The 115,343-nt window shown below is 33.8% G+C and carries 84 protein-coding genes, 1 pseudogene and 1 riboswitch (2 of these 86 only partly in view); of the genes and pseudogenes, 66 read left to right on the top strand and 19 right to left on the bottom strand.

The features are described from left to right. The 9 genes and pseudogenes from fabD to BN4220_RS07720 all read left to right on the top strand — a co-directional run. On the top strand, positions 1-305 hold the end of the coding sequence (gene fabD / locus BN4220_RS07760; protein WP_066715462.1) for an ACP S-malonyltransferase. The gene continues 616 nt to the left of window position 1, outside the view; the window shows 305 of its 921 coding nt (coding positions 617-921); its start codon lies off the left edge, out of view; the stop codon is at positions 303-305. A gap of 71 nt (positions 306-376) precedes the next feature. Beyond that, a complete protein-coding gene (fabG, locus tag BN4220_RS07755) occupies positions 377-1,117 on the top strand; it encodes a 3-oxoacyl-[acyl-carrier-protein] reductase (RefSeq protein ID WP_066715461.1) in 741 nt (246 codons plus the stop codon). 44 nt (positions 1,118-1,161) lie between these two features. After that, entirely contained in the window at positions 1,162-2,394 is a 1,233-nt protein-coding gene (gene fabF / locus BN4220_RS07750; RefSeq protein WP_066715311.1) for a beta-ketoacyl-ACP synthase II, read from the top strand. Positions 2,395-2,428: 34 nt separating this feature from the next. Further along, the gene (locus BN4220_RS07745; RefSeq protein ID WP_148401707.1) at positions 2,429-2,863 is read left to right on the top strand and encodes an acetyl-CoA carboxylase biotin carboxyl carrier protein; all 435 of its coding nucleotides are present in this window, start codon (positions 2,429-2,431) and stop codon (positions 2,861-2,863) included. 19 nt (positions 2,864-2,882) lie between these two features. Then, positions 2,883-3,305, top strand: a complete 423-nt coding sequence (gene fabZ / locus BN4220_RS07740) for a 3-hydroxyacyl-ACP dehydratase FabZ (RefSeq protein WP_066715309.1) — start codon at positions 2,883-2,885, stop codon at positions 3,303-3,305. An 18-nt stretch (positions 3,306-3,323) separates the two neighbouring features. Further along, positions 3,324-4,667: an acetyl-CoA carboxylase biotin carboxylase subunit gene (locus BN4220_RS07735; protein ID WP_066715308.1), complete on the top strand. Its 1,344-nt coding sequence runs from the start codon at positions 3,324-3,326 to the stop codon at positions 4,665-4,667. A 39-nt stretch (positions 4,668-4,706) separates the two neighbouring features. Continuing rightward, a pseudogene (gene accD / locus BN4220_RS20690) lies at positions 4,707-5,558 on the top strand (acetyl-CoA carboxylase, carboxyltransferase subunit beta); the annotation flags it as partial. An 87-nt stretch (positions 5,559-5,645) separates the two neighbouring features. Further along, positions 5,646-6,548: an acetyl-CoA carboxylase carboxyltransferase subunit alpha gene (locus tag BN4220_RS20685; RefSeq protein ID WP_066715306.1), complete on the top strand. Its 903-nt coding sequence runs from the start codon at positions 5,646-5,648 to the stop codon at positions 6,546-6,548. Positions 6,549-6,849: 301 nt separating this feature from the next. Further along, positions 6,850-7,608: a MerR family transcriptional regulator gene (locus BN4220_RS07720; RefSeq protein ID WP_066715305.1), complete on the top strand. Its 759-nt coding sequence runs from the start codon at positions 6,850-6,852 to the stop codon at positions 7,606-7,608. Positions 7,609-8,489: 881 nt separating this feature from the next. Here the strand turns inward: BN4220_RS07720 and hydF are convergent. The 3 genes from hydF to hydE all read right to left on the bottom strand — a co-directional run bounded on the left by hydF (position 8,490) and on the right by hydE (position 12,445). After that, on the bottom strand, positions 8,490-9,695 hold the full coding sequence (gene hydF, locus BN4220_RS07710) for a [FeFe] hydrogenase H-cluster maturation GTPase HydF (RefSeq protein WP_066715303.1): 1,206 nt from the start codon (positions 9,693-9,695) through the stop codon (positions 8,490-8,492). Between the two features lie 150 nt (positions 9,696-9,845). Next, positions 9,846-11,264: a [FeFe] hydrogenase H-cluster radical SAM maturase HydG gene (gene hydG / locus BN4220_RS07705; protein ID WP_066715302.1), complete on the bottom strand. Its 1,419-nt coding sequence runs from the start codon at positions 11,262-11,264 to the stop codon at positions 9,846-9,848. 128 nt (positions 11,265-11,392) lie between these two features. Further along, the gene (gene hydE, locus BN4220_RS07700) at positions 11,393-12,445 is read right to left on the bottom strand and encodes a [FeFe] hydrogenase H-cluster radical SAM maturase HydE (RefSeq protein WP_066715460.1); all 1,053 of its coding nucleotides are present in this window, start codon (positions 12,443-12,445) and stop codon (positions 11,393-11,395) included. Positions 12,446-12,919: 474 nt separating this feature from the next. On the opposite strand from hydE, the gene BN4220_RS07695 reads away from it, so the two are divergent. The 5 genes from BN4220_RS07695 to BN4220_RS07675 all read left to right on the top strand — a co-directional run bounded on the left by BN4220_RS07695 (position 12,920) and on the right by BN4220_RS07675 (position 19,572). Beyond that, positions 12,920-14,245 (top strand): ABC transporter substrate-binding protein, encoded by a 1,326-nt coding sequence (locus BN4220_RS07695; protein WP_066715301.1) that lies wholly within the window; start codon positions 12,920-12,922, stop codon positions 14,243-14,245. Between the two features lie 174 nt (positions 14,246-14,419). Then, entirely contained in the window at positions 14,420-15,262 is an 843-nt protein-coding gene (locus BN4220_RS07690) for a carbohydrate ABC transporter permease (protein ID WP_066715300.1), read from the top strand. Further along, positions 15,262-16,095 carry a carbohydrate ABC transporter permease gene (locus BN4220_RS07685; protein WP_066715299.1) on the top strand — a complete coding sequence of 278 codons (834 nt, stop codon included), beginning with the start codon at positions 15,262-15,264 and terminating at the stop codon, positions 16,093-16,095. Before BN4220_RS07690 ends, BN4220_RS07685 begins: the two co-directional genes overlap by 1 nt. A gap of 113 nt (positions 16,096-16,208) precedes the next feature. After that, positions 16,209-17,246 carry a LacI family DNA-binding transcriptional regulator gene (locus BN4220_RS07680; RefSeq protein ID WP_066715298.1) on the top strand — a complete coding sequence of 346 codons (1,038 nt, stop codon included), beginning with the start codon at positions 16,209-16,211 and terminating at the stop codon, positions 17,244-17,246. Positions 17,247-17,355: 109 nt separating this feature from the next. Continuing rightward, positions 17,356-19,572 (top strand): YcdB/YcdC domain-containing protein, encoded by a 2,217-nt coding sequence (locus tag BN4220_RS07675; RefSeq protein WP_066715297.1) that lies wholly within the window; start codon positions 17,356-17,358, stop codon positions 19,570-19,572. A gap of 156 nt (positions 19,573-19,728) precedes the next feature. Here the strand turns inward: BN4220_RS07675 and BN4220_RS07670 are convergent, their stop codons facing one another. After that, entirely contained in the window at positions 19,729-20,493 is a 765-nt protein-coding gene (locus tag BN4220_RS07670; RefSeq protein ID WP_066715296.1) for a class I SAM-dependent methyltransferase, read from the bottom strand. A 145-nt stretch (positions 20,494-20,638) separates the two neighbouring features. Next, positions 20,639-21,916 carry a serine--tRNA ligase gene (serS, locus tag BN4220_RS07665; protein WP_066715295.1) on the bottom strand — a complete coding sequence of 426 codons (1,278 nt, stop codon included), beginning with the start codon at positions 21,914-21,916 and terminating at the stop codon, positions 20,639-20,641. A gap of 657 nt (positions 21,917-22,573) precedes the next feature. Between serS and BN4220_RS07660 the strand changes: the two genes are divergently transcribed. The 4 genes from BN4220_RS07660 to mgtA all read left to right on the top strand — a co-directional run bounded on the left by BN4220_RS07660 (position 22,574) and on the right by mgtA (position 29,411). Beyond that, positions 22,574-23,899, top strand: a complete 1,326-nt coding sequence (locus BN4220_RS07660) for a hemolysin family protein (RefSeq protein WP_066715294.1) — start codon at positions 22,574-22,576, stop codon at positions 23,897-23,899. 92 nt (positions 23,900-23,991) lie between these two features. Beyond that, entirely contained in the window at positions 23,992-25,743 is a 1,752-nt protein-coding gene (locus tag BN4220_RS07655; RefSeq protein ID WP_066715293.1) for a S8 family peptidase, read from the top strand. Between the two features lie 260 nt (positions 25,744-26,003). Continuing rightward, a riboswitch (M-box (ykoK) riboswitch) is annotated at positions 26,004-26,220 on the top strand. A 204-nt stretch (positions 26,221-26,424) separates the two neighbouring features. Continuing rightward, positions 26,425-26,589 carry a hypothetical protein gene (locus BN4220_RS20250; protein ID WP_197467905.1) on the top strand — a complete coding sequence of 55 codons (165 nt, stop codon included), beginning with the start codon at positions 26,425-26,427 and terminating at the stop codon, positions 26,587-26,589. An 89-nt stretch (positions 26,590-26,678) separates the two neighbouring features. Beyond that, the gene (gene mgtA / locus BN4220_RS07650) at positions 26,679-29,411 is read left to right on the top strand and encodes a magnesium-translocating P-type ATPase (RefSeq protein ID WP_066715292.1); all 2,733 of its coding nucleotides are present in this window, start codon (positions 26,679-26,681) and stop codon (positions 29,409-29,411) included. 142 nt (positions 29,412-29,553) lie between these two features. On the opposite strand, the gene BN4220_RS07645 is transcribed toward mgtA, so the two are convergent. After that, entirely contained in the window at positions 29,554-30,270 is a 717-nt protein-coding gene (locus BN4220_RS07645; protein WP_066715291.1) for an MgtC/SapB family protein, read from the bottom strand. Between the two features lie 85 nt (positions 30,271-30,355). Next, complete coding sequence (gene gpmA, locus BN4220_RS07640; RefSeq protein ID WP_066715290.1) at positions 30,356-31,102, bottom strand: 2,3-diphosphoglycerate-dependent phosphoglycerate mutase; 747 nt, start codon at positions 31,100-31,102, stop codon at positions 30,356-30,358. Positions 31,103-31,535: 433 nt separating this feature from the next. Here gpmA and BN4220_RS07635 point away from each other — a divergent pair, with 433 nt between their 5' ends. Further along, positions 31,536-32,789 carry a tetratricopeptide repeat protein gene (locus tag BN4220_RS07635; RefSeq protein ID WP_066715289.1) on the top strand — a complete coding sequence of 418 codons (1,254 nt, stop codon included), beginning with the start codon at positions 31,536-31,538 and terminating at the stop codon, positions 32,787-32,789. Positions 32,790-32,838: 49 nt separating this feature from the next. Then, positions 32,839-34,092, top strand: coding sequence for a GTPase HflX (gene hflX, locus BN4220_RS07630; RefSeq protein ID WP_066715288.1), 1,254 nt, complete (start codon positions 32,839-32,841; stop codon positions 34,090-34,092). Between the two features lie 226 nt (positions 34,093-34,318). Here the strand turns inward: hflX and BN4220_RS07625 are convergent, their stop codons facing one another. Beyond that, positions 34,319-35,443 carry an IS91 family transposase gene (locus BN4220_RS07625; protein ID WP_066713097.1) on the bottom strand — a complete coding sequence of 375 codons (1,125 nt, stop codon included), beginning with the start codon at positions 35,441-35,443 and terminating at the stop codon, positions 34,319-34,321. A gap of 636 nt (positions 35,444-36,079) precedes the next feature. Here BN4220_RS07625 and BN4220_RS07620 point away from each other — a divergent pair. The 6 genes from BN4220_RS07620 (at position 36,080) to BN4220_RS07595 (ending at position 54,099) form a co-directional block, all read left to right on the top strand. Then, the gene (locus BN4220_RS07620; protein WP_066715287.1) at positions 36,080-47,194 is read left to right on the top strand and encodes a rhamnogalacturonan lyase family protein; all 11,115 of its coding nucleotides are present in this window, start codon (positions 36,080-36,082) and stop codon (positions 47,192-47,194) included. Between the two features lie 533 nt (positions 47,195-47,727). Next, complete coding sequence (locus BN4220_RS07615; RefSeq protein ID WP_066715286.1) at positions 47,728-50,139, top strand: ribonucleoside triphosphate reductase; 2,412 nt, start codon at positions 47,728-47,730, stop codon at positions 50,137-50,139. Positions 50,140-50,318: 179 nt separating this feature from the next. After that, the gene (gene thyA / locus BN4220_RS07610) at positions 50,319-51,167 is read left to right on the top strand and encodes a thymidylate synthase (RefSeq protein ID WP_066715285.1); all 849 of its coding nucleotides are present in this window, start codon (positions 50,319-50,321) and stop codon (positions 51,165-51,167) included. A gap of 44 nt (positions 51,168-51,211) precedes the next feature. Next, positions 51,212-51,703 (top strand): dihydrofolate reductase, encoded by a 492-nt coding sequence (locus BN4220_RS07605; protein ID WP_066715284.1) that lies wholly within the window; start codon positions 51,212-51,214, stop codon positions 51,701-51,703. A gap of 262 nt (positions 51,704-51,965) precedes the next feature. Beyond that, positions 51,966-53,036, top strand: a complete 1,071-nt coding sequence (locus tag BN4220_RS07600; RefSeq protein ID WP_066715283.1) for a branched-chain amino acid aminotransferase — start codon at positions 51,966-51,968, stop codon at positions 53,034-53,036. A 100-nt stretch (positions 53,037-53,136) separates the two neighbouring features. Beyond that, positions 53,137-54,099 (top strand): polysaccharide deacetylase family protein, encoded by a 963-nt coding sequence (locus tag BN4220_RS07595; RefSeq protein ID WP_066715282.1) that lies wholly within the window; start codon positions 53,137-53,139, stop codon positions 54,097-54,099. Positions 54,100-54,262: 163 nt separating this feature from the next. Here the strand turns inward: BN4220_RS07595 and BN4220_RS07590 are convergent, their stop codons facing one another. Beyond that, complete coding sequence (locus tag BN4220_RS07590) at positions 54,263-55,618, bottom strand: peptidoglycan-binding protein (protein WP_082812206.1); 1,356 nt, start codon at positions 55,616-55,618, stop codon at positions 54,263-54,265. Positions 55,619-56,229: 611 nt separating this feature from the next. On the opposite strand from BN4220_RS07590, the gene BN4220_RS07585 reads away from it, so the two are divergent. From BN4220_RS07585 to BN4220_RS07520, 14 genes are all read left to right on the top strand, one after another. After that, a complete protein-coding gene (locus BN4220_RS07585) occupies positions 56,230-57,492 on the top strand; it encodes a carbamoyl phosphate synthase small subunit (protein WP_066715281.1) in 1,263 nt (420 codons plus the stop codon). Further along, positions 57,492-60,692, top strand: coding sequence for a carbamoyl-phosphate synthase large subunit (gene carB / locus BN4220_RS07580; RefSeq protein ID WP_066715280.1), 3,201 nt, complete (start codon positions 57,492-57,494; stop codon positions 60,690-60,692). The genes BN4220_RS07585 and carB overlap by 1 nt, the downstream gene beginning before the upstream one ends. Positions 60,693-61,176: 484 nt before the next feature. Next, the gene (locus BN4220_RS07575) at positions 61,177-63,222 is read left to right on the top strand and encodes a Coenzyme F420 hydrogenase/dehydrogenase, beta subunit C-terminal domain (RefSeq protein ID WP_066715279.1); all 2,046 of its coding nucleotides are present in this window, start codon (positions 61,177-61,179) and stop codon (positions 63,220-63,222) included. Between the two features lie 260 nt (positions 63,223-63,482). Further along, complete coding sequence (locus BN4220_RS07570) at positions 63,483-64,007, top strand: adenine phosphoribosyltransferase (protein WP_066715278.1); 525 nt, start codon at positions 63,483-63,485, stop codon at positions 64,005-64,007. A 258-nt stretch (positions 64,008-64,265) separates the two neighbouring features. Continuing rightward, a complete protein-coding gene (locus BN4220_RS07565; RefSeq protein ID WP_082812204.1) occupies positions 64,266-66,623 on the top strand; it encodes a RelA/SpoT family protein in 2,358 nt (785 codons plus the stop codon). A 26-nt stretch (positions 66,624-66,649) separates the two neighbouring features. Then, positions 66,650-67,282, top strand: a complete 633-nt coding sequence (locus tag BN4220_RS07560; RefSeq protein WP_197467904.1) for an MBL fold metallo-hydrolase — start codon at positions 66,650-66,652, stop codon at positions 67,280-67,282. 84 nt (positions 67,283-67,366) lie between these two features. Then, the gene (gene hemZ, locus BN4220_RS07555) at positions 67,367-68,890 is read left to right on the top strand and encodes a coproporphyrinogen dehydrogenase HemZ (protein WP_066715277.1); all 1,524 of its coding nucleotides are present in this window, start codon (positions 67,367-67,369) and stop codon (positions 68,888-68,890) included. A 29-nt stretch (positions 68,891-68,919) separates the two neighbouring features. Continuing rightward, a complete protein-coding gene (locus tag BN4220_RS07550) occupies positions 68,920-69,558 on the top strand; it encodes an HD-GYP domain-containing protein (protein ID WP_082812202.1) in 639 nt (212 codons plus the stop codon). 23 nt (positions 69,559-69,581) lie between these two features. Then, positions 69,582-70,841: a histidine--tRNA ligase gene (gene hisS / locus BN4220_RS07545; RefSeq protein ID WP_066715268.1), complete on the top strand. Its 1,260-nt coding sequence runs from the start codon at positions 69,582-69,584 to the stop codon at positions 70,839-70,841. Positions 70,842-71,086: 245 nt separating this feature from the next. Then, positions 71,087-72,880 (top strand): aspartate--tRNA ligase, encoded by a 1,794-nt coding sequence (gene aspS, locus BN4220_RS07540; protein WP_066715267.1) that lies wholly within the window; start codon positions 71,087-71,089, stop codon positions 72,878-72,880. Positions 72,881-73,205: 325 nt separating this feature from the next. Continuing rightward, positions 73,206-73,481 carry a DUF1294 domain-containing protein gene (locus BN4220_RS07535; protein ID WP_347477062.1) on the top strand — a complete coding sequence of 92 codons (276 nt, stop codon included), beginning with the start codon at positions 73,206-73,208 and terminating at the stop codon, positions 73,479-73,481. Between the two features lie 104 nt (positions 73,482-73,585). Further along, positions 73,586-73,786 (top strand): cold-shock protein, encoded by a 201-nt coding sequence (locus BN4220_RS07530; RefSeq protein WP_066715266.1) that lies wholly within the window; start codon positions 73,586-73,588, stop codon positions 73,784-73,786. A 291-nt stretch (positions 73,787-74,077) separates the two neighbouring features. Next, on the top strand, positions 74,078-74,404 hold the full coding sequence (locus tag BN4220_RS07525; RefSeq protein WP_066715265.1) for an L-rhamnose mutarotase: 327 nt from the start codon (positions 74,078-74,080) through the stop codon (positions 74,402-74,404). 125 nt (positions 74,405-74,529) lie between these two features. Then, the gene (locus tag BN4220_RS07520; protein WP_066715264.1) at positions 74,530-75,588 is read left to right on the top strand and encodes an aldose epimerase family protein; all 1,059 of its coding nucleotides are present in this window, start codon (positions 74,530-74,532) and stop codon (positions 75,586-75,588) included. 80 nt (positions 75,589-75,668) lie between these two features. Here the strand turns inward: BN4220_RS07520 and upp are convergent, their stop codons facing one another. Beyond that, complete coding sequence (upp, locus tag BN4220_RS07515; protein ID WP_066715263.1) at positions 75,669-76,298, bottom strand: uracil phosphoribosyltransferase; 630 nt, start codon at positions 76,296-76,298, stop codon at positions 75,669-75,671. 258 nt (positions 76,299-76,556) lie between these two features. Between upp and BN4220_RS07510 the strand changes: the two genes are divergently transcribed. The 13 genes from BN4220_RS07510 to BN4220_RS19765 all read left to right on the top strand — a co-directional run bounded on the left by BN4220_RS07510 (position 76,557) and on the right by BN4220_RS19765 (position 96,701). Next, positions 76,557-77,801: a response regulator gene (locus BN4220_RS07510; RefSeq protein WP_066715262.1), complete on the top strand. Its 1,245-nt coding sequence runs from the start codon at positions 76,557-76,559 to the stop codon at positions 77,799-77,801. 306 nt (positions 77,802-78,107) lie between these two features. Further along, positions 78,108-78,563: a hypothetical protein gene (locus BN4220_RS07505; protein ID WP_066715261.1), complete on the top strand. Its 456-nt coding sequence runs from the start codon at positions 78,108-78,110 to the stop codon at positions 78,561-78,563. A 280-nt stretch (positions 78,564-78,843) separates the two neighbouring features. Further along, positions 78,844-79,890, top strand: a complete 1,047-nt coding sequence (locus BN4220_RS07500) for a FecCD family ABC transporter permease (RefSeq protein WP_066715260.1) — start codon at positions 78,844-78,846, stop codon at positions 79,888-79,890. Positions 79,891-80,037: 147 nt separating this feature from the next. Next, positions 80,038-80,847, top strand: a complete 810-nt coding sequence (locus BN4220_RS07495) for an ABC transporter ATP-binding protein (RefSeq protein WP_242867756.1) — start codon at positions 80,038-80,040, stop codon at positions 80,845-80,847. A gap of 231 nt (positions 80,848-81,078) precedes the next feature. Then, on the top strand, positions 81,079-81,990 hold the full coding sequence (nadA, locus tag BN4220_RS07490; RefSeq protein ID WP_347477069.1) for a quinolinate synthase NadA: 912 nt from the start codon (positions 81,079-81,081) through the stop codon (positions 81,988-81,990). Between the two features lie 74 nt (positions 81,991-82,064). Beyond that, positions 82,065-83,480, top strand: a complete 1,416-nt coding sequence (locus tag BN4220_RS07485) for an L-aspartate oxidase (RefSeq protein WP_066715257.1) — start codon at positions 82,065-82,067, stop codon at positions 83,478-83,480. Positions 83,481-83,541: 61 nt separating this feature from the next. Continuing rightward, complete coding sequence (gene nadC / locus BN4220_RS07480; RefSeq protein ID WP_347477061.1) at positions 83,542-84,399, top strand: carboxylating nicotinate-nucleotide diphosphorylase; 858 nt, start codon at positions 83,542-83,544, stop codon at positions 84,397-84,399. 308 nt (positions 84,400-84,707) lie between these two features. Beyond that, positions 84,708-87,602: a glycosyl hydrolase family 18 protein gene (locus BN4220_RS07475; protein WP_066715255.1), complete on the top strand. Its 2,895-nt coding sequence runs from the start codon at positions 84,708-84,710 to the stop codon at positions 87,600-87,602. A gap of 257 nt (positions 87,603-87,859) precedes the next feature. Next, positions 87,860-88,984 carry an SEC-C metal-binding domain-containing protein gene (locus BN4220_RS07470; protein ID WP_066715253.1) on the top strand — a complete coding sequence of 375 codons (1,125 nt, stop codon included), beginning with the start codon at positions 87,860-87,862 and terminating at the stop codon, positions 88,982-88,984. A gap of 1,167 nt (positions 88,985-90,151) precedes the next feature. Beyond that, a complete protein-coding gene (locus BN4220_RS07465; RefSeq protein WP_066715252.1) occupies positions 90,152-92,374 on the top strand; it encodes a GGDEF domain-containing protein in 2,223 nt (740 codons plus the stop codon). A gap of 140 nt (positions 92,375-92,514) precedes the next feature. Next, positions 92,515-93,723 (top strand): sensor domain-containing diguanylate cyclase, encoded by a 1,209-nt coding sequence (locus tag BN4220_RS07460; protein ID WP_066715250.1) that lies wholly within the window; start codon positions 92,515-92,517, stop codon positions 93,721-93,723. 170 nt (positions 93,724-93,893) lie between these two features. Further along, entirely contained in the window at positions 93,894-94,673 is a 780-nt protein-coding gene (locus BN4220_RS07455) for a polysaccharide deacetylase family protein (protein WP_066715248.1), read from the top strand. A gap of 886 nt (positions 94,674-95,559) precedes the next feature. Next, positions 95,560-96,701 (top strand): IS3 family transposase gene (locus BN4220_RS19765; RefSeq protein WP_148401704.1). Its coding sequence is split into 2 segments (ribosomal slippage): positions 95,560-95,824 and positions 95,824-96,701, totalling 1,143 coding nucleotides; the frame shifts between segments, so codons are not numbered across the junction. A gap of 32 nt (positions 96,702-96,733) precedes the next feature. Here BN4220_RS19765 and BN4220_RS07435 read toward each other — a convergent pair. Continuing rightward, the gene (locus BN4220_RS07435; protein ID WP_066715242.1) at positions 96,734-97,078 is read right to left on the bottom strand and encodes a cyclic nucleotide-binding domain-containing protein; all 345 of its coding nucleotides are present in this window, start codon (positions 97,076-97,078) and stop codon (positions 96,734-96,736) included. A gap of 500 nt (positions 97,079-97,578) precedes the next feature. Here BN4220_RS07435 and BN4220_RS07430 point away from each other — a divergent pair, with 500 nt between their 5' ends. The 5 genes from BN4220_RS07430 (at position 97,579) to ltrA (ending at position 103,751) form a co-directional block, all read left to right on the top strand. Then, positions 97,579-97,761: a hypothetical protein gene (locus tag BN4220_RS07430; protein WP_066715241.1), complete on the top strand. Its 183-nt coding sequence runs from the start codon at positions 97,579-97,581 to the stop codon at positions 97,759-97,761. 139 nt (positions 97,762-97,900) lie between these two features. Beyond that, positions 97,901-99,091 carry an IS256 family transposase gene (locus BN4220_RS07425; RefSeq protein ID WP_066713149.1) on the top strand — a complete coding sequence of 397 codons (1,191 nt, stop codon included), beginning with the start codon at positions 97,901-97,903 and terminating at the stop codon, positions 99,089-99,091. Between the two features lie 33 nt (positions 99,092-99,124). Further along, on the top strand, positions 99,125-100,066 hold the full coding sequence (locus tag BN4220_RS07420) for an EAL domain-containing protein (protein ID WP_148401703.1): 942 nt from the start codon (positions 99,125-99,127) through the stop codon (positions 100,064-100,066). 476 nt (positions 100,067-100,542) lie between these two features. Then, positions 100,543-101,769, top strand: a complete 1,227-nt coding sequence (locus BN4220_RS07415; RefSeq protein ID WP_066715239.1) for a sensor domain-containing diguanylate cyclase — start codon at positions 100,543-100,545, stop codon at positions 101,767-101,769. Between the two features lie 569 nt (positions 101,770-102,338). Then, positions 102,339-103,751, top strand: a complete 1,413-nt coding sequence (gene ltrA / locus BN4220_RS07410) for a group II intron reverse transcriptase/maturase (RefSeq protein WP_066713335.1) — start codon at positions 102,339-102,341, stop codon at positions 103,749-103,751. A gap of 95 nt (positions 103,752-103,846) precedes the next feature. On the opposite strand, the gene BN4220_RS07405 is transcribed toward ltrA, so the two are convergent. The 3 genes from BN4220_RS07405 to BN4220_RS07395 all read right to left on the bottom strand — a co-directional run bounded on the left by BN4220_RS07405 (position 103,847) and on the right by BN4220_RS07395 (position 105,618). Then, on the bottom strand, positions 103,847-104,047 hold the full coding sequence (locus tag BN4220_RS07405) for a cold-shock protein (protein ID WP_066715237.1): 201 nt from the start codon (positions 104,045-104,047) through the stop codon (positions 103,847-103,849). 55 nt (positions 104,048-104,102) lie between these two features. Next, entirely contained in the window at positions 104,103-104,303 is a 201-nt protein-coding gene (locus BN4220_RS07400) for a cold-shock protein (protein WP_066715235.1), read from the bottom strand. Between the two features lie 364 nt (positions 104,304-104,667). Further along, complete coding sequence (locus tag BN4220_RS07395; protein ID WP_066715233.1) at positions 104,668-105,618, bottom strand: AraC family transcriptional regulator; 951 nt, start codon at positions 105,616-105,618, stop codon at positions 104,668-104,670. 159 nt (positions 105,619-105,777) lie between these two features. Here BN4220_RS07395 and BN4220_RS07390 point away from each other — a divergent pair, with 159 nt between their 5' ends. From BN4220_RS07390 to BN4220_RS07375, 4 genes are read left to right on the top strand one after another with little or no spacing between them, the layout of a single operon-like run. Further along, positions 105,778-106,776 (top strand): sugar ABC transporter substrate-binding protein, encoded by a 999-nt coding sequence (locus BN4220_RS07390; protein WP_066715228.1) that lies wholly within the window; start codon positions 105,778-105,780, stop codon positions 106,774-106,776. 29 nt (positions 106,777-106,805) lie between these two features. Then, positions 106,806-107,792, top strand: a complete 987-nt coding sequence (locus BN4220_RS07385; RefSeq protein WP_066715226.1) for an ABC transporter permease subunit — start codon at positions 106,806-106,808, stop codon at positions 107,790-107,792. Between the two features lie 34 nt (positions 107,793-107,826). After that, entirely contained in the window at positions 107,827-109,344 is a 1,518-nt protein-coding gene (locus BN4220_RS07380) for a sugar ABC transporter ATP-binding protein (RefSeq protein ID WP_066715224.1), read from the top strand. Between the two features lie 18 nt (positions 109,345-109,362). Then, positions 109,363-110,280: an amidohydrolase family protein gene (locus BN4220_RS07375; RefSeq protein ID WP_082812198.1), complete on the top strand. Its 918-nt coding sequence runs from the start codon at positions 109,363-109,365 to the stop codon at positions 110,278-110,280. Between the two features lie 162 nt (positions 110,281-110,442). On the opposite strand, the gene BN4220_RS07370 is transcribed toward BN4220_RS07375, so the two are convergent. The 5 genes from BN4220_RS07370 to BN4220_RS07350 all read right to left on the bottom strand — a co-directional run bounded on the left by BN4220_RS07370 (position 110,443) and on the right by BN4220_RS07350 (position 112,358). Then, complete coding sequence (locus tag BN4220_RS07370) at positions 110,443-110,643, bottom strand: cold-shock protein (protein ID WP_066715222.1); 201 nt, start codon at positions 110,641-110,643, stop codon at positions 110,443-110,445. Positions 110,644-110,697: 54 nt separating this feature from the next. After that, positions 110,698-110,898 (bottom strand): cold-shock protein, encoded by a 201-nt coding sequence (locus tag BN4220_RS07365; RefSeq protein ID WP_066715220.1) that lies wholly within the window; start codon positions 110,896-110,898, stop codon positions 110,698-110,700. A 54-nt stretch (positions 110,899-110,952) separates the two neighbouring features. Further along, positions 110,953-111,153, bottom strand: coding sequence for a cold-shock protein (locus BN4220_RS07360; RefSeq protein WP_066715218.1), 201 nt, complete (start codon positions 111,151-111,153; stop codon positions 110,953-110,955). Between the two features lie 55 nt (positions 111,154-111,208). Next, a complete protein-coding gene (locus BN4220_RS07355) occupies positions 111,209-111,409 on the bottom strand; it encodes a cold-shock protein (RefSeq protein ID WP_066715216.1) in 201 nt (66 codons plus the stop codon). A gap of 448 nt (positions 111,410-111,857) precedes the next feature. Further along, the gene (locus tag BN4220_RS07350; protein WP_066715214.1) at positions 111,858-112,358 is read right to left on the bottom strand and encodes a GNAT family N-acetyltransferase; all 501 of its coding nucleotides are present in this window, start codon (positions 112,356-112,358) and stop codon (positions 111,858-111,860) included. Positions 112,359-112,846: 488 nt separating this feature from the next. On the opposite strand from BN4220_RS07350, the gene BN4220_RS07345 reads away from it, so the two are divergent. The 4 genes from BN4220_RS07345 to BN4220_RS07330 form a co-directional block, all read left to right on the top strand. Next, the gene (locus BN4220_RS07345) at positions 112,847-113,380 is read left to right on the top strand and encodes a hypothetical protein (protein WP_066715213.1); all 534 of its coding nucleotides are present in this window, start codon (positions 112,847-112,849) and stop codon (positions 113,378-113,380) included. Positions 113,381-113,455: 75 nt separating this feature from the next. After that, a complete protein-coding gene (gene thpR, locus BN4220_RS07340; protein ID WP_066715211.1) occupies positions 113,456-113,983 on the top strand; it encodes an RNA 2',3'-cyclic phosphodiesterase in 528 nt (175 codons plus the stop codon). 532 nt (positions 113,984-114,515) lie between these two features. Then, a complete protein-coding gene (locus tag BN4220_RS07335) occupies positions 114,516-115,292 on the top strand; it encodes a flagellar motor protein (protein WP_066715209.1) in 777 nt (258 codons plus the stop codon). Beyond that, positions 115,255-115,343: the 5' portion of an OmpA family protein gene (locus BN4220_RS07330; protein ID WP_066715207.1), read on the top strand. It continues 682 nt past the right edge of the window; 89 of the gene's 771 nt are visible here — the first part of the coding sequence; the start codon lies at positions 115,255-115,257; the stop codon falls past the right edge of the window. The genes BN4220_RS07335 and BN4220_RS07330 overlap by 38 nt, the downstream gene beginning before the upstream one ends.

Here is a 115,343-nt window from a genome sequence, read left to right as displayed (position 1 = left end):
ATAAGTTATTTGAGGAATTAAAACAAGTAGAGGTTGCAAAACCAAAGATTCCTTATGTTGCTAATACAACAGCATCCATGATTACAAGTGAAGAAGGAATTAAAGAAATATTAGCAACCCAGGTATCTTCATCTGTACGCTGGCAGCAAAGTATTGAATTAATGATTTCAGAAGGCGTGGATACTTTTATTGAAATAGGACCAGGTAAGACATTATCCTCTTTTGTAAAGAAAATAGATAAGTCTAAAAATGTTATCAATATTGATACAGTGGCGGATTTAGAAAAGTTAAAAAGTCTTTGTTAAACAAGTTTCGTTGATGAAACATATATAAGGTTCATAGTAAGAAACCATTGGAAGGGGTAAGCGTGAAAGAAATGTTAAAAGATAAAGTTGCAATTGTAACTGGAGCAAGTAGAGGAATCGGAAGAGAAATTGCTATTACACTTGCAAAATATGGTGCAAAGGTAGTCGTAAATTACTGCGGATCCAAAGAAAAAGCAGAAGAAGTTGTAGAACTTATTAAAGCTGAAGGCGGAATAGCGTCTGTTTACCAAGGCGATGTAGCAGATTCTGAAGCAATGAAGCAGATGTTTGCAGATGTTTTAAAAGAATATGGTTCAATCGATATTTTAGTAAACAATGCAGGTATTACTAGAGATAATTTAATTCTTAAAATGTCAGATGAGGAATTCAATGATGTTATTGACACAAATTTAAAAGGTGTTTACTACTGCTTAAAACAAGTTAGTAAGATTATGTTAAAACAAAGAAGTGGCAGAATCATTAACATTTCCTCCATTGCTGGTGTAATTGGTAATGCAGGTCAAATCAACTATTCTGCATCAAAAGCAGGTGTAATTGGTATGACAAAAGCTCTTGCAAGAGAATTAGGATCTAGAGGGATTACGGTAAATGCAGTTGCTCCTGGTTTTATTAAAACAGATATGACAGATAAATTACCAGATGCACTTAAAGATACTTATGTAAATCAAATTCCATTAAAGAGATTTGGTGAAGTTTCTGATATTGCGGAAACAGTTGCTTTCTTAGCATCAGATAAAGCAGCATACATTACTGGTCAAACCATTAGTGTAGATGGCGGAATGCAAATGTAGCAAAGAAAATTATTGAGCTGATTAAAATCAGTACGGAGGTAAAAATGAAACGAGTTGTAGTAACTGGAATGGGCATTATTTCAGCACTTGGACATGATATAGATACTTTTTGGGATAACATTAAAAAAGGTACCGTTGCAATCGATGAGATTACACGTTTTGATACAACGGAGTATAAAGTTAAATTAGCAGCAGAGATTAAGGAGTTTGATCCTGCGCAATTTATGGATGCAAAAGCTGCGAAACGTATGGAATTATTTTGCCAATATGCGGTTGCAGCAGCCGGACAGGCAATTAAGAATGCCAATCTTGATCTTGAAACAGAAGATACAACAAGAATTGGTGTATCCATTGGTTCAGGCATTGGTAGTTTACAAGCGATTGAAAGAGAGCATGCGAAGTTACTAGAAAAAGGACCGAAAAGAATTAACCCATTATTAGTTCCATTAATGATTGCCAACATGGCAGCAGGTAATGTTTCTATTGCATATGGATTAAAAGGTAAGAGTACGAACATTGTAACTGCTTGTGCAACTGGAACTCATTCCATTGGTGATGCAATGCGCTATATTCAATGTAATGAAGCAGACGTTATGCTTGCTGGTGGTACAGAAGCTGCAATTACGCCACTTTCTATCGCTGGATTTAGTTCATTAACTGCTTTAACTCAGGCAACAGATAAGACTCGTGCTTCAATTCCATTTGACAAAGAAAGAAGTGGCTTTGTTATGGGTGAAGGTGCTGGTGTTGTAGTACTTGAATCCTATGAACATGCTGTTGCAAGAGGAGCTACAATTTTAGCTGAAATCGTTGGTTATGGTGCTACTAGTGATGCATATCATATTACTTCTCCTTGTGAGGATGGAGACGGAGCAGCAAGAGCAATGGAATTTGCAATGAATGAAGCTGGTATTCGCCCAGAAGAGGTTGATTATATCAACGCACATGGAACAAGTACTCATCATAATGATTTAGGAGAGACACTTGCAATTAAAAAAGCATTTGGTGATCATGCATATAATTTAAGTATTAACTCGACAAAATCAATGATTGGACATTTGCTTGGAGCTGCAGGTGCAGTAGAGTTTATTGTTAGTGTGAAGAGTGTAATGGAAAACTTTATCCATGCAACTGCTGGATATCAAGTACCGGATGAAGAGCTTGACTTAGATTATACTAAGGAGGCTAGAACAGATAAAGTTGTAAATTATGCGATTAGTAATTCGTTAGGATTTGGCGGACATAACGCAAGTCTTTTAATTAAAAAAGTACAGTAAGTATGCTGCAAAAGGCGGCGGAATGGAAGGAAATATGGAAATAAAAGATATTCTTACATTAATTGATGCTGTCTCAAAGTCAAGATTAAGCGCCTTTACTTATGAAGATGGGGAAACAAAATTAAGCTTTGAGGCAAAATGCGAAGGGGAAATTACAATGATTCCAAATCAAGAATTTCCACTTACAAGAATTCAAAATAATATAGTAGAAGAACCAAAAGAAGAGTGTTGTAATATAATAACTTCTCCAATGGTAGGTACTTTTTACGCATCTGGTGTAGAAGATGGAGAGCCATTTATTACAGTTGGTGAAACGATAAAGAAGGGGCAAGTAATTGGAATCGTTGAGGCAATGAAACTAATGAATGAAATTGAATCACCATTTGATGGTGTAGTGGAAGCTATATTAGTTGAAAACAAGGCAATGGTAGGCTTTGGAGATCAGCTAGTAAAAGTTCGCCCATTATAGAACAAAGGAGAAAAAAGATATGTTAACAATTGAAGAAATTATGAAAATTATTCCACATCGTAGCCCATTTTTACTTATAGATCGTATTGAAGAGTTAGTTCCTGGGGTGAGAGCAATTGGTAAAAAATGTGTTAGCTATAATGAACCATTTTTTGCAGGACATTTTCCACAAGAACCTGTTATGCCAGGTGTTTTAATTATTGAAGCTCTTGCCCAAGTAGGAGCGGTTATTTGTTTATCAGTAAAAGAAAACATTGGAAAAACAGCTTATTTTGGAGCAATAAACAAAGCAAGATTTCGTAATAAGGTAGTTCCAGGGGATGTTTTAACATTAGAAGTTGAATTGATTAAAAATAAAGGACCAGTAGGTGTAGCACATGCAAAAGCATATGAAGATGATAAAGTATATGCGGAAGCAGAAATCACATTTGTGATTGGTTAAAGAAGAGAGGTCATCCGTATGTTTAAAAAGTTATTGGTTGCTAATCGAGGTGAGATAGCAGTACGAATTATAAGGGCCTGTAAAGAACTTGGAATAAAAACAGTTGCAGTTTATTCGGAAGCAGATGCGAATGCACTTCATACACAATTAGCGGATGAGGCCGTTTGTATTGGTCCAGCATTAGCGAAAGATAGTTATTTAAAAATGGAACGGATTTTAAGTGCAACCCTTGCTTCTGGTGCGGATGCAATTCATCCAGGCTTTGGATTTCTATCTGAAAATAGTAAATTTGCAGATCTTTGTGCAAAGTGTAAGATTGCATTTATTGGACCATCCGGTAAAGTTATTGATTTAATGGGTAACAAGTCAGAAGCAAGAAATACAATGATTGCAGCTGGAGTTCCAGTAGTACCAGGAACAAAAGAACCAGTTTTTGATGGAAAGATTGGAAAAACAATAGCGGATGAAATTGGTTATCCAGTAATCATTAAAGCCTCTGCCGGTGGTGGTGGTAAAGGAATGCGAATCGTTAAAAATGCATCTGAATTTGAACATTTATTTGAGACAGCAAGGCAAGAAGCAAAAAATGCATTTGGCGACCCTACAATGTATATTGAAAAGTACATTGAGGGGGCTAGACATATTGAATTTCAAATTCTTGCGGATAAGTATGGTAATGTAGTCCATCTTGGTGAGCGTGATTGTAGTATACAAAGAAGACACCAAAAAATGATAGAAGAAGCACCTTCTAGTGCAATTGGTGAAACTTTACGTAGAGAAATGGGAGAAGCCGCAGTAAAGGCTGCAATAGCTTCTAACTATGAAAATGCTGGTACAATTGAATTTATTTTAGATAAGTATGGAAATTATTATTTTATCGAAATGAATACAAGAATTCAAGTGGAACATGGTGTAACAGAACTTGTTACTGGAATAGACTTGGTAAAAGAACAAATAAGAATAGCAGCTGGTGAAGCTTTATCATTCTCACAAGAAGAGATTAAGATAACAGGGCATGCAATTGAATGTAGAATTAATGCAGAATGTCCTGAACGTAATTTCTTACCTTCTCCAGGAACTGTGACGAATCTTCGTCTCCCAGGTGGAAATGGTGTTAGGGTGGATACAGCACTTTATTCTGGATACACGATACCAGCAATGTATGACTCATTAGTAGCAAAACTTATGGTTTATGATAAAACACGTGACGAAGCCATTCAAAAAATGAGTGGTGCACTGGAAGAGTTAATTATTGAAGGAATTGACACAAATACTGATTTCTTGTATGAGCTAATCCATAATTCTGAATTCAAAATGGGCAAGATTGATACAGGGTTTGTGGAGAGAGTGATTGCGAAGTAAGATAAAGGTACTTTAACGAGTGCTTAGATAGGAGCAAACATGGCAATATATAAAAAGACAGGAAGTGTATCAAGTGTGAAAGAAGCGAAGAGATATGAGAAAGTAAAAGTGATGATGAATGAACCACAAGTTCCAGATGGATTGTTTCAAAAATGTGATAAATGTGGAGAAATCATCTATACCGAAGATATCATAACAAACTATTATATTTGTCCAAATTGCAATAGCTATTTTCGTATCTTACCTAGGATTCGCCTTAGCATGGTGTTAGATAAGGGAAGCTTTAAGGAATGGGATACAGATTTAACAGTAAGCGACCCGCTTAATTTTCCTGGATATTTGAATAAATTAGAACAAATGAGAACTGCAACTGGTTTAGATGAGGCCGTTATTACAGGAGAAGGTAAAATTAATGGTGAACCTGTAGCGATTGGCGTTATGGCATCTACGTTTCTTATGGGAAGCATGGGTGAGGTTGTAGGCGAAAAGATAACTAGATTAATTGAAGGGGCAACTAAAAAAGGTCTTCCTCTTATTATATTTTGTTGTTCTGGCGGTGCTAGAATGCAAGAGGGAATTGTTTCGTTAATGCAAATGGCGAAAACAAGTGCAGCACTTAAAAAGCATGATGAAGCAGGTCTTTTATATATTTCAGTGTTGACTGATCCAACAACGGGTGGTGTTATGGCTAGTTTTGCTATGCTTGGAGATGTTATTTTAGCTGAACCAGGAGCACTTATTGGGTTTGCAGGACCAAGAGTAATTGAGCAAACAATTGGTCAAAAGTTACCAGAAGGATTCCAGCGAGCTGAATTTTTATTAGAACATGGTTTTGTTGACAAAATAGTAAAACGAAGTCGATTAAAACCTATATTGTCCTTTTTAATCAAAAGTAGTGGGGATAAGCCACAATTAAGAGAAGAAGCCGACGATGATAGTAGCCAAATATTTTATGATGAGAACTTGTAAGAGGTGCCTATGGAAGAAAAATTAACTGCATGGGAGCGTGTGAAAACTGCTCGTAGCAACGAAAGACCAACGTCCGTCGATTATATTGGTGGTATATTTGATCGCTTTCTTGAACTCCATGGTGATCGAATGTCAAGGGATGATGGTGCAATCGTTGGTGGTATTGCAACTATTGATGGAATCCCTGTAACTGTAATCGGACAACAAAAGGGAAGAAATATAAAGCAAAATATAAAACGTAACTTTGGTATGCCTTATCCAGAAGGATATCGAAAAGCATTACGATTAATGAAGCAAGCAGAAAAATTCCATCGACCTATTATATGTTTAGTGGATACACCAGGAGCATTTTGTGGAATTGAAGCTGAAGAACGTGGTCAAGGAGAAGCAATTGCTAGAAACCTATACGAAATGTCATCTTTAAAGACTCCGATTCTATCCATTGTTATTGGTGAAGGTGGTAGTGGCGGTGCACTTGCACTTGCTGTTGCAAATGAAGTATGGATGCTTGAGAATTCAACTTATTCAATTCTCTCACCAGAAGGTTTTGCCTCTATACTATGGAAAGATAGCAGACGTGCAGATGAAGCCGCTTCTATTATGAAAATTACTGCAGACGATTTGTTAGATTTAAACGTAATTAATAAGGTGATTTCTGAACAAGAAATCAAAGAATCTTCTATTAACAATGAAAATGAGCTAAGTGATGAGGAACTATCACTAGAACAAGGTGTAAATAAAGAAATATCTGCATCTGTAAATGATGAAGAAAGAAAAGTACTTACCGTTGATACAATGGATTGGCTTGTAAAAGAGCTAAAATCAGGGATACTTGATTTTATAAATCGCTTTGCTGATAAATCACCAGAGGATGTCGTAAATGAGCGATATGAACGTTTTCGAAAATTTTAATAACTACAGGATAGGGCTAGCCCAAAATAGAATTTTAGGTTTGTGATTCCTTATGTTTTCATGTGAAGATAAATTTATCCTTTGCTTACATACAAAGGATAAATTTGATCATAGCAGAAAAACTAAGGAATGCGTATCTAAAGCTTATCTATTTTGTGAGAGCCCTATTTTTTTGTAGATAAAAGTACATGATATCTATAAAATACAAGGTATATATAAAAAATACAAGATATATAAAAAAATAGTCTTGACATTTACGCAGCGTAAACCGTTATGATAAGATTCATGGAGGTGATTCACGATGGAGTATACGATTAAAAAGTTGGCAGAATTAGCTGGAGTAAGTACTAGAACATTACGATATTATGATGAGATTGGCTTGTTAAGGCCATGGCGTATTAATTCTTCGGGATATCGAATCTATGGAGAAAATGAGGTTGACTTGTTACAACAAATCTTATTTTATCGTACGATGGATATGAAGTTAGAGGACATTCAAAAAATTATGTTACAGGATGACTTTAATATCGAGGATGCATTGGAAAGTCATTATGCCCAGTTAGTAGATAAAAGAAAGCAGATTGACCAATTAATCACTACGATTGAAAAGACATTATTAAGTAGAAAAGGAGAGCGTATTATGTCAGACAAAGAAAAATTTGAAGGATTTAAAAAAGAAAAATTAGCTAAAAATGAAGAAAAATACGGAACTGAAATAAGAGAAAAATATGGGGAAGAGACTGTAAAAGCATCCAATGATAAGTTTATGAACATGAGTGAGGATGATTTTAAGAAAATGCAACAGGTGGAAGAAGAAATGTTTTTGGCACTAAAAGAGGTTATGAAGACAAAGGACTTATCCTCAAAGGAAGCAAAAACTGTATATGAAAAACATAAGGAGTGGTTAGGTTTTACTTGGAATTTCTATTCGAAAGAAGCACATGAAAATCTTGCATTAATGTATGTAGCTGATGAACGATTCACAAAGTATTACGATGATAAAGCTGGAGATGGTGCAGCCAAAACCTTATATGAGGTAATTAAAGAGTATACCAAATAAGAGATTTTAACCAGAAGGGCTTTAAAAATTTATTAGACATCATAGTAGTGTACTAGTGCTGTAGTTGTATTGATATAAGGGAACATTTAAAGTATTCGAATATATACCGCATTTTTACTATATGTATTTAAATTTATTTTTTACTAAATCCAAAAAGATTGAGTATAAAGCCTATAACGAAACAAACTAGACCAGCTAAATATAACAATAGATTAGTTTTAGTAAAAATGCCAATAAGTATAAAAAGAGCTCCTATAATAGTTAATTCGATACCTAAAAGCATTAATTGTGTTGAAGATTTTTCTATCTTTAAATTACTCAAAGTGCCTATAGTTATGCACGTAGTTAAGAATACGACAATAATACTCATCAATTAGTCCTTTCTTTTGTGTGAAATACAATTCTCATACTATAATGAAATAATATTATCACTTAGATTCATTATAAAGATGATTGTAATTTAATGGTTATCTATAATTGTACCACTATTTTATAAGTTTTTATATAATGATTTAATTTTAGTTATGAGAGTTAGGTAGACTATATTATATGTAAATAGGCAGCTATGGTAGAGAAATTTATTATATGAAACAATGTGAGGTAATATTTATAAAAGGTCCGTAAGAAATTTTAAAATTTCTTACGGACCTTTTATAAATTAATTTAATCTATTACGATATATGAAAAAGGGGGGGAATGATTGCTCTTGTTAGAACGTCCTTTTTCTTAGAAGAAAATCTAATGAAAATAATGTTAGACGTTCATACAAAAGCTTCAATCTTACACATCAATCATTGAATACATTGATTGTTTTGTGGATAATACATAGAAATTAGGCCATATAAGTGAATAAGATTACTTTTTAATCCTACTATCTGTGCTTAATTATCAAGCATTTCATAGATATATGGAAAAGGTTTTACACTTCTTTTTAGAATACCGTTTAAATATGCAATTAATATGCCATAGTTTGTGATAGGAATATTAGCATCCTTTGCACAGGCAAGGCGATATTTCATTTCACGTTCATTGAGCATACAGCCGCCGCAATGTACAATCATTTTGTAGTCGGATATGTTTTCAGGAAATTCTGTTCCACTGCTAAAATTAAATTGTATCTGCTTACCGGTATACTGAGTAATTAGGCGTGGAAGTTTTACCGTTCCAATGTCATCGCATTGTCTATGATGGGTGCAGCCTTCAGAAATAAGTATTTTGTCACCATCCACTAAAGAATCTACAACTTTTGCTCCTTTTACTACGGTTTCAAGGTCTCCTTTATATCTAGCAAATAATATCGAGAATGAGGTTAAAAGAATATCGTCTGGGGTATCAGCAGATACTTTTGCAAACACTTGACTATCGGTAATTACTAACTTAGGTTTCTTTCCTAAATTAGCAAGGGTATTTTTTAACTCGTATTCTTTTACGACAATAGCAGTTGCATCAGAATCCAGTATATCACGTATTGTTTGTTGTTGTGGTAAGATTAGTCGCCCTTTAGGGGCAGCTTTGTCAATGGGTACCACCAGTACAATAAAATCAGAGGGTGAAATTAAATCACCAACAATCCGTAGTTTTGATTCTTTTGCCTGATATTTTGAACAAATCATTTCTTTCAGTTCATTTATATTTGTCTGGTTTTTCGTACTTACGTAAATCTCATTTTCAGTAGCGGGGGGAGCATCTTCTAAAAGGTCTGCTTTATTAAAGACAAGAATATATGGTATCTTCTTTGCTTTTATTATTTCAATTAATTCCGTATCTTCCTTTGAAATACCTGAAAATGCATCAATTACAATAATAGCGATGTCAGTTTTATTTAAGATTTGATAACTTTTTTTAATTCTTGAGTTACCTAATTCACTATCATCATCAAGGCCTGGGGTATCAATCATTACGACAGGTCCTAATGGGAGTAATTCCATAGTTTTGTACACGGGATCGGTCGTAGTACCTTTGATGTCTGAAACTATGGCTATTTCTTGCCCAGTAATTCCATTCATTATGCTTGATTTACCTGCATTTCTTTTACCGAAAATGCCAATATGAACTCGTTCTGAGGTAGGGGTATCATTTAAACTCATAAAAACCTCCATTCATGTACGTTTATTGCATAGGGGAAGAAAGAATTTTAATTTATTTCTTCCAGAAATTTTATTTTCGATACAAATTCTCGATTAAAAATCTTTAGATTTAATCAATAGAATTAATTAAAGCATTAAATATCATTGGATTTAAAATCTAAAGTCTCTCTGACCTTGTTTGATTGCTTCTAAATTCTTAATGGCAATCCCTTTTACTTTGCTATTTGTAATCTTTTCGATTTCTCTTTGTATCAAAGCTTCTCCAATTTGTTTCGTTTCTTCATCGGAATAGTCCTCAATAAACTCTTGCAATGTCATTAACGCATTTGGATGACAGCAGTTTACGATTTGCCCACTTTTACATAGACTCATAAAACGATCTCCAGTTCTACCTTCACGGTAACAAGCTGTACAGAAGCTAGGAATATAGCCAAGTTCCATCAACCATTTTACAACTTCGGAAAGAGGTCTATTATCAATAACATCAAATTGCTCTGATTTCTCATCTTCAGGTTCAGGTTCAACGTATCCACCAACGCTTGTTCTTGAGCCACCACTAATCTGTGAAACGCCTAGATGCAAGACACGTTCTCTGCACTTTTTGCTTTCTCTTGTAGATACAATCATTCCTGTGTATGGTACAGAAATTCGAATACAGGCTACAATTTTAGCAAATACATCATCATCGATGCCATTGTCAAAGGCACTTGGATCAATGTCATCTGCATGTCGGATACGAGGAACACTAATGGTATGAGGGCCAACACCGTAAGTTGCTTCTAAATGTTCTGCATGCATTAAAAGTGCAGCAAATTCATAGCGATACATTTCAAGGCCAAATAACACACCTAAACCAACATCATCGATACCGCCTTGCATTGCACGATCCATTGCTTCTGTATGATATGCATAATCATGCTTTGGTCCAGTTGGATGAAGCTTCTCATAACTTTGTTTATGATAAGTTTCTTGAAATAGTATGTAAGTTCCGATACCTGCATCGTGTAGCTTTTTATAATTTTCAACAGTTGTTGCTGCGATATTAACGTTCACTCTACGAATTGCGCCATTTTTATGTTTAATGGAATAAATCGTATTGATACTTTCAAGGACATATTCAATTGGGTTCATTGTTGGATCTTCACCTGTTTCAATGGCTAAGCGTTTATGCCCCATGTCTTGAAGTGCAATTACTTCTCGTCTGATTTCTTCTTGGGTTAATTTCTTACGAGCAATGTGCTTGTTTTTTAAATGATATGGACAGTAAACACATCCATTTACACAATAATTGGATAAGTATAATGGTGCAAACATTACGATACGATTCCCATAGAAATCCTTCTTAATCTGTTCTGCTAATTGATAAATTTCCTGATTCTTTTCTTCAATGTCACAATCCAGTAAAACAGCAGCTTCTCGATGTGTTAATCCCTTACGTAATCTAGCTTTTGCAAGGATTTCGTCAATTAATTCCACATTATGCTTGTTTTCGTTTGCGTAACGAAGTGTTTCTTCAACCTCTTCATGACAGATGAATTCTTCAGCTTTTGATGATTTTACGTTGTACATAATAACTTCCTTTCTTATTGAGTTAGGAATTTTCCTTTCTCATCAGACTTAAATTTATAGATGTTAATATCAAAAAATATTTTAAACTTAATCATATATCTACTGTTTGCGAAAATATATATTTTTTATCAAAAGATTTCTTCTAGTTTTTTATAATCTCCTCGGTCCACCACAACCTCATAACCAATGGATTTCATACGTTTTTCCATGCAATAACGACATTCTGCAGCCTCATCACCAGTGCATATTTTATTATCATAAAGGAGGTATTTACTTCTTACTTCTTTTGGAGATAAGTTAGGCATAACAACATTTGCACCAGCTAAAATACCTTTTTCACGACCAAGTGGGTGAATGGTACCAAGTGCAGTTGTGGAAGGAAGCAGAGCAGTAGGGAACATTAATCGTAAAATACCAATCATAAATAATGTTTGTTCCAGCGTCCCTGATTTTTGGTCTTTAAATGGAGTATCCTTATGTGAAATAAAAGGACCAATACCTATCATATGTGGGTTTAATTCATGTAGAAAGAGTAAATCATCTGCAAGACAATCCGTTGTTTGAAATGGGGAACCTACCATAAAACCACTTCCAACTTGATATCCTATTTTTTTCAAGTCATGCAAACAACGTTTACGATTCGTAAGCGAAAGGGATTCTGGATGGAGTTTCTTATAATGCTCATCGTTTGCAGTTTCATGACGAAGAAGATATCTGTCAGCTCCCGCTTGATAATATGAAAGATAACTATCATAACTGCGCTCACCAATTGATAAAGTAATCGCACAGTCATTGTATGAGGACTTGATTCGTTCAATAAGCTGGCAGATGTCAGAATCACTGTAATGATAGTCTTCCCCACCTTGAAGAACAAAAGTTCTAAAACCTAGCTCATATCCACTTTCACAGGCACTTAAAATTTGATCAGAGTTTAAGCGATATCGTTCAGCGTTTAAGTTGCTTTTACGAATACCACAGTATAGGCAATCATTTTTACAATAGTTTGTAAATTCAATTAATCCACGAATATAAATTTTATTACCATAATGTAAATGCCTAATCTTACGTGCGTGGTCAAAGAGATATTCACTTAATTCTTCTGTTCTATTATCTAATAGAGTAATAAAGTTTTCTTTACTAAGGATACGATTTTGTTCTAATTCATCAATTAAATGTTTCATTTTCATTTCACTTCCTTTCAATAATTTTTTAGTTAAGGGTATGCAGCAAAAAATATAAAAAAAGCACCCTTATAAAAAAAGGCGCACAAATAAAAACAATATCAAAGATTTGTTTGCCTTTCCCCTCAGAACATCACAATATATGTGGATCTTCGGATGTTAGTAGTATATAAAAAATAGTGTTTCTTTGTCAGAACGTATCTTTACAAATGAACACTATTATTATATTCTTCATGAGAATTTTTTACAATAAGAACTTAAAAAAAGGTTAGTAGTCAGAGTTAATAATATACCATGGCACATTACAATTGGGTAACTTGACGAAAATAAATGGAAATACAATCAATAAATTTACAAATATTATAAAAAGTATTGTTAAAATTAGAAAAATATGGTATTATTATACCAGTTATCGGAAACGGTACCGATAACGTTACCATTAAAATAATTTCATTAAAAGGAGAGGTAGTTGCAATGAAAAGAAGAGTATGGAGTTTATTTCTATGTGTGGTAATGATTTTGGCTATGTTTACGGGGTGTAGCAAGAAGGAAAGCAAAGGTTCCGTTTATTTTCTGAATTTCAAACCAGAGGTTTCGGAAATTTGGGAGGAGCTTGCGAAAATTTACAAAGAAGAAACAGGGGTTGAAGTAAAAGTTAAGACGGCTGCAAGTGGTACTTACGAACAAACATTAAAATCTGAAATAGCAAAAACAGATGCACCGACATTATTTCAGATTAATGGACCAGTAGGATATCAAACTTGGAAAGATTATTGTTTAGATTTATCAAAAACAAACCTTTATAGTTGGTTATTGGATAAAAGTTTGGCTGTTTCCTCAGGAGAAGGCGTTTATGGTATCCCATATGTTGTTGAAGGCTATGGAATTATCTATAATGACGCCATTATGAAAAAGTATTTTGCTTTAAGTGATAAGGCAGTGTCCATTTCTTCTACTTCTGAGATTAAAGACTTTGCTACACTAAAGGCTGTAGTAGAAGATATGACAGCAAAGAAGGATGCTTTAGGAATTGAGGGCGTATTTGCATCTACCTCTCTTACTCCAGGGGAAGACTGGAGATGGCAGACTCATCTTGCAAATTTACCAGTGTATTATGAATATAAAGACAAAGGAATTAACGATACACAAAAACTTGACTTTACATATTCAGCAAACTATAAGAATATTTTTGATTTATATATTAATAATTCAGGTACCGTACCTACGATGTTAGGGGGAAAATCAGTTACAGATTCTATGGCAGAATTTGCCCTAGGAAAAGTTGCAATGGTTCAAAATGGTAACTGGGCATGGGGGCAGATTTCTGGTGTTGCTGGGAATGTTGTGTTAGAAAGTGATATTAAATTTATGCCAATCTATACAGGAGTAGCTGGAGAAGAATCACAGGGATTATGTACAGGTACAGAAAACTTTTTCTGTGTAAGTTCCAAAGCATCCAAAGCAGATCAAGAAGCTACGATTGCATTTGTGGAATGGCTATTTAATTCAGACATCGGTAAGGATTATGTAACAAATAAGTTTGGATTTATTGCTCCGTTTTCAACATTTAAAGAGGATGAAAAACCAACGGATCCATTAGCAAAAGAAGTAATTAGATATATGGAGGATACATCCTTAACAAGTGTTAGTTGGAATTTCACCTCCTTCCCAAGTCAAACATTTAAAGATAACTTTGGAGCAGCACTATTAGAGTATGTTCAAGGAAATATTAAATGGGAGGATGTTGTTAACATAGTAATAGACCAATGGTCAGCTGAAAAAGCGGCTTCGGCTCAGTAACAATAAGTTGAAAATGGTGAGTGGGGATTTGCCTGACTCACCATTTTTAAAATAAGTACTTGAGGCAAAATGTTTTGTATTTATATGAAACACTTTGATGCAAAATTATTTTGATGCGATACACTTTAATGAGAAATGTTTAACCCGATTGAAGAGAAAGGCAGATGATATTATATGGAAAAAATGTTAAAGAAGTATTTTCCTATTTTTGTACTACCAACATTGCTCGCGTTTACAATTGCGTTTATAATTCCATTTCTTATGGGAATATATTTATCTTTTTGTAGTTTTACAACCGTTATAGATGCAAAATTCGTTGGGCTAACAAATTATATCAAAGCATTTTCTAATAAAGATTTTTTTAATGCTTTGTTTTTTACAGCAAAATTTGCAATTGTATCGGTTCTTACTATTAATATATTTGCATTTTTACTTGCACTTTTATTGACTAGAAAGATAAAGGGAACAAATCTGTTTCGTACTGTTTTTTTTATGCCAAACTTAATCGGGGGTATTGTTTTAGGTTACATATGGCAGTTAATCATAAATGGAGTCTTAGCAAGGTATGAATTAACAATGTTTGCAGATCCTAAATATGGATTTTGGGGCTTAGTAATCCTTATGAACTGGCAAATGATTGGCTATATGATGATTATTTATATTGCAGGAATTCAGAATGTTCCATTAGAGTTAATGGATGCAGCGAAGGTAGATGGAGCAAATAAAAAACAAAGATTACGTCACGTAATTATCCCGTTAGTAATGCCTTCAATCACCATCTGTTTATTTTTAACAGTATCGAATTCCTTTAAATTATTTGACCAAAATCTTGCTTTAACCGGTGGAGCTCCCTCACGTAAAACAACGATGTTAGCTCTTGATATTTATCAATCATTTTATGGAAGAGCGGGATATGAAGGGGTTGGTCAGGCAAAAGCAGTGGTATTCTTTCTTCTTGTGGCAATCATTGCATTAACTCAACTCGTACTTACAAGACGTAAGGAGGTAGAAAGCTAATGAGCAGAAAGAAATTTATATCTATGATAGTTCTTATTGTATTGTCATTAATAACTGTCATATTCTTAGCACCGATTGGTATTGTATTGATAAATTCATTTAAAGGAACATTTTATATTAGTGATTCACCGTTTCGTTTTCCTACAATAGAGACTTTTGCAGGAATTACGAATTATATCAATGGAATAACAAAAACGGGTTTCCTAAGTGCGATTCGTTGGTCATTTATCATTACGATTTCTTCAGTCGTAGTAATTCTTATATTTACGTCAATGACGGCTTGGTATATAACAAGGGTTAAGACGAAGTTTACGAATTTTTTGTATTATGTATTTGTATTTTCAATGATTGTACCATTTCAAATGGTTATGTTTACAATGTCTAAGGTTGCAAATGTGTTATACCTTGATAATCCAGTGGGAATCGTACTAATTTATCTTGGATTTGGTTCAGGACTATCGGTATTTATGTTTAGTGGGTTTATTAAATCGGTGCCATTAGAGATGGAAGAAGCGGCGATGATCGATGGTTGTAGTCCTTTACAAATGTTCTTTCGTGTCGTGCTACCTGTTTTAAAACCTACAACAATTACGGTTGCAATTTTAAATACGATGTGGGTTTGGAATGATTATTTATTACCGTACTTAGTGATTGGAACAAATTATCGAACGATTCCAATTGCTGTTCAATATCTTATTGGAGGGTATGGATCTAAGGACATGGGAGCAATGATGGCCTTACTTATTCTTGCAATCTTACCGATTGTTATATTTTACTTGTTCTGTCAAAGATATATTATTGCTGGCGTTATTGCAGGAGCAGTGAAGGGATAAAGTTATATCTTACAAAATACAATTTAATTTGACAAAGTTCTAACAATATGGGTAAAATAGGGTAAAAATAATTAGTTTAAGCGTGTTGTTAAAGAGAGCAGGTTAAATAGGATATGGAAGAAATAACAATTAAAGATATTGCCAGAATGTGTGGAGTGGGAATAAGTACGGTTTCACGTGCAATCAATAATCACCCAGATATTAATAAAGAAACTAAGGAAATGATTATGGCTAAAATAAAAGAACATAATTATATTCCAAACAATAGTGCTAGAAATTTAAAACGTTCAGATTCAAAAGCAATTGCTGTTTTAGTTAAGGGAATATCAAACCCTTTTTTTAGTAGCATGATAAGAATTATGGAAGAGGAAATCCAGAAAAAGAAGTACTCACTTGTACTTTACCATGTTGAATCATATGAAGATGAAGTAGATGTAGCTTTTGAACTTGTAAAAGAAAAAAGATTACGGGGAATCGTATTTCTTGGAGGTTATTTTTCACATACAGAAGAAAAATTAAGTAATTTAAAAGTTCCGTTTATTCTAAGTACCATAGGTATTAATCCAGAAAATATAAGTAAAAAGACGTATTCGTCGGTTTCTGTGGATGACGTTTCAGAGAGCTATAAGATGGTTGATTATTTATGTAAACTTGGACATAAAAAGATTGCTACGATTACTGCATCGAATACGGATATGAGTATAGGAAAATTGAGATTAGAAGGCTATAAGCGTGCCTTAAAAGATAACAATATACCTTTGAATCAAGATTTGATACGAATTATGAAAGAGGATATAGAAGAATACTCTTTGAAAAATGGTTATGAAGTTACCAAAGAATTAATTCAGTCAGGAACTGATTTTACTGCGATTTACGCAATATCAGATAGTTTAGCAATAGGAGCTTGTAGGGCAATCTTTGATGCTGGTAAAAGAATCCCAGAGGATTATTCTGTAGTTGGATTTGATGGCATCGATATGACTTGGTATTATGCACCTACAATTACTACATTAGTTCAGCCCGTAGAGGCAATGGCACTTGAGACAATACATATTTTATTTGATGTGATAAAAGATAATACAAAACATCAACATAAGGTATTTTCTGGTGAATTAAGAATCGGTCAGTCTACGGCTGAGGCTAAAAGATAAATATTTTTATAAATAAAAATTAAGCCTTGAAAAAATGGAACCTTTTTACATTTCTATCGTCTAATACATATTCAGTAAGATACGTATTGTATGATGAATGGAGGTTCTTATGAAAAGAAAACGTTGTGTACCTGTCTTATTATTATCTAGTTTGCTTATTACATCTGTGCCGACAAGATCATTAGCCGCTGTTTCAACAACGGATAATGTAAAGACAGAGGTAGCTACCAAAGCAGTTAAGGAAGAAGCATCAGAGGTTTCAAATTCTGAAGGTCCAACAGAGAAAGCTTTAACCAATGTACTTACAGAAGTAAAAAAGAAAATTACAATTCCAAAAGCCTATGGGAATTTTAGTTATTACTACAGAGCAGCAAATAGCTATTATAACGAAGAATGGCATTTTGAATGGATGAGAGAAGATGGAGAAGGAAGTATTTATATTACAAGTGATTCTTCTGGAAATATAAAGTCTTACTACATTTACTATGATACAGATAAAAAAGTTCCTAGCTATTTGAAAGCTGAGTTGCAATCCAAAGCAGATTCATTTATTAAGCAGGTGGCATCGAATATTTCAAGTAAACTTAAATTTGTAAATTCTTATTATAGTAGAGGGCGTAATGGAGTTTATTACTATAACTATATCCGAGTAGAGCAAGGGATTCCAATGCCATCACAACAAGTGCAAGTTGGAATTGATATCTCAACAGGAGAGGTTATTAGTTATGATAATAGTAGTTGGAATTATACGGTTAGCATACCTAATAAAAATGTAAAATTATCAAAAGAAGAAGCAGTAAGTAAGCTATCGGGACAAATCTCTATGAACTTGGTATATCATAATCGATATACGACGGATTCCAATGATAATATGACAGTAAAAGCATATCTGGTATATGAACCATCCACATCTTATATCGCAGTTGATGCAAGTAGCGGAAAGATATATACAACATTAAATGAATGGAAAGATGAAGCGAAGGAAGCATCAAATGCAGCAACTGCCTATGATAAAGCTACTGGTTCGGCAGATGGAGGGTTAACTGAAGCTGAAATTAAAAAAATCGCTGAAATCAATGGATTGATTTCAAAAACAAAAGCAATCGAGACGATTACTAAAAATAAAAGTTTATATGTGGATTCTGCAAAAGTTGTTTCAACTGCAAGTTTGAGAGAAACTACAATTAATAATGGGAATAAGGAAGTAAAAAAATACGTTTGGAATATTCAATTATCAGAACCAAACACCGATGGTAATGAGAATGAGTATTATCGTACGTATACAAGTGCCACAGTGGATGCTAAAACAGGTGAAATTATATCCTTTTATGCAAATGTGAAAGAGTATTATGATTACGAGGGAAGCAATAAAGAAATTAAAAATGTGAAGTATTCAAAAGAGCAGAGTCAAGAGATTTTAGAGAACTTTATAAAGACTCAAAATAAAGATCGTTTTTTAAAATCAAAACTTTCATCTTCAAGCGATCAATATGTGATAAATGTTGTAGAGGGTAAAGAAGTATATGGTGGTTATTCATTTAATTATAATAGAGTGAATGAGGGAATTGTATATACAGAAAATCAGATCAATGGTTCTGTGGATGGAGTTACAGGTAAGGTGACTTCTTACGGATACTATTGGAATGATGCAATGGAATTTGAATCTCCAAAGGGTGTTATTACACCAAAGCAGGCGTATGAATATTATATGGATTTCGATGGTTTTGAATTGGTATATGAATTAAATACAATTTCAACACAAAAGTCCATGGCACAAGAAGCAAGACTTGTTTATCGTACTGAAATATCTCCAAATTATGTTTCTCCATTTACAGGTAAGCAAGTTCATTATGATGGTTCAGAATATGTAAAGAAAGATAGCAACAATAGTTATGAGGATATTAAGGACCACAAATATTATCGTAGTATTCAGTTATTTATTGATATGGGGGCGGTAATAGAGGGGAATAAATTTAACCCTGATCAGGCCATTACGAAAAATGAACTGCAACAAATGGTTGAGCCATTGACTTATGTTAGTAAGGAAAATAAACTTACAGGCACAAGTAATATCACAAGACAAGAAGCTGCCCTATATTCAATTAAATTGTTGGATTTGAACTCACTGGCTAATATTAATGGCATCTACAAAACTGGATTTGTAGATGAGGCTGAAATAGGTAGTTCTTATCTTGGAGCAGTTGCACTTGCAAAAGGACTTGGTATATTAAGTGCAGATGTTAGCAATCATTTTTATCCGACTGCTTATTTAACAAGAGCTGAGGCAGCAGATATGATTATAAAGATGTTAGCAGCAAATCGATGATATTAAGTTGATACAAATAAAGACGAAACATCAGACGCTAGGAAAGTGCGTGGTGTTTCGTCTTTTTTAAATGATATGAAATAAAAGCATAAATTCCATATCCTATCAATTATTTCTTCTTATTTTATCTCATAATTTATATATCCGATATTGTTTCTATATTCTGCCCATATAACTTATCGTAAGATTTGGCATCATAAGAACACCATCTTTACTATATTTATGAAATAATTCAGTTAGAGCATCTATAAAATTCGTATAGTTTTTATCATCTGGGTGAATTGAAAATGAAGAGGATAAGTTACGACCGATAAATCCATCTAATGTAAATGGAGTCGGATGTTCAAATTCTCTATATTCGAATTCATCGTTATAAAATTCCTGAAGAATTTTTTGAAAACTTTCCTTATCATTAAAAATTCCATTACTAAAACCTTGAAAGGTGGGGCAATACGTTTTGCATATCTTAGCATTTTCCATAACTAGAGGGTCAGATAAAATTCTATTATTAAAAACCAACGATACATTTGCATTACTTTTTAAGATTCGTTTTGCCTCGGATTTAAATAAAGTTTTATCAAACCAATGGAAAGCTTGAGCTACAGTAATTAAGTCGATGCTATTTTTTGGTAAGTCAGTATGTTCTGCACTTGCATTATGTGAGATAAAGTTAGGATAATTATTTAAATTATGTTCAGCTGTTATTCTCATATTATCATTTGGTTCCACTGCATGTACTTGGAATCCTTTATCCAGTAACTGCTGTGTTAAGATGCCTGTTCCAGAGCCGATATCAGCAATAATACTTTTTAAATTTAATGAATTGGATTGAATAAGATAATTAATATAGGCCTTTGGATAATTTGGTCGATACATAGAATAAGCAGCAGCTTTGCCAGTAAATTTCTCTGTGTTTTTCATTAATATAAAGATACCTTTCTGTAACAAAGATTAATTATTAGAGAACTGAAAACTCATAACTAAAATAAATAGTAATAAAAGAACTGATGCAAAATAACAATACTTATTCATTAAATAAGTTATTTTACATCAGCCCCAATTTTTATTATTTAATTACAGTTTTACCGCCCATATATGGTTGTAATGCTACTGGAATATTAACAGAACCATCTGCATTTAAGTTATTTTCTAAGAATGCAATTAACATTCTAGGAGGTGCAACTACTGTATTGTTTAATGTATGAGCAAAGTATTTACCATCTTCACCAACAACACGAATCTTTAAACGACGAGCCTGAGCATCGCCTAAGTTAGAGCAGCTACCAACTTCGAAATACTTTTGTTGTCTTGGAGACCAAGCTTCTACGTCGATGGATTTTACTTTTAAGTCTGCAAGATCACCAGAACAACACTCTAAAGTTCTTACTGGAATATCAAGAGAACGGAATAAATCTACAGTATTTTGCCATAACTTATCAAACCACATCATGCTATCTTTTGGATTACATACAACAATCATTTCTTGCTTTTCAAATTGGTGGATACGGTAAACACCACGTTCTTCAATTCCGTGTGCACCTTTTTCTTTTCTAAAGCAAGGAGAATAGCTAGTTAAAGTTTGAGGAAGAGATGTCTCTGGTAAAATGGTATCGATGAATTTACCAATCATAGAATGCTCACTTGTACCAATTAAGTATAAATCTTCACCCTCGATTTTGTACATCATTGCATCCATTTCTGCGAAACTCATAACGCCAGTAACAACGTCGCTACGAATCATAAATGGAGGAATACAATAAGTAAATCCACGATCAATCATGAAATCTCTTGCATAAGAAATTACAGCGGAGTGCAATCTTGCGATGTCTCCCATTAAATAATAAAATCCGTTACCAGCAACTTTACGAGCACTTTCTAAATCAAGTCCATTGAATCTTTCCATAATTTCAGCATGGTATGGAATTTCAAAATCAGGAACCACTGGTTCACCATAGCGTTTGATTTCAACGTTTTCGCTGTCATCTTTACCAATAGGTACACTAGGGTCAATGATGTTTGGAATAACCATCATGATTTGTTTGATTTTTTCATCTAATTCAGATTCAATTGTTTCAAGTTCTTGTAAACGTTCGGAATTTTTTGTTACCTGTCTCTTTAATTCTTCCGCTTCTTCTTTTTGGCCTTTTGCCATTAATCCACCGATTTGCTTTGAAATTGCATTTCTATTAGCTCTTAAAGTATCAGCCTCTTGTTTTGCATTTCTTGCTTCAAGGTCTAGTGCGATTACTTGATCTACTAATTCCAGTTTGTGATCTTGAAATTTGTTTCTGATATTTTGCTTTACGATTTCAGGGTTTTCTCTTAAAAATTTGATATCTAACATTGTTCTCCTCCAATTTTAATTAATATCATGTTGTAAAGAAATTATGGCAACATTCTAGCTACAATCGTTATAACTATCTGTTATCTTATAATCTCATTAATGGTTGCTCACGTGTAAATGTTTATAAAATAAAAAAAGCCCTCCACCCCAAATATAACTATGGGACGAAAGGAATCCGTGTTGCCACCCAAATTGCTAGTTTCTTAAAAACCAGCCACTCGATTAAGTAAGATAGAGGTTACTAACCTTTGGCTCATCACCAACAGCTCCAAAAGTGGAAAGATTTATCCTTACACCGATTCACACCAAACATCGGCTCTCTGAAGTAATTTATAAATCGTAGCTTTTATCAACGCTGATATTACTATATTTTCACATATTATATCTTGTTTCCTATTATTTTGCAATATGTATTTTTATATTCATGAATATATTTTTAATTGATGAAAATCATTAAAAGTGTAAATAATATGCTAGGTTATCATAATTTGGGAAGATTAAAGTGTTAGAAGTAGCACTTTAAAATTGTTATTTCATTGAGTATAAAATGATATAAAAGACATACTTATATTAATAAAAGAAACATGAACTAATTAAATACTAGACTTTAAAAAGTACTTTATATAAAGGATATCGATGACTTTAGGAGGTTTTATTTTGGAAGATGATTCAATTCTATGGAAAATAATATTACAAGTTATATTAATTCTCTTAAATGCGATATTTGCATGTGCGGAAATAGCAATTATTTCAATGAATGATAATAAATTATCTAAATTAGCTTCCCAAGGCGATAAAAGAGCAATACGTTTAGCAACTTTGACAAGGCAACCAGCACGATTTTTAGCTACAATTCAGGTAGCCATAACCTTATCAGGATTTTTAGGGAGTGCCTTTGCTGCGGACAATTTTTCAGATCGCTTAGTAAATTTTTTAGTCGAAAGTGGAGTGAAGATTCCTGTTTCTACTCTAAATTCTATTTCTGTTGTATTTATAACATTAATATTATCTTATTTTACCCTAGTATTTGGAGAACTTGTACCAAAGCGTATTGCAATGAAAAAAGCTGAGACTCTGGCGCTTGCTATGTCGGCATTAATTACGTTTATTTCAAAATTGTTTGCACCCATTGTATGGTTTTTAACCGCTTCTACCAATACCTTATTACGATTACTAGGAATTGATCCAAATGAGGAAGATGAAGAAGTAACTGAGGAAGAGATTCGTATGATGGTAGACGCAGGTAGTGAAAAAGGTACGATTGATTATGTAGAAAAAGAAATGATTCAAAATATATTTGAGTTTGATGATTTAACCGTTGGTGAAATTTGTACTCATCGTACAGAAGTATCCTTATTATGGACGGATGAAAGTATTGAGCAATGGGAAAATACAATACACCAAAGTAGGCATTCTTTATATCCAGTGTGTAATGAAAGTGTAGATGATATTGTTGGAGTATTAAATGCGAAAGATTATTTTAGGTTGAATGAAAAAACTTACGATAGCATTATGGAGGCTGCTGTTAGACCAGCGTATTTTGTACCAGAAACAATCAAAGCAGATGTTTTGTTTCGAGCTATGAAAAAGAGTCGTAATTATTTTGCTGTTGTGCTAGATGAGTATGGGGGAATGAGTGGAATCGTAACTATGAATGATTTGGTCCAACAACTTGTTGGTGAAATAGATGATGAGGATATGATTGAGAGAGAACTAAAAATTGAGAATATTGACTCACAAACCTGGAATATCCTTGGAAATACTCCATTAGAAGAAGTTGAGGAGCAATTAAACGTCTCGCTTCCTACCGATGAATATGATACGTTTGGAGGATTTATATTTGGAACTTTAGGAACAATTCCAGACGATGGAAGTCAATTTGAGATTGAAGTAAATGGCTTAACTATAAAAGTAATTGAAGTGAAAGATCATAGAGTTGAAAAAGCAGTTGTATGCCTTACTAAGAACGATGTTATTAAGTAGTGGAGTAATCTTTGAATAGTTATTTGCATATGATGATAAATTCTAGACTTAGGGAATATACTGAACTAAGATTTTGTATTAGGATAACGTCTATGAATAGTGGTAAGGTTGGTAATGAGTTGAATTTGTCGTTGGAAACACCTGAAGTGCAGCGAGAACGTACCTTAGACTTGGGGGTAGGATTTAATGAAGCAACAAATGAATGGGAGCTGATTGTTAAATTTAATGGAGACTTAAGTAGGGTAGCCGATCAACTAGGTTTTACGTATGTTGAGCTTCTTAATGGATATGCGGTAATCGTAATAGCAGATAGTAAAGTAGATGAATTAGCTAGTTTTGAAGAAATTGAATATATTGAAAAACCAAAAGGAATATTTTTTGAAGTTTTGGAGGCAATTGAAGCCTCTTGTATCCCACAACTTCAGACACCAAGGTATGATTTGACTGGAAATGGTATCTTAATTGCTATCATTGATTCGGGAATCGATTATTCACATCCAGATTTTCGATTTCGGGATGGGAAGACAAGAATACTGTATCTTTGGGATCAAACCATAAATAGTACCGAGGAGGGCTTAGGTCCACCACCAGGTTTTGTTGCTGGTACTTTATATACAGAGGAACGTATTAATGAAGCATTACAAAATCCAAACAAAGCAAGACAATTAGAAATTGTACCAAGTACTGATTTATCCGGACATGGTACTCATGTAGCAGGTATAGCGGCGGGAAACGGAGCAGCTTCGGATGGTAGATATACAGGAGTAGCACCAAATAGTAGACTAATCGTAGTTAAGCTAGGAAGATCAATAGGGGAGTCCTTTCCATCCACGACACAGCTAATGACTGCAGTTGATTTTGTAATTAGAAAAGCAATTGAGTTAAGAATTCCTTTATCAATTAATGTAAGTTTCGGAAATAATTATGGATCTCATACGGGAAATTCAATCGTAGAAAAATATTTAAATGATGTATCAAACATATGGAAGATAAGTATTGTTGTTGGAACTGGAAATGAGGGAGCTGGTAGAACTCACACTTCTGGTGTATTACAAAATAATCAATCTCAAATTATAGAATTAGCAATTGGGGATGCAGAATCGTCAATCAGTGTTCAGATTTGGAAGAATTATTTCGATGTTTTTGATATTACTATTATTCCACCCAGTGGGAACCGAGTAGGACCTATACCAAGTATACTAGGAAAGCAACAATTTGTTGTTGATGATACTCAAATATTACTTTATTACGGAGTACCACAACCGATTGATCAAGATCAAGAAATTTTTATTGTGTTTCTACCACAAGGGTTGTTTATAGAAACTGGAATATGGAAGTTTGAGCTAACACCTAGAAACATTATTGTAGGTAATTATGATTTTTGGTTGCCTACTTCTTCTGTCATAGGTCCACAAACAGGATTTTTACGGCCTGTAGCTGAGTCAACCTTAACCATACCATCCTCTGCAAGAAATGTAATATCAGTTGGTGCATACAATTCGAATAATGATAGTGTGGCTTTCTTTTCTGGAAGAGGATACACCAGAGGATTCCCGACGCCAAAACCAGATTTAGTTGCTCCTGGGGTGGATATTATTTCTGCTGCACCAGGAGGAGGATATGCAAGTCGAACTGGCACCTCTATGGCGACTCCGTTTGTAACCGGGGCAGCTGCTATGTTAATGCAATGGGGAATTATTAATGGAAACGACCCATATTTGTATGGTGAAAAAATGAAAGCATATTTGATTAAAGGAGCTAGGAAGTTACCAGGGTTTACATCATGGCCAAATCAACAAGTTGGGTATGGAGCACTTTGTGTGTATAATAGCATTCCAAGATGATAATTGAATGACGTAAATAATATGAATAATAATTATGGGTTATTGATAACGAAATATGATTCTAATATTATTGAGCTCAGTTTAGCTAAAGATCTTAAAAAAGGAACATATACCCTGAAATGTTCAGAAGATGTTTGTTTAAAACCATTTGAATTCGTATATAAGTAATAATTTTTAGCAGGATGTTTTGGTGGAGTTATAAAAAATTTGCTTTATTTCTATTTTAAGAGTATAATAAGTATGTGTTTAATTCAAAACTCAATAATTTACGGTAGGTGAGGCTACCGTGGGGATATGATTCCGAATTAAGAAATTTGTGAATCAAGTTGTTATTTAACTAGGATTGCTACCGCACAATAGTGGAGACACTATGCGATGGTTAACAGGATATGTCGAAACCAAGGCGTAACCTAATGCAATTACAAGACAAAATTTGTCGAGCCCCACGAAGCTAAAGCTTGAACGATGCGATATTATGTAGAGAATTTATCTACAGTTATTTTGATGACTGTTTTAACTCTCTGCCATTGTTTTCAAGCTCCTAGCTGTAAAATAATGGTAGGGAGTTTTTTGTTTTTAAAATAAGTATTGGTACTGCTTAAATAACGATAAGATTCGCATTTATTTAAGTAGATTATAAGATTAAACACAATAATGATAGAAAAGAAAGAGGTGAGGAAAGTGGAAGAAGGCAGTAGTAGTAGTATAGAACCTGGAGGGCAATATAAATTAAGTTCTATTACGGAAAAATTAGATATTACAGACCGAATAGGCAGGGAAAATGTGATTGATACTACCAGTCTGTCCATTTTCCGAACCCAATTTAATATGAAAGTATATAGGTAAGTAGTATAAGCATTTGTTAATATCCTTTATACTATGTCCGCCAGGTTCTATGTCCATGATCGAATTAAAAAGAACGGAGGACTAGAACAATGGCAAAAAAAATTTATAAATCAACAAAAAATGTGGCAGAGCAAATAGCACGAGGTGAAGAAGTTAAAAAAAGATTAATTGGTAGTACAAAAATCAATCCAGAACAAGTGATGGCGCAATTAGCAACCAGTGAAAGAGGACTATCCAGGGAAGAGATTGAAGAAAGAAGAGAACAATATGGAAGCAATGAGGTTACGAAACAACAAAAGGTATCTCTTCCAAAGCGTCTTTTTGAAGCCTTTATCAATCCCTTTACAGGAATATTATTATTTCTTGCAGTTGTTTCATTAATTCTTGATGTTATTTTAGCAAAGCCAGGTGAAAAAAATCCAACGACTGTTATTATTATTACAGGAATGGTTTTAGTAAGTGGTTTTCTAAAGTTTATACAAGAAACGCGATCTGGCAATGCGGCAGAAGCTTTGTTAAAGCTAATTAACACTACATGCACAGTAGAGCGAAAAGATACAGGTACCACTGAAATATTACTTGATGAGGTTGTTGTTGGGGACATTGTCCATTTAGCAGCAGGGGATATGGTACCGGCTGATCTTAGAATCATAAAAGCAAAAGATTTATTTATTAGTCAAGCAGCATTGACTGGCGAAAGTGAGCAAGTAGAAAAAGTATCAAGTAGAGCTACAAAAGAAGAAGCGCTAACTAGTTATAATTGCCTTGCGTTTATGGGAAGTAATGTAATTAGTGGCTCTGCAACAGGTGTAGTTATTGCAACTGGCGATGATACTTTATTTGGTTCTATGGCAAGAGATATTGGAGGAGAGCCTGTTGAAACTAGCTTTCAAAAAGGAGTAAATTCTATTTCTTGGGTACTCATTCGTTTTATGCTAGTTATGGTTCCAGTAGTATTCTTTCTTACAGGATATACAAAAGGAAACTGGATTTCAGCGTTTACCTTTGCAATATCAATTGCAGTAGGTTTAACACCTGAAATGTTACCAATGATAGTTACGACATGTCTTGCCAAAGGTGCTGTTTCAATGTCAAAGAAGAAGACTGTAATCAAGAACTTAAATTCAATCCAAAACTTTGGAGCAATGGATATTCTTTGTACTGATAAGACAGGAACAATTACTCAAGATAAGGTAGTACTTGAATACCATCTAGACATTGAAGGAAATGAAGATAAAAGAGTACTTCGCCATGCCTATTTAAATAGTTATTTTCAAACTGGTTTAAAAAACTTAATTGATAAAGCGGTAATTGAAAAAACAGATGAAGAAGGTATTGAAGATAAAGTTCTTAGAGAACTAAAAAATAGTTATGAAAAAGTAGATGAAATACCATTTGATTTTAATCGCAGGAGAATGAGCGTTGTAGTAGCAGATAAGAACGGAAAGACTCAGATGGTTACAAAAGGTGCGGTTGAGGAAATGCTTCAATGCTGTTCTTTTGTAGAACTAAGAAATTCTGTAGTACCATTAACTATGGAAATGAAGGAAAAAGTATTAGACACGGTTAATAAATTAAATGATGATGGCTTACGTGTGATTGCAGTGGCTCAAAAAACGAATCCATCCCCTGTAGGTGCGTTTTCTGTTGCGGATGAATCCGATATGGTCTTAATTGGTTATCTAGCTTTACTTGATCCACCAAAAGAAACGACTGCCAAGGCAATCAAAGCTCTAAATGAGTATGGTGTTGGAGTTAAAATTCTAACAGGAGATAATGAAAGAGTTACCAGAAGTATCTGTAAGATGGTTGGACTACGTGTTGATAATTTATTATTGGGCTCAGATATTGAGAAAATGTCAGCAAAGCAATTAAAGAAGGCGGTTGAGGAAACAACTGTATTTGCTAAATTATCTCCTTCACAAAAAGCGGATATCGTAACTATTTTACGTGAAAATGGCCATACAGTAGGATTTATGGGTGATGGAATTAATGATGCAGCAGCAATGAAAGCAGCGGACGTTGGAATCTCTGTAGATACAGCGGTTGATATAGCGAAAGAATCTGCGGATGTAATTCTTCTTGAGAAGGATTTAATGGTACTTGAAGAAGGAATCATTGAAGGTAGAAAAACTTACGCAAATATGATTAAATATATTAAAATGACCGCTAGCTCCAACTTTGGAAATATGTTTTCAGTATTATTTGCAGCAGCATTTATTCCTTATGTGCCAATGGCACCAATTCACTTAATATTACTCAACCTAATCTATGATGTATCATGTACGGCGATACCTTGGGATAATGTAGATGAAGAGTTTATAAAAAAACCAAGGAACTGGGATGCTTCTAGCATTAGTAAATTTATGTTATGGATTGGTCCAACAAGCTCAATCTTTGATATAACAACGTATGCAATAAGTTATTTTATAATTTGTCCTAAATTTGTACCAGGGGCAAATGGTAGATTATTTCATCAGATTCCAGTTGGTGAGGCAGAGGTTAGAAGTATCTATATTATGATGGCTCAATCCATGTGGTTTATTGAATCTATGTGGACACAGACCTTAGTAATTCATATGATACGTACGAAAAAAATTCCATTTCTTAAAAGTAACGCTTCCTTCCAACTTACAACACTTACTTGTTTAGGAATAGCAATACTTACAGTTATACCATTTACAGCGTTTGGAGCAAATATTGGACTATACCCAGTACCAGGTGAATTCTTTATATGGTTAGCAATGACAGTTGTTGCTTATATGATATTAGTTACAATCGTAAAGAATATTTATGTTAAAAAGTATGGTGAGTTATTATAATAGAATCATATAAAATAAAAGAGGCTGTTGCGAAATAGAGATTATAAAACTCTATATTGCAACAGCCTTTTATACACTAGCTTTTTATGCAACGTCTGTTTTTGCAAGGCTATTTGTTCGTACATAAAATCATTATGTATGACTATATATTTAAAAGATGAATATGGGTGATGGTTTTTTGCTCTGCAAGTCCTTCAGCAACATCAACATAAGTCATACCTTTTGGTAGTTCTATTGTATAGTCATCAGTATAGGTTCTTACGTCTTGTTCCACTTGGACACTAAAATTAGAGTTGCGCACTCGAATATGATGTTCTTCAAAATATTTTTGAATAAATTCTTTTGTTTCCCTGTTGCAATAAACAATTTCGATACGTCTCATTGTTGGCATCATGGAGGCTGGTAAACTTTGAATCTTCTTTACCATAGTTAGAGCAAAGAAAATAATTACAATTCCAACCAAGGCTACGTGGTAATATCCCATACCAGTTGCAAGGCCTAAGGCAGCGGTAGACCAAAGTGAGGCAGCGGTTGTAAGGCCGTGGATGGAGTTTTTAGTGAAAACAATAGTACCAGCACCTAAGAAACCAATTCCACTAACAACCTGACAAATAAGACGAGCTGGATCGGAACGAATAATACCTGACAATTCAGGATATTCCATTCCTAATTTAAGAGAATCGAACATGATTTCCTGTTGAATTATTGCTATAATTGTGGCACCGACACAAACTAAAATATGTGTTCTAAGGCCAGCAGGACGGCTTTTAAACTCACGCTCCCAGCCTATAATACCGCCTAAAATCGTTGCAATTAACAAACGAATACATATATGTGATAGATCTAAATCTAAATTCATAAATATCCCCCTTTAATATCTAGTATAATAAAAGCTCTATTATAATATCTTTCAATATTAAGAATAGGGCTTTTTTCAAATATAATTATTCTTGTATCTTACCTTGATTTGCAACACTTTTCATTTTAGATTCAATTTCATCTACATTTCCAAGATAATATTTCTTGATTACGTGAAACTCATCATCGAATTCGTAAACCAAAGGAATTCCAGTAGGAATATTTACATCGATAATTTCCTCTTCAGAAAGAGAATCAAAGTATTTTACAAGTGATCTAAGGGAGTTACCATGAGCAGCAATAATAACTCGCTTACCATCGAGCATATCCTTTTTTATGACAGATTCAAAATATGGAATAACTCTAGCAACGGTATCTTTTAAACTTTCGCTAAGAGGAAGTAATTCCTTGTTTTCTGCACGGTATTGCTCTTGATTCTGAGGATTACGTTCATCTTCTATATCTAAGGCAGGTGGATTCACGTCATAAGAGCGACGCCAGATTTTTACTTGATCTTCTCCATACTTCATAGCAGTCTCAGCTTTATTTAATCCTTGTAGCGCACCATAATGGCGTTCATTTAATCTCCAATTTTTTATAACTGGTATCCATTCTAGATCCATTTGTTCTAATACATGATTTAGTGTATGTATGGCGCGTTTAAGATAAGAAGTATAGCATATATCAAACTCATAGCCCTCTTTCTTTAATAGTTTACCAGCATTGATTGCTTCTTCATGACCTCTTTGCGTTAAATCAACATCGATCCATCCCGTAAATAGGTTTAAATGATTCCATTCGCTTTCTCCATGTCTTATTAATACAAGTTTCATAGTTTTACCGTCATATCGTAAGATTACCTGCGATACCCTTTCCTTATTAGTTAACCAAGCATATTAAAACTATTTAAAAGTATAAACCAGATTTATAAGCTTAGAATATGTTTTCTATCTCTATTATATCACTTCATTTTAAAATGGGAACACTAGCTAGTAAATTTCATTGCAGGACTGAGATAGAGGCCAAAAGTACTTGTGCATGTATGCAAAAGATTATATAATGAATAAAACTAGAAGAACTCTATTGGTATCCCATAAAATAAGTTTTAAAAATGATAAACAAAGTAGGTTGAAAAGGACATTTTAACCTACTTAAGCTGCCTGTGTCAGTTTGGATGTTATGGTGAAAAAAGCATTTTAATAGCAAAAGACAGAAGATATTTTTTTCACATGAAATGGGCTGCTGAAAGGTGGCATGGAGGTTATTATGAAAAAAGAATTAAAACACCTTTGTATTGTAGGGTGTGTTGTATTAACACTTACTGGTTGTAGTTTGCAGCCAGCGAATCGAAACTATAAAAAAGCGGTTTCTGCTTACGATAATGGAGAATATGAAGAAGCAGAAACTTATTTTAAAAAAGCAATTGAAGGAAATGAGGACAAGGCGGAATATTATATTGATTACGGATTTAATTTGATTCAAATGGGTAGATATGAAGAAGCCTTACAGCAATTTGATCGAGTAATTATGGACAATGATATCACCATGGTGAAAGAAAATAATAAAAAAGCATATCGTGGTAAGGGCATTGCTTATTTAAAGATGAATCAATACACAGAAGCACTTGAAGCTTTTGATCTAGCACTTGAAATTACAGAATTAAAGAGTTTAGATGAGGATCTTTTATTTTATAAAGGACAAACTTTAGAATATGAGGGACAATATGAAAAAGGCATAGAGATTTATACTGAACTCATAGAAAAGAATGATAAGGACGCATCACTTTATAGTGCAAGAGCGAACTTATATAGAAAAATGGGTGAATATGATGCTAGCCTTGCAGATTATGAAAAAGCTCTTAGTTATGAAAAATCTAATTTTGATCTTTATTTTGGTAAGTTCTCTGTTTTAAAGGAATTAGGTAAAAACGAAGAAGCAAGTAGTACATTAGAGGAAGCAGCGAATATTACTGTAAATTCAGAGAAGGATAAATTTAACTTAGCAAAGGTACATTTTTACCAAGAGAATTATGAGGTTGCAAAATCAGAGTTTCAAACTGCGATTTCCGATGGATTTACAGAAGCTAATTATTTTTTAGGTGAAATTAGTTTGGCTGAAAAAAACTATAAAGAGGCTCTTACGTATTACGATGCTTATGAAAGTGCCGGAAACACCTTATCGGCAATGTATTATAATCAGCGATTGGTTTGTTATTTAAATTTAGAGGATTATACTAACGCAGCAAAAGCTTTAAAACAAGCAAAAACATATTCAACCGCTTCAATTGCGCAGCAATTATTACGTAATGAAATTGTTCTACTTGAAAAAACAGGAGATTTTACAAATGCGCTTAATAAAATGGAAGCGTATATGAAAGAATATACAGTAGATGAAGAAACTAAAAAAGATTATGAGTTTTTAAAGACTAGAGCGACTACGCAAAGTGAGGATTCTAGCGATAAAAACTCTGATACTAGTGAAACAAAAGAAAATGAAAATACAACCGTTGAAAAGCCGTAAGTGAAAATTATAAAAATAAAGTAACGCAATGCGGTACATGGAGGATTAGATGGCGGAATTATACGAAATTAAGGAAGAGGTAGAAAGAGTTATATTAGTAGCTGTTGCAACGAATGATGGGGATGATACAGAAGAATCCTTAGATGAGTTAGAAGAGCTAGTAAAAACAGCTGGTGCAGTAACAGTTGGAAAAGTAATTCAGAATCGTGAAAATATGCATCCGGGTACGTATATTGGAAAAGGAAAAATACAAGAAGTTGCAGAATTAGTACAGGCACTAGATGCAACTGGCGTTATTTGCGATGACGAACTTTCTCCTGCTCAGTTAAAGAATTTAGAAGATGCTCTACAAGCAAAAGTTATGGATCGTACGATGATAATTTTAGATATCTTCGCACAAAGAGCGTCTACAAGAGAAGGTAAAATTCAAGTTGAATTGGCTCAATTAAAATACCGTTCTACAAGACTTATTGGAATGCGCAATTCCTTATCAAGACTAGGTGGTGGAATCGGTACAAGAGGTCCTGGTGAGAAAAAGCTTGAAGTGGATCGTCGATTAATTAAGGATCGTATCACTCAATTAAATCATGAATTAAGCGAAGTAAAGAAAAACCGCGAAGTCGCAAGAAACCTTCGTAGTAAAAATCCAATCCCAGTTGTTGCAATCGTTGGATATACAAACGCAGGTAAATCAACACTGCTAAATCAACTAACAAATGCTGGTGTACTTGAAGAGGATAAATTATTCGCAACACTTGATCCCACAACGAGAAATTTTACATTAGAAAGCGGACAACAAGTGTTATTTACGGATACTGTAGGTTTTATACGTAAACTTCCTCATCACTTAATAGAAGCCTTTCGCTCAACACTTGAAGAGGCTAAATATGCGGATATTATACTTCATGTTGTGGACGTATCAAATCCAACAGCATATAAGCAGATGCATATTGTCTATGAAACATTAAGACAATTAGAAGTTAAGGATAAGACAATTATAACAGTGTTTAATAAGCAAGATAAGAATGTTGATAATCTTGTAATTAAAGATTTAAAAGCAGATAAAACAGTAAAAATTTCAGCGAAAACGAAAGCTGGATTGGATGATTTATTACAAATCATCGAGGAAGTGCTTCGTGAGCAAAAGGTTCTTATTGAGCAAGTATTTCCATTTCATGAGGCTGGTAAGATACAGATTATTCGAAAATATGGACAATTAATCGAAGAGGAATATCAACCGGAAGGCATTTATGTAAAGGCCTATATGCCAAAGGATGTGTATTTGGGATTAGAAAATAAGTAAGTAAATATTAATGAGTAAAGTCAATGAGCTGTTGCGTATGCAACAGCTTTTTTTAATTATTAGGAAACTTCTCAAATCTGAAAAATAGTGTATAATAGAATAGAAATAAAAAATTGCATGACAAAAGAGCGAAGTGCGGACTTCGCGATGACTTTGATTATGATGTTTTTTGTTTTTGGTTCGAACTGCATTATTTGACGTTTGAGAAAGAAATTAGAGATTGGATTTATCCATATCCCATTGCCTTTCGATATTGTTCAAATAGTGCAGTTTTTTTGTGGTAAACTTCTAGAACCAACATAGAAGAGCCACACTTCGAACATTTTAAAGGATCATATCCGAAGTTTAAAAGAATTGATTGTCTCCAATCAAGCAGGGATTTTAAGAACTTACGTTTTTCATCAGAAAGATATTTAAAAAGATGTTTTTCCTGCTTGTGATGCTTGGCATAAATACCGTAGTATCGCACCATTTTAAAGTGTTTTTCAGGTATATGTATAATCAGGCGCTTGATGAAATCAAGTGCAGGAATTGTTTCGGTTACAAGAGAATTATCTTCATGTTTTTTATAATGGAAAGTAACTTGTTCACCATCATAGTGATCAATACGTGAGGAAGCGATTACTGGTCTGCCAAGGTAGCGAGTGATATATTTCACAGTCTGATCAGGAGTACAATCATTCGGCTTTGCACGAACGTAAAACCCATCAGAATGTAGCGTATACATTTCATTTTTTATTTTACGAAAAGAAGGACCGATACGATTCGTTAAGCGATCCAAAAGAACTTTTCGAAAAGCTTTCCGTAGAAAGTGATAATCAAAGTGTTTAACAATACGCCAGGGAGTATGGTTGCCAGCTCCACCTTCAGAGATAAGAGCATGGATATGAGGATTCCACTTCAAATCTCGACCAAAGGTATGAAGAACACAAACAATACCAGGAGTAAAGTTTTCAGATTTATTCAATTTAGAAAACATACGAAGAATTGCATCACGGACTGAATGAAAAAGTTCACCAAGAAGAGTGCGTTCGTTTAGAAAGAATGCACGCAGTTCTTCGGGGATAGTAAAAACGCAATGTCTGTGTACACAAGAAATAAGCTTAGATGATATGCGAAAAGATCGTTTTTGATTATACATGTTTCCACAAGAAGGACAAAAACGGCTTTTGCAGGTATAAGGAACAAACTTAAGCTCACCACAATCAGGGCAGCCCCAAAAGGCACCACCCTTAGATGAATCACCACAGTCTATCATCTTATTTACATTTTCAATGACAGACTTACGTGGATGTAAAATATATAGTATCTCTTCATAATGTTCTTTAAAAATCTCTTTTAATCTACTCATGATACTATTATGAAGGAAGTTTAAGAAAAAAGAAACCCCTTCCCCTCATGATTGAGGGGCCAGGGGAGTTGAGAGTGTCGTAGACACTTTGTTCTTATACTTCGCATATTCGTTGTTCTAACTTATGAAATAGAGTTGTCATTATCAGATTTTCTAAAAATCAAATCAATTTTATATAAAAATGAGTGAAAATGCATAATATTAAAGCGGATTGAATTGGTTTATTTGTAAAATATATTATATTCTTAATATGAATTGATTCTAGAAATGATTAAAATGTAAAAAAATAGTAGTTTTTTATAATAATTAATAACATAATTCTGATATTTAATAAATATTAAAAAATTTTATTGTATGAAATAAAGCATGTAATCTATGTTAGTTTTGGCTACAAACTTACTCTAATCTTTGACATCTTATGTTGCATTATAATTAAACTTAAGAATAAACATCTTGTTTCTACTAGAAGAACCCAGGTATATAAAATAATAAAATAGTAATCCATGATCCAATCGCATTAAGGACATGTTGTAATGTAGATATATTTATAAGCTGCAAGTAATAATGCTTGTTGGCTTACAGATATAAATCTCCATGTGGGGAAGTATTTATTATTGTAAAAAGGAGGATATCCAAATGAGTTGGGGAAGAAAGTTAAAACAAAAGAAAGTTCTAAAAAAAGTGCAAACGCTTATTTTGGTAACGACATTAACTGTCGGTTGTATTCAAACGCCGATGAATGTATCTGCTGCAAATTCATTTAAGGGTGAAATGTCGAATGCAATTTCAAGTGTACTAGATGCGATGGACAAGAAAGGAGAATATGATAATGCGGTTGAAGCATTAAATAGTAGCCTTACTAGCCTAGAGGGAGCAGCTAGTGTGACTGGTCTTATGGTAACTGATACCCAGGAGGATTCAGTGACAATTGAATGGGACCCATTTGAGGCAGATAATTTAGTAGGTTACAACGTATATTGGGCAGATAAGGATACTGCAACCCAGGTATTTATGAAATTGACCAAAGATGGTATCAAAACAATGGACAACGAGTTAATTACAGTAGGTCCAGAAACCACTTCGTTTACGTTTCATAAATCAACCCATGTGAATCACTATTTCAAAGTATCCCCTGTATTTGAAACTGGGGAAGGTTCAAAGTCAGAGGTCATAAAAACGCAGACAGCAAAGGAATATAGTGCATATTTAGAGAATCTTGATCGAGGTCTAATGAAGGTGGCTACCACAGAAGGTGTATTTTTAAGTTGGAGACTTCTTGGCACTGAAGTAGACGGATATAGTGAAACAGGACTTACTGGTACTGATTTTAATGTTTATGAAGGAGAAAATCTCCTTGCGACAGTAAGCGATAGTACAAATTATGTGGTAGCAGGAGGTTCTATAAATTCAAGCTATTATGTAGTACCTGTTGTAGATGGTATTGAGGTGATTGAGAATAGAAGCGGCGAAGCGACAAAGATGGACGCGATGGATGGTGCTGGTTATCTTGAGATTCCATTACAGATACCGCATGATACGACGATTGAAGAGGTGTATGGGATTTCATCTGAGGAGATTACACTCTTAAATAGTCCAAGAACAGATACATATACAACAAACAAAATTACTTACTCAGCGAATGATGTCAGTGTTGGTGATGTAGATGGAGACGGGGAATATGAGTTCTTTGTAAAATGGGACCCATCCTTATCAAAAGATGTTAGCCAACAAGGGTATACGGGAAAACAGTATATTGATTGTTATAAATTAGATGGTACTCTATTATATCGTATCGATTTAGGAATTAATATTCGTGCAGGTGCACATTATACACAGTTTCTAGTATATGACTTTAATGAAGATGGAAAAGCAGAAATTTCTTTAAAGACAGCACCAGGAACTAAAATTATTAAGTTTAATAATAATAATCAGGATGAGATTGCGTCTGAAACATACATTACAACCCCAGATGGTGAATCTAATGAGGCAGATTATGTATTTACTGCAGCTGAATACCGTGAATACTTAATTCAGATGTTCATGGATTGGGGAGTATGGGCAAATGACAGCGAAGACATGATTGAAGCGAAAGCAAACTGGGATAAGAATTTAATCAAATTATTTGCACCGGAAGATGATATGGTTAGCATTGTAACGGAAGCAGATGGCAAGTATACAGTAAAGAAAGTATCTAGAGAAGAAGCTGGTTATACAGCCGATGATTTGATTGTTAATGTTCCGGTACGGGATGCCAATGGAGAAGTTGTATACCAATCATCAGGTGTAGCCAATGCATATATGCGTACGGTTCTTTTTGATGATGAAGCTACTGGATTAACTGCATCCATGAATCATGAGGGTGGATATACCCTAGAAGAAGCAACTGCATTAGCAGATTATTTCTTGAATGGTTATCAATACCGCATGAAGAAGCATGATTTAAACTATTATGAAGGATATATTATTACGGGTTCTGAATACTTATCTGTTTTTGATGGTGAGACAGGAGCCGAGCTTGATACAATTATGTATGAATTTGAAAGACAAGACGATGGTATGTTATGGGGCGATTATGCCATGAATTATATGGAACCAGGAAACCGCTGTGACCGTTTCTTATCTACCGTTGCTTATCTTGATGGTGAAAACCCATATATGGTAATCGGTAGGGGCTACTACACAAGGTCTACGATTGCAACATACACACTAACCGAAGATGGAAAATTAGAGCTACATTGGACCATTGATAGTGGATGGACGGTTATGACCAATCCATTTAATGATGGACCTCATGGAATGAATGGTAATAATACAAATGTTGGAACAAATGGAATTTCATTTTCCTTATTCTCAGGTCAGGGAGATCACTACATATCTGCTGCCGATGTAGATGGTGATGGATGCCAAGAAATTATATATGGTGGAGCAATTGTAGATCATAATGGTGATCTTTATAGTAGTGGTGGCGATTATGTAAATGGTGGAGCTTGGGCAAAATATGGACATGGTGACTCCATTCATGTGACAGATATTGATCCAGATAGACCAGGTCTTGAAATCTTCTCTTGTTTTGAAGGCGGACCAGGGGCACCTTATGGGACAGCTCTACGTGATGCAGAGTTAAATACAGTAATCCCAGGATTTCAGTCAGTTTATACTGGTGTAGATACAGGACGTTGTATGATAGGTGATTTACTTCCAAATGTGAGAGGATTTGAATTGTGGGGAGTAAACACTACAGATGCTAAAGGAAACATTGTATCGGTGAATACCATAGGAACAAATCAGAATATTTATTGGGCAGCAGATCGTACCACTCAGATTTATACTGGTAATATTGTAAAAGCCAATGGAACAAGCGCGACAACAATGTTAACAGCAACTGGAACAACTAGCAATAATGGTACAAAAGGCAATGCTTCATTAATTGCCGATGTATTTGGAGACTGGAGAGAAGAGTTAATTGCACGTACTTCTGATAATACCGCACTTCGTATTTATACGAATACAGAAGTATCTACCACAAAGCTATATACCTTAATGCATGATACTCAGTATCGTACCAATGTAGCTGGTCAAAATACTGCTTATAATCAACCAGCATATACTAGCTTTTATTTAGCAAGTGATATGGATTTTGAGTACGTTCCAATCCCAAATGTTAAGAAAGAACAGGAGCCAGGAGCTACCGAAATTGCTCCATCAAGAGTTATTTTAGACAAAACTTCACTTACATTAAAAGTTGGAGGTAAGATAGCGCTGACAGCAACTGTGCTTCCAAATAAAGCGACAAATAAGACAGTAAGCTATACATCCAGTGATGAAGCTGTTGCAGTGGTGGATAAAGACGGCGTAATCACCGGTATTAAGAAGGGGATAAGTACGATAACAGTAAGTACAATCAATGGTAAAACTGCAACATGTAAGGTAATCGTAAAGGATGGTTATAGTGAAGTAGGACTGGATGAATTTGCGATTGGGGAAACAAAAACATTTACATTTGGTAGTACAAAGGTAAAGGACACAATTACCGTTGGTGCAGCAACGGAATATACCAGTGAGTCTAAATATGGTTGGCAGAATGCAACTTCAATTTCTCTAACAGAAAGTGCTGACTATGTGACTGGAAATAATGTGAGAACTGTGGATGGAACCAATGTGATCTATGATTATCCAACATTTAATGTGGATCTCCCAGTAGGATTTTATGAAGTTACAATCGTACAAGGATCAGATGCAGAAGATACAGTAAATGGTGCTTATGTGGAAGGCAATATGTATTCTGTAAGATGGAGTACACAAGGATTCTCTACCTCTTTTACAGAACCAAGTGAGTCCAGTTATATTGTTACGCCAAAAGGTACGACAAAAGAAAGTAAAGTATTAACTGCAGTAGCCGATGGAACATTAACGATTCAGCTGGCGACTTCTCTTAATGATGAAGGGGAATCTGGAGTAGTTTCGATTCGTTCAATTTCCATTACCAGAGTTGCGTCTAATGTAGAAGAGTCAGTAAATCCAACCTTGCGTTTCATTGGTGATTCTACGGTAGCAACATATCCACCGGAAGATGGTAATGAATGGACACCGATTCCAGAACGTACTGGATGGGGCGCAAATTTTGCAATGGCTCGTTTCATGAGTGATGAAGTAGAATTAGTGAACAAAGCAGTGGCTGGAAGTTCCATTAAGAGTTATTTGGCAGATGGATATTATAATGATTTCTTTTTAACAGCAAGACCAGGGGATACTGTAATTATTGAAGGAGGTATTAATGATAGCGCAGCAGGAAGGCGTTATTCAGATGCTACTTCTTATGAAGCGTATCTTCGTTATTATATTGAGTCCTGTCAAACCTTTGGGCTTGATGTAGTACTAAGCTCGGGAACAAGTTCTGCGACCACCTACACAGATGTGATGGTCAAACTAGCGAAGGAGTATGAATTAACTTATATTGATTTATTAGGAGAGTTTAGTAATTATAAGAATAAGATTTCCCAAACAGCACAGGGGGATTTAACTGTAGATGGAACCCATCTTTCAAGAGTTGGTGCAGTATTAGCGGCACAGATAGTAGCAGGTCATTTGGCACAAATTGAAGGATTATCAATCTCTGGATATGTAAAATCACAGGATATCAATAACAATGCTCCAACAGCAGTGGTAACTGGAGTAAATGTAAAAGCTCAGACAAGCAATAGTGTCACGTTATCCTGGAATATTGATGAAGAAACATTATATGAACCAAATCAATTAGTAACAAGATTTAATATTTACCGTAAAGAAAAAGGAGCGGCAAATAGTAGCTATACGAAGGTGAGCCAATCACGTGCTTATGTTTCTGCTTCCATGACCGCACCTAAACTACAGGCAACTATAGAATCACCAGTTGTGGGAGATTATGATTATGCAATTGCTGTTGTGGGATTAGTTGGAGAAGGTCCAAAGTCCGAAAGTATTACAGTAACAGAGTTTAAACCGGATACAACGTATCAGTTATTAGAGCTTATGGAACAGTATGAGGAACAGATGTATGATTCTACTCATTATACCGCAGAGTCTTATATAAATTTAAGGACTGCATTTCATCGGGCATCAACTGCGTTAGAAGTAAATGCACCAGAAGAAGAGTTAGCGGAGATTCTATTAGCAGTAAAAGCAGCAGTAGAGGGGTTAGTTCGTGTAAATACAGTAGTAATGGAAGAGGATTTTGAAGCAGAGACCATTGGATCCAAATGGGGAACAACTGGACATCAGCTACTTTCTGTTATTATGGAAGAAGACGGAAATCATTTGGCAAATGCTTATGTAGAAGCAGCAGGCACAAGACAGATTAAGAAAGAGATTACTGGCGCAGTATCGGAGCTACTATCCGTCGAATTTGAGTGGTATCCAGGACAGCCAGACCGCAGAAATTGTACAGAAATTCAGTTCAGTGATGCTAAGGGAGTTTATTTCTCCTTAAAGACTTCCAATAATGGACATATCGGTTATGTAGTTGGAGCCTATGATTCTAATTCTACCGCATATTTAACTGGAGATGGTTTCCATGCAGAGAATACACAGGCAACTGACTGTGGACTTTCCAATGAGGTATGGTATAACGTTAGGATTGTATTTGATTATAAGAATCATACCGCGGATTTATACTTAATACCAAGAGACGATGAGTCTTTGCCTTCAAAAGTAATAAAAGGAATCGAAATCTCAAAAGAAGCAAGTCAAGTTTCATTAATGAATTTCTTATGCATGCGTGGAAAACAGGATAATGGATCTTCAAATGATTTATCGGTATTATGGGATACATACTTAGATAATTTCGCCATTTATTATGTAATCAATAAGGAAGAAGCAGATTTAACTACATTCCACCAGACAAAAGATGTTTATCAAGGAAAAATTCAAGGAATTTCAGCAGATAGCTTAACGGCAGAGGAATTTGTAAGAGCAGAAACTGCCATCGAACTCGTTGACAATAACGTTGGTTTTATGACACAGGAAGATGTGAATTATTTAGTATCTGTAATGGAAGAAGCAGTAGCGGCTGTTCCAGAGCGAACAGCAGTAAAAGCAATTACGCTTCCATCTGAAATAAGCATAACAGCAGGTTTGGTACAGACAGTAGTAGCACAATTAGAGCCATTAAATGCCAATGAATTATTAACTTGGAGCAGTGCCAATGAAGATATTGCAGTGGTATCCTATGATGGAAAGACAGCTGTGATTCGAGGAATAAAGGAAGGTAGCACAGAAATTACAGTACGTAGCCAAGGAAATGTAAGCGCTGTGGTTAAAGTAAATGTTGTAGGAAGTGCTTACTTATTTGGAAATGGACAAAGAATTTCTGCAGATTCTTTCTATGTAAATGGAATTGGATTTAACAACTTTACGTATAAGACAGCAGCTATGGGCTGGGTAGATGGTATTTATCATCCAAGAGAATTAACAAAGGAAGCAGGAACAAGTTATATTAATGTAGAAGAGTCTACAAATGATTACCTTGCAATTAATAGCGTGGTATGGTCAGAAAATGGAGGGGATAGAGACGAAGATACTATCGTTTATGAAAATACATCTGCTTTTGATTTAGATTTGGCACATGGTAATTATACGGTAAGTGTAAACTTTATCAATCCAACAAAGAATGCCATGAATGTAGTTGTTAAAGCAGAGGACATCACTCGTTATGCCAGTGGAGATCATGGAGAAACGGAACTTGCGAAGGCAACGGTATTAGCAGGACAGACAAAGACAGTTTCTTTTGAGATTGCTTTGATGGATGATTCATTAACTCTTCGTTTTGAACAAGATGCAGTTGCATCCTCTTTAAATAGTGCGGCTGTAAAGACAGTTTATGTAAAGAGTGTCAGTGTCGTAGCAACAGAAGAGAAGAAAACGGAAGAAGTGCCAACTATATTTTTACTTGGTGATTCTACTGTACAAACATATACGAAAGCAAATTATCGTACTGGCTGGGGACAAGTGTTTTATACAGCTCTTTCTGGTGCGTCAGATGATTCAATCGTAGAAGAAACAAGTGAAGGATATGCTTATTATAAAACAGACTTGACAGCAGTGAAAAATTATGCAAGAGATGCAAGAAGTGCTAAGTCATTTTTACAGGAAGGCAGATTAAATGAAGTCCTCTTAAATGTCAAAGAAGGCGATTATGTATTGGCACAGTTTACACATAATGATTCCAATACAGCAAGACCAAATCGATATTTAAGTACAGAAGACTTTAAGACGTACTTATTAAATTATAAGAAAGCAGTGGAAGAAAGAGGCGCAACTTTTGTATTAGTGACACCGATTGTAATAAATGCAATTGAGAATGGAAAGTGGGATCATCGTTTTGAATCCTACCGCCAGGTAATGTTAGAGCTTGGCTTATCAGAACAAATTCCAGTACTTGATTTAATGGGAGCAAGCTATTCCTTAGTAAATGAAATGGGACAGTCTGCGGTGAATGCACTAGGAATGTATATGTCTGATACTGTCCATTTACAAAAAAATGGAGCTATGATGTATACGCAGTTGCTTGCAAACTTAATTCATTCCTATGATATGGATGATCAGTTAGCGACCTTAAAAGCAGCGTTAAAGAAGGTAGATGCATCGGTTACTTTTGATCAAAGTAAGATAAGCTTACAACCACAAAAATCCGTTTCCCTTGCTTATCAGACAACTGGTTTAGATGGAAAGACAGCAACTTATTATACTTCTGATCCATCAGTAGCAACAGTAGACTCCAATGGTGCTGTTACGGGTGTTAGCAAAGGAAATGCAATTATAACAATCAGTATTGCCAATGGTGCTGATACCGCTACTACTGATTGTACCGTTTATACGGATTACTGCTTGGTGGAAGTTGCAGGAGAACAAACAGTAAATGAACAATCAGTAAAGGAACCGTCAGTAAGTGAACTATTACTAAGTGAACAGACGGAAAGCGAGAATACTTTTAGTTTAATGTCTGCATCATTGACAAATCTTACTTCGTCGATATTAGAGAGTGATTTAAGTGATGTAAGTAATGAGGAACTTTCTTTATTTGCATTGGAAAGTACGGGAAATGTAGTAGTTGATCCAGATGTAACTGTAGAAGATATGGATACACAGGCCATTTATAAATTTGACTTTGGAAATAAATCAGGCTTTGCATCTGGTTATACACCAATTACCAATGGAAAATACAATGAAGAGACTGGTTATGGATTTATAAGTGATATTAGCCTTATTAATTATAGTAGTTTATCAACGGGTGTAGCATCTAAGGATGGCGCTACCGATGATGAGATTGCACTTTACACAGCTTGCCAGGATGCTGTAAGGGGTTCTGCGTTGGAATTTGTAGTGGATGTTCCAGCAGGTACTTATATGGTATCTTTATACGCTAATGTAAGTTGGAACTTAGACATGTATAAAGCTAGTACTTATTCAATTAATGGATATTCAGTAGGCGGAATTGTGAGTGAGGAAACTACCACTGATAATATTGCAAAGAATGTAAAGGTAACGCTTACAGAACCAGGTCAGATTGTAATTCGTGGTACAAACCCGGGAAAATTAGCAATCTTTAATGCATTAGTCATCAGTAAATATGTACCTGCAGTTAAGACTTATAATGAGGCTGCTTGGAACGAGTTAAAACATACAAGTGCAAGATTAAATATTAAACTTGGCTTACTTGCAGATAATACAACACCATTAGAATTTGATACTTCTTTAATAACGAAAATGACTGCTATGAAGCGCGCATTAAAAGTTGTAAAGGGTATGCCAGTTGCGGATTATGCTACTGGAGATGAAGCTATGGCAAAAGCAGTGGAAGCTATGGAAAACAAAACGTTATATACGGAAAGCTCCATAGAAAAGCTAGAAACTGCAGTAGCAGAATTACAGGCGGTAATTGATTCGTTAGAAAATGTTGACCAAGCAGTAGTAACTGCGCTATCTGTCATTGATTACTGGCTTCTAGGTGTTGAGGTGGAAGATATTGTAGAACCTTATGATTTATACGTAGACTTTGATGTTCCATCCACTTCAGTAGAATATTTAACAGATGGTTATACGTCCGTTTTAAATACTTCTACTTATTCAGAATTATTAGGATACGGACTAGTAACAGCAAGCAATGGACGAAATCGTGGAACGGGAAATAGCTTGTTTGATGACTTTGTTATGAATACTGCATTTTTAGTGGATGTTCCAGCAGGAAATTACATGGTTAGAGCATATTGTGGTGATTTGATGACAGGTTGCAACAATACTTCCGTAATTAATATTATTGATACAACTACAAATGAAGCATTGGTGGTAGATGCTACAACAAGATCAGCAGGAGAAGAAATTTCTTTTATAGATATGTATTTTGAAGTAAAAGAAAGTACTCAGATTAGGGTTGAGGTATCAGGTAGATTAAATGCATTATTAGTGGAACAAATTGTTAATGTTAGTGTAGCGGAAATTGATATTGCTAAACTTATTGACTTAGTAAATACCATTGATGCAGCTGGATTAATAGAAACAAATTATACTATTTCAAGTTATCAGGCATTGGTAAAAGCATTAGAAGAGGCAAGAGAAGCTATCGATAAAGGCGTTTCTTATGTTCAGGAATATGAAAAATTATTAAACTCATTAATAAGTGCATACGAAGGATTGAAGGTAAGAGAAGTAGCACATGAAATCTTGATTGACTTTGGTACTGAAACATCAGCAGTATCTACGGATTCGAAGTTTGAAGGAGATGGAGGAATTGCTACTTTAGGTACAAATGTATTACAGGGGCTTGGTACGATGGTTTACACTGAGAATTCTTTAGACAATGGACAGCATTTTGGATTTGACCGTGTAATGCCAGCAAATGAGACTTCCTCTGGAGGAGCATATTTTAGAGATTATGTTTATAGTAAAGGTGGAGTACCATACACTTTCTATGCGGATATGCCGGTAGGCACTTATTATGTATATGTATATACAGGTGATAAGTTATCAAATAATACAACTAAATTATATTTTAACAATGGAGAAGCGGTTATTACATCTAATACTGCAGTAGAAGTAGTAAGTGGTGGTGCTGTTTCAGGAAGTGCAATTGCAAGTGTTAGTGGATGTGCAATTTATTCACAGACGTCAAGTGGTGGTGGTCAATATTCTGCACCAGCATGTATTTATACAGTAGATGTCGTAGAGTCTGATACAATCAGTTCAATCGATGGTATAAAAATGGGACGTTTTTCAATTACTTTATTTGATGATACAGCAACTTCAGCAGATGCAGTAACAGCAAGGCTAAATGGTATTGAATTAACCCCTGTGAATAAACCGGAGCCAACTCCTACACCAGAAGTGTCTCCAACGCCAACAGAAAAACCAACACCAACAGAAAAACCAATACCAACGGTAGAGCCAACACCAACGGAAAAACCAATACCAAGCGTAGAGCCAACACCAACGGAAAAACCAATACCAAGCGTAGAGCCAACACCAACGGAAAAACCAATACCAAGCGTAGAGCCAACGCCGACGGCAAAACCGACACCAAGCGTAGAGCCAACGCCAACGGAAAAACCAATACCAAGCGTAGAGCCAACGCCGACGGCAAAACCAACACCAACAACAGAACCAACATATACACCAGATCCAGAGCCAACTGTAACACCAGAACCAGATGTACTTAAAGATATTATTTTACGAGAAGAAGAGATAACGTTGTATGTGGGTGGAACAATAGAAAATGAAAGATGGATTCCAATTAAATTACCTGAAAATGTGAAGAAGGTTACATCTTTTGATAGCAAAGTATTAAATAAATTAAAAGGTGATATCGTACCAGTTACCATCAAGTATTCTTCAGATAATGAATCTGTAGCAGTTATTAACCACGTTGGGCGTATTTTTGCTGTTGGAGAAGGAACATCTAAAATAACGGCTACTATTACGCAAAAGAACGGAACATCAAAAGACTTTGTAATAATCGTTAAAGTGATGAAAGCGTATATCGAGATTGTTTCACAGAGTAATGTTATTAATATTGGTGAGAAAGTTCCATTTGAGGTAAAGGTTTATGGTTTAAGAAAAGAAGATATTAGATGGTCTACCTCAAAAGTTAAAAGAGCAATGGTAGCAATGAACCTTGGAAAAGAGAAAGTAATGGTTTATGGAAAATCAGCAGGAACAGATTATGTGGTTATTAAATGTGGAACCATTAGCAAAGCTATCAAAGTTATTGTTGTGAAGAAATAAAAGTTACATAATATTATCAAAGTATTTTTAATACGGGAAGAGATGCAAAGATTTAAAGGTGAAGAGGGGCTGTCTTATGGCAGCCCCTAACTTGTGCGATTAACTTACCTGTTATGGTTCTTATGTAATCTATAAATTAAATAATATAATAAAGAAATAGTGAGATAACAAACCAATAATTACGCAAAAATATAAATTAATCATTTTATTCGGATAATTAATTCAACTTAGTTCAAAAGTCATAGTGAAAGAAATTTTTATCATAAAATCTAGATAAAAAGCACTTTACAAAATGTCAGAATTGTTAGATAAAATAATTTAGAATTTTTTCGAAAATACAATATATAGTGGTAGGACTAAAGATTTAGGATATATATTGTAGCTATCTATTGACGAAATAATTAACATCTGATAGAATGAAGCAATGGCTGGTTACCAGCATTTTACATAAAAAGAGGAAGAGAAAGTAGGGATACATAAAGAGATTAATATTAAAAAATTAAGAATATAGAAGTAGGAAGGGAGAAGTACGCATGATTAAAGTAGTAAAAAGAGATGGTGAGGTTGCTTCATTTGATATTAATAAGATAGGCAACGCAATATCAAAAGCATTTAATGCGACATCCAAGTTTTATGACGAGGATATTATTAATCTTTTATCGCTGCGTGTAACATCTGATTTTCAAGGAAAAATCAACGACAATACAATTACGGTGGAGGATATTCAAGACAGTGTGGAACATGTTTTAGAACATACAGGCTACACAGATGTTGCCAAGGCATATATTCTATACCGTAAAAATCGTGAGAAAATCCGTAATATGAATTCTACCATCCTTGATTATAAGGAGATAGTAAATAGTTATGTAAAAGAAGAAGACTGGCGTGTGAAAGAGAACTCTACAGTAACCTATTCGGTAGGTGGACTTATTTTACATAATTCTGGTGCCATAACAGCAAATTATTGGTTATCCGAAATTTATGATGAAGAGATTGCAAATGCACACCGAAATGCGGATATTCATATCCATGACTTATCTATGCTTACAGGGTATTGTGCAGGGTGGTCGCTAAAACAATTAATTAAAGAAGGATTAGGTGGAATACCAGGTAAGATTACATCATCTCCGGCAAGACATCTTTCTACTTTATGTAATCAAATGGTTAATTTCTTAGGTATTATGCAAAATGAATGGGCGGGTGCACAAGCATTCTCATCTTTTGATACCTATCTAGCTCCATTTGTTAAGGTTGATAACTTAAACTATCATGAAGTAAAACAATGCATTCAATGTTTTATCTACGGTGTTAATACACCAAGCAGATGGGGAACACAGTCTCCATTTAGTAACATTACTCTTGATTGGACAGTGCCAGATGACTTAGCTGAATTACCATGTGTGGTAGGCGGCGAGGAAATGGATTTTAAATATAAAGATTGTAAGAAAGAAATGGATATGGTAAACAAAGCCTTTATCGAGATTATGATCGAAGGCGATGCAAACGGAAGAGGATTCCAATATCCAATTCCAACCTATTCCATAACAAAAGATTTTGATTGGTCAGATACAGAGAACAATCGTTTATTATTTGAAATGACAGCAAAATACGGAACGCCTTATTTTTCAAATTATATCAATAGTGATATGGAACCAAGTGATGTTCGTTCCATGTGTTGTAGACTGCGTCTAGATTTACGTGAACTTCGTAAAAAGACAGGTGGTTTCTTTGGTAGTGGTGAAAGCACAGGTTCTGTAGGTGTTGTAACGATCAACATGCCTAGAATTGCGTATCAGTCAGCAAATGAAGAGGAATTCTTTAAAAGACTGAATCGCATGATGGATATCTCTGCAAGATCATTAAAAGTGAAACGTAAGGTAATTTCAAAATTACTAGACGAAGGATTATACCCTTATACAAAACGTTATTTAGGAACGTTTGATAACCATTTTTCAACCATTGGACTTATTGGTATGAATGAAGTTGGTTTGAATGCAAAATGGTTAGGTAAGGATTTAACGGATAAGGCGACACAAGAGTTTACAAAAAAAGTTTTAAATCATATGAGAGAACGCTTAAGTGACTACCAAGAGGTATATGGAGATTTATATAACTTAGAGGCAACACCAGCAGAATCTACGACCTATCGTTTAGCAAAACATGATAGAAAACGTTGGCCAGATATAAAGACAGCTGGTAAAGCTGGAGATACTCCATATTATACAAACTCTTCTCATTTACCTGTAGAATTTACAGATGATGTATTTTCTGCACTTGATATTCAAGATGAACTACAAACTTTATATACATCGGGAACGGTATTTCATGCATTTTTAGGTGAAAAACTACCAGATTGGAAGGCAGCAGCAAGTTTAGTTAGAACCATTGCTAATAATTACAAACTACCATATTATACAATGTCTCCGACCTATTCTATTTGTAAAAATCATGGATACATTAGTGGTGAAAAATATCGTTGTCCAGATTGTGGTGAACCAGCAGAAGTTTATAGTCGAATCACGGGATATTATAGACCAGTTCAAAACTGGAATGAAGGTAAATCACAAGAATATGCAAATCGTGTTGAATATAATATGGACCAAGCATTATATAAAAGTGGTAAAATAGATACAAGTGAAACTGTAACAAGAAATCATCCAATGGATATTACAATACGTCTTGATGATGAGAATGAAAATGGTATGGATAAGAAGGTATATTTATTTACTACAAAAACTTGTCCAAATTGTAAAATAGCCAAAGAATATTTAAAAGGTATTTCATATGAAGTAATCGATGCAGAAGAAAATACAGATATGGCTATGAAATATAATATTATGCAAGCTCCTACATTAGTAGTTATCGACGAGGGTAGTACAAAAAAATATGTAAATGCTTCTAATATTAGAGAATTTGCTGAAATGCAGTTAGTTATGATGAGTTAACGAAAATGAAGGGAAAAGCTGATCTGTAAATTACCATATTTGGTATAATAACAAATCAGCTTTTTCATATGTAAATGATTTTATTTTTCAAAAAGTTTTTTTATTGGATTCGGAGTATACTTTATGATATAATAAAAAAATTGTTAATACTATTTGGGAACGAAGAGAGGTTGAATGGAATGAGTTTAGCAGATCGTATCTTTATCGACATGTGTAAAGATGTATTGGAAAATGGGTTAAGCACAGAGGGTGAAAAGGTAAGACCAAAATGGGAAGATGGAACTTATGCTTATACAATTAAAAAATTTGGTGTGGTGAATCGTTATGATTTATCAAAGGAGTTCCCTGCAATTACGTTAAGAAGAACAGCGATTAAAACTTGCATCGATGAAATTCTTTGGATATGGCAAAAGAAATCCAATAATGTAAAAGATTTAAACAGTAAGATTTGGGATAGCTGGACAGATGAGAATGGTTCCATTGGAAAGGCTTATGGATATCAATTATCTGTTAAACATAAATACAAAGAAGGAGAAATGGATCAGGTTGATCGAGTAATCTATGATTTGAAAAATAATCCTTTTAGTAGACGTATTATGACAAATATTTATGTACATCAGGACTTACACGAGATGAATTTATATCCTTGTGCTTATAGTATGACGTTTAACTGTACAAAGGAAAAAGATAGTGACAAGCTTAAGTTAAATGCTATTTTAAATCAAAGATCTAGTGATATTTTAGCAGCAAATAATATGAATGTTTGTCAATATGCGGTTCTTATGCATATGCTTGCTCGTACTTGTGATATGGAAGTAGGAGAGTTAGTTCATGTGATTGCAGATGCCCATATTTATGATAGACATATTCCAATTATTAAGGAATTAATTGAACGTCCAACATATGATGCTCCAACGTTTTGGATGAATCCAGAGAAAAAAGACTTTTATGATTTTACAGTAGATGATTTCCGTTTGGATAATTATATGCATGGTGAAAAAGTAACGAATATTCCTGTTGCTATCTAATTATTTGAGCAAATAAAATATTGAATTAGAAAGGTTTATCATACATGAATTTGATTGTTGCAGTAGATAAAAATTGGGCAATTGGTTATCAAAATAAACTTTTGGTTAGCATTCCTGCAGATATGCGTTTTTTTAGAGATGAAACAACTGGGAAAGTAGTTATTTTAGGCAAGAAAACCCTTGAAACCTTTCCTGGTGGAAAACCTTTAAAGAACCGTCTTAACATTATTATATCTCGACAAAAGGATTTAAAGGTGCCAGATGCAATAGTTGTAAATAGTATTGAAGAAGCATTAGAAGCAGCAAAAGATTATAAGTCCGAAGATATTTATGTCATTGGAGGAGCGTCAATTTATAATCAAATGCTTCCTTATTGTGATGTTGCACATGTTACAAAGATTGATTACAGTTACCATGCAGATACCTATTTTCCGAATTTAGATGAAAAAGAAGATTGGTATTTAGAGCTTGAGTCAGAAGAACAGACTTATTATGATTTAGAGTATTCATTTTGTAAGTATGTGAGAAAAAAATAGGAAAGCAATAACCATGTTTCTATTTTAGATATTATTAAGATTCCTCCAAGGGTTAGAATATTATTTTATTCACTTGGAGGAATCTTTTGATTTTTATTAAGCAATTTAAATAGTCTCAAGATCAAAAAACATGACAGAATTACTTTCTTTTAAAAAAAACTTGAAAAAAACGTTTAGTAAGACTATGATATAAATAATACAAATTGGTTTAAGACGTTAATGAGAAGAAGTATTAAACGATAAAAGAAAGAGGGATGTTTTTATGCTTGATATTAAGATTGAAAAAACAAAGACACCAAAGGCATTACCAGCGGCAAATGATCCATTAAAGTTTGGAACTATTTTCACTGATCATATGTTTATTATGAACTATGATAAGGGACAGGGTTGGCATGATGCTAGAATTGTACCATATGCGCCAATTAGCTTAGATCCATCGGCAATGGTATTTCATTACGGACAGGAAATGTTTGAGGGACTTAAGGCATATAAAACAGAAGATGGAAGAGTATTACTATTCCGCCCTGAAAAAAATGCGGAAAGAGCCAATCGCAGTAATCGTAGACTATGTATGCCTGAACTACCAGATGAAGATTTTGTAGATGCTATTAAAGCACTTGTAAAAGTTGATGAAGCTTGGATTCCTACCAAACCAGGCACCTCACTTTATATTAGACCATTTATGATTGCAGTTGATCCTTTCTTAGGTGTGCGAGCAGCAGATAGCTATTTATTCATAGTAATTCTTTCTCCAGTAGGTGCCTATTATGCAGAAGGTTTAAATCCAGTTAAGATTTGGATTGAAGATGATTATGTGAGAGCAGTAAAAGGTGGTATCGGTGAAGCAAAAACAGGTGGTAATTACGTTGCTTCTTTAGCAGCTCAAAATAAAGCACATGATGAGGGGTATTCTCAAGTTCTTTGGTTGGATGGAAAGGAAAGAAAATACATAGAAGAAGTTGGAGCTATGAATATTTTCTTTAAAATCAATGGAACAATTGTAACCCCAGAATTAAATGGTTCCATTTTACCAGGTGTAACAAGAGATTCCGTAATTACACTTTGTAAGCAATGGGGATTACCTGTTGAAGAGAGAAGAGTTTCCGCAGAGGAATTGTTTGAAGCAAGCCAGAATGGAACACTTGAAGAAGTGTTTGGTACTGGTACAGCAGCAGTTATATCTCCAGTTGGACACCTTCGATTCCAAGACCATGTAATGCAGATTAAAGATGGCGGTATTGGAGAGATTAGCCAGAAACTTTATGATACAATTACAGGAATTCAGTTAGGTAAAGTTGAAGATATAAATAATTGGACCGTGGAAGTAAAATAAATTAGAGATGAGCTATTACAAATAAGTAATTTTGTGGTAGCTCATTTTTTTTCTACTATTTGCATAAGATATAAAAGCGGCATGTGAATGGAGAAAATGAATGAAGAATAATACGATAGCATATTTATTGCTTTTAATTTTATTGGCGTTAATTGGACGATTAATATATTTAAATCATAGTAGTGCTGTTAATCTATCTTCCAATGTTCAATTTGAAGATTTAAATGAACTTGCAATTTTTGTGACGTTAGAGAATGAAATTGTTAGAAACAAACAAGGAAATACCTTGGAAATAAACGAAGATTATGAGGAGGTTGAGGCATCAATTATTTTAAATAAAGATGTAGGTGATAATGATATCGAAGTAAGTAAAGATCCAGCCTATGTTTCTTCGTATCCTTCTTTATATACAGTACCGATTGGAGAACAAAAAAGTCCTGGGGATGGAAGAAAAGTGTGCTATCTAACCTTTGATGATGGTCCAAGTGACCTAACCTGGAAGATTCTTGACATATTAGATGAGAAAAATGTAAAAGCTACATTTTTCGTTGTTGGTGAAACAATGAGCGAGAAAGAAATTGAGTGCTTAAAAGAAATTGTAAGTAGGGGACATAAAATTGGTCTACATACCTATCATCATGATTATAAAAGTCTCTACCGTTCTGTAGATAGTTTTCTAGCTGATTATGAGAAAATATATAATATTGTTGTTGAGGCAACAGGTGTAAAACCGAATATTTATCGTTTTCCTGGTGGAAGCTATAATATGTATGTGAAAAAAATTCGTAAACAGTTAATTGTTGAAATGGAAAGAAGAGGATTTACCCATTATGATTGGAATGTAAGTGGGGAGGATGCGGTTGGAAAACCTACTACAAATTCAATAATGAAAAATATTAAAAAAGATATTTACCGATTTCAATGTCCGGTTGTTTTATTGCATGATTCACAGATTAATAGTAAAACAGTTTCGATCTTACCAAAATTAATCGATAATATTAAAGAGAATGGATATGAATTTGATACTTTAGATAAAAGAGAACCATGTCAGTTTGCATGGTAGAGGTAAGAAATTAGAGGGTCTACAAGTTCTTAATGTGAGATTTTAAAACACACTAAGAACTTATAGACCTGTTTTTAAATTTATAACTTTAAGTGTCACTAGAGCGAATGCGCTTGTTTGCCGTAGTTACGAGGAGAATGTGCTTTGAACATTCTTTCATCTACTATTGATATTCAGCAATACGTGTAACAGCTACATAAATCGCTGAAATTTTATACCAGGTTGGAAAATCTACAATTCCCGTTTGTGGCATATCAAATTGTTTTTGAAAAGCTCTAACGGCAGCTGCTGTATTTTGACCGTAAATACCATCAACAGCTATATTAGGAATTGGGTAATATACATCTGCGATTGCATTTAATTGTTCTTGAATTTGTCTTACAGCATCCCCACTAGATCCAATCGTTAAATCATAACCAGGAAAAGAGGACGGAACTCCCGATACAATATCAGTAGAATTAATATAAATGGATTCTCCATAAAAATAACGTAGAATTTCAATTGCAGTATATCCTTGATCTCCTAAATCCTTGGAACCCCATTGTGTCATTAATCCAGGACATGATACCCGATTACCATCACAATACTGCGTTAGGATTGGCTGCCTAACATTTGGCCTTGAAAGGAAGTTTGTAAAAATATTATCTACGACAGTATTGATGGTATCATAAACATTACGTTCAGGAATCCATTTGTGATCGTATGCAGTGGATGAAGTTATGGTAAAGTTGTATCCTTTGTTTCGATACCATTCGGTATAGACTCTGTTTAAGGTAAATGACTGAATTGCTAGCACATTGGCATAGATGGTTGCCTCTGGCCATGTGGCATAGATTTCACTAGATGCAACATTTTTAATATAATCACGATACCGTACATAATAATTTTTTGCGGAGGCGTCATTTGGGAGACCATCGTGAACAACAACGAATTCAGGGATTACTACTCTACTTAGTACGATTTCACCAGTTTCTGAGACTGGTTTGATTTCATCCTCAATAATTTTTGGAGGGTAATCTCCATATAAAGTATGATCAGGAATTGTAAATTCTTCAGCAGTTTCTTCGCCCTCAGGAGGAATTGGAATTAATGATACGTTTTGTATTGCTTTGACATCAGGAAGAATTTCAGCACCGAAGATTGCTATTTCTTCATATCCAGGTGCACTAATAGTAAATGTATATTCGGAGTATGGACGGGGTGAGTTTGGTTCCAAACTATAGTCAAGAGGAGGAGCAGGAAGTTCTATGACATCCGTTTGACCAAAATCATTTGTAGTAACTTCTTTTATTACTTCATTATTAGGATCATCTGTATATGTGATTCTGATTGTTGCATTAGTAACTGGTAAGTTATTCAATTCCGAAGTAACATTAAATTGTACAGTTCCTATAGCTTCATTTGTCGTTTGTGATACATTAAGTTGTGCACTATGACTTGGGTTCTTTTTTATGTTATTTTCTTTTAGGGATTGATTTGTCAAAAAGTTTATATCATAAGAATTGTTGCTTGACTGCATTTACATCTGACCTCATAATTGCTGATTACTGTTAATTTATGCAATGAATTTTAATGTAGTGCATGTTTTATTTAGAATTACATAATATATAAGAAAACAAAAGATTTTTGGTTTAAGGGTTACTAATAAATATACATTTTTAAACATTTTTATTCAATTGAGTATTTTTTTTGATTTACAATATATAAATAAAATTTTGTATAATATGCATAAAATTATAATATATTTAATAAAAATTTTGACTTGTAATTTTAATTAAGTTATGGTATCATTACAACAATTTGAGTATTTATTCAGAGAAAATCATGGATGGAATACATATCATTAGATTTCTGAATAGATAATCAATGAGAACATAAGAGCCGTTACATTAATATGTAGTACATCAATATTGATTCTATAGACATCAAGCATGTTGTTGTACGAATAGCCTCATGACTTGAGATGTATAACCTAGGAAATGCCACTTTTTTGGCAGAACACTAAAAAGGGGCTATACGTCTTATTTTTTTGCAAATTTAAAAGATAAGAATGTAGAGAAATTTAAAAAGTATATCAAGGTATAGCGGTCGCAGTTAAAAAATAATTATATTGAAAATAGGAGGATTTGTATGAAAGCTTATCTAATACTAGAAGACGGGCATGTTTTCTCTGGAAGTAGCATTGGTTCTACGAAAGAGGTTATAAGTGAAATTGTATTTAATACCTCAATGACAGGTTATCTGGAGATTTTAACGGATCCATCCTATGCAGGACAGGCGGTTGTAATGACATATCCACTCATTGGAAATTATGGAGTGAGTCATTCTGATATGGAGTCAACAAAAGCTTGGCCAGACGGGTTTATCGTAAGAGAAGTATCTAGAGTACCAAGTAACTTTAGAAGTGAAGTAAGCATTGATACTTTCTTAAAAGAAAATGACATCCCAGGAATCGCTGGTATCGATACAAGAATGCTTACAAAAGTTTTACGTGAACACGGAACAATGAATGGTATGATTACTACGAATGAAAACTTTAATTTAGAAGAAGTAATTGGTAGACTAAAAGATTATACCGTAACAGGTGTAGTTAACAAAGTAACTTGTAAAGAAAAAACAGTTACAACACCAGATGCATTTAAACCAACAGATTTCGAACTTGCAAAAATGACTTATATGGCAACTGGAGCTATGAAAAAGGCAATTGAACATGCAAAGGAAAATGGCGTATGTGATGGAGAAATTGCTTTAGCAAGTGTAAAAGGCGCTGAAGGAGTGGAATGGCTTAATAAAATTAGCGACAATCCAGAATTAGTGCAAAAACATTATAAGGTTGCTTTAATGGACTTTGGTTCAAAACGTAACATTGAACATTGTTTATTAAAGAGAGGCTGTGAAGTTACAGTTTATCCTGCAAGTACATCAGCAGAAGAAATTTTAGCAAGCCATCCAGATGGAATTATGTTATCCAATGGACCTGGAGATCCAGCGGAATGTGTTGAAATCATTGCAGAAATTAAAAAATTAAGCGAAAGTGGCGTGCCTATCTTTGCAATCTGTCTCGGACATCAATTAATGGCACTTGCACATGGCTTTAAAACAACAAAGTTAAAATACGGACATCGAGGCGCTAACCATCCGGTAAAAGATTTAGAGACAGGAAGAGTTTACTTATCCTCTCAAAATCACGGATACGTGGTAGTGGAAGATTCCATTGATAAAGAAGTTGCCAAAGTTAGATTTATCAATGCGAATGACAAAACAATCGAAGGTCTTTCTTATAATAATAAAAATATCTATACAGTACAATTTCATCCAGAAGCGTGTGCTGGACCACAAGATTCAGAGTTCCTATTTGATGAGTTTATCAAGATGATGGAGGTAAATGCATAATGCCAAAGAATAGTGAAATTAAAAAAGTTTTAGTTATTGGATCCGGCCCTATTGTCATCGGTCAAGCAGCAGAATTTGACTACGCAGGAACACAAGCTTGTCGTTCATTAAAAGAAGAAGGAATTACTGTAGTATTAGTAAATTCCAATCCAGCAACAATCATGACAGATAAAGATATTGCTGATATGGTTTACATTGAACCATTGACACCAGACATCGTAAAACAAATTATCTTAAAAGAAAAACCAGATAGTGTTTTACCAACACTTGGTGGTCAGGCAGCTTTAAATATAGCAATGGAACTTGAAGAATCTGGATTCTTAGCAGAAAGTGGCGTTAAGTTAATCGGTACTACATCACTTACTATTAAGAAAGCAGAAGATCGTTTGGAATTTAAGAACACAATGGAGAAGATTGGTGAACCATGCGCACCTAGTGAAGTTGTAACAACTGTAGAAGCAGCAGTTGCATTCTCTAATGAAATCGGTTACCCAGTCGTAGTAAGACCTGCTTATACTCTTGGTGGTTCTGGCGGCGGTATTGCAAATAACGAAGAAGAATTAATCGATATTTGTACCAATGGTCTTCGTCTTAGCCGTGTAGGACAATGTTTAATTGAACGTTGTATTGCTGGTTGGAAGGAAATTGAATACGAAGTAATGCGTGATAGCGCAGGTAACTGTATCACTGTTTGTAACATGGAAAATCTTGACCCAGTAGGTGTTCACACTGGAGATAGTATCGTTGTTGCACCATCTCAAACATTATCCGATAAAGAATATCAAATGTTAAGAAGCTCAGCACTTAACATCATCACAGAACTTAATATCACTGGTGGATGTAATGTTCAATATGCATTAAAACCAGATAGTTTCGAATATTGCGTTATCGAAGTTAACCCACGAGTATCTCGTTCTTCTGCACTTGCATCCAAAGCAACTGGATATCCAATCGCTAAAGTTGCAGCAAAGATTGCACTTGGTTATACATTGGATGAGATTCCAAATGCGATTACTGGTAAGACAGTAGCAAGCTTTGAGCCAGCACTTGATTATTGCGTTGTAAAAATTCCAAAGTGGCCATTTGATAAGTTTATCATGGCAAAGAGAACTTTAACAACTCAAATGAAGGCAACTGGTGAAGTTATGAGTATCTGTACGAACTTCGAAGGTGCCCTAATGAAGGCAATTCGTTCCTTAGAGCAGAATATCTATAGCATGAAGTATGGAGATTACTCCAAGTATTCCGATGAGGATATCAAAGAACAATTACATTTAATCGATGACCGAAGAATTTTCGTAATTGCAGAAGCACTACGTCGTAAGATTTCTCCAGAAGTAATCAACGATATTACAAAAATTGATCTTTGGTTTATTGACAAAATCGCTATTTTAGTTGAAATGGAAGCACGTTTAGCAACTGAGCCTTTAACAAAAGAGTTAATGTTAGAAGCAAAACGTTTAGAGTATCCAGATCGAGTAATTGCAGAATTTAGTGGAAAATCTCTAGAAGAAGTTAAAAATCTTCGTAAGAATGAATATAACATTATCGCTGCATATAAAACAGTAGATACTTGTGCAGCAGAATTTGAAGCACAAACACCTTATTATTATTCTTGCTTTGCAAGTGAAAATGAAGTAGATGCAACACGTACTAAGAAAAAAGTACTTGTACTTGGTTCTGGTCCAATTCGTATCGGTCAGGGTATCGAGTTTGATTATTGCTCTGTACACTCTACTTGGTCCTTACATCGCTCTGGATATGAAACAATCATTGTAAACAACAACCCAGAGACAGTAAGTACTGACTTTGATATTGCAGATAAATTATATTTTGAGCCATTAACACCAGAAGATGTAGAAAATATTGTAGATTTAGAAAAACCAGATGGTGCTGTTGTACAATTTGGTGGACAGACTGCAATTAAATTAACAGAAGCTTTATTAAAGATGGGTGTTCCTATTCTAGGAACTTCTGCGGAAAACGTAGATGCAGCAGAAGATAGAGAATTATTTGATGCCATCCTTGAAAAATGCTGTATTCCAAGACCTGCAGGTAAGACTGTATTTACAGCAGAAGAAGCAATTGTTGCTGCAAATGAATTAGGATATCCAGTACTTGTTCGTCCTTCCTATGTACTTGGTGGTGCAGGTATGCAAATCGCAATCTGTGATGATGATGTACGTGAATTTATGGAAGTTATCAACCGTAACGTACAAGAACATCCAATCCTTGTTGATAAGTACTTAATGGGCAAGGAAGTGGAAGTAGATGCTGTATGTGATGGCGAAGATATTTTAATCCCTGGAATTATGGAACATGTGGAAAGAGCAGGTATCCACTCTGGAGATAGTATCAGTGTATATCCAGCAATCAATGTTACCGATAAGATTCAGGATGTTATTGTAGATTACACAAGAAAATTAGCAAAGTCCTTAAATGTAATTGGTTTAATTAATATCCAGTTCATTGTATACGGTGATGAAGTTTATGTAATCGAAGTTAACCCAAGATCTTCTCGTACCGTACCATACATTAGTAAAGTAACTGGTATTCCAATTGTTGATTTAGCATCCAAAGTAATTCTTGGTGCCAAAGTTAAGGATTTAGGTTATGGCACTGGTCTTGCGAGAAAAGCGGATTACATTGCTATTAAGATGCCAGTATTCTCCTTTGAGAAATTACGTGGTGCAGACATTGGCCTTGGACCAGAAATGAAATCAACTGGTGAGTGTCTTGGTATCGCAAAGACCTTTAATGAAGCACTTTATAAGGCATTCTTAGGTTCAGGCGTAAATCTTCCAAAACACAAGAAGATGATTCTTACTGTGAAAGATGCGGATAAATTAGAAGCAGTAGGTGTAGGTAAGAGATTTGAAGCACTTGGCTATGAAATCTATGCAACTAGAAGTACTGCAAGAGTATTACGTGAAAATGGCGTAAATGCAATCCCTGTAAACAAATTAGACGGGGAAGCACCAACGATTATGGACTTATTACTTGGACATGAAATTGATTTAGTTATCGATACACCAACACAAGGTCGTGATAAATCAAGAGATGGTTTCTTAATTCGTCGTACATCAATCGAAACTGGTGTAACTTGTTTAACTTCATTAGATACAGCGAATGCATTGTTAACAAGTCTTGAAAATGCAGACAAAGATAATCTTACATTAATTGATATTGCAACAATCTAGCGTTCATTTAAAATGGTGATGAATGCATGCATAATGATAATGCATGCATAACGATAACGCATGTATGACAATAATGCACGCATAACAATAGTGCATGCATAATAATGAAGATAGGCATATCAATAAATGCAATGAGAACAAATTTAATTTAAGTATTTAGTAAGTAACTTTATATGTAGCTGCTGTACAAACTAGATTTATATATGTAGTTTCTAAATTTTTTATCGTAAATGATAGAAAGCAACGAGACATGTGTAAAAATTGTTTGTATAGCAGCTATTTTTGCGTTATACTTAATTCGCAATTTATTCTAAGAGTATAGCATTGGTTTTGAAGTGAAGGAATTGTAAAATATTACAAAAAACATGATAAATCATTGCTTGTTTAAATAAAATAGGATACAATTACTCTATATATAGTAGGAACCTTTAAATTAAAATGGGGAATAGTTAAATAACAGGAGAGGATTCAGAAAGAGGTTGACATGAAAGTAGGAATTATAACTGATGTAAAAAACATGGGGCGAGAAGCTCTCATTCAGACCTGGGCATTACACAAGATAATCAAGGAGTTTGAGGCAGTACCAGTTGTTGTAAATCATCGTTTAGAAGAAGTAAAAAAAGAGGTACAACCTGAGCAAAAGACTGGAATTGCTAACCGTTTTAAAGGGATTTTTGCTAAAACTGAAAATACAAAAGTGGAGGAAGTAGTCACTAAGCAAACACCAGAGTTTATTGTCTCAAGGTTTTCACTTGTTGAAGGAAATCAAGAAGGAAAAGAGGACCTGGGGGTTTATCAGCATTTAGATTATTACCTTACACATGAGAAAAAGGTTTGGGAGGCATTAGAGAATGGACCAATCGATGCATACCCAGGTGTTTTCTTTGTAAATGATGCAGGTGTTTTAATAAATCAAAAAATATATCATGAGCTTGCAATTAAGCCTAAATTAATACAAAAGTATTTGTTTGTAGATATAGAGAAAATGAATACGAAAACCAGAGATTTTATAGAAAAGATTGCAAAAGAAAAAGGATTAGCAATTGTGCATAACGATGCTGAGAATAAAATCAATAAAACAGTTGCTACGTATAAAGATGATGAAGTTGAAACCTATATCGGCTATGTATGGAATGCTGAACTTGTAATTACAGATACCATGGCAGGTACGCTGATGGCAGCATTACATGAGAAAAATTTTGTGACGATTAGTGATAATCCTGAGATTGTAAATCTACTTAAGCAATTAAAGTTAAGCAATCATTTGCTAGCGAATGTAGAAGCTTATCAAGGGGAATCTAATTTCTTATTACACAATAAACCAGCATTTCGTAAGGCAGTTCAGGAATATCGTACAAGTATAATTGAAGATTTAAAATCAAAGCTTCATTTAGATGAATCAAGTGCTATGGTAGATTGTCCAACCAATATTTTAAAATCGGAATGTTGTGGTTGCTCTGCATGTAAAGAAGTATGTCCAAAAGATGCAATTACAATGAAAGAGGATGTGGAAGGCTTTTTATATCCAGTAGTAGATAAGGATAAATGTATTAATTGTAATCTTTGTGCTAAAGTTTGTGTGAAAAAGGAAAATCCGCAAACAGTAGCTTATGAAGAGAACTATCCTAAGATTCTAGCTGCCATGAATAAAGACGAAGAAGTACGTCTAGGAAGCTCTTCTGGTGCAATCTTCCCAGAGCTTGTTAAATATGCAATTAACGAAAAGCATGGATATGTGGTAGGTGTAAAATACGATGATAAAATGCAAGTGGTTTCAGATATTGCAGACAATTTAGAGGACTGTAAAGCATTTTATGGTGCAAAATATGCGAAAAGTGATTTCAGCGGGGTATTCCCTAGAATTAAAGAACTCTTAAACAAAGGAGAATTCGTATTATACTCAGGATTACCTTGTGAAGCTGCGGCATTAAAAGCATATTTACGCAAACCATATGAGAATCTTTTGATTTGTGAAATTCTTTGTCATGCGTCACCATCACCTAAGGTATTTCGTAAGTACGTTGAATATTTAGGAAATAAATTTAACTCAGAAGTAACTAATTTTAGATTCCGCGATAAGAGTGTGGGTTGGTTAGCTCAACATAATAGCATCGTAGTAGAATTTAAAAACAGAGATCCTTTAAAAGTAAATGCAAGAAGAAATAATTATTACCGAAGTTTTGCAAAAGATATTATTGCAAGACCTGGATGTGGAAAATGCTCCTTCGTATATAAAAACCGTGTTGGTGATATTACGATGGGTGACTTCTGGGGAATCCAACATTCTGATCCAACCATGTATGACAATAAAGGAACGAGTGTATTGATGGTAAATACAAGTAAAGGTGAAGAAGTTTGGAATTTTATTTCAGATAATTTTATCTATAAAGAAAGTGATTTGGTTACAGCTTTTAAATATAATCATAAAAAGCCAATTGTAATTAAAGATGAAAGACACGAGTTCTTTAAAAAGATAGAGAAGGTAGAAATCAACGCTTTACTTGAAAGCTATAACGATCTAAAAAAATAATATTTTAGAATGAAGGGGGCATTGTTAAATAGTAAATTTATATTACTATTTTACAATCGTCCCTTTTATCTCGTTTTAATTGCATTAAGATTATGGTAAATAACATAAAATTCTTTACCATTTGTTATACTTAGTGATATAATACTAAAGTTGATTCAAGAATTAATCAAGGGCTTAATAAGATAGATATTTAAAAGTAAATGATAAATAAAGTTTTGATAGCCTGTTTAAGTTAAAAGTAGAAAGGTTTGGTGTACCAAATGAAAAAGCTTGAAGATTATGTAAGAAGTATTCCGGATTTCCCAGAGGAAGGTATTATCTTTCGTGATGTTACCAGTGTGCTACAAGATAAAGATGGCTTAAGAATGGCAATTGACCAAATGCAAGACTTAGTAAAAGATTTGGATTTTGATGTGGTAGTTGGACCAGAATCCAGAGGCTTTATCTTCGGCGTACCAATTGCATATAATTTAAATAAAGCATTTGTACCTGTTCGTAAAAAAGGAAAGCTTCCATGTGAAACCATTGAATGCGAATATGATCTTGAGTATGGCACAGCAATTATTGAAATGCATAAGGATGCAATTAAACCAGGACAAAAAGTAGTTATTATTGATGATCTCATTGCAACTGGTGGAACGATTGAAGCTATTATAAAGTTAATTGAACAACTTGGTGGAGAAGTTGTAAAAATTGCTTTCTTAATGGAACTTGAAGGATTAAACGGAAGAGACAAGTTAAAGGGATATTCTGTTGAATCTGTCATTAAATATGAAGGTCATTAATTTAAAACAATAAGATTGGGGCTGTTTATGACGCATGTTAGCGTTTTAAATGGCCTTTTTGCGCATAATTGGAAACAATAAGTATTCTCAACTCTAAAAAGCGAAATATCTTACCATTTTGATATAATAATCGGTAGAAATTCGAGTGAATTCTATCATAAAGCCAAAAAGATTGATTTTTTTGTTGCTTCTTATTATAATAAAAAGATAAACTCAAGAAACAAGTGATAGCGAAGCATAAGGAAAGGAATGGTTTTCATGGACAATATACAAAAAATAATCTCCGAACAGTTAAAGAATCCACAACCACTTCTTAACCATGAGGAGTCTTTGGATAAACAAAAAATATCATACGAACGTACTAAAAAAGTTGGAACTCACACCCCAGCTGATTTCACAAGCCCTGAAGATTTGTTTCAGGATTTGTTAAATACAATACGTAGTTATCATCCTTCTACAGATTTGTCCATGATTGAGAAGGCTTATGAGGTTGCGCTTAAAGCTCATAAGGATCAGAAAAGAAAATCGGGTGAACCTTATATTATTCATCCTCTGTGCGTAGCAATTATACTTGCAGAATTAGAACTTGATAAAGAAACAATTACCGCAGGAATCCTTCATGATGTTGTAGAAGATACCGTTTTAACCGTAAAAGAATTATCGGAACAATTTGGGGAAGAGGTTGCACTTTTAGTGGATGGTGTAACAAAATTAACACAACTTAATTACTCCAAAGATAAGGTTGAAATACAGGCCGAAAATTTACGTAAAATGTTTCTTGCTATGGCAAAAGATATTCGTGTAATCTTAATAAAACTAGCAGATCGTTTACACAACATGAGAACGATGCAGTATCAAACTCCAATTAAGCAGATTGAAAAATCAAGAGAAACCATGGATATCTATGCGCCAATTGCACAACGTCTAGGTATTTCTAAAATAAAAATAGAATTGGATGATTTATCACTTAAATACTTAGAACCAGAAGTATACAAAGATTTGTCTGAAAAGATATCTTCAAAAAAAGAAGAGCGAGAAGAATTTATTGCAAGTATTGTTAAAGATGTAAGTGAGCATATCGCTGAGACGGGTATTACTGCAAAGATAGACGGACGTATTAAACATTTCTTTAGTATTTATAAAAAGATGGTAAATCAAAATAAAACCTTGGAACAGATTTTTGATTTGTTTGCTGTTCGTATTATTGTAGATACCGTGAAAGATTGTTATGCAGCCCTTGGTGTGATTCATGAAATGTATAAACCGATACCAGGACGTTTTAAAGATTACATTGCTATGCCTAAGCCAAATATGTATCAATCCCTGCATACTACTTTAATTGGACCACAAGGACAACCATTTGAGATACAAATACGAACCTTTGAAATGCACCGTACAGCGGAATTTGGTATTGCAGCGCATTGGAAGTACAAGGAAGCACAAGATGGAAAGCATTCACAAGATACAGAAGAAGCTAAACTTACTTGGCTACGACAAATCCTTGAATGGCAACGTGACTTATCCGATAACAAAGAATTTTTAAGTTTATTAAAGAATGATTTAGACCTGTTTTCTGATAGTGTGTATTGTTTTACGCCAAAAGGCGATGTTAAAAACTTACCGGCAGGTTCAAATCCAGTAGATTTTGCTTACAGTATTCATAGTGCTGTAGGTAATAAAATGGTTGGAGCAAGAGTCAATGGTAAATTAGTTACCATCGATTATGTAATACAAAATGGCGATCGTATTGAGATTATCACTTCTCAAAACTCAAAAGGACCTAGTAGAGATTGGTTAAATCTTGTAAAAAGTACACAAGCAAAGAATAAGATAAATCAGTGGTTTAAGACGGAATTAAAAGAAGATAACATCATCCGTGGTAAAGAAATGATGGCCGCGTATTGTAAGACGAAAGCAATCGTTTTAAGTGATTTATTAAAGCCTGAATTCATGGAAGCTTGTATGCGTAAATATGGGTTCCGAGATTGGGATTCTATCTATGCTGCGGTTGGGCATGGTGGATTGAAGGAAGGTCAGGTAGTAAATAAACTTCAAGAAGAATACATGAAAAAACATCGTAAGGAAATTACCGATGAAAAGGTACTGGATTCAATTGCTGAAGTTCGTATGGATCGTCCTGCAATCGTTAAATCAAAAGGCGGAATCGTAGTCCAAGGAATACATGATGTGGCTGTACATTTTTCAAAATGTTGTTCTCCAGTTCCAGGAGATGAAATAATTGGTTTTGTAACAAGAGGTAGAGGTGTGTCTGTTCATCGTACCGATTGCATTAATATCATCAATCTTTCCGAAGAAGACCGTGCAAGATTAATTGATGCAGAATGGAATATTTCAGAGGACAAAAAAGGAAATGAACTTTATACCGCTGAAATAAAAATTTATGCTAATAATCGAAATGGTGTTTTACTTGATGTTTCTCGTATCTTCACTGAAAACAAAGTGGATGTTACGTCTATGACAGTTCGAACTAGTAAACAAGGAACAGCAACCATTAGCGTTGGTTTTGAAATTCGTGGCGTTGAGCAATTACATGCCCTTGTTGCTAAATTACGAAATGTAGAAAGTGTTATAGATATTGAAAGAACCACAGGCTGATGGTGGTGTAGAGAAAGGGATTAATCATGGGAAACATAAAAATTCATGGACTTTCTGTTGGAAGTTTGCAAACGATGTGCTATATTCTTAGCAATACAGAGACAAAAGAAGCAATTGTGATAGATCCAGGTGCAGAAGGACAAAGAATTCTTAACGAGTTAGAGAATAGGGAACTCACATTAAAAGCAATTCTTTTAACTCACGGCCATTTTGACCATATTGGTGCAGCAAAAGAAATTGCAGATGCAAAGCAGGTCAAAATTTATGCCTATACTGAGGAGAATTCCTTTTTAAAGGATGTAAATATAAATTTGTCTTCTATGTTTGGAAGACCAATAAGTTTGACAGCAGATGTTTTATTCGAAGACTTAGAAGTATTACATTTAATAGGTACGACAATTCAGGTAATTCATACACCTGGGCATACGAAAGGATCCGTTTGTTTTTACCTAAAAGATCACAAAATTTTAATCAGTGGCGACACGTTATTTTATGAGTCTGTAGGTAGAACGGATTTTCCAACAGGTAGTAGTGCACAGCTTAGTTCTTCAATTAAAGGTCGCTTATTTGCGTTATCAGATGATGTGAATGTGTATCCTGGACATGGAAGTTCTACTACAATTGGGCATGAGAAAATGAACAATCCTTATGCAGTTTAAATAGTGTGAGCGGATTGCGAATATCCGCATTGACTAATATATAGTAAAGATATAATATGTCTTTTTAGATTATATGGAGCTTATATGATAGAGATTACAATGTATGGAGAAGACTATGAGCAGGATATTCGTCCGCTCATTAAAGCCTTCTATCCAGAAGAAGAAATAACCGTATTTAAAGATACAAATCAAGATGTAAACAAAGAAAATCTTTCTAGAGCCGACTCTAATCTTTTGGAAGGTAACCAAGAGGATTGGAGAGAATTAAGGTTTATATTAAGAGAAACATCTTTTACAATTACAAGAATAAAGCCAGACGCTTTGCCAGAAGAAGAAGCCGAAGAATTAGGAAATAATATTAATCGCAGCGTCTATCGTAATGCCCTACATCGAGCTCTATATCGATTATTAGTAAGAGATACCAATAAGGAGCTTCCTTGGGGAACACTAACAGGTATTCGTCCAACTAAACAGGTCTTAGATCGTTTGGAAATGAATGAGTCAGAAGAGAGTATCCGTTCCTTCATGAAAGAGGAATACTATTGCTCCGATGAAAAGATCGATGTCAGTATGCAAGTAGCAAAAAGAGAGCAAGAAATTTTAAGAGGAATTGATTATAAAAATAGTTACAGTATTTATATCGGGATACCATTTTGCCCTAGTACTTGTAATTATTGCTCCTTCACTTCATTTCCACTACATCGATACGAGAATGAGGTAGATCCATATTTAGCGGCATTAACAAAAGAAATTGAATATGCGAAAACATGCTTTCCAGATAAAAAGCTTGCCACTATTTACGTTGGGGGCGGTACACCAACTACGTTAAATGAAACACAGCTTGCTTATCTTTTAGAGACGATTCATAAGAATTTTGATGTTAATGCTTTAAAAGAATTGACGGTAGAGGCCGGAAGACCTGATAGTATTACGAAGGAAAAGCTACAGATATTAAAGGATTATGGAGTAGGTAGAATCTCTATAAATCCACAGTCAATGAGACAAAAGACGTTAGATATTATCGGTAGAAAACATACGGTACAGCAAATTGAAGAAGCATTTTATATGGCTAGAGAAGTTGGACATGACAATATCAATATGGATATAATTATCGGTCTAAGTGGGGAAACTCCAGAAGACGTTTCTTATACATTAGAGCAAATTCATAAATTAAATCCAGATAGTCTTACGGTGCATACATTAGCAATAAAACGTGCAGCAAGGTTAAATACCAATAAAGAGTTGTATGCAAACTTAAAGGCAAGAGATCCGCTTACTATGTTACAACTTACTTATGATTATGCGAAAGAGAATAATTATTTACCATATTATCTCTATCGCCAAAAGAATATGGCTGAAAACTTAGAAAATATCGGATATGCTAGATATGGAAAAGAAGGAATTTATAATATTCTGATTATGGAGGAAAAGCAAACGATTTTAGCACTTGGTGCTGGTGGTTCCTCTAAGTTTGTATTTCATAATGAAAATCGTATTGAGCGAGTTGAGAATGTAAAAAGTTTAAAAGATTACAATGAACGAGTGGACGAGATGATTTCAAGAAAAATAGATTTCTTAGATAAAAATAGCAAGGATTTATGGCTTTAAAGTTCTAGAATGTAAAGGAGTAATGATGTATGGAATTTCAAAATGAAACTTTATTAGAGCAATCAGAATTAGATGATGAACTAAAAGAAGATCTAGATGAAGCAATTGCCCATGGTATTTTAGTTAGTAATTTAGCATTTTATTTAAGTCAAGAATTAGGATTTAGTCAGGAATATTGTTATGAAATGGCGAAGGCAGGAATGCTACATGATATAGGTAAATTACGACTTGGTCACCTTTTATATGGTAGAAAAAAAGGTAGCTTGAAGATAGAGGAAATGAAATATGTTCGTATGCATCCTGAACTAGGTTATGAGTCATTGAAAGAAATAGGTGGGTATTCTACAACAATTTTAAGAAGTATTTATCATCATCATGAAAATTTTGATGGTTCAGGATATCCAGATAATATAAAAGGGGAAAAGATTCCGTATGGCGCTAGAATTTTAAGAACCTGTGATGTATTTGCTGCTCTAGTATCTGATCGAGCGTATCGAAGTGCTTTTGATATAGATACAGCAATTGAACTTATGATAGATGAAGTCAAAAATTTTGATATGGAAATTTTTCTTGCATTTATGAAAGTAGTATATTCAGACAATTTTACAAAGATTAGAGATTATATAGAAGAAATTAACCGGAAGTATATGAAACAACCGGCTGTATAAAATAGATAATAGGAGGGATTACATTGATTACACAAAGACCAAAGGGAACACAAGACTGGTATGGTGAAAATATGCACAAGCGTACCATTATTGAAGATTTAGCAAAAGAGCTTTGTAACACTTATCACATAAAGCAGGTTATCACACCAATGTTTGAACATACCGTATTGTTTCAAAGAGGTGTTGGTGAGACAACAGATGTTGTTCAAAAAGAAATGTACACCTTTACAGATAAGGGTGATCGTAGCATTACCTTAAAGCCAGAGGGTACTGCGGGAGCAATTCGTGCATATTTAGAAAATAATTTATATGCAGAAAGCGGACCAACAAAATTATTTTACTTTACCCAAGCATTTCGTTATGAGCAACCACAAAGTGGCCGTCTTCGTCAACATCACCAATTTGGCGTTGAGTTTATTGGATCTAAGAGCCCTCTTGCAGAAGTAGAATTAATTACTTTAATCACAACATTTATTAATAAAATAGGATTAAAAGATGCAAAACTTCATATCAACAGCATTGGATGTAAGGATTGCAGAAAGACATACAATGATGCATTAGTGTCTTATTTAAAGAAGCATGAAGAGAGTCTTTGCTCAACTTGTCGCGAACGTATGAAAAAGAATCCACTTCGTGTTATTGATTGTAAAGTACCAACTTGTAAAGAAATCGTGAAAGATGCTCCAAGAACCATTGATTATTTAGATGAGGAATGTAAGGACCATTTTGAAGAATTAAAGCAATTATTAACAGATTTAAACATTCCTTTTGAAATTGATACTGGAATCGTTCGTGGTCTTGACTATTATACAAAGACAGTATTTGAATTTGTAAATAGTGAAGGATTTACATTATGTGGTGGCGGTCGTTACGATAACTTAATCCATGAAATCGATGAAAAACAAGATATTCCAGCCGTTGGATTTGGTATGGGCATTGAACGAATTCTTTATTTCTTAGAAAAAGAAAACGTGGAATTAGCGCCAGAACCAAAGATTGATTTATATATTGGGATCTTAGGAAAAGAAGTAAAAGCAAAAGCATTTGAGTTTGTTACAAACCTTCGAAATGAAGGAATCATTACTGAGACTGATTTTATGGACCGTAGTGTAAAAGCTCAGATGAAATATGCAAACAAAATTGGTGCTAGATATGTTGCGCTCTTAGGTGCGGATGAATTAGCAAATCAAAAAGTTACACTTAAAAATATGGAGAATGGTGAGCAAATCGAAGTTGATTTTGATAAATTTATCGATCATATGAAAAATGCAACAATCAATTAGATAAAAATGCAACAAAGCGTTGATTTAAGCATAGAAGAAGTGTATACTCTAAAAGGAAAAATAGCTTATAAGAATATATCTTATCAGAATTAATTATTCTTTTTTGATGAAAGATGTATTATTAGCAATGTAAATCGTATATAGTAATATCATTTATCTATATTACGAAGTTTGTCTTTATAAAAATTATAAACTTTAGGAAGAGCTAAAGTTCGGAAATTAAACAGGATACAGGAGGATTAAAGATGGCTGAGTCGATGAAGGGATTAAAAAGATCTCATAGATGTGCCGAGTTAAGCAGTGCCAATATTGGTGAGACCGTTACCGTAATGGGATGGGTTCAGAAAAGTAGAAATAAGGGCGGAATTATTTTCGTTGACTTAAGAGATCGTTCTGGCTTATTACAGATAATTTTTGAAGGAAGCGATATTGGTGAGGAAGGTTTTGAAAAGGCTAGCAAATTAAGAAGTGAATTTGTTATTGCTGTTGTAGGTAAGTTAGAAGCTCGTGCAGGTGCTGTTAATGATAATTTAGCAACTGGCCAAGTGGAAGTTAGAGCAACAGAGCTTCGCATTCTTTCTGAAGCTGAGACACCTCCATTCCCAATCGAAGAAGAATCTAAAACAAAGGAAGAGTTACGTTTAAAGTATCGTTATCTTGATCTTCGTAGACCAGATTTACAAAGAAACTTAATGATGAGAAGTAAAGTTGCAACTTTAACACGTCAATTCTTAGCTGATGAAGGATTTCTTGAAATTGAAACTCCAATGTTAACAAAATCAACTCCTGAAGGTGCTAGAGATTACTTAGTTCCTAGCCGTGTGCATCCAGGTAATTTTTATGCGTTGCCACAATCACCTCAGTTGTTTAAGCAGTTATTAATGGTTTCAGGATATGACCGTTATTTCCAACTTGCAAAATGTTTCCGTGATGAGGATTTACGTGCAGATCGTCAGCCAGAGTTTACTCAGATCGATATGGAATTATCCTTTGTTGACGTAGATGATGTCATTGATGTTAATGAAAGATTATTACAAAAAGTATTCAAAGAAGTAATCGGTGTAGATGTTGCATTACCAATTCAGAGAATGACTTGGCAAGAAGCAATGGATCGTTTTGGTTCTGATAAGCCAGATACTCGTTTTGGTATGGAATTAAAGGATGTATCAGACGTAGTAAAAGGCTGTGGATTCTCAGTATTTACTGGTGCATTAGAAAATGGTGGTTCTGTTCGTGGTATCAATGCCAATGGACAAGGTGAAATGCCACGTAAGAAAATTGATGCCTTAGTAGAATTTGCAAAAGGTTTTGGAGCAAAAGGTCTTGCTTATTTAGCTATCAATGCAGATGGTACTTACAAATCATCTTTTGCTAAATTTATGACAGAAGAGGAATTAAAAGCATTAGTAGATGCGATGGAAGGTAAACCAGGAGATTTACTATTGTTTGCAGCAGATAAAAATAAAGTTGTATATGATGTTTTAGGTAATTTACGTTTAGAAATTGCTAGACAATTAGAACTCTTAGATAAAGACAAATTTAACTTCTTATGGGTTACTGAATTCCCATTACTTGAGTATTCTGAAGAAGAAGGTAGATATACAGCAATGCACCATCCATTTACAATGCCAATGGAAGAAGACTTAGAACTTCTTGAGACTGATCCTGGTAAAGTAAGAGCAAAAGCTTACGATATCGTATTAAATGGTACTGAAATCGGTGGTGGTAGCGTACGTATCTTCCAAAATAATGTTCAGGAAAAAATGTTTGAAGTACTTGGATTTAGTAAAGAAGATGCTTATGACCGTTTTGGTTTCTTATTAAATGCATTTAAATACGGTGTTCCACCTCATGCAGGATTGGCTTATGGACTTGACCGTATGGTTATGTTAATGGCTAAAGAAGATTCCATCCGTGATGTAATTGCATTCCCTAAAGTTAAGGATGCTTCTTGTCTAATGACAGATGCTCCAAACGTTGTGGATGAAAAACAATTAGTGGAACTTGGAATTGAAATCTCCGAAAGTGAAGAAGAGTAAACTCTATTCATCGAAGTAAGAGCACTAAAACAAGTAAAATAGAATTTTAATATTCGGCTTAAAATATGGCTTAAAAATGACTTAAATAAATGACATAAAAATAGGGTGTTAAATACCACAAAGTGTACTTTTCATTAGCATAATGGAAAATTATATTTTGTGGTATTTTAATTCTTGAAGAAGTTTTAAAATTTAGTTTATACGTTTAAATCTTATGACTTAGATTACATATATGGAGTGTGAAAGCATGTATTTCATGGATACGCTATCAATTAAGCACATCTTAAGTTAAATTATAAAGTTATATAATAGAAAAGAGGATAATTTGGATAATTTTTTGATGGTTCTAACAGTATATCTGATAATAATCAACCTAATTGGTTTTATAATTATGGGAATTGATAAACGCCGAGCAAGAGAAAAGGCCTGGAGAATTCAGGAAAAAACATTGTTTTTTATAGCAATTATTGGGGGAAGTATTGGTTCAATTCTTGGGATGCAAGTGTTTCGTCATAAGACAAAGCATAAAAAATTTACCATAGGAATGCCTTGTATTCTCATTGTACAATTTATTATTCTTTACCAAAATCTTATAAATTAGTACTAATGTCAGTAAAAATATGTTTGACATTACTAGAAATCAATGGTATCATGATTATGTTGTAATCTATAGGTTGCACAAATATTTTATTGGAGGATTTACTCATGAACAAAGGTACTGTAAAGTGGTTCAATAACCAAAAAGGTTTCGGTTTCATCTCTGATGAACAAGGAAGCGATGTTTTCGTACACTACACTGGTCTTAACATGGACGGTTTCAAGTCTTTAGAAGAAGGTCAGGAAGTTGAATTCGAAGTAATTCAGGGTGCAAAAGGACCTCAAGCTACGAACGTAAGCAGAATATAATCAAGAATACTTTCAGTGTACCTTTTTCTATATATATAAATGTTTGAATTTTATACAGAAATAGCTATATTGTAAGAAATAATTGATTGAAAGGTTAACCGTAAGGTTAACCTTTTTTTTGTCTCTAAAGTCGGTCTTAGGGTGCGGGGGCTACCAAGATTAACACTGGCCTTAGAGCTATTTTAGGTAATAAGTTGAGCGAAACTGCAAAGTACAGCGTTTGTTTAACGTAGAACTTGCTTATTTCTTATAGCATAATATAAGTAATTATCGATAATGGAGGGTTTGCTTATGATTAATAATAATAAATATGCTTGGACTTGGAAAGTAAAGGAAGAATGTTTAGAGGAATACGTTAAGATGCATCTTAATCCATGGCCTGAAATTATGGAGGAGCATACAAAGGCAGGCTACCGTAATTATTCGATTTTTCAAAACGGAAATCAGTTTTTCTATTGTTTTGAATGTGATGATGTGAAAGCAGCCAATGAGTATATAGCAAAAAGTGAGGCATGTCAAAAATGGAATGCAATTACTTCTAAAATGGTGGAAGGATCCTTCGATTTTAATGAGGCAGAGCCAATCACTTTTATGAAACAGGTATTTTATTTAAAATAGAAGATAAAAACTTGGAACTGAAAAGCATTTATTGGAAAATAAATGCTTTTCAGTTATTCTCTATAATGATATAATACAAATAATGGGAAAAAGTAAAGGCGAAAATTGCCAGAATTGAGGGTAAGATGAGTATATCAAATAAACAATTTGGTAAAACGAATAACGGAGAAAGGGCATCTTTATATACTTTAAGCAATAAGAACGGAATGCGGGTTGTTGTATCAGACTTTGGTGCAAATATTGTTAGTATACTAGTGCCAGATAAAAAGGGAGTAATTAAAGATGTTGTTCTTGGGTATGACAACATAGAACAATACGAAGTAAATTCACCAGGATACGGATCGTTTATTGGAAGGCATGCAAATCGTATTGGAAATGCAACATTTCAATTAAATGGCACTACCTATGAATTAGAAAAAAATGATGGTAAAAACAATCTTCATAGTGGCAGTAAAAGCTATAATAAATTTATGTACGATGTAGAAATTTATGAAGAAGATGGTGAAAACCAAATTGAATTTTCACGTTTTAGCAAGGAATTAGAACAAGGATTTCCTGGAAATCTAGAAGTTACAGTTAGTTATACATTAACCGATGACAATGAATTAGTAATTGAATATTATGCTATTTCAGATAAAGATACAATTGTTAACTTTACAAATCATTCTTATTTTAATCTAGCGGGACATGATTCTGGAAGCATATTAAATCATAAACTTATGATAGACTCAGATAAATTTACTCCAACGGATGATGCACTTATTCCAACTGGAGAAGTTCTTGATGTTACAGGAACTCCAATGGATTTTAGAACGCCTAAAACAATCGGAAAAGATATCGAAATTGATTATTTACCTTTAAAACAAGCGGGTGGATATGATCACAATTATGTTCTTAAAACAACGAGAGAAGAAGCAGTAAAAGTGGCTGAGCTTTTTGAAGAGCAAACAGGTCGCCTTATGGAAATTTATACGGATATGCCTGGAATGCAACTTTACACTGGTAATTTTATTGAGGGTAAGGAAAAAGGAAAAAATAATTATGTTTATAAAAAAAGGGATGGTGTTTGTTTTGAAACACAATTCTTCCCGAATAGCTGCAATATTCATGAATTTCCATCCTGTGTAATAAAAGCAGGAGAAGAATTTGATTCTGTTACAATCTATAAATTTTCAGTAAGATAATCTAAAAGGAAAAGCTACTTAAAATACTTCACTTTTCATGTATTTTAAGTAGCTCCTAATTTCAGTTCAAAACAATCTGATTATTTCGTACCATAAATTCTATCGCCAGCATCGCCAAGGCCTGGTAAAATATATCCCTGTTCATTTAATCTTTCATCTAAAGCACCGATGTAGATATCAACATCAGGATGTGCAGCTTGTAATTTAGCCATTCCTTCAGGTGCTGCTATTAAGCAAAGAAAACGAATTTTTGAAATCCCACGATTTTTAAGTAATTGAATTGCTGCAATTGCAGAACCGCCAGTTGCAAGCATTGGGTCAACTACAAAGATTTCTCTGTCTGAAGCATCAGAAGGAAGTTTGCAAAAATATTCAACAGGCTCTAAAGTATCTTCATTACGGTAAAGGCCGATATGTCCTACCTTTGCATTTGGTGTAAGATTTAAAATTCCATCTGCCATGTGCATTCCTGCTCTAAGAATTGGAACAACACAAAGTTTTTTACCAGCAATCTCTTTTACTGTTGTAGTTACCAGTGGAGTATCTACTTCTTTATCAGCTAAAGGAAGATTACGGCTTGCTTCATAATAAATCAACATTGCAACTTCAGAAACTAAATCTCTAAACTCCTTTGTTGATGTTGCCTTATCTCTCATTATTCCTATTTTGTGCTGTATAAGTGGATGATCCATGATATAAACATCTGACATTCGACTACCTCCAAAAATTGATTACAAAGTTTGATATTTTTTTTCCCTATCTTTCATTATAACAAAAAAAACATGGTTAGAAAAGAGTGTATTTTGTTAAAATGTTGTTTTTAGTTGATAAATATGGTACTTATTGATAAAATATTACTAAAAATGTATGAAACATATTTTGAATAATTATTATTAAGGTGGATTATCTATAAAATTACATATTGTAAGCAAAAAGGCTTATGATTTTAATAGAAAGAGGCAACGTAATTGAATGATCAAAAAGATAAAATAAGTAAAATAAATAATTGCATTGGGCAATATACTAATATTGTTTCAAAAGATCAAAATTCTTATACTGATTATAATTCCTGTTTGATACAAAGTGAATTTCAGCAAGGTGAATCTCAACAAGATGATTTTCAAAAAAGAAAAAAGATTAAAGTTTTAATTGTAGATGATAACACTGTAAATCGATTTGTCGCTAAAAATTTATTAAATTTACTAGGTGTGACAGTTAAAGAAGCATCAAGCGCAAATGAAGCAATGAAATTGATGAAACATGAAAAGTATAATTTAATTCTTATAGATTATCTTATGCCAAATATCGACGGGTTGGAACTAACAAGATGGATTCAAAAAACGTTTGATTCATCAAATAAGCCTATAATTATTGGGGTTTCTGGTAAAATCGATGATGAGATACGTCAAAATTTTAATCAAGCGGGAGCTTACGAGCTTATTAAAAAACCAATTGAATTAGAGATTTTAAATCAAATTCTAAAAGATTTATTTCCACAGTTTGATATAGAGAATACCGAAATGAAAGATATTGTAAAAGAAGAAGTGGAGTATAATAGGAATGCTTCGGATGATAGAGCAGAAAACATATGTAAGCTGGTTTCTAAAATCCCTGGTATTGATTATGAAAAAGGGCTCCATTATGCAATTGGTGATGCACTTATTTATTTAAAAATAATCAAGGTATCGATCATTAATATTCGTCAATGTATTGAGCGGATGAATAAATTCTCACAGGATATAAGATACTTAGAGTTAAAGAAAGAATATCATAGTATTAAATCTGTTCTAATGCATATTGGAGCGACTAATTTAGCCGATGAAGCATCTAGGATGGAGTTGAATATTGATAATAATTTAACAATAAATTACAGTCAAATAATGAATTTTGTAGAAAAATTAACCCAGCTTTTAACTGCACTCGAACATGCGATAGACGCATATACTATAATAGACTCAAAAGAGAATCATAATATTAAAAAAGAAAGTATAAGTAATAAAGAGACTTATGAGATAGAGAAGAAGGAACGAAAACAAGCGGTTTTATATCATGCGAAACGGTTTGAATATGAGTTGATGTTAGAAAATTTAAAAGAGTTGCTACCATTGACAAATGCAGATGAGGAAGAAAAAGTTAAAGAAATGATTCTTGCGGCTGAACGTTTTGATTATAATGAAGTAATCAAATTAATAGGAGAAATAAGTGTTATTTAAAAAAGAACAGAGGAGAAGCCCGGTAGAGGGGGAGGGTAACTGCCGGGCTTTGTTTTATGAAAAAAATTATCTTATTAGCATATTATTAATTGTATAAATCATACTTTTTAATTACTTTCGTTGTTGATTTATAATGTTATTATAATTGAAATATGTGTTTATAGTATGGATAAGATATGAACATTTTGTGAATAATTTATCGTTTAATTCCAAAATTTCAAATAATTACTGAGACTTGATTTTGTCTTGTAGCAAATACTAATGGTAGATAACTAAATCAACTTATCTGCGGAAGGAAGTGGAATTATGACGAGTGTTTTTCAAAAATTAATTAAGAGTGAGCTCGGAATTATTAGTTATAATAGATATTTCACATATATTCATAAAAACATGCAGAATAAGTCCTTAGAAGGAAGAGCTGTATATGAAGATATTTACCGACGATTAAAAGACAAGGATATTGAAACAATAGCTAGAATGCATGATCGATTAAATGATACAATGACTTTGGCTTTTCGAATTAGTAAGACGTATCTATTTGCTTTTATCGCCTATTTAGCAGCGTCTATATTTATTATTGCAAAAGGACTTCCAGTTAGTATAACAATTGTGTCTTTGGTGTTAATGAGTGTATGCTTTATTTTTAAAACGTTAGAATATGTGATTAATAAATATTGTTATGTCGATGCTCAAATCGTATTGTTATATAAAGCTGTTTTAGAAAGTATAATTCTGGGCCATGTACGGAGCAAACATATATAACTACTATAAATTTATTAGAATAATGCTTTGGATATAGTAAATAATAACTTGTTAATTATAAATAAGTTCTGTAATATATAATATTAGATAATAATTTATAACTTTTTTGCTGAGAATGAATAGTCTGTTGAAACAAATATAAAATAAAGATATAATGAAACAGTCATTATATCTTTATTTTTGTCTTTCAATGAAAAAACGAAAAATAAAGTATTTTATATTTTAGATTGAAAGAAAACTAATTAAGAAAGGTATCATAACTGATACAAAGGGTAGTAAAGTGCGAAATGTAGGAAAAAAAATAAGATTACATTGTGCATGGTTAGCGATTTTATTAATAATAGTAATATTATTCGCTAGTTCGGTTGGTTCTGCTAACTTATCCATGCTTGATAGTTTAAAAATAATTTTAATGCGTATTCCTTTTTTGAATCGGCTTGTGGATGGTGGGGAATATAGAGAAGTTTATATAAAAATTATTTGGCAAGTACGTTTACCAAGAATTTTCCTAGCTGGAATTTGCGGTTCCTCATTAGCAATTGTAGGTGCCTGTTTTCAAGGACTATTTCGAAATCCCCTAGCAGATCCGCATATTTTAGGTATTTCATCTGGAGCTGCAGTTGGAGCAACAATTGCCATGCTTAGTGGGATTAGTATGACATTTTTAGGACTTGGAGTTGTGGGAATATTTGCTTTTATCGGTGCATTAATTACAGCACTTATTGTGTATCAAATATCTTGCGTTGGTAACAAATTACCTGTCGTACATATTTTACTAACTGGTACGGCTGTAAACTCAATGCTATCCTCATTTATATCCCTAGTAATGAGCTTGGATCGTGAGCAAATTGAAAAAGTATATCTTTGGACACTTGGGAGCTTTTCAGCATCAAATTGGAAAAAAGTATTGTTTTTATTTTGTGTTGCAGTTGTATGTTCTATTACGATTGGTGTTTACTCTAAGGAACTAAATTTAATATCTACAGGTGAAGAAACAGCGGAAAGCCTTGGTGTTGATACTGTAAGAGCAAAAAAGGTATTAATAGCTGTTGGATCTTTATTAGTTGCAGCATGTGTTTCGGTTAGTGGTATTATTGGGTTCGTTGGCTTAATAATTCCACATTGTATTCGTTTAATCAGTGGACCGAAATACCAAAAGCTGATACCTCTATCCTGTTTTCTTGGAGCTATTTTTATGATACTTTGTGATACGATAGCTAGAATCTTAATTTCACCTTCGGAATTGCCAGTTGGAGTAATCACATCAATACTTGGGGCTCCTTATTTCATATTTTTACTACAACGAAATAAAAGAAAAATGGTATAAGAATTCATTGATAAAAGCAAAGTTATATAGGTGTTTATTGATAAAAACGAAGTTGTATAAGTATTTATTGATAAAAAGTTTATGAAAATATTGATAAGCTTAAAATAATAGTAGAAAGGTCTGCCATATCAACCTAGTATGCGATTTATGGTAGTTGAAATAGGTATTAAGATGGGAATCGATATAAATGAATTGTACTGGCAGCCAGAAAAAGATGGAAAAGGAATCTTAAATGGCATTAATGTTAAAATAGAAAAAGGGAAGTTTTATGGGATATTAGGGCCCAATGGTTCTGGTAAAACCTCTTTTATACGTCATATTTTACGTTTATTGTCGGTTTCTAAAGGAGAGATTTTAGTAGAAGATAAGGATATCGATGATTATAATCGTAAGGAACTTGCTACAATATTATCATTCGTACCGCAAAATACAAACTTAGATGCTGCATTTACCGTTTATGACATAGTAATGATGGGAAGAGCACCCCATCAAGGAAAATTTGCTGGAGTAACGAAAGAAGACCGAGAAATTGTAGAAGAAGCAATGAGATTTACAAAATGTGATAAGTTTAGAAATAAGTCATTCTTAAATTTAAGTGGAGGAGAAGCGCAGCGTGTTGTTACTGCAAGGGCAATCGCTCAGCAGACACCATATTTAATTTTAGACGAGCCAATATCACATCTAGATATTCGTTATCAAATGGAATTGATGCAGTGTTTAAAAAAGCTAAATGAAGAACGTGGGACAACCATAATAGCAGTGCTTCATGATTTGAATTTAGCATACTCCTATTGCAAAGAGATCTTTTTAATGAAAGATGGAAAGATATTTGCAAGCGGTGACCGTATGGATGTGTTAACTAGAGAAAATCTACATGAAGTGTATGAGATGGATTTTACGATTGTGAAGCATCCGGACACGAATGAAAATTATTATATACCTAAATTAGAACAGTAATTGAGTGTTGTTTATTGTTTAGTTGGATGTTATTAAATTTTGTAGAAATGAGATTTTGTTGGCATGTACAACATATAAATTAATTTGAATTTTAAGGCTTTTGGGATTCGTCTCAGGAGCTTTTTTTAATTGATAGATACTAAATACATAAATAATACAGGTGTCTTGTCAGATGTAAAGTAATGTGGTATTATTGTTTAAAACTTAAAAGAACAGATTCAAAGAGAGGTTATTATGGATTCTTTAATAGAAGAGATAGCTAGATTAAAAAAAGAAAACAATGCCGTGATATTAGCTCACTATTATGTGAATGAGGAAGTTCAAGCAATTGCTGACTATATTGGAGACTCTTATTATTTAAGTAAAATAGCGACAAAGGTAGAGGAAGATACCATATTATTTTGCGGTGTAACCTTTATGGGTGAAAGTGCAAAAATTCTAAATCCTACGAAACGAGTTTTGGTTCCAGATATGTCGGCAGATTGTCCAATGGCACATATGGTAGATGTAAATAAAATTAAGGAAATGCGCGAGAAATACATAGATTTAGCAGTTGTGTGCTATATCAATTCAACGGCTGAATTAAAGACATATGCAGATATATGTGTAACGTCATCCAACGCAATTGAAATCGTAAAAGCATTACCAAATAGGTATATTTTCTTTATACCAGATGAAAATTTAGGGCGTTATGTTGCCAATCAGGTACCTGAGAAAACATTTATATTTAATGATGGCTTTTGCCATGTCCATACAAGTATTTCAAAGGAAAATGTATTAAAGGCAATGGCTGCAAAACCTAGTGCTAAGATTTTAGTACATCCAGAATGTAAATTGGAAATATTAGAGCTTGCAGATTATATCGGAAGTACTTCTGGTATCATTGATTATGCGACGCAGTCAGAAGCTGATGAATTTATCATTTGTACAGAGATGGGAATTGAATATGAGCTAAAATTAAAGAATCCAAACAAGAGATTTTATTCCGTTGGTCATCGTCAATTTTGCCCGAATATGAAACGTATTACATTAGAAAAAGTCAGGGATACTTTACTTTATGGTAAAAATCCAGTGGAAATAGATGAGGAACTACGATTAAAAGCCAAGGTACCTCTAAATCGTATGTTAGAACTAGCAAAGTAGAGCAATATTATTTTAATTTTTGAAAACTAAATCCATGGAATAAAGAATATAAGAGAAAGTCAGATGAGATAGTAATGAAGCGAAAAGCAGATGTTGTTATTGTAGGAAGTGGCGTTGCAGGTTTATTTTGTGCACTTAATTTACCAAAAGATAAAAAAATTATCATTGTAACGAAATCAGACGTTGAAAGTAGTGATTCATTTTTAGCCCAGGGAGGAATCTGTGTCTTAAAAGATGAAGCTGATTACGACAGTTATTTTGAAGATACAATGAAAGCTGGGCATTATGAAAATAATAAAGAATCCGTGGACGTTATGATTCGTTCTTCACAAAGTGTAATTGAAGATTTGATAGATATCGGAGTTGAGTTTAATAAGAAAGATGGGAAACTCACCTTTACCAAAGAGGGTGCTCATAGTGCACCAAGAATACTTTACCATAAAGATATTACAGGGAAAGAAATCACAAGTAAGTTACTAAAGCAGGTACAAGAATTAAAAAATGTTGAGATTATTGAGTATTTTACAATGTTAGATATTTTAACTAAAGGGAATCGCTGTTTTGGTATTATTGGTCAAGATAAAGAAGGGGGAGTTCATACAATAGAAGCTCCTTTCACAGTGTTTGCATGTGGTGGAATTGGCGGTATATTTGATAACACGACTAATTTTTCGCATCTAACGGGAGATGCTTTAGCCATTGCTCTTAACCATAATATTACGTTAGAACATATAGACTACATTCAGATACATCCTACAACGTTATATTCAACGAAACCTGGAAGAAGATTCTTAATATCGGAATCTGTTCGCGGGGAGGGAGCCATTTTATATAATGCCAAGGGTGAACGCTTTGTGAATGAATTGCTACCTAGGGATTTACTATCAAAAGAAATTAAAAAGCAAATGGAACGGGATGGGAAACCTTATGTTTGGCTTTCTATGGAAACAATAGATAAAGATGAAATTATCAATCACTTTCCAAACATTTATAAACACTGTTTAGAAGAAGGATTTGATGTAACGAAAGAATGTATACCCGTAGTACCAAGCCAGCATTATTTTATGGGCGGAATTAAAGTTGACTTACATAGTAAAACGAGTATGGAATGCTTATATGCAGCAGGGGAAATCAGTTGTAATGGTGTACATGGTAAGAATCGATTAGCAAGTAATTCATTACTGGAAAGTTTGGTTTTTGCAAAACGAGCGGCAGAAGATATAGCTTGGGAGTTCTTAATTAGGAAACCTTTGAGTAGTAGGAATGATAATGAGATAGCGGACAGTGAAATGCGCCTGTGTAGAAGAGATGAGATCGAGATAGCAGGTAGTGAAAAGTGTTTTAGTGGAACGCATAATAATGAAATAGTAGGTAGTGATTGTTATATTGAATCCATTGACTATGAAAAGTATAAAAACAAAGATGCATTGCTAACAGAATATAAGAAAATGATAATAGATGAAATAAAACGGGTGAAGCAATACGAATGAAACAAATATGGGTGAAACAACGCGTAAATGTTATTATGACGAAGTGAAAGGGTAGGATAGCATGATAAATGATATTACGATGAAATTAAATATGGATCCGTTAATTTTACAAGCACTGAAAGAAGATATTGTGGATGAAGATATTACGACAAATTCTGTGATGCCAAAATACCAACAAGGTGAAGTAGAACTAATTTGTAAACAAGACGGTGTAATAGCGGGTTTAGAGGTTTTTGAGAGAGTATTCTTATTGTTAGATAGCAATACTTTTGTTGAGTTTAAATGTAGGGATGGGGAGCAGGTGAAGAAAGGCGATTTATTAGCCATAGTTAGAGGTGATATTAGGGTTTTATTATCAGGGGAGAGAACCGCACTAAATTATTTACAAAGGATGAGTGGAATTGCAACATATACAGCTTCTATTGTGAAGCTATTAGAGGGAAGCAAGACGAAATTATTAGACACGAGAAAAACAACTCCCAATATGCGGATTTTTGAGAAATATGCCGTGAGAGTAGGGGGTGGGTACAACCATCGTTTTAACTTATCAGATGGTATTTTATTAAAAGATAATCACATTGGAGCAGCAGGAGGAGTAAAGAAAGCGGTTGCTATGGCAAGGGAATATGCTTCATTTGTACGTAAAATAGAAGTTGAAGTGGAAAATTTAGAAATGGTGCAAGAGGCATTAGATGCAGGTGCTGATATTATTATGCTTGATAATATGACACCAGAAGAAATGAAAAAAGCGGTAGAACTAATTGGCAATCGCGCTAAAACTGAATGTTCTGGAAATGTAACCAAGGAAAATATTAAGAACTTACTGGACATTGGAGTGGATTTTATCTCTAGCGGAGCTTTAACACATTCAGCACCGATTTTGGATATATCATTAAAGAATTTACATAGGATTATTTAATATTATTTAATAAGTTCAAAACAAAGAGGTATTACAAATTAGCGTTTTTTAAAAGCTATTTGTAATATCTTTTTATTATCAAAGGCTATCAATTTAAGAGAGCTTATGGAATTATCAGCACAAGAATGGACAAAAATAAGCAATATAAAACAACTTTGACTATGTACTCAAAATTGCATTTGATTTAAAATTAAATTATAATAAACTGATTGATGGACCCAAATTTTATATAGCTTTCTATAAGAAACATAAGAAGAGAGTATTAAAACTTAATGATTTATGTCTCAAAAAGAAAGGATGGATGTTTTATGGGAAGTTTAAAAATGAAACACAGAAGATTAATTAGTTTACTTACAGTATTTGTTATGCTTGCTATGTTAGTATTTGTGAATACAAATGCAACAGCGCAAAGTACAAATGAATTGGAAAACTTATCAGTTCAAAAAGAGTATCGGTTAATTGGGTATTATGCATCGTGGGCTGGTTATGCGAGAAATTATGGGATTGATAAAGTGGATTTTTCAAATTTGACACATTTAAATTTTGCTTTTGCAAATTTAAAATCCGATGGAACTGTAGTTGTAGGTGATCCTTGGATAGATTGTCAGATTACATCCCTATATCCAAGTGCAGGTTTTACCTGGGAAGATCAAAGCAATAATACGGCTGGACATTTTGGTATGTTAAAAAAGATCAAAGAAACGTATCCAAATCTTAAGACTTTGATTTCTATTGGTGGATGGACTTGGTCTAACAATTTTTCAGACGTTGCCGCAGATCCTGTAAAACGCGAGAAGATGGCGAGTTCCGCAGTTGAATTCATTTTAAAGTACGGATTCGATGGCATTGATATCGATTGGGAATATCCAGTGGAGGGTGGAAATAATATACCTCATAGACCAACTGATAAACAAAACTACGTAGAATTAGTAAAATTAATTCGACAAAAGCTCGATGCACAAAGTGCAATTGATGGAAAAACATATCTGTTAACGATTGCATCATCCGCAAATCAGAATTATGTGAATAATATTGATGTTACTAATATGATGAAGTATTTAGATTGGATTAACCTTATGACTTATGATTATCATGGCGGTTTTGATCCACAGACAAATCACAATTCTCCATTGTATTTAAATCCAAAGGATACAACAGGTTCTATCTTTAGCATCGAAGCAACAGTGGATGCTTATATTAATGCAGGAGCGAATCCAGAGGATTTAAACTTGGGACTACCTTTTTATGGACGAGGATGGATTAATGTAAATGCAACTCCAGAGACAAGTCTTTTTCATAATGGAAGTGCAGCTACTTCGGCTGGTACTGATTTAGGAACATGGGAAGGCTCTTCTTGGGATTACTGGGATATAAAAACAAATTATATTGGAAAGAGAGGATATGTAAGGTATTGGGATGACTATGCAAAATGTCCTTATCTATACAGTGAGCAAACAAAAGTGTTTATTACATATGATGATGAAGAGTCACTAGGGTATAAATTAGATTATTTAAAGAGCAGAAATCTTGGTGGTGGTATGTTCTGGGAGTGTAGTGGAGATAAAGAAGGAGAATTACTTGAATTTACTGCAAGATCTTTAGGTATTAATAATCAAGTTGTGACGCCGACTCCAATTGTTACAATAGCGCCAACAGTATCGCCGTCACCTACGATAACACCAACACCATCTGTTTCTTTAGCACCAACGCCGATGGTATCGCCAACTCCAACACCAACTATAAATAATATAGAACCTTGGAATAATACAAAAATTTATGTGGCTGGAGATAAGGTAACTTATAATGGAAGTATTTATGAGGCAAAGTGGTGGACACTTGGAAATATACCAGGAACAGAAGAGTGGGGACCATGGAAAAATATTGGAGTAGTTAGAAATAATACCGCTTCTACAATACTTGGTACATCGTTTACTCCGTCAGAAGATGCAAATGAAATATTAGCATCAGAAAATATACAAAATGAAACAATACCATTATGGAATAGTACTACAATATATGTAGCTGGCGATCAAGCTATATATAATGGAAAAGTATATGAGGCAAAATGGTGGACACTTGGAGACATACCAGGAACTGAGGATTGGAAGCCATGGAAGTTTATTCGTAATGTGGGGGAGGTTACACCTACGCCAACGTTAACTCCGTCGGCTACACCGACACCAATCCCTACAATATCACCAACACCAACGATATCGCCTACACCAACGGTTATGCCAACACCTACGATCACACCGATGATAAGTCCAACTGTATCACCAACGCCAACACCTACAATACCTTCTTCGGATTTACCACCTTACGTTTTAACAGGATATTGGCAAAACTTTAATAATGGAGCAACAAGCTTAAAAATAAGTGATGTACCATCAACATATAATGTTATTTGTGTTGCATTTGCTGAATCCACCTCAACACCTGGAGAAGTGAAATTCACCTTAGATTCAGGATTAAGTACAGCTTTAGGTGGTTATACAGAAGCCCAGTTTATTAGTGACATTGCAGCAGCAAAAGCAAAAGGTCAGAAGGTTATTATATCCATTGGTGGAGAAGTTGGTACAGTTAGTGTAGCGAATGATACACAAGCAGATATTTTTGCAAATAGTGTATATAACTTAATGACAAAGTATGGATTTGATGGTGTAGATATTGATCTAGAACACGGAATTAGTGCGACATATATGGAGAAAGCGCTACGTTCACTGTATAAAAAAGTGGGCTCAGATTTAATTATTACTATGGCACCTCAAACTTTAGATATGCAATCTACGGGATATGAATATTTTAAATTAGCATTGGCGATAAAAGATATACTTACAATATGTAATACACAGTACTACAATTCAGGTGCAATGTTGGGGTATGATGGAAAAGTGTACTCTCAAGGTAATGCTGATTTTTTAACAGCACTTGCAACAATACAGCTGGAAAATGGATTAAGACCGGATCAGGTAGGACTTGGACTCCCAGCATCCATTAAAGGAGCAGGAAGCGGTTATATTGATCCTTCTATTGTAACTTCGGCATTTAAATCGCTAGTTACTGGTTCAAAAGCGGGCAACTTTGTAGCTCCTAATACATATCCAACCTTACGTGGAATTATGACATGGTCGATTAACTGGGATGCTCAAAATAATTATAAGTTCTCGAATGCAGTTGCTGCATGTTTTGATGAATTAAATTGATTCAGTCAATATAGTTACTGTAGCATAATTATCTATTTGAATAATTGAATATAAAAATTAAAAGGCATATTACTTCTTATTTAGATTAGGAGGTAGTATGCCTATTTTTCTTTTCTTTATAGAAATAACTTTGAACCTTTCTTGAACGCTAAAAAAATTATAAATTGATAGAGTTAGAATTGTAATCTTAATAGAAATTATAGTAATATAAATATACATGTATTTATAATGTTATTAGGAAAGTAAGGAGAATATTTATGAAATCATATCAATCAGACAATATAAAATTGAGAGATATTTATTTTGACTATACAAAACAAGGACTTGTCACCATTGCTAAAATACACAAATTACCTCGTGTAACAACATACAAGAAACAAGAGTTAATCGACGTACTTTCTGAATATGTTTTACAAAAGGAAATAATGGAACGTTATTTTGCCCTTATGGATGACGATGAAATTAATGCATTTCAATCAATAATTAACGGCAAAGGTGAGGATGTTGATTATGATCTAGCATTTCACTTATTAGAAGGTGGATATCTAGGTAGCGAATTTGAATTTGTAGTACCAAAGGACGTGGAGAACGCATATGAAACTTTTAATAATAAGGAGTTTCATAAAAAGAGAAATTATATTGGAGGCATTTGGGAGTACTGCGAAACATCTAGAATACTTTACGGAGTTGTACCGTTAGATATAATTGTAAAAGCTTATAATCAGAATGAAAAGAGTCAGATTACGATAGAAGATTTATTAGATGCCACCACACAGTTTCCATCCAACCGAGTACATTTTGTCTTAAAAGATAATTTATTAATATCAAGTGACATTGTAGATGACGATGATTATATAGAACTTCAGAAATTACAAGGAGACAAGCCTTATTATTTACCAAATAAAGAAGAAGTGAAAATGTATTCAAGAGCTGGATACTCACCAATGGATATTTATGTTTTTAACGTGATAAATTTTCTTAATGAAATAGTTGGGTTAAGCGAAGAAGAAGCATGTATGATAACTTTTGATATTCAAGAAGAGATTAGAAATGATTGTCGTATGCAAGATATTTTTGATTTATTATCTGAAAATGATATTTATTTTACGAACGATAACCAAATGCAGCAGTTTACTCCATTAATTAAAGAGTTATGGAATAATACAAGAATGCTTTTAAATAGAGGTTATACACCTACCGAATTTGCTGAGATAATAGAGCAAAAGGAAAAACGCTTCCCTCTTGCAAATAATGTGGAATCTAATGTTAACTCTAATGTTATTGATTTTACACAAGCAAAGAAAAATAAAATTTATCCTAATTCACCATGCCCTTGTAATAGTGGATTGAAATATAAGCATTGCTGTGGCAAAAATAATTAATAAACCACCTTCATAAATTTAATTTATAGGATGAAAATTGTCATGGCATCTCTCAATATAACATTGTTGACACAAATTATAATGAGAGATGCCATGACCTTTTAAATGGACTATACTTATTTAATTTAAGCCACTAATTTACATACGTATAAATAGTTAGGGGTGGAATTTAAAATTACAATTTATAGATTTATTTTTAAAATTTTATTATTATTGTGGAAAAACATGGGGAATTATATTGCACAAATTTACAAAATGTGATATTTTGTATATGTTTAAAAATATTTCCTATTCAGTTTAATGGAGGTGACAAGCTAAAAGCGATTATTAAAATGGAAAAATAGTAAAGTATATAAAACAAGCTAAAAAGAATTGTTTTATATACCTTGACTAGAAATATTCTTATTTGTGAAGAATATATTCTTGAACATATAAAATAAACTATGGAAACCTTGAATAAAGAAGAACTTACTAATGTCCTTTAGTACAGTAATTATATTTATGAAGGTCATGGAATTAATTTGCGCAATACTATAGCAACCTATGAATTGCAGTATCATTAAAATATTATTGAATCCTGGTTAAATGATGAGGATTTATATAAGTACTATTAATATCAATATCTATTGGAAATCCATTGTTATAAATTGGATTGATCGTCAAAGGATTCTCTAGAAATAAAGGTTACTTGTAGTAAAATCGTTTATTACAAAGTAGGTTCATACAATGAATCATGGTCTACAAGAAAGCTTAGAGGTTTGATTTTAAAATATCAATTTTCCTCAAACAAATTCTTATAAAATTCCAAATATCATCAAAAAATCATCTAAATATAGAGGTAACAATACATGGGATTGTTTTTGCAGTTGTGCAAGAATATTTTCTAAAAGTGGAAAAATGGAAATGTGTAATTAAAAGTAAAATTAAGTTTTGACAGAGGGCATTTTCGGTGTATTCTTAAGTGATTGTTTCGCTTTTTGTCTTTAATGATATGAGAAAAATGATACAGGGGAGAAAAAAGTATCATTTGAGAACTATGCCTAGCGCCAATAATATCTTATATGAGGTTAAAGCTAAAACTACGGAGAAGTTATATGGAAACTTAGTGTTGAAATATTTCATTCGAATTAGTCAAGGTGAACCTTTATAAGGAGGAATGCAGTGAATATGATTAAAAAAGATTCAAAGAAGTTTAAGAATCGAGTTTGGATACTGGTAGCACTAATTTCTTTGATTTCCCTACTTATAAGTAAGCTGGTGTTAATTGATTTTAGGGACAATATACAAAAGCGTAGTAAAAAAGAAGCGGAAGCCACTATATTAAGTGTTTCAGCTCAAAATGTAGAATTAATTAATAGCCGATTTACTGAAAAAATAGAGACTCTAAGATCCATTTCTATGCATCTAAGTGAGCTTAAAACATGTTCTCAAAAAGAATTGGTAGATCATTTAAAACATATAAATAAAGTTTTAAAATTTTACAATTTAGGCCTAACCAATCAAAGTGGAATTTGTTTAACTACATTAGATGAAAAGTTTCAACTAAATAATTACGAATATATCCAAAAGGGGTTTAAAGGAGAAGAGTCGTTTACAGAAAGTTATTTAAGTGAAGATGGAACTATGAATTTAAATATACTGTCTGTTCCTGTTTACCAAGATGGTTCTATAAAATATGTGCTTACAGCTACCTATCGTTCCCTTGACTATATTAATCTTCTTAGTATATCGTCATTTGAAGGTAACGGGAGCAGTATTGTATTGGATAAAAATGGAGATATTGTGGCGGACTCTGTAATAGATCCAACAATTGATTATAATATCTTTCATGATAAAGATCGAGTAGAAGAAGAACTTTCGACTATGTTAGATGATATGAATAATCTTTTAAAAGGATATGTCTGCTACTATTATGAGGGTGAAAAATTTATTGCTTATTATGAGCCGCTAAATTTTGATGATTGGTATCTAGTTACATATGTTCCTTATAAATATATTTCCAGCAATGCAGATGAAATGAGTAATATTACGGTAAAATTTGTTTCATCCATAACGATGACTGTCTTTTTTTTAATGTTACTTTTAGGTGTTACTTACATCTATTATATGAAACGCTTAAACAATATGATTTTTGTAGATGATGTAACAAAGAAAAAAAATTATAATTGGCTTGAAAATTTTTACACATATGATAAAATGCAACAGCTTAAGGATAAAGCATTGTTAGTCATAGATATTGATAATTTCAAAATGATAAATACAAAGTATGGAATACATATTGGTAATAAAGTGCTATTAGAAATATCAAAAATATTTAATGAGGTATTAAAAAATGATTCAATTTATAGAGATAAAAATGATATATTTGTTGCCCTCATTCAATATGATTCTAAAGAAATGATTATTTCTAAACTAAAAATGTATCAAAAAGCCCTTGATGATGTAATTAGTGCAAAGATATTACCATATTTTCATTTATCAATAGGCATTTCAATGTGTAGCAACTATGACACAATTGAATTAGCATATAATGATGCATTGATTGCAATAAGTGAAATAAAAGGTAAATATACGGAATTTTATAATTTCTCTAAAATTGAAATGCGTTATACTTTAGAGGAGAAAAAGGAAATAGAGGCCGAATTTAAAAATGCGATAAAAAATAATGAATTTAAGATATGGTATCAGCCTAAATATGATTCAAGAGATAATAGTGTAATTGGAGCTGAGGCATTAGTGCGCTGGCAAAAGCCAGATGGAGTAATAGTCTCTCCGGCCAAATTTATTCCAACCTATGAAGAAAATGGACAAATTATAGATTTGGACATGGAAGTCGTTCGACTTACTTGTAAGAACATTAGTGAACTAAAAAATAAAGGTATTAGGGTAGTACCAATATCCATTAACTTATCAAGATATCAAGTAGAAAATCCTTTATTTGAAAGTACTCTTAGTCAAATTATCCACGATTATCAAATTGAACCACGCGATATTGTTTTTGAGATAACAGAAACAGCTCTTTCTCATAATGCGGAGAAATTACAAGAAATGATAGCGTCTATTGTAAATATGGGGTTCAAAGTACATATGGACGATTTTGGTATGGGTGCATCTGGACTTCATACCATTAGTAAATTTGATTTTGTGGGAATAAAAATTGATAAAGTTTTTATTGATTTAATAGGACAAAAGAAAAACGATATAGTACTCGAAATGATTATATCATTAATTAGAAAGCTTAACCTCGAGGTAATTGCTGAAGGGGTTGAAAAAGAAGAACAGGTGAAGTTTCTTAGAGAAAAGAATTGTTATATTATTCAAGGTTATTACTTTAATAAACCATTACCTGAAGATAAATTTAATAAATTAATGGTTGAAGAATATAATTAAGGTGGGTTAAGAATATTTTCGTGCTATTATCGGGGTGGGTTAACAAAAGAGGTAATTGATTGCAATATAAAAACGTATTTTGATAGCATTGAAATAGAGAGTTCTTCAGGAATATGTATTAGTTTTAGAGGTATTAATTTATGTTAGATTTGCATATTGATGAAAGAGTTAAAAATATTTTAAATAAAATTCATGCAGGAGTTCTTTATTGTAAAAATGATGACCATTCTACGATCCTGTATGCGAATGATTATTTTTATACAATTGTTGGGTATAGCAAAGAAGAAGTAGAGACTCTCTTTGGAAATCGTTTTGCGGACATGGTAATTGATGATGTTTCTGAAATTTTAGTTGATGTTGCCGCAGCGATTGAAAAAGGTGAAAATCTGGATTTTGAATATCGTATGCGCAGAAAAGACGGAACAATAATATATATTCATGATACAGCATGTTATGATGAAGAATATAATTGCTTTTATATAACGATTATGGATGTAACTGCAATGAAGAGTATTGAAAATGAAAGAGAAAAATTAAATACTTATTTGGAATACCTACCGAATAAAATTGTAATCACTGATCCGGATACCAACATTGTTTATAAGAATCGAGAGGCTGAGGAATGTGTGTATTATAATAAAAATTCAGAGACTCTACCGGACTTGATAAAACCTTATATTATTGGAATGGATACTACTTATTTGCTTGAGGATCTGAAACAAGGTGGTAGGATTCAGTATGAAACTAGATTTAGAGAAGGAAATGAGTTTATTGGGCATGATAAAAATTATATTGTGCCAATTCGAGATAAAAATAATAATATTTTAAACTATATGCAGGTGAGTGAAAATCTACTTACAAATTCAGATAATCTTACAAACTTTCCTACAAGAGCAATATTTCAAGATTACTATAATCATCTTCTAGAACGTAAAAAAGATTTTTGTGCATTTCTAGGGATTGTAGATATTGATAATTTTAAGATGATTAATGATACATATGGGCATCTGACTGGTGATCAAGCAATTAAACTGACAGCATATCGGTTAACTCAGTTTCTTGGAAAGGAAGATTATATCTGCCGTTACGGTGGGGATGAATTTCTTCTTCTAATATTAGGAGATAATGAAGAGGAACTTATAAGCAGATTCTCTAGACTAATGGACTTAACCCGAATTCCAGTGCATTTAAATTACAATCAATTCTATCTTACTTATAGTATTGGATTTGCATCGTCCAATGGGGAAAGACTTTCATATACAAAAATGATGCAAAATGCAGATGAAGCTTTATATCAAGTGAAGGTCAGGGGAAAACGAAATATTATGTTGCATCATGGGAATAATTGATTGATTAAACGAAACAAATTATGGAATTTTAATTGAAAATGAATGGTTAAGAATAAACGGATCATAGTGATGGATAAATTTCAACAGATTGGAAAAGTTTTAATAATCTTATCATAACTCATTGTATTCTCAATATAAATATAGTAATACATATTATGTTGAGGGATGCCATGACCTTTGAAATTGATAAGGAAAAACTAATGAGGTTCATAAAATCTGGTATTATTGTATTATCAGCAATTCTCTTAATTGCAGCAGGAGTTCATTTCGTACCTAAGGCGGTACAGACGATATCAAATAGTAAAAGAGAGTTGCCAATTTACTGTGTAGGAACGGATAAGAAGCAAGTTGCACTTTCATTTGATGCTGCGTGGGGGAATGAAGATACCGCAACGATTTTAGAAATTTTAGCTAAGCACAACGTTAAGGTTACATTTTTTATGACTGGCGGATGGATTGAAAAATACCCTGACGATGTAAAGGCTATTGCGGCAGCAGGTCATGACCTTGGTAATCATAGTGAAAATCATAAGCAAATGTCGAAGCTTTCAAAAGAAGAATGCATTGCGGAACTTAAAAAGCCTCATGATAAAGTAAAAGAGTTGACGGGGAAGGATATGACATTATTTAGACCACCGTATGGAGATTATAATAATACTTTAATTGCGGCTGCAAAGGAAACAGGTTATTATACGATTCAATGGGATGTTGATAGTTTAGACTGGAAAGATTATGGAGTGGATTCTATTATTAATATGGTGGTAAATAACAAGCACCTGGGAAATGGATCGATTATTTTATGCCATAATGGAGCTAAGTTTACCGCAGATGCTCTTGAGAAAATGATTACTGGGTTACAGAAGAAAGGGTATGAAATTGTTCCTATTTCTCAATTAATCTATACGGATAATTATCATATAGATCATGAAGGAAGACAAATTAAAGAGTGATTGTAAGGGCATAGTATTATTTTTATAAAGTACTTGCAAATTTCAGTATACGAAATTAAAAAATTGAGTTTTAGATAACAGTCTTGTACTATAGTACAGGGCTGTTTTAAAGGTTAATGTATGAGGTAGTAGTCATGGTGGCTACTACCTCATTTAAGTCAGAACCATGTCGTAAGCTGAACCGACAAAGAAAATTTCCAAGTGATACAGCATTACTAAAAGACTTGTACTTAGCTATATTAAAAATTGATAATAAATGGAAATTACTACTTAGAAACTGGGGGGAGGTCTATGAGAAAATTAGCATTATTTAAAATAATTGAACAATAAAGTAACAGATTTTTCAGATCAATTATTGAGTGTATTTTTAGTACTCTTCTATATATATCTTTATAAAACACGTTATATTTTTATGCTAAGGCACTTTTATGTATGTCTATTGTAGAGTAAAATATACCTCTGATATCTTCACACAAATTTATTTACTCTCTATTTTGATGATACAGTAACTTAAATTTACGACCGGAGCTACTAATAATTTTTTCATCATTTAATTTACGGATTTCCCTCATTAAAGAACGTCTATCTACACATAAATATTGAGCCAATTTTAATAATGTAATTGGTATTGTAAAACTATCTGATTCAAAAATGAGTTGATTATAGTCTAAATAGGTAAGAATTTTCTCTCGAATTGTACTTTTACATAAAAAATTTATACGCAAAGAAAGAGATTTTGATCTAATGGACATTAATATGAATAAATTCTTTAATATTTCACAATGACTATTACATTTTATATCACAATTGTCCTGGTATAATTAAGTTGTAACACCTTAGTATAAAATTTTGATATAATAATACAAAACTAAGGAGAGATTACAGCATGGCTACTTATAATAAATATGAACCTGAACTAAAAGAAAAAATATTGCGTCTTTATCTGGAAGAAGGACGTACAAAAAAGAGTTTAACTGAAGAGTACAACTTAGGAAGTGGTACGATCACATACTGGCTACAACAACGACGTAAAGAATGCAAAACAAATCCTATCATCAAACAAGAGACCGATTCCTACGAGGAGAACAAACGTCTTCGACGTCAACTTGAAGAATTGAAAAAGGAGAATGAGTTCTTAAAAAAGGCGGCAGCATTCTTTGCGAAGGAAATCGATTAGTTGTTTACCAGTTTATCCAGAAAAATTGCAACACGTTTGGCCTACGTTGGCTTTTACGGAAATTCAACCTATCACCAAATGCTTACTATAATTACTTAAAGAATCGTAAGTCTACTTATCATGCTCAAAAAGCTGAAACGCAACGTAAAATCGTTGAAATTTACCATGAAGCAAACGGTGCTCCAGGCTACAGAATGATGCGTGATTTGTTAGAACAACGTAAATATAAGTATAGTGATTCAACCATCCATAAATATATGAAAGAGCTCGGTCTACGTTCTATTACAAGACGTAAAAAGCCTGATTATAAGAAAGGAAAAGCTCATAAAGTTTATCCTAATCTCTTAAATCAAAACTTTGTCGTTGGAGCCAAAAATAAGGTTTGGTGTACAGATTTCACCTATCTTTTTTTAGAAAATGGTACAGTTCGTTATAATTGTACGATTCTTGACTTATTTGATCGTTCAGTGATTGCTAGTTTAAATGGGGATCATATAACATCTGAATTAGCGATTGCAACACTTAAAATTGCTATTCAGCGTCATAAGCCAAAGAGAGGATTAATCCTTCATAGCGACCAAGGAACCCAATTCACTTCACAAGAATTCAATGTATTCTGTGAAAAGGCTCATATACAACAAAGTATGAGCCGAGCAGGATGTCCTTATGATAATGCTCCTATGGAGCGTTATTATAATACGTTAAAATCAGAACGTATGAATCATTTTTCATATAAAACGAAAGAGGACTTAGATGCTGCAGTAAATGAATTTGCTTATATTTGGTATAATCATGTAAGACCACACAAGTATAATAAAGGGAAAACACCAGCTCAGGCTAGAGCTGCTTAAATTTTATACACTAGTGTTACAATTTTGCTTGACTAGAACAAATGTTTTATAAATTGATTATAGTTTAAAAATAGCACAGTACAATCCATTTTTGCAATTATTAGATATAACTTACTTTCTAAAGTCAAGGAAATAATGGAGCCAAAGATATCATTATTTCCGTATTGTTCCAGTAAATAGCTCTTCCCGTCATATTCACTGCAAATAAGCTCAGCTTTGCCTGAAAGTAGGATACCGATATCCGTATTATTTACAGTATAATCCATAATAACATCACCGGCCGTATAATTTTTATATATAAGTAAATCACATTTTTGAATCTCTCTTAATATATTTTTTTCTGAATTTTCAGTTTGCACTGTATGTAAAAATCTCATTATATTTCTTTCAACTTCTTTCTTATAATATTGGGCAGTATCAATTATTTTGGGTTAATAATTGATGAATGAAGTAAATACATCTTTCAAGAGATTCAACAAAGTTAGTAATTCTACTTTTCATTAATATTTATTTACTCTTGAACGAGTTTATATTTGTATATATGTTAAACTTTTATAATAAACCATATGCTAAGTTTAATTTATGCGTATGCTAAGTTTTACGTTGATAATTTTACAATACTAGATGGAATCTTTAGATTTATATCTAGTTCATTTATTATAAACCATAATATTCTTTTAGCTGTGTGGCATATGCCACACAGCTTTAATTACCCTATATTATATAATATAAAAAAATAAAGACAACCTAGTTATATATTGATAAAAAATAATGTATTGTTGTTTGGTATCAGATGATATTTGATTCATGCAAATATAAAATGCAATAGAATCATATGTATTTGATATATATATATAATGAAAAAAAGGAGGGTTTTATGAAGTTAGAGTTGGATTTAGAAGATACAACAGAAGTTAGAATTATAAAACAAAATAATAATATTGAAATTCACTATACTAAAAATGAAAATTTTAATTCTTCAAATCAGCCTAATTTTCGATATTTCAACGAAATTTTAAAATATCATCAAAATTTACTTCAATTAAGGTTAAATAAATAAATTATATATGTATATATTTAAGAGGTTTTTATGAGATAGTGTAAAATATTTTGTGTAAATAAAAATAGAGAAGTTCCATCTGACATGGTAAAATGTTTAACGACGAAGAAAAACATAACCAAGAAAGAAGGACTTCCCTATGACTAATAATAACAAAAATCAAAAAGAAAATCTAGACTTAAACTCTTTTTTTGAAGAGTATATTCTTGGTCTATTAAAACAAACCATGGAAACCTTGATGAAGGAAGAACTCACTAACATTCTCCAGTACAGTAAATATAGCTACGAAGGACATGGTACTGGCAATTCACGCAACGGATACTATACCCGTAATTATGAAACCAAATACGGTCTGATTGAGAATCTTAAAATTCCTCGTGACCGTAATAATGAGTTTGAACAACAACTCATTCCACCATATGCAAGAAGAGATGATTGGCTAGAAACCATGATCATCCGCATGTATGCAAGTGGAGTATCTACACGTGAAATTGCTAACATCATTGAAAAACTTTATGGAAATTCTTATAGTGCGGCTACAGTAAGTAATATCACTGATGTTGCTCTTGAAGAAATTGAACAGTGGCATAAGCGTCCTCTAAAGAAGAGGTACAGTGTCATTTATATTGATGCTTTACATCTTAAATTAAGAAGAGATACAGTATCAAGTGACGCCGTTTACTTCATTTTAGGTGTCGATGAAGATGGATACCGTGAAGTATTAGACTTCTTTATCGGTGTAAATGAAAGCGCTTATGTTTGGGAGGATAATCTTCGCCAGATAAAAGAACGAGGCGTAGATGAAGTTCTCCTCTTCGTCATGGACGGTCTCTCTGGACTTGACGATGCTGTTCATAGAGTATATCCAAAAGCGGATATTCAACGATGTATTGTCCATAAAGTTCGTAATGCAATTCGTAGTGTTCGTAAGAAAGATATCAACGATTTTACAGCTGATTTAAAAGTTGTATACGAATCTCCAAACCTAGAGCAGTGTAGAGCAGCTTTAGACGAATTTGCTGTTAAATGGAGTAAATCTTATAAACGTGTAGTGGAATCCTGGTTAAATGACGAGGACTTATTCACATACTATAAATACCCTGTTTCTATGCGAAAATCCATCTATACAACGAATTGGATCGAGCGCTTTAATAAAGAAGTACGTCGTCTTGTAAAAACTAAGGATGCACTACCCACAGAAGACGCATGTAGTAAACTCGTTTATTATAAAGTGATTTCTTATAATGAATCATGGTCTACAAGAAAGCTTAGAGGCTTTGCTTGTTCATCAGATAAACTTCAGGATATGTTTACCGAAAGGTACGCATAAACTATTTACACAAAATTATTGACACTACCTTTTATGAAATTAAGATATTTAATAGAAATCATATTTTTAATGATTATTTTTCCTGTAGAAAATGTGATTAATATAATTCATACAAATATATATGCTTTAAAAGATATGGTTACGATCGGCCTATTATTATTAGTATGTATTTTGATCTTTATTTTTGCTTTAGTTCCAGGATTGAAAAAGATGTTAATTAGAAAGAAAATCAGATTAAATATGCGTCATAATAATTATTTATTACAATACCAACCTATTTATAATCCAAGAAATAATAGAATTGTTGGATTTGAAGGATTATTAAGGTTACAAGATAAGAATAAAGAGCTTATATCTCCTCTTAAATTCATCCCTGAAATTGAAAATAATAATATGCTAAATGAAGTTTCTCTTTGGATTATAGAAAAAGTAACTGAAGATTACAGCAAAATATATAACTACGAATGTATGCAGAAAATGGAATTTTATATATCTCTAAATCTATCATTGAATGAAATTGAAAATGACTACTTTGTTGATAGAGCTATTAGCCTTTTGGCTAACTCAAGATTAGGAGAGAAAAAGATTTGTTTGGAAATAATTGAACGGTTTAAAATGAATAATTATGATAAAGTTAATCAAAATATAAAAAGATTAAAGGCAGCAGGATATAAACTTGCTATCGATGATTTTGGAGTAGAATATTCAAACTTGGATACTCTGCATAATTTTAATGCAGATATTATAAAAGTAGATAAATTTTTCGTTGATGGAATTGTTAAAGATGAATTTAAAGAAGAGGTAATTTTATTTATATCTAAGCTCGCAGGTCTTAGAAATCAATCGGTGGTATTAGAGGGAGTTGAAGAAATCAGTCAAGTGGCCAAAATTAAAGAAATAGAAAATGATTATTTGTTTGTTCAAGGGTTTTTTTATGGAGAACCAATGGATTTAGAGAAAATTAGATTTCTTTAGATGTATGATATAGTCAAAGCCAACTCAAACTACTCTCTTGTTTTTGGTTCGAACTGCATTATTTGACGTTTGAGAAAGTAATTATAAGATTGGAGTTATCCATATCCTATTGCTTTTCAATAATGTTCAAATAGTGCAGTTTTTTTGTGGTAAACTTCCAGGACCAACATGGGAGCTCCAGACTTAGAATTTTTTAAATTTGTAAATAATATAAGAAGAATACTTTTTGAAAGCAGAATTTTTGTATATATTAGAGAATATTGGAAGAAAAATGGGAAAATAGAAGAAAAATATAGAAAAAATAAAAGATATTTTTTATAATACATATAACTAAATTAGTTTTGGATTTTATTGGCGTAAGTCAGAGAAGAAAAAGGCTCTCCGACATTGTGCCGGAGCGTCTGCATTGTTTTTTATAGATGAATATGTCATCTGGGAAATACCTGCCCAGATAGCTAATTGTTAGGAGGAAGAAAATGTCAAAATTATCTTTGGATAACAGAGTAGTAAACATCTTAAATCACATAAATGCGGGTGTTCTCTACTGCAAAAATGATGAGCATTCCACGATACTCTACGCAAATGATTACTTTTATCAGATGATTGGATACGAGAAGGATGAGTTTGCAATCTTGTTTAGCAATAGATTTGCTGATCTTGTTATGGACGATGTCTCTCATATTTTAAAGTCGATTGACGAAAAAATTGCGAGAGGTGAAGACCTTGACTTTGAGTTTCGGATGCGCAACAAGCAAGGAGAAATCTTCTGGGTACACGATACAGCCAAATATGAACAGGAATATAACTGCTGGTATGTGACAATCATGAACATAACGGATATGAAGAGTATCGAGTATGAGAGAGAGAGACTGGAGTTTTATCTTAACAGCATGCCCAATAAGATTGTAATATGTGACCAGAATGCCAACATCATATATAGAAACAAATGTGCAAAGGATTGCCTATACTACAATCCAGAAGCCAGCTCTCTTCATCAGCTGAATGGTGGCAACATTCTGGGAATGCAGATGGAGGAGGTTCTTAGGCAGGCCTCGCTTGGAGTGGAAGTAAACTATGAGACAAGGTTTCAAGAGAATGGGACTTTCATTGGACACGATAAAAATCGTATGATTCCAATTAGAAGTACCGATGGGAAAATCCTGAACTATATGCAGGTGAGCGAAGACCTTTTAAGCCTAAGTGATGGGCTGACACATTTTCCGACCCGCGCCATGTTTGAGGATTATTATCATTATTTTACCGAAGCTCATTCGGATCAGGCTATCTATATGGCAATTATCGATATCGATAATTTCAAGAATATTAACGATACCTATGGACATTATGTTGGTGACGAAGTGATTCGAATAACAGGGCAGAGACTATCATCCGTCCTTGGAAAAGAGGATTACATATGTCGCTATGGCGGAGACGAGTTTATGATTCTGTTTGTGAATCAGCAGTTGGAATCGGTTCTGGATAAGTGCAGGTATATTCTGTATACGGCTTTAAGTACGGTTCAAATCAGGCAGGTGGCCATAGAGCTGTCCTACAGTATTGGGATTGCCTCCGGCGAACACGCATCCGGATATCAGGATCTGATGGAAAAAGCGGATCATGCGCTTTATCAGGTGAAGGAGAATGGAAAAGGCTGTATTATAGTCTATGATAAATCTGAAGACAAACAGGGCAGTGACCTTTAAGGGACAGAGGTTAAATATAAACGAATTCTGTTATCATTAGCAAGTGAATCTGTTGATTGATGGAATATTATACACAAATTTTTGAGCTATTATTATTGATGAAGTACGCATAAAAACCCCGGGAGAATCTCTCCCGGGGTTTCAATATAGTGTGCCCAGCATGGGCGCAATCTAATGGGTTAAAGTCCCTAACACAGCCTAGTAGTGGCAAGTGTATAGCCCAAGACAAGGGTGTCGTTCGTGAGGGCGAATCTGAAGGAAGTCCGTGGGCAAATCTCTGGTCTGACGAACAGAAATCACATACAAGGCATTAATTAAGGATAAGATTGCTATACAAATCGAAGTCCAATAACTACTCGAAATTAATTAATGTAAATGTGGCAGATAGATGGAGAGGAAGATTGCGTTCTTACCTGGGGAGGTCTTAGTGATACGTCATGGAAGTGAACTCTGAAATGACAACCCATGCAGTGATGTATGGCTGAACACTAAGAAGTCAGCAGAGGTCATAGTACCGGAGGTAGTCGACGACCTTTGGGAAGGACTGAACAATAGGAGGTTTTGAAAGTTTGAAAGAAACAAAGAAATGTGATGACAGCAGACAACTGAATACAGAATCAGGTCATTTGCAAAAGGATAGAGTGGAACTCGAAAGCTATGCAAAGGCGCCGAGCATTTCTATGACGTCGGATAACAGACAGAACGCCCGAAGAGAATATCACTATGGATTGCTAGAGAAAATCATTAGTAATGAAAATCTAAATGAAGCCTTTAAACGTGTAAAGAAGAATAAAGGAAGTCATGGAATCGACAAGATGGGAGTAGATGAACTTCTACCATATCTAAGAAGTCATGGCGAAGAGCTTAAGCAATCCATAGCAGATGGAAGTTATAAACCGAATCCCGTAAGAAGGGTAGAGATACCAAAGGATAACGGGAAAACAAGACCATTAGGGATACCAACTGTAGTAGACCGAGTGATACAACAGGCAGTATCACAAGTACTAACGCCAATCTTTGAGAAGAAATTTTCAGAGAATAGTTATGGATTTAGACCAAATCGAAACGCGCATCAAGCAATTCTAAAATGTAAAGAATACATGGATGAAGGCTATAAATGGGCGGTAGATATAGATTTAGAAAAGTACTTTGATACTGTCAACCACGATAGGTTAATTGGGCTGATTTATAAAGAAGTCAAGGATATACGAGTAATCGGACTGATAAGGAAGTATCTAAATGCAGGAGTGATGGAAAAGGGATTAGTAAGTGCTACTGTAGAAGGAGTGCCTCAAGGTGGGAACTTATCTCCACTATTAAGTAATATCATGTTGCATGAACTAGATATGGAATTAGAACGAAGAGGACTTAAGTTCTGCCGTTATGCAGATGATTGCAATGTATACGTGAAATCAAAGAAATCAGCAGAGCGAGTTATGAAAAGTATCACGGAGTTTATAGAAAAGGACTTGAAGCTTAAAGTTAACAAAGAGAAAAGTAAGGTAGACCGACCATGGAAACTAAAATATCTAGGATATACCTTTTACAATAAGAAAGGTGAAATGGGAATAAGAGTACATCAAGTTTCTGTTAAGAAGTTAAAAGGAAAACTTAAGAGTATCACTGGAAGAAGTAATGCAATGAGTATGGAACTCAGAGCTATTAAACTAAAACAATTAATTGTTGGCTGGATAAGTTACTTCAAACTAGCAGATATGAAAGGTACTTTACGAGAACTTGATGAGTGGCTAAGAAGACGTTTACGTCTTTGTTACTGGAAACAGTGGAAAAAGATTAAAACGAAACATGATAACTTAGTTAAACTAGGGGTAGAGAATTGGAAAGCATGGGAACATGCGAATACAAGGAAAGGCTACTGGAGAATCTCCAATAGCCCAATCTTAAATTCAACTCTTACCAATAAATATCTTAGAGAACAAGGTTTTATAACACTTAGTGAAAGATATTCGCAAATAAGGTAATCTTATTGAACCGCCGTATACCGAACGGTACGTACGGTGGTGTGAGAGGACGGAAATTCAATTAATGAATTTCCTCCTACTCGATTAAAAAGTAATTATAATCTAACTACGTTAGTAGCTTGATCGCCTCTGTTACCTTTTTCAATATCAAAGCTTACGGCTTGACCTTCTTCTAAGGATTTAAAACCATCTCCTTGGATAGCTGAAAAATGAACGAATACGTCATTTCCGTTATCTGTAGTAATAAAACCAAAACCTTTTTCTGCGTTAAACCATTTTACTATGCCTGTATTCATGTTGAATCTCCTATTATCTTCTCTGTTATTATTTTATATTTTTTAGATTACTCTATTATAATCTGATTACGTTAGTAGCTTGATCGCCTCTGTTACCTTTTTCAATGTCAAAGCTTACGGATTGACCTTCTTCTAAGGACTTGAAACCGTCTCCTTGGATAGCTGAAAAATGAACGAATACGTCATTTCCGTTATCTGTAGTAATAAAACCAAAACCTTTTTCTGCGTTAAACCATTTTACTGTACCTTTATTCATGTGGTACCTCCTAAATTTTACTTTTATTTTAAAGTATAAAAAAATCACATATTTTTACAAATTATATATATATAGTGACGCATACATATAATCTCTAAAAATATGTGAATCCGTTAATACATTAATAATACGAAATTTAGTTTAACATGAAGTTTTTAGTTTGTCAACAAGTTTTTGAAAGAAAATTTATATTCACTCTTTTAGCCATTATATTACGGCAAAGTTGCGGCGTAATTGACAAGTACGGGGTAATACATTAAGAGGAGGTTTTAGGGTAGAGATACATTTCTGATATCAGTCACACATAGTGGGTAGCCACAGTGGAGGCAAGGATTTCCTTGCCTCTACCGTTTTTATGCCGTCTTTATAACTGGGTGGGCCAATCTTGTTTAACATCGGATAAATATTTTTTACGTAGTTGAGATGGTGTTTCTTTGAATTGATATTTAAAGGACTTAAGAAAACTGGTGTAATCGGTAAAACCGCTGTACATGCATGAGTCCTGTACTGATAAGCCACTAATCAGTAGTTCTTTGGCGTAAAACAGGCGTTTGCAGAGTAGAAAATGATAGATGCTATCGCCGGTATAAGACTTAAAAAGTCTAGATAAATAGCCGTGGCTGACATGAACAACGGAAAGTAAGTCATTTATAGTGAATTCTGGGTCAGTAAAATGTTCATTGATGTATTTGATGGCTGCGAAGACCAGATTATTCGAGGCAGGAACCGGAGAACGTGCTTGCGCTGCCAAGGTGTATTTCAGGTTTGTGAAAAACTCGATCACCTGGCAAGGGATAATCAAATCTTGGTATTTCGTTTCCTGGCGCAGGGAATAAAACATACGCTCAAACATGGTTCGAAAAAGCAATAGTGTTTCGGGAGCGTACTCAATCACATGCACTTGTTTGGTAAATTCTGCGAAAGAATATCCGGAAGATTTCGGAATAATCTGATCTAGATATTCAGGGAAAATATGGAGAACCATTCGTTCATATCGTTTGGTCTCTTTTAAAATAATGGTTCTGTGAATCTGGTGGGGAGGAATCGTTATCATACCGTTGCGGGGTACTCGATATCGTGTTCCAGATACAGCCACTTCGATGCTACCTTCCAGAATAAGCATAACCTCAATGTGGTCATGTTCGTGGAGTAGAAGGGTGCCAAAGGAAGCGTCAATGTAATGTAATAATTTTATGCCTGTAAAGAAAGGCTCTTTTTTTATTGGTTTCTCAAAAAAAGGAAAGTTTTTGTTAATTTGTACCATGCGATTTTTAAATTTCACTCCAATCCTAAAAAAACAATAAACAAAATGCATAAAAAAATCTTTTTTATATTCTATATTATAATAAAAATGTATGAAGAAGTCAATTTTTGCAATATTTATATTTCTTTAACCTAGGATTTTGAAATTTTTATATGCTAAGATATAAGCACTTAAGATACAAAATTAAAAGGTAATGAGGAGGATCAAAATATGAGTAAATTCGTGAAAGCAGCACTTGCAGGAGTATTATGTTTAAGTATGGCATTGACCGGATGTAGTGGGAAGACTTCCGGAGCAACTCAGACAGGAACATCATCAGGGGATAAGAGATCCATTTACTTTGTCAGTCTGAAAGTTGGCGGAGCAGCTTGGAGTCAAGCACAGCAAGGCTTTGAGGACGCATGTGCAGAACTGGGATATGAGGGATATTATGTAGCGCCTACCACAGCCAATGATTCTTCACAGATGGCTAACTTATGTGAGACTGCTATGACAAATGGTGCAGATGCCATTTTAGGGCCATTGTTTGATAAAGATGTATTCACAGATATAATTGAACGGGCACATGATCAGGGAATGATTGTTGGAACAACTAATACATACTTAGGGGGAATTGAAGACTTTAATATAGGAACGGATCAAGTAAATATGGGTGTTACACAGGCGAATACATTGATTGACCTGGTGGGAGAAAACCCTTGTAAAGTAGTTTGGATGACAATGAACCTCACCAATGCCAGCACCATGGAAACATATGAAGCATTCTGCGAGGCTTTGGAAGGACATGATAATATCACTATTCACGGTATTGAGCTAGATGATAACAATCCAACCACAGCAGCTGATAAGATGAACAATTTGTGGAAAGCTGATCCGGCCATCAACGCAGTTATCTGTAATGATTCTTCAGGGGCAAGTTTGGGTGTCCCAAACTTTATTGAAGAAAATAACCTTCAGGACGAGTTTTATTCAGTAGGAATTGACGCCTCTGCAGATATTCTGAATTATGTTATGACAGGAGCATTGGATTGTACATTAGATCAGAACTTCTACAAGATGGGATATGAAAGTGTTTATATGCTGAAGGAGATTTGGGATGGCAAAGAAGTAGAGAAAAAAGTTGACTCTGGTATGAATTGCGTAACGGCAGAGAATGCAGTAGAGTATGGTGCAGCCCGCGGCTATGAAGTAACTGCCACAGCAAAATAAATGGGATTAAAAAAGGAGCGAATTATAAAATGCAAAATACAGCAATTGGGAAAAAGAATAAAAGCAAGACTAAGCTGTTTTCTGTACTTAGCAAACCAGAAATGGGAGCTGTGTTGCCGATTATTGTGTTGATTGTCGTAATTGGTGCAGTAAATCCGAATTTCTTTGCGGCTAGAAACCTGGTAGACGTGTTGCGTGCAACTAGCTATTCCTTTATCATTGCAGCGCCTCTGACGTGTCTATTTATCTCAGGCGGCTCTGACCTTTCTGTCAGCGCCGTTACCAACCTGGGAGGAATTATATGTGGATGGGCCATGGTAAACTTCGGAATGCCGATACCTGTAGCATTTGTACTTACTCTTTTGGCAGGTGCTATATGCGGTCTATTAAAATCGTTTATCGTAGTAAAAATGGCCCTTCCACCATTTATTATGACATTGGGCCTACAGTACGTTATCAACGGTTTCGTTTTGGTAAGCACAAACGGTCTTCCAGTCACAGGATTTTCAGATAGTTTTAAAGTACTTGGTCAGGGACGTTTTTTTGGAGTTTACTGGACTGTTATTATTGCAATTATTGAAGGTATCCTGGTACATATGATGCTAGCAAAAACCAAGTTTGGCCGTCAGATTTGTGCAGTGGGAGGTAATCAAGAAACAGCTAAGCTTGCAGGTATTAATGTGAATAAAGTTCGAACGATTGTGAATGTTCTGGTATCTGTATTGGCTGCTTTCTGTGGTATCTGTATGGCCAGCCGTTTCAATAGCGCCCAGACTGCGGTAGCAACTGGTACTGAGATGACCATTATGTCTTCGGTTATTATCGGTGGAACTTCTATGATGGGAGGTAGCGGAACTATCATGGGTTCATTATTGGGGTGCCTTCTCCTAGCAGTAATTAATAACGGTCTGGTACTAATGCATGTATCTAGTTTCTGGCAGAATTTAATTTTTGGATTGATTTTGATTATTTCAATTATTATTGATAAATACCGCCGAGCCAAAAGTGGAAATTAAGTATAAAAGGTGACGGGAAAGGAGAGCGCAGAGCATGAGTAAAAACGTATTGGAAATGCGTCATGTAACAAAACGATTTCCGGGCGTCCTTGCCTTGGATGATGTAAATCTGGAGCTAAGGAAAGGCGAAATTCTGGCCATCTGCGGAGAAAACGGAGCTGGAAAATCCACACTAATGAAAGTTCTTTCTGGTAGCTACAGCAACCGTGAATACGAAGGTGAAATCTTAATAGATGGAGTAACTCAGGTGTTTGAAAGTGTAGCAATGGCTCAGAAAGCTGGTATTGAGATGGTATATCAGGAAATGAATATGATGCTAGACGCAAGCGTGGCAGAGAATTTGTTCGTGGGAAATCTACCTGGTAAACATGGAATGGTGGACTACAAAACCTTATATGCCAATACGCAGAAGTTGTTAGATAGAGTAAACCTAGATGTTGCTCCAAGAGATATTGTGAGGCCGCTGAACAGTGGTCAGATGCAAATGTTAAGTCTGATGAGAGCGGTTGCAAAAAAACCTAGAATATTGGTTCTGGATGAGCCTACCACAGCGTTGACAGACTCAGAAGTCGATATTATGATGAAGTTGCTAAATGAGCTAAGAGACGCAGGAGTGAGTTGTATTTATATCAGTCATAAGATGGCAGAGATTTATCGTCTATGTGACAGAGTGTTGGTTCTTCGAGATGGACATACTATTTCTAACTATGACATTCATGATGTTGTGGAATCTACATTGATTGAAGATATGGTAGGAAGAAAGGTGGAAAATCTTTACCCAAAAACATCTCATGTTAATGAGAATGTAGAGGTGTTAAGGGTCGAACATTTGTCAGTACCGCATCCAAATATCCGCGGAAAATATATTGTAGAGGATATTTCCTTCAGCTTAAAAAAAGGCGAGATATTAGGTATTGGAGGCCTAGTGGGGGCAGGGCGTAGTGAAAGTCTGGGAGCTATATTTGGACAGTATACCAACCATGTGAAAAAGGAAGTGTATATTAATGGGAAAAAGGTGGAAATCAAAAGTCCAAAAGATGCAATTGCCCATGGAATAGGATTTGTTACAGAAGAGAGAAAACGTAATGGAATTATATGGATGCTTAGTATCCGTGAGAATATAGCAATTGCCAGTTTAGACAAGATTTCTAAAGGTCCGTTTATTGATAAAAAGAAAGAGAGGGATGAGGTAAAAAGTCTTTCTGAAAAACTGAGAATAAAGGCCCCTACCATGGAAACGAAACTGATTCAGCTCTCTGGCGGTAACCAGCAGAAGGCAATTTTGGCAAAATGGCTTTTGAATAATCCGCAGATTCTATTTATGGATGAACCGACTAAAGGTATCGATGTAGGTACAAAAGCAGATTTTTACAGTTTGATGAGTGATTTGACTAAGGCAGGAGTGTCAATTGTTATGGTAAGCTCAGATATGCCAGAACTGGTATCTATGAGTGATCGTTGTTTGGTAATTAGTAACGGACGTATTACAGCAGAATTAAAAAAGGGAGAAATCAACGAAGTTAATGTAATGCGAGCCGCGATAGCAGAATAAAGGAAGGAGTAACTATTAATGGGAAAGACAGATATACATCTGCATCTAGGACTTGATAGTAGAGAACATAAGAGAGAGCAGAAAAAAGATGACCAGAAAGTATACGCCTTTGGGACTACACCGCAACCGACTATCATGAAAATGAGCAGTAGTGCTGACATGCTTCCGCATCTAAAAGAGCTAGGAATTAGCAAAGGAATTATTTTATCAAGTGGAGAGGATAATGCTAGCATTCATAGCAATTATGAGGTTCGCCAGGCGGCAGAGAAATTTCCTGAAGTGTATCGATGGATGTGCAGTCTAGATGAAACAGACATAGATACTATAGAGGAGAGATTAAGCAAATACAAAGAGCAGGGCGCCGTAGGTGTCGGCGAATTTGCTGTAAATGAATGGTTTAACTCGCCGTTTATTGAATCAGTTCTTAATGCAGCAGAGAAGTTACATATGCCGATTTTATTTCATATGAGCCCAGAGGCTGGTTTTAATTATGGAATTGCAGATCATCCGGGACTGCCTCTACTTGAAGATGCTTTGAAACGCCATCCGAAATTGATTTTTGTGGGACATAGCCAGCCATTCTGGTATGAGATTTCGGCAGATGCAAAAACAGACAATATGGCACGTAATTCCTGGGGTGAGGGTCCGGTTGTACCTGGTGGTCGCTTGCCATATCTGTTTGAACATTATCCTAACCTCTATGGAGACCTATCGGCTAACAGTGGCGGAAATGCCTTGATGCGTGATGAAACATTCGGGTTAGAATTTCTTGATAAATATCAAGATAGGTTGATATTTGGAACCGATATGGTTAACTGTGAGATGGTATTTCCACTTGGCGCTTGGTTGGATGAAAAATTGAAAGAAGGAAAACTTTCAAAAGAAGTGTATGAGAAGGTTTGCTGGAAAAATGCAGAGAAAGTGTTTGGTTTTTAAATGATGTTAGGATTTATCCAGTAACTACACTCTAATTAAAATAGACCCTATAAGATAGGAATAGTTAATTATAAGAATGTTCTCTTTTTTTAACCGTCTATCTTATAGGGTCCATGTTACCAATTATTTAATGCAACAGCTCTTCATATATTAAAAAAGTAATTATAATCTAACTACGTTAGTAGCTTGATCGCCTCTATTACCTTTTTCAATGTCAAAGCTTACGGCTTGACCATCTTCTAAGGATTTAAAACCATCTCCTTGGATAGCTGAAAAATGAACGAATACATCATTTCCGTTATCTGTAGTAATAAAACCAAAACCTTTTTCTGCGTTAAACCATTTTACTATGCCTGTATTCATGTTGAATCTCCTATTATCTTCTCTGTTATTATTTTATTTTTTTAGATTACTCTATTATAATCTGATTACGTTAGTAGCTTGATCGCCTCTGTTACCTTTTTCAATATCAAAGCTTACAGCTTGACCATCTTCTAAGGATTTAAAACCATCTCCTTGGATAGCTGAAAAATGAACGAATACGTCATTTCCGTTATCTGTAGTAATAAAACCAAAACCTTTTTCTGCGTTAAACCATTTTACTATGCCTGTATTCATGTTGAATCTCCAATTTCTTATCTGTTAATATTTTATGTTTTTTCGATCACTCAATTATAATCTAATTACGTTCGTGGCTTGATCGCCTCTGTTACCTTTTTCAATATCAAAGCTTACGGCTTGACCTTCTTCTAAGGATTTAAAACCATCTCCTTGGATAGCTGAAAAATGAACGAATACGTCATTTCCGTTATTTGTAGTAATAAAACCAAAACCTTTTTCTGCGTTAAACCATTTTACTATGCCTGTATTCATGTTGAATCTCCTATTTTCTTATCTGTTATTATTTTATTTTTTTTAGATTACTCTATTATAATCTGATTACGTTCGTAGCTTGATCGCCTCTGTTACCATTTTCAATGTCAAAGCTTACAGCTTGACCTTCTTCTAAGGATTTAAAACCATCTCCTTGGATAGCTGAGAAGTGAACGAATACGTCATTTCCGTTATCTGTAGTAATAAAACCAAATCCTTTTTCTGAGTTAAACCATTTTACTGTACCTTTATTCATGTGGTACCTCCTAAATTTTACTTTTATTTTAAAGTATAAAAAAATCACATATTTTTACAAATTATATATATAGTGACGCATACATATAATCTCTAAAAATATGTGAATCCGTTAATACATTAATAATACGAGAGTTAGTTTAACACGAAGTTTTTAGTTTGTCAACATGTTTTTGAAAGAAAATTTATTTTTGCTCTATTATAGTTATTTTTACACGACTTTCGCTATTAAAATGTATATATTTCAGTAATGTTAGAATTAAAAGAAAATATAATGTACTATAAATAAAAGGGTATATCGGTAAAGGTTAAAGTCAAAAGTTTTTAAATGCTAAAGTAGAATTTATAAGATTGTATTTTTAGGAGATTTAATATATATTATGGGCGTGTTTTTTAAATTAGGTCGTATCTTTTATAGTTATATATATTAAAGACCTATTAAAACAGCTCTATAATATTTTTTTAAACAATTCAGCGAATGAGTTATTCTCCTCAACTTTATATATACAATCGGACTTAAATCCGTTCTTTATCAGTACTTTCTTAGAATGGATATTGTTGGTAGTTGTAATAGCAGTGATTTCTTTGACACTTACAAAGTTTGCTGCAAGCTTTAATAAACAGCTAACAACTTCGGTCCCAAATCCTTGTCCCCAGTAATCAGGAAGGAGCATATATTCTATTTCAGCCCCTGATAAATCCTCATAAAGTCTTAATGTAGCTGTACCTAGGTAGCTATTATTATTTTCAATAAATACCTTAAAGTTTCCAGCATACTCATAGTTTTTATCATTATCTATCATAAATTTAAAATATTCATCGGCTTCATCTTTTGTAAAGGTTCTGCCAAGATTCATGTTCATAACGCTCTCGTTAAATACTAGACTAGCATAATAGTGGTAATCTTCTAATCCAATATATTTCTCTAATCTTACTCTACCTTGATCCATTGTTACACTTCCAATACATATATTTTATTTTGTAACTTTAAGTTGCTAGTCCATCCTTGAAAATTATTGGATTGTTTATATAATACTTTAATTCACAGATTATGTAAATGGTATAGAGGTTTAATAATACGAAAGCAGTAATCATTGAATTATATTTACTACGTTTCTAGTTAAACAAATGATACAATCTCTAAACTAGAAAGTATTATTATAAGAAATGCAAACGTACTAAATTTATAAAAAATGGGTAAGCGATATAATAAATGAAAGCGTTGAAAATAATATTAATTACCATAAAGTGAGGTAAACTTATAATGAGAGATTAAAGCTATAGGATGTATGCATTATTATCGACATCTAATTTATATCAATGAAATACAACTTTATTTAGACACTGGGAATGAAATTACTTTTCGAATAGATGGTAAAGAAATAAATGAAATATTGCCTTAAATAACCTAAACTTATTATATAAGGAGGAGACCTACGTGAATAATGAACTTTTTTGGATTACTCTTATGCTGTACTCACTGGCTTATGTTTTATGTATAGTATTTCAGTTTTACAATCATTTAAGGTTTAAGCGTTTGATAACAACGAATAATGTTATCTCGTTTTTGGATAGCTTCTATGAAATTGCCATTTATATTGTTGGATTTTTATTTATGACTCTTTATATTTCAAGTATAATTGATTTCTTTTTATATGCTTATGGTGATGAAAACTTGAAATTTCCATTTATAGTTTATGCGGTGCCGTTAATGGTAGCATCATTCAGAATCTTAGTAAAGGACGGGTTATACGCTTATAATTCAAATAAAATATTTATTGGAGGAAAAATAACAATTGAATGGGCTGATGTAACAATAGAGAAAATTTATAAATATATGCTAATAAATAGAGCAAAAATTATTATAACAACTGATAAAACGAATATGATAAAAGATAGAAAATTTGTCATTCGAACTTCATTAAGTAATATGAAAACATTTTCAAATACTATTAACATGGCAGTAAAATAATCCGTTGATATTTCTGATATAATAAAGTTCATAATGAAATAATTTAACTTCCAACAGATATAAAAGGAGATAACAATGCGTTTGTTCATTGCAATTTTATTTGATGAAATAACCAAACAGAAGATTCTGGCGGTACAGGAACGCCTTCAAAGTCTGGGATGTGGTAATTTTACGCAAGTAGATAATCTACATCTGACCTTAGTTTTCTTGGGTGAGATTTCTCAAAATAGGCTATCCACGATTCAACAAATTATTGATGAAGCTGTAGAAACGGCATTTTGTTTGATATTTGACCATGTTGGGCGGTTTCCACGTGAAGGCGGCGATATCTGGTGGATTGGACTGCAGCAGAATTTGAAATTGGAACAGATACATCAAAACCTACGCAGCAAACTTATATCAGCTGATTTTATTTTGGAAAATAGATACTTTACTCCACATGTAACCCTAGCTAGAAAGTTTATTTCTTCCAGTGAAATTGATTTGAAATATTTAATGGGGCAGATGTTCACGACGAGGGCAACTGCTATTAGTCTGATGCAATCTCAAATGATTGCCGGTAAATTGACTTATACTCAGCTATATAAAAGAGAACTGACATAAATGATTTTAACATATCGATGACGGTGAAGCCGTAATATTGAACTTAATAGTAGAGAGAATCGCTTGAATGTGTTACCATCTGCAAGCGATTTTTTATTGTTAACATGAAAATGCCAGAAATCAAGCAATTACAGGTGGCACATTTATAATCTCTTATTCTGTTGGAGATTTCTTTATTGCTCTGCTGAAATGCGACCAAAGGATAGTTTAAAATAAAATTTTTTAGGAAATCAGTACTACGTACAATAAGCAGACTTTTATATAAATGAAAAAAATATAGGAATTAAGCGGTTTTTAAGATATTACCATGTATAATACATAATTTTATATAGAATAATTTATGATTGACAAAAATATCGAATTGTATAGAATTTATCTGATAAGTTTTACTATGCTTAATATTTGGTTGATTTTACCCAATTAATCAATGATAAAATATTTTACCTGACGATAAGTTATTCATCTATTTGAGTAGAAACATTGAACGATTAAGCAATAGCAAAATGAAATATAATAAGAAGGAGCTATACGCATGGATATTTCAACAATTATTAGTATTGTAATTGCTTTTGCATCATTGTTAGTTGCATTCGTTCTAGAAGGTGGACACATAGGTTCATTATTGCAACCAACAGCGGCACTGATTGTTTTTGGAGGAACAATAGGAGCGGTAGGTGTTTCATTTCGTTCATCCATACTTAAAAAATTACCTAAAGTGGTGGCAATCGCATTTAAAAGACACAAGCAGGACCGACAAGAAATAATTAATACGATTTATAAGCTTGCTAATATGGCGAGAACAGGGGGATTATTATCACTAGAATCAGAAATACAGAGCAATAACTATGATAAATTTATTGTAGATGGTTTACAAATGATTATGGATGGAACCGATCCAGAAATTATTAAAAAGACGTTGGAGAGCAGACTTGATAATATGGAATATCGTCATTCCAAAGGAATTAGCGTGTTTGAAGCAGCTGGTGGATTTGCACCAACCATGGGTGTTATCGGTACGGTAATGGGACTAGTTCATGTTTTGGGTAATCTAAGTAATCCAGATGAATTAGGGCCACAAATCGCAGTCGCATTTATTGCAACTTTATATGGAGTAGGTTCTGCCAATCTATTGTGGTTACCTTTAGCAAATAAATTAAAAGAATTAGATACGGATGAACTTGTTACAAAAAACATGATGATGGATGGAATTTTAATGATTCAAGAGGGTGGAAATCCAGCATTAATCGTAGAAAGGCTAAAGGGTTACTTAGATGATGAAAAAGAAGGAGCAGAAATCAGAGAACAGTGAGAGATGGCTACTTACCTATTCTGATTTAATAACATTATTAATGATACTTTT

The sequence above is a fragment of the Clostridium sp. Marseille-P299 genome, assembly GCF_900078195.1.
In the GTDB taxonomy this organism is placed as follows: Bacteria; Bacillota; Clostridia; order Lachnospirales; family Lachnospiraceae; genus Lachnoclostridium.
The sequence above is the reverse complement of the archived record's forward strand: the minus strand, read 5'-3'. Positions and strand labels throughout refer to the sequence as shown.

Bases quoted from the DNA above. Each gene is read 5' to 3' on its own strand.
- BN4220_RS07355 (WP_066715216.1), bottom strand. From the start codon at position 111,409: ATGAATAAAGGTACAGTAAAATGGTTTAACTCAGAAAAAGGATTTGGT.
- BN4220_RS07435 (WP_066715242.1), bottom strand. From the start codon at position 97,078: ATGAGATTTTTACATACAGTGCAAACTGAAAATTCAGAAAAAAATATA.
- BN4220_RS07335 (WP_066715209.1), top strand. From the start codon at position 114,516: ATGGATATTTCAACAATTATTAGTATTGTAATTGCTTTTGCATCATTG.
- BN4220_RS07560 (WP_197467904.1), top strand. From the start codon at position 66,650: ATGGGAAACATAAAAATTCATGGACTTTCTGTTGGAAGTTTGCAAACG.
- BN4220_RS07570 (WP_066715278.1), top strand. From the start codon at position 63,483: ATGAAAAAGCTTGAAGATTATGTAAGAAGTATTCCGGATTTCCCAGAG.
- BN4220_RS07390 (WP_066715228.1), top strand. From the start codon at position 105,778: ATGAGTAAATTCGTGAAAGCAGCACTTGCAGGAGTATTATGTTTAAGT.
- fabZ (WP_066715309.1), top strand. From the start codon at position 2,883: ATGTTAACAATTGAAGAAATTATGAAAATTATTCCACATCGTAGCCCA.
- BN4220_RS07675 (WP_066715297.1), top strand. From the start codon at position 17,356: ATGAAAAGAAAACGTTGTGTACCTGTCTTATTATTATCTAGTTTGCTT.
- gpmA (WP_066715290.1), bottom strand. From the start codon at position 31,102: ATGAAACTTGTATTAATAAGACATGGAGAAAGCGAATGGAATCATTTA.
- BN4220_RS07520 (WP_066715264.1), top strand. From the start codon at position 74,530: ATGAGTATATCAAATAAACAATTTGGTAAAACGAATAACGGAGAAAGG.
- BN4220_RS07590 (WP_082812206.1), bottom strand. From the start codon at position 55,618: ATGCAGTCAAGCAACAATTCTTATGATATAAACTTTTTGACAAATCAA.
- BN4220_RS07385 (WP_066715226.1), top strand. From the start codon at position 106,806: ATGCAAAATACAGCAATTGGGAAAAAGAATAAAAGCAAGACTAAGCTG.
- fabF (WP_066715311.1), top strand. From the start codon at position 1,162: ATGAAACGAGTTGTAGTAACTGGAATGGGCATTATTTCAGCACTTGGA.
- BN4220_RS07680 (WP_066715298.1), top strand. From the start codon at position 16,209: ATGGAAGAAATAACAATTAAAGATATTGCCAGAATGTGTGGAGTGGGA.
- hemZ (WP_066715277.1), top strand. From the start codon at position 67,367: ATGATAGAGATTACAATGTATGGAGAAGACTATGAGCAGGATATTCGT.
- hflX (WP_066715288.1), top strand. From the start codon at position 32,839: ATGGCGGAATTATACGAAATTAAGGAAGAGGTAGAAAGAGTTATATTA.
- BN4220_RS07565 (WP_082812204.1), top strand. From the start codon at position 64,266: ATGGACAATATACAAAAAATAATCTCCGAACAGTTAAAGAATCCACAA.
- BN4220_RS07605 (WP_066715284.1), top strand. From the start codon at position 51,212: ATGAATTTGATTGTTGCAGTAGATAAAAATTGGGCAATTGGTTATCAA.
- nadC (WP_347477061.1), top strand. From the start codon at position 83,542: ATGATAAATGATATTACGATGAAATTAAATATGGATCCGTTAATTTTA.
- BN4220_RS07470 (WP_066715253.1), top strand. From the start codon at position 87,860: ATGAAATCATATCAATCAGACAATATAAAATTGAGAGATATTTATTTT.
- thpR (WP_066715211.1), top strand. From the start codon at position 113,456: ATGCGTTTGTTCATTGCAATTTTATTTGATGAAATAACCAAACAGAAG.
- fabG (WP_066715461.1), top strand. From the start codon at position 377: ATGTTAAAAGATAAAGTTGCAATTGTAACTGGAGCAAGTAGAGGAATC.
- aspS (WP_066715267.1), top strand. From the start codon at position 71,087: ATGGCTGAGTCGATGAAGGGATTAAAAAGATCTCATAGATGTGCCGAG.
- BN4220_RS07600 (WP_066715283.1), top strand. From the start codon at position 51,966: ATGCTTGATATTAAGATTGAAAAAACAAAGACACCAAAGGCATTACCA.
- upp (WP_066715263.1), bottom strand. From the start codon at position 76,298: ATGTCAGATGTTTATATCATGGATCATCCACTTATACAGCACAAAATA.
- BN4220_RS07460 (WP_066715250.1), top strand. From the start codon at position 92,515: ATGTTAGATTTGCATATTGATGAAAGAGTTAAAAATATTTTAAATAAA.
- BN4220_RS07615 (WP_066715286.1), top strand. From the start codon at position 47,728: ATGATTAAAGTAGTAAAAAGAGATGGTGAGGTTGCTTCATTTGATATT.
- thyA (WP_066715285.1), top strand. From the start codon at position 50,319: ATGAGTTTAGCAGATCGTATCTTTATCGACATGTGTAAAGATGTATTG.
- BN4220_RS07360 (WP_066715218.1), bottom strand. From the start codon at position 111,153: ATGAATACAGGCATAGTAAAATGGTTTAACGCAGAAAAAGGTTTTGGT.
- serS (WP_066715295.1), bottom strand. From the start codon at position 21,916: ATGTTAGATATCAAATTTTTAAGAGAAAACCCTGAAATCGTAAAGCAA.
- BN4220_RS07465 (WP_066715252.1), top strand. From the start codon at position 90,152: ATGATTAAAAAAGATTCAAAGAAGTTTAAGAATCGAGTTTGGATACTG.
- BN4220_RS07625 (WP_066713097.1), bottom strand. From the start codon at position 35,443: ATGAGTAGATTAAAAGAGATTTTTAAAGAACATTATGAAGAGATACTA.
- BN4220_RS07400 (WP_066715235.1), bottom strand. From the start codon at position 104,303: ATGAATAAAGGTACAGTAAAATGGTTTAACGCAGAAAAAGGTTTTGGT.
- BN4220_RS07690 (WP_066715300.1), top strand. From the start codon at position 14,420: ATGGAAAAAATGTTAAAGAAGTATTTTCCTATTTTTGTACTACCAACA.
- BN4220_RS07695 (WP_066715301.1), top strand. From the start codon at position 12,920: ATGAAAAGAAGAGTATGGAGTTTATTTCTATGTGTGGTAATGATTTTG.
- BN4220_RS07735 (WP_066715308.1), top strand. From the start codon at position 3,324: ATGTTTAAAAAGTTATTGGTTGCTAATCGAGGTGAGATAGCAGTACGA.
- BN4220_RS07525 (WP_066715265.1), top strand. From the start codon at position 74,078: ATGATTAATAATAATAAATATGCTTGGACTTGGAAAGTAAAGGAAGAA.
- BN4220_RS20685 (WP_066715306.1), top strand. From the start codon at position 5,646: ATGGAAGAAAAATTAACTGCATGGGAGCGTGTGAAAACTGCTCGTAGC.
- BN4220_RS07505 (WP_066715261.1), top strand. From the start codon at position 78,108: ATGACGAGTGTTTTTCAAAAATTAATTAAGAGTGAGCTCGGAATTATT.
- BN4220_RS07720 (WP_066715305.1), top strand. From the start codon at position 6,850: ATGGAGTATACGATTAAAAAGTTGGCAGAATTAGCTGGAGTAAGTACT.
- hydF (WP_066715303.1), bottom strand. From the start codon at position 9,695: ATGAGTTTAAATGATACCCCTACCTCAGAACGAGTTCATATTGGCATT.
- BN4220_RS07620 (WP_066715287.1), top strand. From the start codon at position 36,080: ATGAGTTGGGGAAGAAAGTTAAAACAAAAGAAAGTTCTAAAAAAAGTG.
- mgtA (WP_066715292.1), top strand. From the start codon at position 26,679: ATGGCAAAAAAAATTTATAAATCAACAAAAAATGTGGCAGAGCAAATA.
- BN4220_RS07685 (WP_066715299.1), top strand. From the start codon at position 15,262: ATGAGCAGAAAGAAATTTATATCTATGATAGTTCTTATTGTATTGTCA.
- BN4220_RS07585 (WP_066715281.1), top strand. From the start codon at position 56,230: ATGAAAGCTTATCTAATACTAGAAGACGGGCATGTTTTCTCTGGAAGT.
- BN4220_RS07415 (WP_066715239.1), top strand. From the start codon at position 100,543: ATGTCAAAATTATCTTTGGATAACAGAGTAGTAAACATCTTAAATCAC.
- BN4220_RS07595 (WP_066715282.1), top strand. From the start codon at position 53,137: ATGAAGAATAATACGATAGCATATTTATTGCTTTTAATTTTATTGGCG.
- hydG (WP_066715302.1), bottom strand. From the start codon at position 11,264: ATGTACAACGTAAAATCATCAAAAGCTGAAGAATTCATCTGTCATGAA.
- BN4220_RS07395 (WP_066715233.1), bottom strand. From the start codon at position 105,618: ATGCATTTTGTTTATTGTTTTTTTAGGATTGGAGTGAAATTTAAAAAT.
- BN4220_RS07370 (WP_066715222.1), bottom strand. From the start codon at position 110,643: ATGAATACAGGCATAGTAAAATGGTTTAACGCAGAAAAAGGTTTTGGT.
- BN4220_RS07655 (WP_066715293.1), top strand. From the start codon at position 23,992: ATGAATAGTGGTAAGGTTGGTAATGAGTTGAATTTGTCGTTGGAAACA.
- BN4220_RS07550 (WP_082812202.1), top strand. From the start codon at position 68,920: ATGGAATTTCAAAATGAAACTTTATTAGAGCAATCAGAATTAGATGAT.
- BN4220_RS07455 (WP_066715248.1), top strand. From the start codon at position 93,894: ATGACCTTTGAAATTGATAAGGAAAAACTAATGAGGTTCATAAAATCT.
- BN4220_RS07645 (WP_066715291.1), bottom strand. From the start codon at position 30,270: ATGAATTTAGATTTAGATCTATCACATATATGTATTCGTTTGTTAATT.
- BN4220_RS07405 (WP_066715237.1), bottom strand. From the start codon at position 104,047: ATGAATACAGGCATAGTAAAATGGTTTAACGCAGAAAAAGGTTTTGGT.
- BN4220_RS07485 (WP_066715257.1), top strand. From the start codon at position 82,065: ATGAAGCGAAAAGCAGATGTTGTTATTGTAGGAAGTGGCGTTGCAGGT.
- BN4220_RS07475 (WP_066715255.1), top strand. From the start codon at position 84,708: ATGGGAAGTTTAAAAATGAAACACAGAAGATTAATTAGTTTACTTACA.
- BN4220_RS07495 (WP_242867756.1), top strand. From the start codon at position 80,038: ATGGTAGTTGAAATAGGTATTAAGATGGGAATCGATATAAATGAATTG.
- BN4220_RS07425 (WP_066713149.1), top strand. From the start codon at position 97,901: ATGACTAATAATAACAAAAATCAAAAAGAAAATCTAGACTTAAACTCT.
- BN4220_RS07635 (WP_066715289.1), top strand. From the start codon at position 31,536: ATGAAAAAAGAATTAAAACACCTTTGTATTGTAGGGTGTGTTGTATTA.
- BN4220_RS07380 (WP_066715224.1), top strand. From the start codon at position 107,827: ATGAGTAAAAACGTATTGGAAATGCGTCATGTAACAAAACGATTTCCG.
- BN4220_RS07745 (WP_148401707.1), top strand. From the start codon at position 2,429: ATGGAAATAAAAGATATTCTTACATTAATTGATGCTGTCTCAAAGTCA.
- BN4220_RS07420 (WP_148401703.1), top strand. From the start codon at position 99,125: ATGAAATTAAGATATTTAATAGAAATCATATTTTTAATGATTATTTTT.
- carB (WP_066715280.1), top strand. From the start codon at position 57,492: ATGCCAAAGAATAGTGAAATTAAAAAAGTTTTAGTTATTGGATCCGGC.
- BN4220_RS07430 (WP_066715241.1), top strand. From the start codon at position 97,579: ATGAAGTTAGAGTTGGATTTAGAAGATACAACAGAAGTTAGAATTATA.
- BN4220_RS07350 (WP_066715214.1), bottom strand. From the start codon at position 112,358: ATGGATCAAGGTAGAGTAAGATTAGAGAAATATATTGGATTAGAAGAT.
- BN4220_RS07375 (WP_082812198.1), top strand. From the start codon at position 109,363: ATGGGAAAGACAGATATACATCTGCATCTAGGACTTGATAGTAGAGAA.
- BN4220_RS07530 (WP_066715266.1), top strand. From the start codon at position 73,586: ATGAACAAAGGTACTGTAAAGTGGTTCAATAACCAAAAAGGTTTCGGT.
- hydE (WP_066715460.1), bottom strand. From the start codon at position 12,445: ATGAAACATTTAATTGATGAATTAGAACAAAATCGTATCCTTAGTAAA.
- BN4220_RS07365 (WP_066715220.1), bottom strand. From the start codon at position 110,898: ATGAATACAGGCATAGTAAAATGGTTTAACGCAGAAAAAGGTTTTGGT.
- BN4220_RS07670 (WP_066715296.1), bottom strand. From the start codon at position 20,493: ATGAAAAACACAGAGAAATTTACTGGCAAAGCTGCTGCTTATTCTATG.
- BN4220_RS07575 (WP_066715279.1), top strand. From the start codon at position 61,177: ATGAAAGTAGGAATTATAACTGATGTAAAAAACATGGGGCGAGAAGCT.